Below are 109,182 nucleotides of genomic sequence, written 5' to 3' on the forward strand. Positions count from 1 at the left end.
TTTTGTTAGCTGCTCTTAACGGCGTAAATCAGATCTCCAATACATCACTGACTTCGAATGGGCAGGTTTCGGTCCATGGGGTGCTGCAATTCCGTCCTTGCTCGCGTCCCCACATCGCGTCGCACCTGGACACAGGTGCGCGACATGCAGCTATGCACCGATCCGTCGCGCTGCCGCAATCGCGGCAATGCGCGCCTTTGTCAGTGCCTCGCCGATCTGCGGCCCTTGCAGACCTTCAGCCGCCAGATTTCGCGCATTGATCGCCAGCGCGGCGGCATGTAGCCGTTTGAGTGCTTCGCCCTGCGGGTACGCGGCTTCTTCACTGCCCAGACGGCCACGCTTGTCGGCTTCGCAGACCAGTGCCAGCTGCGCAATACGCTCCGGCCGGCGAAACGCATCGCAGCGCACCAGCAGCTCGTGCAGGGTGCGGTCGCGCAGTTCGGCCAGGCGATGCACGTTCAAGTGTTCGCGGCTGGCGACGATGGCAAGTTGCCGAAAGTCCTGCGGCACCTTGAGCCGCTCGCACAGCGCCTGCAATGGCGCCACGCCGCGTTGTTCGTGCATGACGTGGCGCGGCCATTCCTCAGGTGGTGTGAGTGCCTTACCCAGATCGTGGGTCAGTGCGGCAAAGCCCACCAGCGCATCGCCGGGCGCGAGACGTGCCGCCATATCGCTGACCATTTCCTGGTGAATGCCCGTGTCGACCTCCGGATGGAATTCGGCGCGCTGCGGCACGCCGTACAGCGCATCGACTTCCGGCAGGATGACCCGCAGCGCATCGGCATCGTGCAGCGTGCGCAGGAACGCCGAGGGCTGCGCGCAGCTCAATGCGCGCCGCAGCTCCTGCCACACGCGTTCCGGCACCAGGCTATCGAGTTCGCCGCTGGCGGCCATCTCCCGCATCAATGCCGCAGTTTCAGCAGCGACAGTGAAGCCCAGCGGTGCCAGCCGCGCCATGAAGCGCGCGGCACGCAACACGCGCACGGGATCTTCGACAAACGCCGGACCGACATGCCGCAAGACGCGCGCCTGCAGATCACGCGCACCGTTGTACGGGTCGAACAATTCACCCGTCTCCTCATCGCGCGCGATCGCGTTGATGGTGAAGTCGCGGCGTAGCAGGTCTTCTTCCAGGGTCACCGATGGGTCGGCGTCCACCACGAAGCCGCGATATCCGCGGCCGGATTTGCGCTCGGTACGCGCCAGTGCGTATTCCTCGCCACTGCGTGGGTGCAGGAACACCGGGAAATCCTTGCCGACCGGCTTGAACCCCTGCGCTTCCATCTGCGCCTGATCGGCGCCAACCACCACCCAGTCGCGGTCGCCAGCCGGCTGCTCAAGCAATGCATCGCGGACTGCGCCGCCAACGAGATAGATCTTCATCAGCGCATGATGCCCGAGCAATCATGCGCCTGTCTGTGCGCTCTCCCGGCTGCTTGCGGGACCACTGGCGGCGAGGACGCCGCCAATGCGCTCATGGAAGGGTTCACGGTACATGCAAAAAGGGTTAGGGCACCGCACGCTCGACCCGGAGAAAAGGTCACCCGCGCACAGGTGCATCGCCAGCGATGTAGTAATCGGCGGTGCTGCGCGGCAATGGGGGGCGACCGCGCATGCGGTCGGCGATTTTCTCGGCAATCATGATGGTGGTGGCGTTGAGGTTGCCGGTGATGATGCGCGGCATGATCGAGGCATCGATCACGCGCAGGCCCTCCATGCCGTGCACGCGGCCCTGGCCGTCCACCACCGCCATGTCGTCGGTGCCCATCGCGCAGGAGCAGGAGGGGTGATAGGCGGTTTCAGCGCGAGAGCGGACGAATGCGTCCAGCTCCGCATCGGTCTTGCAGTCCGCACTGGGGCTGATCTCGCGGCCGCGGTAGGGGTCTAGCGCCGGTTGCGCGATGATCTCGCGGGTGATGCGGATCGCGTCGCGGAATTCCTGCCAGTCCTGGTCGGTGGATTGGTAGTTGAACAGGATCGAAGGATGCTGGCGCGGGTCGCGCGATTTGGCGTGCACACGCCCGCGGCTGGGTGTGCGCATCGAGCCGACGTGCGCTTGGAAGCCGTGCTCCTTGACGGCATTGCTGCCGTTGTAATTGATGGCCACCGGAAGGAAGTGGTACTGGATGTTGGGCCAGTCGAATTCCTCGCGCGTGCGGATGAAGCCGCCGGCTTCGAACTGATTGCTGGCGCCGGTGCCGGTACCGGCGAATAACCATTCCGCGCCGATCGCAGGCTGGTTCCACCACTGCAATGCCGGATACAAGGACACCGGCTTGGTGCATGCGTACTGGATATACACCTCCAGGTGGTCCTGCAGGTTCTGGCCGACGCCGGGCAGGTCGTGCACCAGTTGCACATCCAGTGCGCGCAGCAGATCGGGTGCGCCTACGCCGGAGCGTTGCAGCAGCTGCGGCGAGGCGATCGCACCCGCGCACACCAGCACTTCGCGGCGTGCATGCGCATCGATTCCTTCGCTGCTGTTGCCCACCAGGTAATGCACGCCGATGGCACGCTTGCCTGCAAACAAAATGCGGTCGGTGGTGGCATGGGTGACGATATGCAGGCCATCGCGCGGCTTGGCCATGTCCAGGTAACCGCGCGCGGTGCTGGCGCGGCGCCCGCGTGGCGTCACCGTGCGGTCCATCGGTCCGAAGCCTTCCTGCTGGTAGCCATTGAGATCGTCGGTACGCGGGTAGCCTGCCTGTACGCCTGCCTCGACCATGGCATGGAACAACACGTTGTTGTCGTTCTTCGGCGTTGCCACGCTCACTGGACCGTCGCCGCCGTGATAGTCGTTGGCGCCGATGTCGCGCGTCTCTGCCTTGCGGAAGTACGGCAGGACATCGCGGTAGCTCCAGTCCTCCAGGCCGGGGCGCTTGGCCCAATGATCGAAGTCCAGTGCATTGCCGCGGATGTAGCACATGCCGTTGATCAGCGACGAACCGCCCAGGCCCTTGCCGCGACCGCATTCCATGCGCCGGTTGTCCATATAGGGTTCCGGCTCGGTTTCATAGGCCCAGTTGTAGCGACGTCCCTGCAACGGAAAAGCCAGTGCTGCCGGCATCTGCGTGCGGAAATCCATGCGGTAATCCGGCCCGCCCGCTTCGAGCAGCAGCACGGTCACGCCGGGATCTTCGGTCAGGCGTGCCGCCAGCACGTTGCCTGCCGAGCCGGCGCCGATGATGATGTAGTCGTATTCGCGTTGCATGGTGTTCTCCTGATGCGGTAACGGTGCGGTGGCGATCAAGGCATATGGCACAGACCCAAGCGTGCTCCCGGGGAGCGATAGCGGCGCGTTATTGCTACCGCGCTTGCGTGCGCTGGCTCTCTGCCCTCAGAACACCGACGCGTAACGTTCCAGTTCGATCTGGACGGATTTGGTGCGCGTGTAGGCCTGCAAGGTCGCCAGGCCGTTTTCGCGCCCCACGCCCGACTGCTTGTAGCCGCCCACCGGCATCGGTGCCGGCGACTCGCCCCAGGTGTTGACCCAGCAAATGCCCGCTTCCAGGCGATGGATCAGCCGATGTGCACGCGCCAGATCCGGCGTGACCACGCCTGCAGCCAGCCCATACGTGGTGGCGTTGGCGCGCGTCACCGCTTCGTCTTCGTCGTCGTAGGTGAGCAGGCTCAGAACCGGCCCGAAGATTTCCTCGCGCACGATGGTCATTACATCGGTGCAATCGCTGAAGATGGTCGGCGCCACGTAATAGCCCTGCGCCAGTGCGCCGTCTTGCAGGCGCTCGCCGCCGCACAGCAGACGTGCGCCTTCGGCCTTGCCCTGTTCGATATGCTCCAGCACGCGCTGCATATGCGCGGCGCTGACCAGCGGACCGAAGGTGGTGCGCTCATCGAGCGGATCGCCGATATGGATCCGTTGCACGCGGGCCAGCAGGCGCGCTTCGAATGCATGACGCAAGGCGCGCGGCACGAACACGCGGGTACCGTTGGTGCACACCTGCCCGGAGCTGTAGAAGTTGGCCATCATGGCGATGTCGGCCGCCAGGTCCAGGTCGGCATCGGCGCAGACGATCAGCGGCGACTTGCCGCCCAGCTCCATGGTCACCTCCTTCAGCGACGAACTCGATGCGCTGGCCATCACCTTGCGGCCGGTGGCGGTGCCGCCGGTGAAGCTGATCTTTTCGATCTGCGGATGTTCGGTGAGCGCCGTGCCCACGCTGGCGCCATCGCCGGGCAACACGTTGAACACGCCATCGGGCAGGCCGGCCTCGGTAAAGATTTCGGCCAGTTTCAACGCGGTGAGCGGGGTAACTTCGCTGGGTTTGAAGATCATCGCGTTACCGGCGGCCAGGGCGGGCGCGGCTTTCCACAGCGCGATCTGGATGGGGTAATTCCACGCGCCGATCGCACCCACAACGCCCAGCGGTTCGTGGCGCGTGTAGAAAAAGCTGCCTTCGCGCAAGGGCACTTGCGCACCCTGCAGCGCCTGCGCAACGCCAGCGTAATACTCCAGCACGTCGGCTCCGGTGACCACATCCACGCTGCGGGTCTCGCTCACCGGCTTGCCGGTGTTGAGCGTTTCCAATTCCGCCAGCGCATCGTTGCGCTCGCGCAGCAACGCCACCGCACGCAGCAAAATGCGCGAGCGCTCCACCGTCGTCAGGGCCGCCCATTGTCGCTGGCCTGCCTGCGCGCTATCGACCGCGGCATCCAGATCGTCGGCACCGGCATTGTGCACGTTGGCCAGCACTTCACCGGTGGCGGGGTTGACCACTTCGAACGTGTGGCCGCCGCGAGCGGGAACATAACGGCCGCCGATATACAGCAACTGGTCGGAAAAACGTGGCATGACAAACCTCCTGTGGGACGGTCGCCGCAGCGACGCACCTTCAGCGGGTGAGGTGCAGAAACTGCAGGTGACGTTCGTATTGATCGATGATGTCGTTGATGATCTGTTCGCGGCTGTAGCCCACCAGGTCGTAGTCCTGGCTGCCTTCGTACAGGTAGACCTCGGCGCGGTAGTAGCGCTGGTTGCGGAAGCGCTGCGCGGCAAACGACGGGGTCAGATAGCCGCGCATCACGATTTGATAGCGGAAACCCTGCTGTTCGCCATGATCGACGCTGATTTCCATGTCGCCGTCGTCGATGCGGCTGCTGACCTTCCAGCCTTCCTCCTGCAGCTGTGCGGTGACCGCTTCGATGGCCGGGCGCACCTGGTCGTGCATGAAGCGATACACCTCATCGCGCGCCGGGAAGTGCATCGCCTGGCCCAACCGCTGGCGCCAGCCGCCGTGATGACGCGATTGCCCGATCAAGGGGCTGGGGCTGTAAAGCTGCGCGCGTTTGCGCTGCGATTCTTCGCTGAGGGCGCGTGACAGGCCCCAGGCCATCAGCAGCAGCACTGCAGAGAATGGCAGCGACGCCAGCACCACCGCCGATTTCAGTGCGTCCATGCTGCCGGCCAGCAACAAGCCTGCCGTGACCACGGCAGTGAGCACGCCCCAGAACACGCGCAGCCAGCGCGGGCCATCGTCGTGCGGTTCGCCGCCGTGGGAGGAGAGCGTGGACAACACCACCGTGCCGGAATCGGCGGAGGTCACGAAGAACACGAAACTGATCGCCACCGTGACCGTGATCACCGTGTGGCTCCAGGGATAACTCTGCAGCAGGGAATACAACACCGTCTGCGGTGCATCGATGGCCTGCTGCGCCCATGCTGCCTGGCCGTGATGCAGCAGCTGATCCAGCGCGCTGTTGCCGAAGATCGACAGCCACGCCAGGGTGAACCCGAGCGGGATCAGCAATACCCCCAACACGAATTCGCGAATGGTGCGGCCGCGCGAGATGCGCGCGATGAACAGCCCGACGAACGGCGCCCAGCCGATCCACCAGGCCCAATAGAACACCGTCCAGTTGCCCAGCCAATCGGCGCGGCCACCGTAGGCATACACGTCGAAACTCTTGTTGACCACGCTGCCCAGGTAGTCGCCCAGGTTTTGCATCAGCGCATTGAGCAGGTACTGCGTCGGTCCGGCGAACAGCATGAACAACAGCAGCGCAATGGCCAGCAGCATGTTGATGTCCGACATCCAGCGCACGCCCTTTTCGACGCCGGACACCGCCACCACGATGGCCGCGCCCATCATCGCCACGATCAGCGCCACCTGCACCCAGTGCGTATGCGGCACGTCCATCAAGGTGCTCAGGCCGGCGTTGAGATGCAGCACGCCAAAGCCCATGTCCGCGCCCAGGCCGAACACGGTGGCCACGATGCCTAACGCATCCACGGTATAGCCGATCGGCCCGTTGATGCGTTTGCCGATCAGCGGGTACAACGCCGAGCGCAACGCCAGCGGCAGGTTATGGCGGAAGGCAAAATACGCCAGCGCCATGGCGGCCAGTGCGAACACGCCCCAACCGTGCAGGCCCCAATGCAGGAACAGCACCTGCATCGCCTGTCGCGCGGACGCCTCGCCACTGCCGGTACCGCCCTGGGGCGGTTGCAGATAATGCGTGAGTGGCTCGGAGACGCAGAAGAAGAACAGCGTGATGCTGATGCCGGCGGCGAACAGCATGCCGGCCCAGGAGAGATAACTGAATTCCGGCTCGTCGTGATCGGCGCCGAGCTTGATGTTGCCGTAGCTGGACAGGGCCGTGGCCAGCACGAACACCAGATACAGCGTCATCGCCAGCAGGTAATACCAGCCGACATTGCGCGACGCCCAGGTCTGCGCATCCAGCAGCACACGCCCCGATTCCAGCGGAAACAACGACACCAGCAAGGCAAACGTGCACACGACCGTGGCAGCCAGCACGAACACCGGGCGCAGGGTGCGTACCGGCAAGGTGTGCGGCGCTGTCGCACTCATGGCAACGCACTCATACGCTGCGTATCACGTGTTGTGCTCCCAGCGAAAAACCGCCTGCGTTATCGCACAGGCGGTGTCGAGGGGGCGTCAGCGGTCGAGTTCGCCAATGCGAACCCGTTGTCACTTTTCCGGTTGCTTGAAGCGGCCAACACAACGTAGCGAGCAGTCGTTAGGTGGGCGTGGGCGGCGCGCTCAAAACCGGAGTGTACGAGCGGTAAGCGCCGATTCCGAGCACCGGCCGCGCCCGCCTGGCGGCTGCGCAGTCGTTGTGTTGGCTGCTCTTAACGCAGCAATTGCCTTGGCACGCGGATATCCATGCCCACCGCCAGGTGATCTGAAAACGCGGCCGGAATGGCTTCGGTATGTTCGATCACCAGGCTGTCGCTGACCAGGATGTGGTCGATCGCCCGGTCCGGACGCCAGCTGGGAAAGGTGTGCACCTCGCAACTGGGCGGTTGCAGACGGGTATGGCGATAGAGCGACTGCATCTCCGGGCGATCGGCCATGCAATTGAAATCGCCCATCAACATCGCGTTGGGATGGTCGGACAACAGTTCGGCGATGAAGGCCAACTGCGCCATACGCGAATTGGCGCCCAGCGACAGATGCGCCACCGCCACGGCCAGGCCATCGCGGCCCTCACCGAATTTCGCCAGCAGGATGCCGCGCCCGCCGATGCGGCCGGGCAGGGCGTGGTCCTGCACTTCCACCGGTTCCAGCTTGCTCAACAAACCGTTGGCGCTGGAGGCCACCCCGCCCATGCGGCGGTTGGGTTGGTGGCTCCAGTAATCGAAACCGGCGCGCTCGGCCAGATAGTGGGTCTGGTTGGTGAAACCCGAGCGCAGGCTGCCGGGGTCTGCCTCCTGCAGGCCGACGATGTCGCGTTCGCCGACCAGCTTGGCGATGCTGTCCAGGCTGGTGCGCTTGCTGCCCAGCGGCAACGCGTGCGACCAGCTACGCGTCACATAGTCGCTGTAACGGCGGGTGCTGGAACCGGCCTGGATATTGGCGGTCAGCACCCGCAGGGTGCGCGAGTCCGAAGCGTTCACGACGTTGCGTTCGCGCGACTCACTTGGCCAGCGTGGCGCGTTCGCGCGCGATCAGGTGATCGGCAATGCGCAGCATGTCCGGGAAGCTCTGGCCCTTGACCAGGTACTTGCCGTTGATGATCAGCGACGGAGTGCCGGTGATCTTGCTGCGGGTGGCGAACTGCTTGGCGCGGTTGGTCTTGGCCGAGACGCCGAAGCTGCTCATGGTGTCGATGAAGGTCTTCTGGTCCACGCCGTACTTGGCATAGAACGCGGCGATGTCCTGCACCGAATCCTTGCCGCGCTCGCCCTTGAGGGTCTGGTCGACGTGGATGGCCTTGTACAAGGCCTCGTGGGTCTTTTCCTGCACGCCCAGGGTTTCGGCGGCATAGAAGGCGCGGCCGTAGTCATCCCAGGTGCCACCGAACATGGCCGGCACATAGACAAAATGCACGTCCGACGGCAAACCGGCCTTCCACGGCCCGATCAGCGGCTGGAACGCGTTGCAGGCAGGGCAGACATAGCCGAAGACTTCGGCCACTTCGATCTTGCCGGCGGCCTGTTGGTAGGGCTGGCCAGCGTCGATGTCCAGATAATCGGTGCCGGCGACCGGCTCGGGGCCATTCGGTGCACGCGGGGCAGCGCTGGGCGCGGCGGGCGGTTGAGTGGTGGCGCTTTCGCCGACTGCAGGCGGAGCGGCCGGGTCTGCGGCCGGGGTAGCGGCAGCAGGCGCGGGCGCCGTTTCGGCAGCTGGGGTGGTGGCGGCAGGTGCGGTGTCGGACGAACCGTCCTGCGCCTTGCAGGCGACCAGGATCGGCAACAGCGCCATCAGCGTCAGGGCGAAGCGTGTCTTCATCGGATTGGATCTCCAGCGTGGGGCGAGAAAAGGGCCGGACGGCCGCGGGGCGCATGATGCCACGCGCGGCCGTCGCTGGCGGTTATGCGGTTCAGCGCTTGGCCGGCGCGGCGTGCTCGCGGGCGATCAGGTAGTCGGCAATGCGCAACATGTCCGGGTAATTGCGTGCGCCGATCAGGTAGCGGCCGTTGACGATGATGGCCGGCGTGCCGGGAATCTTGCTGCGCAGCGCGAACTCGCGCGCGGCCTTGAGCTTGGCCTCCACCGCCTCGCTCTTGTAGGTCTCGATGAAGCGCTGCTGCGGGATTCCGTAACCGGCATAGAACGCGGCCAGTTCTTCGGGCGCCACGTTCTGGGTGGGCACGGTCTGCTTTTCATGGATGGCGTCGAACATGGCGCGATGGCTGCGCTTGGCCACGCCCAGGATGTCGGCAGCGAAATAGGCGCGCGCAAACGCGTCCCAGAAGCCACCGAAGGCGGCCGGTACCGGGGTGAAGCGTACGTATGCCGGCTGCTTGGCCACCCAGGCTTCCAGCACTGGTTCGAAATGTGCGCAATGCGGGCAGGTGTAGCCGAAGACTTCGGTCACTTCGACCTTGCCGGCCAGCGGGGCGTACGGCTGGCCGCCGTCGATCAGGGTGTAGTCCTCGCCTTCGACCGGCGCGGCCTTCTTGTCGGCGGCGCAGGCCACCAGCGGCAACAGGAACATCAACAGCAGGGGCAGACGGGAAAGCAATTTCATGCGGGCTCCGTGGGGGCGAGGGGAGAGCGGTAAACGACGACGCCGGTCGCGGGACCGGCGTCGTGAAGCGGCGTGGCGACGGCAGGGATCAGCTCACGAACGTGCAGGCGTTCCTGCAGGTGGCTGCGCCGCTGCCGCGTCGTCGGCACGATCATGCAGGCCTTGCAGATAGCTGGCCAGCGCCTGGATCTCCTGCTCGGTCAGCGGATGCGCCACCTGCGCCATGATATTGAACAGCGCCGGATTGCGCTCCTGGGTGGTGCCGGCCTGGTATTCCTTCAGGCGCCGCGCCACGTACTCGGCATGCTGTCCGCCCAGGCGCGGATAGGCCGGGCCCGGATTGCCGCCGCCCGATGGCCCATGGCAGGCCATGCAGGCCGGCACGCCGCGGGCGATGTCGCCGCCGCGGTAGAGCTTCTCGCCGACCTCGTAGAACTTCATGCCCTGGTAGGGGCCCTCGGCGATCGCCGCGTCGTCGGCGACACCGGCGGAGGCCTTCTGGGTGGCGAAGTAGGCGCCCAGGTCGCGCATGTCCTGCGCGGTGAGGTCCTTGACGAAGGGCACCATCACCGCCGACATCCCGGTATTACGTTCGCCGCTGGCAATCAACGCCACCTGATGCGCCACGTAGCGCTCGGTTTGCCCGGCAATGCGCGGGTACATCGCCACTGCCGGATTGCCGTCCGGTCCATGGCAGGCTGCGCAGGCAGCAGCCTTGGTCTGGCCGGCCTTGGCATCTCCCCAGGTGGTCTTGGCCAGGTCCACCTCCAGCGGCGCAACGCGTACCGGCGGCGGATCGGGGATCGGCGTGACTGCCGATTGCGCAAACGCCACGGCCGCAATGACCGGTACGGCGAGTGCGGCGAGGACTAGCACACGAGCATGGCGCATCAGCTAAAGCTCCGTATGGACCCTGCCCGCGCGCGTTGGGTACTGGCAGTGGCAGGCGTGCTTCGATTATCGACACGCCTTTGCGCCAGGGTCAACGAACAGTGCAGCAAAACTGCCGGGCCCGAACGTGCGATCCTAGGCGGATGTCGCTTCTTATCGAACAAGCCCGCTACCACCTGTCCGCCCACAACGCCCGGCAATTGCCCGACGATGGCGGCTACGAGGTGGCCTTTGCCGGCCGCTCCAACGCCGGAAAATCCAGCGCGCTCAATGCGCTGACCCGCCAGAACGCGCTGGCGCGCGTGTCCAAGACCCCCGGCCGCACCCAGCAGCTGGTGTTCTTCCAGATCCAGCCCGAGCGCTACCTGGTGGATCTGCCCGGTTACGGCTACGCCAAGGTGCCGCAGGACCTGCAGGCGCACTGGCAGGCCTTCATCGACCGCTATTTCCGCACCCGCGAGGCGCTGCGCGGGCTGGTGGTGGTGATGGATATCCGCCACCCGCTGAAGGACTACGACCTGCAGATGCTCGGCTATGCCGCCGAACGCGGCCTGCCCGCGCATGGTTTGCTGACCAAGGCCGACAAGCTCGGCCGTGGCCAGCAGATGCAGACCCTGCAGAAGGTCAAGAAGGAAGTGACCTCGCGCTTTGGCGACAGCGTGACGGTGCAGACCTACTCGGGCGAATCGCGCCAGGGTGTGGACGAATTGCGCGCAATTGTCGGTGCTTGGCTGGGACTGGATGTGGAAACCGCTGCGGCCGAATGATGCCGTGCAACACGAGTGTCGGGCGTGGGTGGATGCCCAGCGCCTCGTCACGACGGCAGACTTCGGTCTGCCGTTTGCGTTTCCAGCGGCAGTGATCGGTGGGTCGCCTGCGGAGCGATGCGCGGCCTGAGCATCGCGTAGGGCGCGCATGGCAACGCTTGCGGTGATGACCGCGCTGTGTCGGACGATGCCGGCGCTGCAGAACGCGCAGCCCGGTCATTTGATCCAGATCACGCCATCGCCGCGATCGATGGCGGGCATGCATCGGTGGAAATGTCATGCCCCGCCGGTGTCGCCAATCCTTTCGCGTCGGGCGGGTATAGTGCGGGCCTTGCGGTGGCAGGGGAGGACCCCCACATCGTCCCACCCCTTTCGTTTGCGAGCCTGCCCTTGTCGAGTCCCAGCCACGTTGCCGAAACGCCGATCACCGAACGCGCGGAGCTGGTCCAGGTGCTGGCCTCCGGCGAGAAGCCGAGTGCGGACTGGCGGATCGGCACCGAGCACGAGAAGTTCGGCTTTCAGTTGGATGACCTGCGTGCGCCCACCTTCGAAGGGGCACGCGGCATCGAGGCCTTGCTGACCGGGCTGACCCGTTTCGGCTGGGAGCCGGTGCAGGAAAACGGCCGCACCATCGCGCTGCTGCGCGATGGTGCATCGGTCACGCTGGAGCCGGCCGGGCAACTGGAGCTCTCCGGCGCGGCAGTGGAAACCCTGCACCATACGTGCGTGGAAACCGGCACCCATCTGGACGAAGTGGCGCAGGTCGCCGGCGAGTTGCAGCTGGGCTTTCTGGGCATGGGCTTCCAGCCCAAATGGCGTCGCGACCAGATGCCGTGGATGCCCAAGGGCCGCTACCAGATCATGAAGAACTACATGCCCAAGGTCGGCTCGCTCGGCCTGGACATGATGACGCGCACCTGCACGGTGCAGGTCAACCTGGATTACGCCACCGAAGCGGACATGGTGAAGAAGTTCCGTGTGTCGCTGGCATTGCAGCCGATCGCCACCGCGTTGTTTGCCGATTCGCCGTTCACCGAAGGCAAGCCGAACGGCTACCTGAGCTACCGCTCGCACATCTGGACCGACACCGACGCCGACCGCACCGGCATGCTGGATTTCGTGTTCGAAGACGGCTTCGGCTACGACCGCTACGTCGATTACCTGCTCGATGTGCCGATGTATTTTTCCTACCGCGACGGTGTGTATCACGACGCCAGCGGGCAGAGCTTCCGCGCTTTCATGCAGGGCAAGCTGCCGGCGTTGCCGGGTGCGTTGCCGACGCTGCGCGATTGGTCCGACCACATGACCACCGCGTTTCCGGAAGTGCGTTTGAAGAAGTATCTGGAAATGCGCGGTGCCGATGCCGGCCCGTGGGATCGGTTGTGCGCGCTGTCGGCGTTCTGGGTCGGCCTGCTGTACGACCAGACCGCGCTGGATGCGGCCTGGGACCTGGTCAAGGATTTCAGTCCGACCGAGCGGCATGCGCTGCGCGACGGCGTGCCCAGGTACGCGTTGGGCCTGCCGTTCCGCAACGGCACCGCGCGCGATCTGGCAGTGGAGGCGGTCAACATCGCACGCGAGGGCCTGCGTCGCCGCGCACGCCTGAATCGCGACGGGCAGGACGAAACCGGCTTTCTGGATGTGATCGCCGAGATCGCCGAAAGCGGCGTCACCGCCGCCGAACGCAAGCTGGCGCTGTATCACGGCGCATGGAAGGGCGATATCGACCGCGTTTTCCGCGAGTTCGCCTACTGAGCGTGGGTTGGCCGGTCGCCAGCGCGTACTGGCGCTGGCAGCCGTTGCCGTCGGCGATTGCGTGCCAGAGTCGTCGCGTCAGCCGATGTCGCCAGACGCGCAAGGCCATGGCCGGAACAGCGGTGGTGGGCTCGGATCATGACAGCTGCCGCTTGCCCGGCCCGGCAGGCCGCACTCCATCACACGTCAGCGCCGCTCGGGCATGCAGGGCAGTCGTACGGTCACGCGCAAGCCGCCATGCGGGCGATTGTCCAGGCGCAGGTCGCCGCCGTGCGCCAGCACAATGCTGTGCGCCACCGACAAACCCAGCCCGATGCCGCCGGTGTCGCGATTGCGCGAAGACTCGCCACGCACGAACGGCAGCAACAATTGTTCGCGCTGGGTCGGGTCGATGCCGGGGCCGTCGTCGTCGATCCACAACACGCCGTCCTCGCCATCGCGCTGCAGTTGCAGACGGGCGCGCTTGCCGTACTTCAACGCGTTTTCGAGCAGATTCATGACTGCGCGGCGCAACGCCAGCGGGTCGCCGTCCAGGGTGATTTCCGGGCCGGGCAGCAGCTCGGCGTCGGCGCCGATATCGGTGGCGTTGTCCACCACGCTCTCCACCAGCAAGCGCAGATCCAGCGGCGCGCGCTCGCCGCGATGACGATCGTTCTGGATGAAGTCCAGCGCTGCGGAAATCATCGCCTTCATTTCGTTGATATCGGCCAGCGCCTTGTCGCGCAGCGGTGGCTGCAGGCCATCCAGACGAAACGACAGCCGCGCCAGCGGTGTGCGCAGGTCGTGCGCAATCGCTGCGACCATGTGCGTGCGTTCGTTGATCAGGCGGTTCAGGCGCGCCTGCATCGCGTTGAACGAATCGGCTGCGCGCACGATTTCCGGCGGGCCGCTGCGTTGCAGGGCGGCGGCATCGGGATTCCGGCCCAGGCGGTCGGCAGCTTCGGCAAAGCGCTTGATCGGTGCCGACAGCGCGCGCGAAAACCACCATGCCAGCGGCACGTTGGCCAGCAGGCCGGCCAGGAACAGCAGCACGACGTGGGTCTTGAACTCGCCCGAGAGGCGTCGACGCGGCGATTCCACCGTACGCCAACGGCCATCGGGTTGTTGCAGGGCGGCGGTGAAGCCGTCCAGCAGCGGTACGCCGGGGGTCAGGCGCTCGCTTTCCCAGGCGCCGGGCAACTCGTCCGGGCGCAGCCCGTCGCCGGGCAGCGCAGCAGGGTGGCCGTCACGCGGCCAGTCGTCCGGAAACGGCGGCAGAGGTTGCGTGCCAGGGCGTTCGTGCGCCCCGTCACCGCCTTCGCCCGCGTGGTTCTGGTTGGACCACCGCTGCGGCGGCAGCATGCCTGGCTGGGGGCCTTCACGATCATTGGCGTTGCGGTAGAACCGCACCTGGCGTTTGGGCACGTCCAGCCAGTGCGCAAGCAGCATTTCGGCGAAGGGGTCGCGCACCTGGCCTGTCGGCGGCACCGGGGCTTGCGCCGATTCGTGCACTTTCAGGGTTTGGGTACCGGCCGGCATGCGGGTGGAGAGCAGCGCCACCACTTCCGGCGGATGGACCGGAGGCTCGTAGACGGGGGTACGCATCATCAACAGGGCGATGCCCACCGCCTGGGCGGTGACCAGGGCCACCGCCAACAACACAAAGGTCCGCGCAAAGATCGACAGCCCGCGCCGTGCCGGTTTGCTCACAGGCGCGAGACGCTCGGCAGCAGCATGTAGCCCTCGTTGCGTACGGTGCGAATCAACTCGGTATGGACGCGCTCATTGATTTTGCGGCGCAGGCGGCTGATCTGGCTGTCGATGGCGCGGTCGTAGACGTCGGTGTCGCGGCCGCGGGCGTAGTCCAGCAGCTGGTCGCGGCTGAGCACACGCTGCGGGTGTTCGACGAAGGTGCGCAGCAGCGCGAACTCGCCGTCGGACAGATTGATGAAGATGCCGGTGGGGTCGCGCAGGTCGCGGCGCACCACGTCCAGCCGCCAGCCGGCGAATTCGTAGACGTTTCCGCGCTGGTCGGCCTGTTCGTTGCTGGCCTGGCTGCGCCGCAGCAGGGCGCGCACACGGGCCAGCAATTCGCGCGGATTGCAGGGTTTGGCCAGGTAATCGTCGGCACCGACTTCCAGGCCGATGATGCGGTCGGTGTCGTTACCCAGCGCGCTGAGCATGATGACCGCAGGTGAGCCGCGCTCGCTGGCCAGGGCGCGCGCTGCACTCAGCCCATCTTCTCCCGGCATCATCACGTCGAGTACGATGAGGTCCGGGCGGCGCTGCGCCATGACAGAGCGCATCTCCGCCACGTTTTCGGCCATATCCACCTGGTAGCCGTGAGCGCTCAGAAATTCGCCGATCAGCTTGCGCAGGTCCGGATCGTCGTCGACCACGAGAACGCAGGGTTGTTGCAGGTCCATAGGGATCATCGTCTGTGGCGCGGAGCTTGGCCCGCGCAAGGTGGTGGCTGCCGGATACATGGTGCTCGCAATTGCAGGGCTGGAGCACGCATCATAATGATCGAATTTGTCAACCATTGGCACACGTGTAACGCACCATGACAGACCAGGACATCGCGCAGGAAGCCACGGCATCGACACTATGCCGTTGTACTGGCGCGTGCGTGCATGACAAGGCATTTCCAATGATGCGGGTGATCAGTCGCGACAACGGCGTGGGGCTAACCCGCGACATGGTGCTGATGGCCGATACGCTGCGCGCCGGCGGCGTGCCGGTGCAGGAAGTGGGATTCACCAGTCAGCGCCTGCACGACACTGGGCGCGAGGCACGCCTGTGGGCCAGGCGCACGCTGTTCGGGCGGGTGCCGCTGCAGATCTTTTCCGAGCGCGTGTACAAGCGCTGCCTGCCGCTGGGGCAGATCAACCTGCTGGTGCCCAATCCGGAGTGGCTGCTGCCCAAGTGGCTGCCATTGCTGCCGCGCTTCGATGCGGTGCTGTGCAAGACCCACCATGCCGAGCGAATCTTCCGCAGCCTCGGGTGCGCCACGCGCTTCATCGGCTTCACCAGCCCGGATCGCCATGATCCACGCGTGTTTCGTCAGCGCGCTTTCTTCCACCTGGCCGGGCGCAGTACCGCCAAGGGCACGCGCGTCTTGCTGGACACCTGGCAGCAGCATCCGGAGTGGCCGCTGCTGACGGTGGTGCAGAACCCACGCACCGCCGGCAAGCCGGTCGTGGCCCCGAACATCGACCACCGCGTGGGGTATCTGGACGATGCCGAACTGCGCCGCATGCAGAACGCGCATCTGTTCCATATCTGCCCCTCCGAGGCCGAAGGGTTCGGGCACTACCTGATGGAAGCGCTAAGCGTGGGCGCGGTGACATTGGCGACCGACGGCGAGCCGATGAACGAATTGATCAGGCCCGAACACGGGGTGCTGATCCCGGTGGCCGAGGTGCGTCAGCGTCGTCTGGCATCGTATTACTACGTGGACGCGGCAGGCATCGCGCAGGCAGTGGAAACCGCGCTGGCATTGCCACAGGCCCAACTGGACCAGTTGTCGGCCAACGCGCGCGCGTTCTACCAGGCCAACGATGCGGCATTTGCCGCGCGCTTTCGTGCTGCGGTGCTGGCCTCGCTACCGGAGCATGCAGTGGACACTGCGGTCGCCGCGGCGCCGGCTGCCGTCGAAAACTGACGGCGACAATGCCTGCGTCGCCACTGTCGGACCCCGCATCTTCCCGTGCGTAAGCCGAAGCAGGTGCTGCACGCGCCTTGCATCTGCGCTGCGGATGGCGGCAAGCGCCAATCCACGCCGGCGCGCGGCGCGCGATGGCAAATGCGCAGCACAGTCAGCTGCAACTCTTCCCGGACCAGCGCGGCCCAGCCCGCGTCCGCCGTCTGCAGGCCGTGCGCAGATGTGCCATCCAGCCAGGGAGATCACGATGGTCCACGCACCACCACGCGTTGTCGTTACCACTGCAATACTCGCGGCGCTCAACCTGGCAGGTTGTGCCAATTTCTGCGGTGCTATGCACCATGCGCCTATGCCCTACGCGCATCGTGCGCCACCGCCACCACCACCGCCGGGTGCAAGAAACATCGAAGCATTGCCGCCGTGTGCGCCGGACCACGAGGTGGTCCCGGCAGCGCCTGCCGACGTCGCGCACCGCGCTGCGCCGGAGCGGCAGGATCGGGGAAGCGGCGACGGCTGCCTGGTACATGGGGGCGTGGCACCGCCACCGCCGCCACCGCCACCGCCACCCTTCGATAACGACCCATTCGATGCACCGGATGCCGCAGATGAACCGCTTGGCCTGCCGCCAGACGATTCCGAATTCGACGCAGCGCTGCAGGCGTGCGCGACCGCCGAAGGCAGCGCAGCGCCGTTCCCGCAGGCGCCTTCGCCGGACCTGCCGCCCGAGTTGCTGGCGCAATGTCTGGATGCCGCAGGATTCGCTCCGCCACCGCCACCGCCGCCGCCGCCGTTCCAGCCCCGGCGCTGATGCGGGGACTCCACCCCAGCGGTCGGCAACGGTCGGGATGATCGAAGGGGCCGGTGCTGCGGCTATGGCGCGCAACCATCCTTGCGCTGGGTGCCTGGCGCGCCTGCGATGTGCGAGGCGTCGCCACGTCTGCGCAATGTGCGTGCTGCATTGCGGCTAACAGGTGGGCTCTTTATCCCCGTGCCACCGGCGGCATTGGGGGCATCGCGCCATGTGCCAACGCGTGGCGGTCATCGCGCTCGACAAGACCACGGTCGGCAGGCCGCTGGCCATAGCTTTTTTCGAAACAATCCATATACTGCCCCCCAGTATTTTGCTGGAGCTGCCATGCCGCATTCGCCGCACGAGAAAAAGCGAGCGCTAGCACGCGTGCGCCGGCTGCGCGGGCAATGCGACGCGCTGGAGCGGGCGCTGCAGGCGGGCGCGGACTGCGCTCCGGTCTTGCAGCAGATCGCCGCGATCCGGGGCGCCGTGAACGGGCTGATGTCGCAGGTGCTTGAAGCGCATATCCGTGAAGATTTCGGGCACGCCGCCGCATCCGATGCGCAACGCGCCGAGCGGGTGCAGGATCTGCTCGGTCTGGTCCGGTCCTACCTCAAATAAATCTCCCACCGGGTCGGCGCTTGTCGCGCCCCCGTCCTCGAACCTCATCGTCAGGAGCGTCATCCCATGAAATCCCGTGCAGCAGTCGCATTCGGACCCGGCAAGCCGCTGGAAATCGTCGAAATCGACGTCGCGCCGCCGAAAGCCGGGGAAGTGCTGGTCCGCATCACCCACACCGGCGTGTGCCACACCGATGCCTTCACGCTGTCCGGCGACGACCCGGAAGGCATCTTCCCGTCGGTGCTCGGGCATGAAGGCGGCGGCATCGTCGAGGCAGTCGGCGAGGGCGTGACCAGCGTCAAGGTCGGCGACCACGTCATTCCGCTGTACACGGCCGAATGCCGCAAGTGCAAGTTCTGCCTGTCCGGCAAGACCAACCTGTGCCAGGCCGTGCGCGCCACCCAGGGCAAGGGCCTGATGCCGGATGGCACCACGCGCTTCTCCTACAACGGCGAGCCGATCTATCACTACATGGGCTGCAGCACCTTCAGCGAATACACCGTCGTGCCGGAAATTTCGTTGGCCGTGGTCAATCCGGAGGCGCCGCTGGAGAAGGTCTGCCTGCTCGGCTGCGGCGTCACCACCGGTATCGGCGCGGTGCACAACACCGCCAAGGTCAAGCCAGGCGAGAGTGTTGCCGTTTTCGGCCTGGGCGGCATCGGTCTTGCGGTGATCCAGGGCGCGGTGCAGGCCAAGGCCGGGCGCATCCTGGCCATCGACACCAATCCGGGCAAATTCGACCTGGCGCGCAGCATGGGTGCCACCGATTGCATTAACCCCAAGGACTACGACAAGCCGATCCAGGAGGTCATCGTCGAGTTGACCGATGGCGGCGTGGACTTCAGCTTCGAGTGCATCGGCAACGTCAATGTGATGCGTTCGGCGCTGGAGTGCTGCCACAAGGGCTGGGGCGAGAGCGTCATCATCGGCGTGGCTGGCGCCGGCCAGGAAATCAGCACGCGTCCCTTCCAGCTGGTGACTGGTCGCGTGTGGCGCGGCAGCGCCTTCGGTGGCGTCAAGGGACGTACGCAATTGCCGGGCATGGTGGAGCAGTCGATGAAGGGCGAGATCGACCTGGACCCATTCATCACCCACACCATGCCGTTGGAAGAGATCAACGAGGCCTTCCACCTGATGCACGAGGGCAAGTCGATCCGCACGGTGATCCATTTCTGACCAGGCGGCCAGGAGCGGCGCGCGGCCGCTTCCGCGCACGTGGTACCCGACACTCCGGGAGGAGCGTGATGACTAACGTGTCGATTCATCCTTCGGTAGATGATGGTGTTGCGCGAGGTGGTGCAGAAGATTTTCAAGGCGGCACGCTTGAATGTCACTGCGCCAGCGACAAGGTGACCGTCGAGGTGTCTGCGCAGACCGCGCATAACCATGCTTGCGGTTGCAGTAAATGCTGGAAACCCGATGGCGCGAAGTTCTCGGTGGTGGCGGTGGTTCCGCGCGACAACGTCAAGGTCACCGCGCACCGGGAAAAGCTGAAGATCGTCGACGAAAGCGCGACGATCCAGCGCCATGCGTGCACCGGTTGCGGCGTGCATCTGTATGGGCGGATCGAAAACAAGGACCACGCATTCTACGGTCTGGATTTTGTGCACACCGAGTTGTCGAAACAACAGGGCTGGTCGGCACCGGGCTTTGCCGCGTTCGTCTCGTCGATCATCGAAACCGGCACGCCGCCGGAGCAGATGGATGGCATACGCACGCGCCTGACCGAACTGGGCTTGCCGCCCTACGACTGCCTTTCGCCGGCGTTGATGGATGCCCTGTCGGCGCATGTGGCACGCAAAAAGGGTCTGTTGCATTGATGGTCCAACCTTGCAGCCGGCGATCCGGCTGCAGGGTTTTCTCTTCGTAAGGAATCTTCATGGAACGTATCGAACACCGCGCCTGCTTCGGCGGCTGGCAGGATGTCTATCGGCATCAGTCGCACACCTTGAACTGCAGCATGCAGGTGGGCATTTACCTGCCGCCGCAGGCCGCCAACGGCCCGTTGCCGGTGCTGTATTGGCTGAGCGGTTTGACCTGTACCGAACAGAATTTCATCAGCAAGGCCGGCGCGCAGCGCTATGCGGCCGAGCATGGCGTGATCCTGGTTGCGCCCGACACCAGCCCACGGGGCGAGGATGTGGCCGATGCGGACGGTTACGACATCGGCAAGGGCGCGGGCTTTTACGTCGATGCCACGCAAGCGCCATGGGCGGCGCATTACCGCATGTACGATTACGTGGTGAACGAATTACCGGCCTTGATTGAAGCGACCTTTGCCACCACCGGTGCGCGTGCGATCAGTGGCCATTCGATGGGTGGGCATGGCGCGTTGACCATCGCATTGAAGAATCCGGGCCGCTATCGCAGCGTGTCGGCGTTTTCGCCAATCGTGGCGCCCAGCCAGGTGCCGTGGGGCGAGAAAGCATTTGGCCAGTATCTGGGGAACGACCGTACGACCTGGCAAGCCTACGATGCCACTGCATTGATTGCTGACGCGCAGGAGCGGTTGCCGCTGCTCATCGATCAGGGCGATGCCGATGAATTTCTGCAAACCCAGCTGAAAACCGTAGTGTTCGAAGATGCAGCCAGGTCCGCCGGCTACCCGGTGACGGTGCGGCTGCAGCCCGGCTACGATCACAGCTACTACTTCATCGCAAGCTTTATTGGCGAGCACATTGCGCATCATGCTGCGGCCTTGCGTGGTTGAGTGCCGCTGTTGGCGTATGCGGTTGGAGATGCAGTCCGGTGGATGAGGGCGGGGGCCACGCCGACGCAGTGCGTGGCGTCACGTTTGGCTGAGTGGCGTCACTCGCCCGCTCTGCCATCGGCGGCACTGGGCACTGCCAGCGCCGCCGACACATGACGGAGTGCAGTTCAGCGAACGTCGCGCAGTTCCCAGTGCGAGCCAGCCAGGGCCTGCATGCGCTGTTTGAACAGGTCGCCGGGAATGCTTGTCGTTGCAACCAGATCGATGCGCAGGTCGTGCTGCTTGCCGGTGACCGTCGCTGCCGGGTCGGTGATGCCCAGGCTGGGATCCACTTCGTCGGGGTCGGTCTGTAGCTGGCGCCAACGGTCGAACCACGCCGGATCGCGCAAAGCCGCCTGCAATTGCTCGGCAAAGGCCTCGGCGCCATTGGCGGTGAAGCTCACCGAGGGCGCGCTGCCACGGGCGAGCTTGGGATCGGGCAGGCTGATCGAATAGCTGACAGGCATATGCAAGGCTCAGATGGATGACGCCGGGACGGTAGTGCAGCGCAAGTGAGCATCCCGTCGACGGGCGGGCAGGGAGCTCCACACGCGCAGGTGGACGACGCCAGCAGCCAACAGCCAAGTCTCCGTTCGCTGATTCCGCACACAAAAAAGGCGCCTTTCGGCGCCTTTTCTTTGGAACTCCGACGACTTACTTCAAGGCCTTGAAACGCAAACGCTTCGGGCCGGCGTCGTCGCCCATGCGGCGGCGCTTGTCTTCTTCGTACTCGCGGTAGTTGCCCTGGAAGAACTCCACGTGCGAATCGCCTTCGAAGGCCAGGATGTGCGTGGCGATACGGTCCAGGAACCAGCGGTCATGCGAAATCACGAAGGTGTTGCCGGGGAATTCCAGCAACGCATCTTCCAGCGCACGCAGGGTTTCGATGTCCAGGTCGTTGGACGGTTCGTCCAGCAGCAGCACGTTACCGCCCTGCAGTAGGGTCTTGGCCATGTGCAGACGACCGCGCTCACCACCGGACAGCGAACCGACCATCTTCTGCTGGTCCTGGCCCTTGAAGTTGAAGCGGCCGATGTAGGCGCGCGACTGGATTTCGATGCCGTTGATGTTGAGGATGTCCAGGCCGCCGGCGATTTCCTGGAATACGTTGTGGTTGCCCTCCAGTGCGTCGCGGCTCTGGTCCACGTACGACAGCTGCACGGTCGGTCCGACCACGATCTCGCCGGAGTCCGGCTTTTCCTGGCCGGTGATCATCTTGAACAGGGTCGACTTACCGGCACCGTTGGGGCCGATGATGCCGACGATGGCGCCCGGTGGCACGATCATCGACAGGTTGTCGATCAACAGGCGGTCGCCGAACTTCTTGGACACGTTCTTGAACTCCATCACCGCGTTGCCCAGGCGCTCGCCCGGCGGGATGAAGATCTCGTTGGTTTCGTTGCGCTTCTGGTAATCGACCGATTGCAGCTCTTCCAGGCGGGCCAGACGTGCCTTGCCCTTGGTGCGGCCGCCCTTGGCGTTCTGGCGCGACCATTCCAGTTCCTTCTGGATCGCCTTCTGGCGGGACTTTTCCTGGTTGTCTTCCTGCTTGAGGCGCTCGTCCTTCTGGGTCAGCCAGTCGGTGTAGTTGCCTTTCCACGGAATGCCGCGGCCGCGGTCCAGTTCCAGGATCCACTCGGCGGCGTTGTCGAGGAAGTAGCGATCATGGGTCACCGCCACCACGGTGCCGGTGTAGCGCGCCAGGAACTGCTCCAGCCATTCCACCGACTCGGCGTCCAGGTGGTTGGTGGGTTCGTCGAGCAGCAGCATGTCCGGCTTCTGCAGCAGCAGGCGGCACAGCGCCACGCGACGCTTTTCGCCGCCGGAGAGCTTGCCGACGATGGCGTCCCACGGCGGCAGGCGCAGCGCATCGGCCGCCACGTCCAGCTGGTTTTCCAGCGTATGCGCATCGCCGGCGGCCAGGATCGCCTCCAGGCGCTCCTGCTCCTTGGCCAGCGCGTCGAAATCGGCGCCTTCTTCGGCATAGGCCAGATACACCGCATCCAGCGCGGCCTGGGCCTGCAGCACGTCGCCCACGCCTTCTTCCACCGCCTCGCGCACGGTGTGCTCGGGATTGAGTTGCGGTTCCTGCGCCAGGTAGCCGACCTTGATGCCCGGTTGTGGGCGCGCCTCGCCCTCGAAATCGGTGTCCACGCCGGCCATGATCTTCAGTACCGTGGACTTGCCCGCGCCGTTCAGGCCCAGCAGGCCGATCTTGGCGCCCGGAAAGAAGCTCAGCGAGATGTCCTTGATGATCTGCCGCTTGGGCGGGACCACCTTGCTGACGCGGTTCATGGTGTAGATGTATTGCGACATGGGGGCTCCGTGGACGCAGGCAGCCCGCCGGCCGAGGCCGGAGGCAGCGGAAAAGGGGTTGCGCCAATTATACGGGCAAGTGGCTTGAGCCGCGGCAGCACCCTTGCAGCTAAACCGCACCTTACTTTCGACCTGAATAGGCTTTTTCGTAATCGATTCCAGCAAGAATGCGTTAAGGCGGCCCGCCCCTTAATGAAATTACGACACCGCGAACAGGAACTGTCATGAACCGCAAACGCATCGTTACCGTTGTGCTTTCCTCCATCCTGGCGCTCGGTGCCTTCGCACCTGCGGCGTTCGCCGGGGATTGGGACCGCGACCACGATCGCCGCGGCCATGACCGTCACCATGGCCACGATCATCGAAGAGACTGGCGCGACGCCCGCCGTGACGACCGTCGCGAGTGGCGCCAGGACCGCCGCTACTACAGCAACGGCTATCGCGAGGGTTACCGCGACGCCCGCTACCAGGACCGCCGCTACGACCGCAATCGCGTCTACGTCTACGATCGCCCCGCGTACTACCGCGCCGGCCCGCCGCCGCGTCCGTATTGGGCCCGTGGCCAGCGCTACCACGGCCCGGTCTATGTGGTGAACGATTACGACCGCTACGACCTGCGCCGCCCGCCGTACGGCTACCGCTGGCAGCGCGACGACCGCGGCAATCTGCTGTTGGTGGCCATCGCCACCGGCATCATTGCCGACCTGGTGCTCAACAACTAACGCGGCGCGGCTGCCCGTTCGCCCCCGGCCTCGACCGGCAATCGAGCCGGTCATCACGCAAAGGCGCATCTTCGGGTGCGCCTTTGTCATGTGCGCAGTGCGGGGGCGCACGGGCGGCGCCGGCTGCGCGATTGGTCACCCGTGCGGCAGGGGCTTACAATCGGCGACCCTACTGGCAATAGCTGCCCCCGGAGCTTGGAATGTTCTCGCGCGATGTCCGACTGGAAACCTACGACCCCGAACTGGCCAAGGCCATCGCTGCTGAAGCCGGCCGCCAGGAGGATCATGTCGAGCTGATCGCCAGCGAAAACTATTGCAGCCCGCTGGTGATGGAAGCGCAGGGCAGCCAGCTGACCAACAAGTACGCCGAAGGCTATCCGGGCAAGCGCTACTACGGCGGCTGCGAGTTCGTCGACATTGCCGAACAACTGGCGATCGACCGCATCAAGCAGGTGTTCGGCGCCGATTACGCGAACGTCCAGCCGCACAGCGGTTCCCAGGCCAACCAGGCGGTGTATCTGGCGCTGCTGCAGCCGGGCGACACCATCCTGGGCATGAGCCTGGCGCATGGCGGCCACCTGACCCACGGCGCAAAGGTCAACGTCTCCGGCAAGCTGTTCAACGCGGTGCAGTACGGCGTCAACGAGCAGGGCCTGATCGACTACGACGAGGTCCAGCGCCTGGCGACCGAGCACAAGCCGAAGATGGTGGTGGCCGGTTTCTCCGCGTATTCGCAGAAGATCGACTGGGCCCGCTTCCGCGCCATCGCCGACAGCGTCGGCGCCTATCTGTTCGTGGACATGGCGCACATTGCCGGGCTGGTCGCCGCCGGGGTGTACCCCAGCCCGATGGAACATGCGCACGTGGTCACTTCGACCACGCACAAGACACTGCGTGGCCCGCGTGGCGGCATCATCGTCGCCAAGGGTGCCAGCGAAGAGCTGCAGAAAAAGCTGCAGTCGATCGTGTTCCCCGGCATCCAGGGCGGCCCGCTGATGCACGTCATTGCGGCCAAGGCGGTGGCGTTCAAGGAGGCGCTGGAGCCGGCGTTCAAGACCTATCAGCAACAGGTGATCAAGAATGCCCAGGCGATGGCCAATACCCTCATTGCGCGCGGCTACAAGATCGTCTCCGGCGGCACCGAGAACCACCTGATGCTGGTGGACATGATCGGTCGCGATGTCTCCGGCAAGGACGCCGAAGCTGCGCTTGGCAAGGCGCACATCACCGTCAACAAGAATTCGGTCCCCAACGACCCGCGCTCGCCGTTCGTCACTTCCGGTCTGCGCCTGGGCACCCCGGCGATCACCACGCGCGGTTACCAGGAACAGGACAGCATCGACCTGGCCAACTGGATCGCCGACGTGCTCGACGCGCCAACCGACGAAGCCGTGCTGGCGAAGGTGCGCGATGCCGTGACCGCGCAGTGCAAGCGCTATCCGGTGTATGGCTAAGGTGCCGGGATTGGTGATTCGGGATTCGGGATGCGCTAACGGCGCGTCCTTGCTTGTGCTGTTGCCAATCCCCAATCCCCAATCCCAAATCCCGGACGTCTGATGCATTGCCCCTTCTGCCAGCACAACGATACCCGCGTGATCGATTCGCGGGTGTCCGAAGACGGCACGACGATCCGTCGGCGCCGCGAGTGCGAGGCGTGCGGCGAGCGGTTCAGTACGTTGGAGACGATCGAGCTGAAGCTGCCCACCGTGGTCAAGAGCGATGGTGGACGCGAGGCGTTCGATGCACGCAAGCTGCGCACCAGCTTCGACCGCGCGCTGCAGAAGCGGCCGGTGGCCGAAGAGCAGATCGAGGCGGCGGTGCGCGCGGTGGTGCATCAGCTGCGCATGTCCGGCGAGCGCGAAGTGGGTTCGCTGCGGGTAGGCGAATACGTGATGGTGGAGCTGCGCAAGCTCGATCATGTCGGCTATGTGCGCTTTGCCTCGGTGTATCGCAGCTTTCAGGACGTGGCCGACTTCCGCGAGGAAATCGAAAAGCTCGAACGCGAATTGCCGGTCGGCAGCGAACAACTGCCGCTGCTGGAAGCGGCATTGGAACGCGCCGGCAAACCCGGCAAGCGATGAGCGCGATGCGCATCGCCTGCGTTGCGCAAACGCCGCAGTACCTGCCTGCGATTGCGCAAGCGCATCTACAGGCCTTCGGCGCGCTGCTGCCGGAGTGGAGCATCGATGAGGCGCTGAGCGAACTGCGCAGCCATGCGTGCGATGGCGTCATTCCTACGACCTGGGTGGCGCTGGATCAAACGCAGTGGCTGGGCTCGGTGAGCCTGCTCGAAAACGACGACGCACGCATCCGGCAATGGTCGCCGTGGTTGGCGTCGTTGTATGTGCAGCCGCAGGCGCGCGGGCAGGGCATAGGCGAGGCGTTGGTCGCACACTGCGTGCAGGCCGCAGCGCAGCTGGGCGTGCCGCTGCTATACCTGTATTGCCAGCCGGGCTTGGCGCCGTTCTACCAGCGCCTGGGATGGCAGATACATACCGGGTTCCTGCTGGGCCCGATGCAGATCGTGGTGATGCGCATTACGCCGGGAGTGCAACGCAATGCGTGAGGCCACAACGACCGCCAGCGCCGACGACCATCGCTGGATGGCGCAGGCGCTGCGTCTGGCCGAGCGCGGCGCCTACACCACCCGGCCCAATCCGATGGTGGGCTGCGTCATCGTGCGCGACGGCGTCTGCGTGGGCGAGGGCTTTCATCAACGTGCCGGCGGCCCGCATGCCGAAGTCTTCGCGCTGCGTGCAGCGGGTGAGTTGGCGCGCGGCGCCACCGCGTACGTGACGCTGGAGCCATGCGCGCACTATGGGCGTACCCCGCCATGTGCGCTGGCCTTGATCGATGCCGGCGTTGGGCGTGTGGTTGCGGCAATGGCCGACCCGTTTCCGCAGGTCAATGGCGGCGGGTTTGCGCTGCTGCGCGAGGCCGGGATCGAAGTGCTGAGCGGCGTGATGCACGCGCAGGCGCGCACGCTCAACCAGGGATTTCTGTCTCGGGTGGAGCGTGGGCGGCCGTGGCTGCGGGTCAAACTCGGCGCCAGCCTGGACGGACGGACGGCGCTGGCAAGCGGTGAATCCAAATGGATCACCGGAAGTCGCGCGCGTGCCGATGGGCAGCGCTGGCGCGCACGTGCTGGCGCGATCCTGACCGGTGCAGGTACGGTGATGGCCGACGACCCATCCATGACGGTGCGGCTGGGCGAGGACATGCCGGTCGTGCCGCCGCTGCGCGTGGTGCTCGATGCCGGGCTGCGGACGTTGGCGTGCAGGAACATTCGTCAGGGCAGTGCGCCAACGCTGTATCTGCATGGCGAAAATGTGGCCGCACCTTCGCTGGACGATGCGCAGTTCCTTGCGGTGCCGTTGCAAGCTGGACGCTTCGATCTGCCCGCGGTGCTGGCGCTGCTGGCCGAGCGCGGCATCAACGAAGTCCACGTGGAAGCCGGCGCCATGCTGAGCGGTGCGCTGCTGCAGGCCGGACTGGTGGACGAATTGCTGGTCTACATGGCGCCGGTGTTGCTGGGCGACACCGCAAGGCCGCTGGTCGCTGGCCTTGGCATCGAAACGATGGCGCAGCGACATGCACTGCAGCTGCTGGATGTGCGCCAGCTGGGGCAGGATCTGCGTCTGCGCTATGCGCCGGCTGTTGCCGGGTGAGAGCTGCATGGCGCCTGCGATGCTGCGCGGCCGTGCTATTGCGCGCATAAAAAAGGCCCCGCATGCGGGGCCTTGGTGTATCTGCGAAGCGCCGATCAGAAGCTCGCGCGCACGCCGACCTTGTACTGGTTGGCGTTGTCGACGAACTGCGCTTCGGCGACCAGGCCCCAGGTGCGGGTGAAGTTGACCTGGCCACCCAGGGTGCCGACGAACTCACCCTTGTCCACGTCGCTACCGTCGATGTAGCCGGCCTTGATCCAGGCTTCGGTGCGCGGCGAAGGCTTGCCACGCAGGCCCAGGTTGGCGAAGCCCAGGTTGCTCGAGTCCGACGCTTCACCCAGTCTGCGGCCGTTGACGCGCGATTCGACTTTGCCTTTGTTGCGCAGGACAGCGAACTCGGCGTTGAAATCCACGCGCTCGGTCATTTCCTGGCGATAGCCGATACCAGCGTGGGCCTGCTGCACAGTGATTTCTGCAGTGATACCAGCAAACGGGCTGTAATTCTCGGTCGCGCGCTGATAGCCAGCAAAAACGTAAACCGGCTCGGCAATCTGCCAAGAGCCTAGCAGGTAGCCACCGTCGAGATCATCGGCGTCGCTGTTTACACTGATTTCGGTACGGTTCCAGCCGCCTTCGACGTAGTTGTAGCTCAAGCCTTCCGCAGAAGCGGCAAACGGTGCGGCAGCCAGCAGGGCAGCCAGAATCAGGGTGTTACGCATTGGATGTCTCTCTTCGAATTGATGTCCGTGTCTCCACCCCGTTGCGAGGTGGAAAAAAACGACGTCTCCCGTCGCGGCGCGTAAATTAACAGATCCTTCACAATCCTGGCTATGGGGGATTTCCCGACATGACGCAGTGTCCTGCCAGCCTTGGCCCACGCTCGACCATTGCGTCGATGTGCCCTGTTAAACTTTGCGCACCGGTTCGCCGGTACTCACGAACGTCTTCAGGGCGGGGTGCGATTCCCCACCGGCGGTAGGCATGCGCAAGCGTGCGAGCCCGCGAGCGCTTGCACTCCAGGGTTGAGCGGATCAACGCCAAACGCCTGCTGGGCAAGGTCAGCAGATCCGGTCCGATGCCGGAGCCGACGGTATAGTCCGGATGAAAGAAGACGGCCAACGCGCGGCCTTGCGGCTGCGCGCGCGCCTGTTTGCTTTGCCTTGCGGCGTTTTTCGCTCAACTCCTGCGAGAAACGACTAATGTCCATGCACCACCTGCCGCGCTGCGCCGCGGCCTTCCAGCGCTCCGTCACGGCAGCCGTGCTGCTGCAAGCGGGGGCACGCTGATGTTCACCGGCATCATTGAAGGCGTCGGCCAACTGGCCGCACGTCAGCCGCAGGGCGGCGATGTGCGCTTCACCTTCGCCACCGGCACGCTGCCGTTCGAAGCGGTCCAGTTGGGCGAAAGCATCGCGGTCAATGGCGTGTGCCTGACCGTGATCGCGTTCGACGCGGCCAGTTTTCAGGCCGATGCCTCGACCGAGACGCTGTCGCTGACCACCCTGGGCGCGTTGCCAGAGGGCGCACTGCTCAATCTGGAACGCGCGATGCGGCCTACCGACCGGCTTGGCGGGCACCTGGTCAGCGGACATGTGGATGGCCTGGGCCAGGTGCAGTCGGTCCATGACGATGCACGTGCGCAGCGTTGGCGGTTTGCTGCGCCGGCGTCGGTGTTGCGCTATGTGGCCAAGAAGGGCTCGATCTGCGTGGACGGCGTGAGCCTCACCGTCAATGACGTAGACGAAGACGGCTTCGAGGTCGCCTTGATTCCGCATACCGTGGCCCACACCGCGTTTGCGCAGACTGCGGTCGGTGCGGCGGTGAACCTGGAAATCGATCTGGTGGCGCGCTATGTGGAACGCCTGCTCGGCACGCGGGGGGCAGCATGAATTTCGCACCCGTTCCGGAACTGATCGAAGAACTGCGCGCCGGGCGCATGGTGGTCATCGTCGATGACGAAGACCGCGAAAACGAAGGCGATCTGATCATGGCCGCCGAGTTGGTCAAGCCGTCTGACATCAACTTCATGGTCACCCACGCGCGCGGGCTGGTGTGCCTGTCGCTGACCCGCGAGCGCTGCGCGCAGCTGGGTCTGGCGCCGATGGTGCGCAACAACACCGCGCAGTTCCAGACCAACTTCACTGTCAGCATCGAAGCGGCCGAAGGGGTGACCACCGGCATTTCGGCCTACGACCGCGCGCACACCGTGCGTACCGCCGTACGCCCGGATGCCCGGCCCCAGGATCTGAGCCAGCCCGGGCATATCTTCCCGTTGATCTCCCAGCCCGGTGGCGTGCTGACCCGGGCCGGCCACACCGAAGCGGCCAGCGACCTGCCGATGCTGGCCGGGCTGGAACCGGCCGGTGTGCTGGTGGAAGTGCTCAACCCGGACGGCAGCATGGCGCGCCGCCCGCAATTGGAAGTGTTCGCGCGCGAGCATGGCCTGAAGATGGGCTCGATCGCCGACCTGATCGCCTATCGGCTTGCCAATGAGCACACCGTCGAGCGCGTGGACGAGCGGCAGATCACCACCGAATTCGGTCCGTTCAAGCTGGTGACCTACCGCGACCGCATCGCGCACGACCTGCACTTTGCGCTGGTGCGCGGTCGCGCCGATCCGCAGACGCCGACGCTGGTACGCGTGCAGGTGGAAAACCCGCTGGCCGACCTGCTGCACTGGCAGCGCGATGACTTCGGCGTGGCAGCCACCGACGCCTTGCGCGCGATCGCCGCCGAAGGGCAGGGCGTGATGGTGGTGCTGTCGGCGCCACGCGACAGCGAATCGCTGCTGGCACGGCTGCGCCAGCAGCCCGAAGCGGCCGCCAATGCCAAGGACGTGAGTCAGTGGCGGCGCAACGGCGCCGGCGCCCAGATCCTGGCCGACCTCGGCCTGGGCAAGTTGCGCGTGCTGGGCACCCCTCGGCGCCAGGTGGGGTTGGCCGGGTTCGGGCTGGAGGTGGTTGAGTATCTGGAATGCCACCCCGGTGAAGGCGTGCGCTCGGTGCCGCCGTCTGCCGTTCCCTGAGATGGCTGCGAGCTCACTTGGCCGGTCCCGTTGGTCTGGACTGTCAGTTAGCTGACGGCGCGCGGCTGTCAGCTGCGCGCTGCGTGTGGCGGCGCTGAAGTGGCCCGGGGCCGGCTACCGGTTCCAGCCGTGGCCTGCCCCCGGCCGGTTGCGCAGTGGGCCATTTGCCACGCCCTGTGTTGCTGAAACGCATGGCCGGGTCTGCTTTGGCCGACCGGGCCCACACGCGTCGGCCAGGCCTGGGCCCGGCAGCTGTTAAACTTCCCGCCCCCTCGAGTTGCCGACCCGCATGACCCACTACGAAGGCGATCTTCGCCCCACCACCGCGCGCTTTGCGATCATCGCCAGCCGCTGGAATGCCCGCATCACCGACGTGCTGGTTGCCGGCGCGCGCCAGAGCCTGGCCGGCAACGGTATCGGCGAAGACGCCATCGACGTGATCCGCGTGCCGGGCGCCTGGGAGATCCCGATCGCCGCCAATCGCGTGGCGCAGTCCGGCCAGCACGGCGCGATCATCGCGCTGGGCTGCGTGATCCGTGGCGATACCCGCCACTACGAGCACGTGGCCGACCTGTGTGCCGAAGGCCTGATGAGCGTGCAGCTGCAGACCGGCGTGCCGGTGCTCAATGGCGTGCTGGCGGTCGAACGCGTGGAAGATGCCGAAGCCCGTGCCGGCGGCAGCCACGGCAATAAGGGCGAGGAATGCGCGCTTGCAGCGCTGGAACTGGTGAATTTGATGGAGTTGTTGCCATGAGCAAGCCCGGTGGGCATTCGCGCCACGGCCGTCGCGACGGCATCGACCCGGTGCTGCGCTCGCGCGCACGTCGACGCGCCTTGCAGGCGGTCTATGCCTGGCAGATCTCCGGCGGTTTTGCCAAGCAGGTGATCGCCCAGTTCGCGCACGAGCAGGCGCACGAAGTGGCCGATCTGGCGTACTTCGAGAACCTGGTTGAAGGCGTGCTGAGCAACCGCGCCGAGCTGGATACCGCGCTGACGCCGTACCTGGATCGCAGCGTGGAAGAGGTCGATGCGATCGAACGCGCCGTGCTGCGCCTGGCCGCCTACGAATTGCTGTACCGCCAGGATGTGCCGTACCGCGTGGTGATCAACGAAGCGATCGAAACTGCCAAGCGCTTCGGCTCCGAGCACGGCCACACCTACGTCAACGGGGTGCTGGACCGCGCCGCGGTGGAGTGGCGCAAGGTGGAGTCGGGCGCCAGCGGCGCTAGCGGCGCCTGAGGCGCCGCGGGAATGGAGAGTCGGGAATGGGGAATCGTAAGAGCACCATCTCCGATATCTCCTGACGCGCTTTTGCGATTCCCGATTCCCTTCTCCCGATTCTCGCCTACATGCCCGAATTCGATCTAATTGCCCGTCTGCGTGCGCGCATTGCAGCGCGTGCCGATGTGCCGCTGGGCATTGGCGACGATGCGGCGTTGCTGCAGCCGCCGGCCGGTGAACAGTTGGCGATCACTGCCGATACGCTCAATGCAGGCGTGCATTTTCCGCACGAGACGCGCGCTGACGATCTGGGCTGGAAGACCCTGGCGGTCAATCTCTCCGATCTGGCGGCGATGGGCGCGCAACCGCGTTGGTGCACCTTGTCGTTGTCGTTGCCGCACGACGATGCGGCATGGGTGGATGGCTTTGCCGATGGCTTCTTCGCGCTGGCTGATGCACACGACATTGTGCTGGTCGGTGGCGACACCACGCGCGGGCCGTTGTCGTGCGCGGTGACTGCGATCGGCAGCCTGCCGCCGGGCGCCGCGCTGCGGCGCGATGGTGCGCGCGTTGGCGATGACGTGTGGGTGACCGGCGCGCCGGGTGAAGCCGCCGCCGCGTTGGCGTTGTGGCAGGCCGGCCAGTTGGATGTGACCTGCGCGGCGGCCGACCCGTTGCACGAGCGCTGGCGCGGCCGCCTGCTGCGTCCGCAGCCCCGCGTGCAGGCGGGGCTGCGCCTGCGCGGGCTTGCGCATGCCTGCGTGGACATCTCCGACGGGCTGCTGGCCGATCTGGGGCATCTATGCGAACGCAGCGGCGTGGGTGCGCGCCTGGTGCTCGCGGCCTTGCCGGCGATGCCGCGCAGTGCCGGAATCGACGTGGTGCAGTGCCTGGGCTGGCAACTTGGCGGTGGCGACGATTACGAGTTGTGTTTCACCGCCGCGCCGCAGCATCGCGATGCCGTGGCGCAGGCAATGGAATTTGCAACGGTGGCTGCAACGCGCATCGGCCAGATTGTCGCCACGCCCGGCGTGGTGGTACACGACGCCGAGGGCAACCCCTGGCACCCACCGCAGCGCGGCTACCAGCATTTCGTCGGCTGAGGCGTGGGGTTGGAGCGTGCGGTGGATGCGGGCAGTGCCGGTGCGCTGCGCTGAGACGATGCTGCTGCGCTGATCGTTGGGTGCCGTAGTGGAGGCGGCGGTGGCGCCTGCTGCGAAGTTCGGTGGAGCGCATTGGAAACAACGGGTGCTGCCAGCCCTCATCCGCCCTCCGGGCACCTTCTCCCGCGAGCGGGAGAAGGCAGCGAACCAGTTTGCCCGGCCGCTCCCGCTTGCGCAAGCAACGAATCCCGAATCCCGAATCCCGAATCCCGAATCCCGAATCCCGAATCCCGAATCCCGAATCCCGAATCCCGAATCCCGAATCCCGAATCCCGGCCCTTGAGCCATACCGTACCGTCTGGTACGTTCGCCCCGTTCTCCCCCGAACCACGGATGCATCGCAGTTGCCGCTGGGCCATCCCGGCCTGGCCTCGCGTGGGAGACAGCAGCATGAGCAAGCGTTGGATCGGGAGCATCGCCGCACTGGCGTTGCTGTTGGCATCGGCGTCGGCCGTGGCAGGCGCCTTCAGCAAGACCTATGAACGCATTCCCGGCTGGGACGGTGCCCAGATGGGCGCATTGGTGTTGGTGCCGCAAGGGCAGGGCGCCGGGCCGTTTCCGCTGATCGTGATGCCGGCCAGTTGGTCGTTGCCCAATCTGGAATATCTGGGGCGCGCCACCCAACTGGCCAGCGACGGCTACGTGGTGGTCAGCTATACCTCGCGTGGATTCTGGGATTCGGCCGGGCAGATCGATATCGCCGGGCCGGACACGGTGGAAGACGTCAGCGCGGTGATCGACTGGGCGTTGGCGCATACGCCGGCTAACCCGGATGCGATCGGTGCGTCGGGCATTTCGTACGGGGCAGGCATCAGCCTGCTGGCAGCCGAGCGCGACCCGCGGATCAAGGCGGTGGCCGCGCTCAGCGGTTGGGCCGATCTGGAAGCGGCGCTGTATTCCAATCGCACCGTCAGCCAGCAGGGCGTCGGCCTGCTGGTGGGTGCGGGCGCACTCACCGGCCGGGCTGGCCCGGATCTGGCGCAGATCGGCGCACGCGTGGCGCAAGGCGATTACGATGGCGCGGTGCAGGGCTTCCTGCCGCAGGCCGCCTCGCGCAGCCCTGCGACCGATGTGGCAGCGCTCAACGCGCGTGGGACCGCGGTCTTGTTGGGTAATGCCTTCAACGACGGCCTGTTTCCGCCGAACCAGTCCATCGCGTTCTTCAACCAGTTGCGTGGCCCCAAACAACTGCTGCTCAGCCAGGGCGATCACGCCACCGCAGAGCTGCCTGGTGCATTGGGATTGCCGAATGAGATCTATACCGCGACCACGCGCTGGTTCGATCGCCATCTCAAGCAGGTGCGTAATGGCGTAGATGCCGAAGCACCGGTGCGGCTATCGCCACGTGCCGGGCAATGGCTGGACTATCCGGACTGGGCATCGGTGCAACAGGCAACCACGCAGCTGGGTCTGTCCGCACCAGCCGGCTTGCTGAGTCCCACCGGTGGATTGACCGGCGGGACGTCCAGCGGGTGGCAATCGCGCATCGCCACCGACGTGCCGACCGTGGCCGATTCCGGGGTGGTGCTGGTCAGCGGTTTGCTGCAAGGCATCGGCCTGCCGGTGAGCACCTCGATTCCGCTGGTCAACCGCGCCGGTGCCGCCGTGTGGGTCGGCTCGCCATCGACCAGCACCCGGCGCCTGGCCGGTAGCCCGTCGCTACGCGTGACAGTGGTGCCCAGTCAATCGAAGGTGAGTCTGTTCGCGTATCTGTACCGCATGGATGGCTTGGGCGTTGCGCAACTGATCACGCATGCGCCATATTCGTTGCGCAACGCCACGCCGGGGCGCGCAGTCACGCTGGACTGGCCACTGCAGGCGGCGGCAACCGAGATTCCCGCAGGGCAGCGACTGGTGTTGGTGATCGACACCCGCGACGCGCGCTACACCGATGCCAGCGAGGGCGGTGGCACGGTGACATTCACCTCGCCAGTTGCAGCGCCCTCCGTGTTGAACGTGCCGCTTCGGTAGGGCAGCACGCCGTATCTGCATCGTCCCAGATCGTCCGCCGCGAGACTGGCGAACAGCGGCGGGTGGCGTGCCATCCGCCGAACCCGCATCTGCATCGGTCACGTCGCGTTCGCCCAGGCGAACGCGATTTCTGGCTGTGCGCGCGGACACGAGGTCGCTTTCGGGAAAGTACGCACGAAGCCTAGTTCGATGCCGCTGCTGCGGCACACCGCAGGAGACCCGAGATGCCGATCACCCGAACCGGTCTGCCGCATGCTGTGGCGTCAACCAGCCAAACGCAGGAGACGTCGCAGGCTTCGGCGAGTCAAGGAGTCGTCGACTCAAGCACAGTGCCACCCCGGCGTGCCGAGACGTTCGACGGGCTATCTGCGCTGCCGAATGATCTACGACGCGAGATTGCGCAGCGGTGTGGACCGCGCAGCCTCGTGCGCCTGGGCAGCGTCTCGCGGCAGATGGCGGAAGACACCAGGGATGTGCAAGCGTTCCTGACAGCGCGGCCGCGCTATGACCCGAGCTTGGAGTTCGGGGACGTCCATAGTGCAGAAAGCATGCGTGTCGCCCTGGACGAAGTGACGCATTTCCCCTACCCGGACGATGAGGAGCGCAGCGAGCAGATATTGCGCGGATACGGAAGGCTTGCAGCGCGGATTCCATCATTGCCGCAGGCGCAGCGACTTGAGGCGTTTACCGCGGTGTTGAATCACGCCACCCGCCATTCCGGGAATATGGCATTTCGCGTGGTGGCGCGCTTGACGGATGACCTGGGATGCTTGCCCGAGGACCTGCGCGCGCTCGCGTTCCATGCAATCTTGCCCAGTTTGATTGCCACGCGCCGGCAAGCGCTGCAGGCTGCTGCCGGAGCAGCGCACGTTGGCCACATAGGGGCAGTCGCAGAGGCTGATGCAGGGGGCGTGCAAGGTGATGGTGAGCCAGGGCCGCAAGGCGCAGTGGCTCCGGCCCAGGGTGGCGCTGCCGGAGGCATCGGCGGAGCGCTTCCGTTTAATTTGCTGGCATCGGCGATCAGGCATCTGCCCGAGGAGGCAGTCAACCTGGCGATCACCGAGGCTGCTGCACTCCAGACCGGCCCCCGCCTGCTGGCAGAGGTGACCCTACGGCTGCATCTTGTCGGATTGGAGCCGATCCATCGATTCCAGCAAGCGTATGCGCAGCTTGCCGAGCACCTCGCGCGTTCCGGCGATGGAGCCGAAGCCTTGACCCACCTGGTGGCCTTGTTGAACAGACTGCCCGATCCGGGAGTGCGCCAGGCTGCCTTCAGGGAATTGACGCGCGCCGTGCACGCATTGGACAGCACAGAGAGCGGCGCTGCGGTGCTGAGGCGGTTGGCTGGGGCGTTGCCGCACCAGCCTGCCGCGGTGCGTTACCTGTGCAGCCTTGATGTGCTTGCAGCGGCGGCGAGCCTCTTCCCGAGCGAGCAGATACCGGTCATTGCCGCCGTCCGTGCGCAGGCTGTTGCGATCCCGAACCAGGCCGCTGAACTTATCGCCAGATGCGACGACGCGATCGCCACGGCCAGCATGATGCTTGCGACTGTGTCGCGCAGGTATATGGACATGTGAGCACTGATTGATTGAGTGTGGTCTGGTCACGCAGCGGACGCGCGTGCCTGAAGCCCCCCTGTCCGGCGCGACCCTTGAGCAGATGGAACTTCGCAGCGTCGCTGCCATCTGCGTGCCTGCAGCTGGCGCAGCCAGGCAAGCCAACCGTCGGAACGCGCGGCGGGCCATCTGGTTGAGGCGCAGCGCTGGCCCGCGCATTTTATGCGGACTTTACGCAGCGCCGGCGGCAGATCCATAGCGACTTTACGCGGCCCAGGCAGAGACTGCGCAGGTTGGCGGAGCGGTTCCGCCGTGGACGATCCCGATGCATCCCTTGACCTGTCTGCTCCATCGGCGCTGCGCGCACGGTGCGGCAGCGCTTTGCCATGTTGGCACGCACACGCTTCCTACGCCGTTGCACATCGCACTTATCGCGCCGCCGTGCGCGCGTTCGGGGGAGTGACCGACATGCCTGGCTGGTTGTCCCTGTTGTGCGGCGTGGCCGTACTCGTTGCTGCTGCGTATCTGCTGTACGTGGTGCTGCGGCCCGAAGACTTCTGATCCGAGTGCGCCTCAATGACTGAAACTTTTCTTGTGTACGCGCTGGCCATCGTGCTGGCGTGGCCCCTGGGCCGTTATATGGCTGCGGTGATGCGCGGTGCACCGATGCGCGGCGATGCGCTGTTCGGCTGGATCGAACGGCCGTTGTATGCCTTGCTTGGCACGCGTCCGCAGCAGGGCATGTCGTGGCGCGGATACAGCATGGCATTTCTGCTCAGCAACCTTGTCGTTGGCTTGCTGACCTGGGTGGTGTTCATGACCCAGGCATGGCTGCCGTTCAACCCGGATGCCATCCCCAACATGCGGTGGGATACCGCCCTGCACACCATGGTGTCGTTCGTCACCAACACCAATCAGCAGCATTACTCTGGCCAGGCGCAGCTGTCGTATCTGTCGCAGATGACCGGCATCGTCGGCCTGCAGGTGGTGACGCCGATGATGGGCTTGGCATTGGCGGTTGCAACGCTGCGCGCATTGTTCGGTGGGCGTGCCGCCAGACAGGCGTCGATTGCTGCAGCGAATCCGGACACGTCGGCCGTGGCGGAGAGTTCGGAGCCGGAACCGTCGCGTCCGGGGCGCCAGCACAGCGGGTCTGGGTTGGAAGCCCTGCCTGAAGCGGACGTCGGCAATTACTGGGCCGACGTGATTCGCTCCAGCGTGCGCGTGTTGTTGCCGCTGTGCCTGCTGTGGACCGTGCTGCTCGGCTGGCAGGGCGTGCCGTCGACATTACAGGGCGCGGCGACGGCGACGCCATTGGATAGCAGCGCGGGCATGCCCAAGCAGACCATTGCGGTGGGCCCGGTTGCGGCGATGGTGGCGGTGAAACAGCTCGGCACCAATGGCGGTGGCTGGTATGGCCCCAATAGTTCGGTGGCGCTGGAAAACCCAACGCCGTTGAGCAATCTGCTTGAAACGCTCGCGTTGGTCTTGCTGCCGATGAGCGTGGTGTTCATGGTCGGCTACCTGACCGGGCGCAAGCGCCTGACGGCATTGGTGTTCGGCACGATGCTCACGATGTCGGCCGCGTCCACCGCACTATTGCTGTGGTCCGAAGCGCATTCGGCCAGCGCCAACTCGCCAGCGCTGATGGAAGGCAAGGAGGTGCGCATCGGTGCCGATGCCTCGGCATTGTGGGCGGCGTTGACCACGCAGACCTCCAATGGCTCGGTCAATGCGATGCACGATTCGTTGGCGCCGTTGAGTGGCCTGGTCACGCTGGTGGACATGCTGATCAACGCCATCTGGGGCGGTATCGGCTGTGGTCTGCAGCAGTTCGTGGTGTATCTGTTGCTGAGCGTGTTTCTGGCCGGTTTGATGACCGGGCGCACGCCGGAGTTGTTCGGCCGCAAGATCGAATCGCGCGAAGTGCAGTTGCTGGCGCTGTTGATCCTGCTGCAGCCGCTGGTGGTGCTGGGCTTTACCGCAGTGGCGCTGGCTGTCCCGGCACTGACTGCCAATTCCAACCCCGGCTTCCATGGCATCAGCCAGGTGTTCTACGAGTACACCTCTGCATTCGCCAACAACGGTTCGGGTTTCGAAGGCCTGGGCGATGCCACGTACTGGTGGAACCTGAGCTGTTCGGCGGTGCTGGCGCTGGGACGGTATCCGGCGTTGATCCTGCCGCTGATGGTGGCCGCCCGCATGGCAGTCAAGCGGCGTGCGCCGGAATCGGCCGGCAGCCTGCAGGTCGAAACGCCCACCTTTGCGCTGACCCTGATGGCGATCGTGATCGTGCTGACCGTGCTGCAGTTCATGCCGGCACTGGTGCTGGGTCCTATCGCTGAACACCTCGCCCTGGCGGCGTCCTGAGAGTTTTGAGCAATGTCTACGATCGATACGACTGAAAAACGCGAGCGCGGTGACGCAGCGTTGTTCGATGCCGCCGTGCTGGTTGCGGCGATGCGTGCGGCGTTCGCCAAGTTGGCGCCGCGGCATCTGCTGCGCAGCCCGGTGATGGCGGTGGTGATGGGCGGTACCTTGCTGGCGGCGGTGATCACCGCCAGCGGGCATTCGCATGCCGGCTTCGGCTGGGCGGTGACGGCGATCCTGTTCGTCACCGTGCTGTTCGGCAATTTTGCCGAAGCCATCGCCGAAGCGCGCGGTCGCGGCCAGGCTGCATCGCTGCGGCGTGCGCGCAAGGACCTGGTGGCACGCAGGGTGGAAACCGCACTCGGTGGCCGCGAAACGCGTGTGCCGGCAGCGGAGTTGCGTCCGGGCGATTACGTGATGGTATCCGAAGGCGAGTTCGTGCCGGCCGATGGCGAGATCGTGCGCGGTGTGGCCACCATCAACGAAGCGGCGGTCACCGGCGAATCGGCACCGGTACTGCGCGAGGCCGGCACCGATCGCAGCGGCGTGATCGGTGGCACGCGCGTGCTCTCCGACGAGATCGTGTTCAAGGTCACCGCCGAGCCGGGGCACAGCTTCCTCGATCGCATGATCGCGTTGGTGGAAGGTGCCAACCGGCAAAAGACACCGAACGAAATCGCGCTGACCTTGTTGCTGGCCGCGATGACGCTGACGTTCTTGATCGTGGTGGCATCGTTGCCGGCGATCGCGGGCTTTGTCGGCGTCACGCTGGATCCGCTGCTGCTGATCGCATTGCTGGTGTGCCTGATCCCGACCACCATCGGCGGGCTGTTGCCGGCGATCGGTATCGCCGGCATGAACCGCGCGCTGTCGGCCAATGTGCTGGCCAAATCGGGCAAGGCCGTGGAAGTGGCCGGCGACGTGGATGTGCTGCTGCTCGACAAGACCGGCACCATCACCTACGGCGACCGCCAGGCCACCACATTCCATCCGCTGGCCGGCGTCGACCGTGCACAACTGCGCGATGCGGCCATGCTCGCCTCGCTGGCCGACCCCACACCGGAAGGCAAGTCCATCGTCAAGCTGGCGCGTCAGCAAGGTGCGGTCGCAGTGGAAGCCGAGGGTGGGCATTTCATCGCGTTCACCGCGCAGACGCGCATGTCCGGCGTGGATATCGGTGGGCGCAGCATCCGCAAGGGCGCCGGCGATGCGATCGTGGCGTATGTGCAGGCGCAGGGCGCGACGGTCTCGCCGGAATTGCAGGGCCGCATCGAGGACGTCGCACGTGGCGGTGCCACGCCGTTGGTGGTGGCCGAAGGCCGTCATGTGCTCGGTGTGGTCGAGTTGAGCGACGTGGTCAAGCAGGGCATCAAGGAAAAATTCGCGCAGTTGCGTGCGATGGGCATCAAGACCGTGATGATCACCGGCGACAACCCGCTCACCGCGGCGGCGATCGCTGCCGAAGCCGGCGTGGACGACTACATCGCCCAGGCACGCCCGGAAGACAAGCTGGCACGCATCCGTGCCGAACAGACGGGCGGACGGCTGGTGGCGATGGTCGGCGACGGCACCAACGACGCCCCGGCGCTCGCGCAGGCCGATGTGGGCCTGGCAATGAACTCCGGCACCCAGGCGGCCAAGGAAGCCGGCAACATGGTGGATCTGGATTCGGATCCGGCCAAGTTGCTGGCGGTGGTGGAAGTGGGCAAGCAGCAGCTGATCACGCGTGGCGCGTTGACCACCTTCTCGCTGGCCAACGACGTTTCCAAGTACTTCGCGATCCTGCCGGCGCTGTTTGCAGCCGCCATCCCGTCGATGGCAGCGCTCAACGTGATGCAGCTCTCCAGCCCGCGTCATGCGGTGCTGGCGGCCTTGATCTTCAATGCGTTGATCATTCCGGCATTGATTCCGCTGGCGTTGCGCGGGGTACGTTTTCGTCCTTCCAGCGCCACCGCGCTGCTGCGCCGGAACATGCTGATTTACGGCGTGGGCGGCGTGTTGCTGCCGTTCGCGGCGATCAAAGTGATCGATCTGGCGCTGGTTGCCGTCCTCGGTGCCTGAGCCACGCGTGATGCCCCTTTCTTCTTCCGGAAACATGTCCATGTCTTCTTCCTTGCCATTACGCGACGGCGGCATTCTGCGCGGTTCGCTGATGCTCGCGGTGTTCATCTTGTTCGGGTTGGGCCTGGCCTACTCGCTGATCGCCACCGGCATCACCGGTGCGCTGTTCTCCGAGCAGGCCACCGGTTCGCTGGTGCGCGTCGATGCGCGCGTGGTTGGTTCGGCCTTGGTGGCCCAGCCGTTCACCGATGCGCGCTATTTCCAGCCGCGTCCGTCGGCCGCCAAGTACGACCTCACCGCCGCGGCCGGCAGCAACCAGGCCCGCTCCAATCCCGATTTGCTGGCCCGTATCGCGACCACGCGTGCACAAGTGGCCGCACGCGACGGCATCGCCCCTGAAGCCGTACCGGGCGAGCTGCTGACCCAATCCGGCAGCGGCCTGGACCCGCACCTGAGCCCGGCCGGCGCCCAGGTACAGATCCGCCGGGTGGCCGCCGCACGCGGCTGGCCCGAGCAACGCGTTGCCGCCCTGGTGCAGGCGGCGACCGAAGCGCCCCAGTTCGGGCTGCTTGGGCAGCCGCGGGTGAATGTGTTGGCTTTGAACCTCGCGTTGGATGAGGCCGGGGGCCGGAACCCGGGACCGGGGACCCGGGAAATGCCGAAGCAGTAACTGCAGGATTACGCATTTGCTTGTTGCCAAGCGTGCTACCTGCCAACGCAGTCATCATGCAGCATTGCGCGGTAGGCTCTTCCGGGGCCCGGGTCCCGGGTCCCGGGCCCCGCTTCGCCCACTCCCAATCCCCGACTGTCCATTCCCGCATGTCCGATGCCCGCACCCAGCAAGCCGACGCCCTGATCGGCGAATTACAGCGCGAACATGGTGGGCGGCTGACGGTGTTCCTGGGCGCCGCGCCCGGAGTCGGCAAGACTTACGCCATGTTGTCGCGGGCGCGCGAGCGCCTGCGCCAGGGCATGGATGTGGTGGCCGGCGTGGTGGAGACGCACGGGCGCAGCGAAACCGCGGCGCTGCTGGAAGGCGTGCCGCTGCTGCCGCGCGCCCGGGTCAGTTACCAGGGCCGCATGCTGGAAGAACTGGATCTGGATGCACTGCTGGCACGCAAACCGCGGCTGGCCCTGATCGACGAGCTGGCGCACCGCAACGTGCCCGGCAGCCGCCATGAGCGGCGCTGGCAAGACATCGTGGAGTTGCTCGATGCCGGCATCGACGTCTACACCACGGTCAACATCCAGCACCTGGAAAGCCTCAACGACATCGTGCTGCGCATCACCGGCGTGCGCGTGTCCGAGACCGTGCCCGATGCCGTGTTCGACCGCCTGCGCGACATCGTGCTGGTGGACCTGCCGCCACGCGAACTGATCGAGCGCCTGCAGCAGGGCAAGGTGTATCTGCCCGAGCAGGCCACGCAGGCGTTGCAGGCGTTTTTCTCGCCTTCCAACCTCACCGCGTTGCGCGAGCTGGCGATGCAGACCGCTGCCGACCGCGTCGACAGCGATCTGCGCGATACCCAGGCCGCGCGCGGCTTGCCTGGCACCGCTGCGTTGCGACGCCGCGTGGTGGTGGCCATCGATGGCCGTGGCAGCTCGGATTATCTGGTGCGCGTGGCGCGGCGCCTGTCGGAGCGGCGCGATGCACCGTGGACGGTGGTCACCGTCCAGACCCGCACCGTGACCGATGCGGCCTGGCAGCTGGAAATCGATCGCGCATTCGCGCTCGCCCATCGTCTCGGTGGCGACAGCGCGCTGCTGCACGGCACCAACGTGGCCGATGCCTTGCTGGATTTCGCTTCGCAAAACGGCATTTCCACCCTGGTGCTGGGGCGCACCCGCGAGCGCCCGCTGGCGCGCATGTTCAACCGCACGTTGACCCAGCAATTGCTGCAACGTGGCGCGCATTACGAATTGGTCATCGTCAGCTCCGCCGATGCGCGCGCACGTGCGCGCCAGCGCTGGCGTAACCCGCGCCAATGGCTGCAGCGTTACGACATGGCGTTCGCTGCGATCGCGGCAGCCAGTGCGGTGGGGGTGGCGTGGTTGCTGCAACGCTGGACCGATATCGACGACCTGTCGATGGTGTTCATTGTCGCGGTGGTGCTGGTGGCCTCGCGCACACGCATGGCTGCGGCGGTGGTTGCCGCATTGCTGAGTTTTGTCGCCTACAACTTCTTCTTCATCGAACCGCGTTTCACCTTGCAGATCAGCGCGCGCCAGGGCGTGGTGACGGTGTGCATGTTCCTGATCGCCGCGTTGGTCGCCGGCCGGCTGGCCTCGCGCCTGCGCAGCCAGGTACTGGCCTTGCGCGCGGCCAATGCGCATGCCAACGCCTTGCAGGCGCTGGGCCGCCAGCTCAGCACCGCGGCCGATCTGGGTCAGGTGCTAGAAGCCGGCCGTCGCGCGCTGACCACTGCGCTGGATGCCGACGTCTGGCTACGCCTGGAGCAGCGCGAAAGCGACGCACCCGCCAGCTTCGGTGCGCTCGATCGCAGCGCCGCAGACTGGACCCAGCGCCACGGCCAACCGGCCGGCCGCTTCACCGATACCCTGGCCGGCGCGCAATGGTGGTGCCTGCCGGTGCGCCACGAGCGCGGCACGCTGGGTGTGGCCGCGCTGCGCTTTCGGCAGACCCTGCAACGGCCCGGCCTGGAACAACGCCGCCTGGCCGAAGCGATGGTGGAAGACATCGGCCAGGCCGCGCTGCGCACGCGTCTGGTCGCCGATTTGGAAGGCGCACGCGTCAGCGGCGAAACCGAGCGCCTGCGTTCTGCCTTGCTCTCGTCGGTCTCGCACGATCTGCGCTCGCCGCTGGCCTCGATGATCGGCTCGGCCAGCAGCCTGGCCAGCTACGGCGATGCGATGGACGCGCACGACCGCCACAGCCTGCTCGACACCATCCAGCTCGAAGGCGAGCGACTGGATCGCTACATCCAGAACCTGCTCGACATGACCCGGCTCGGCCACACCGGCCTGACCTTGAATCGCGACTGGATCGGCGTCGATGAATTGATCGGCTCGGCCACCCGCCGCCTGCAGCGCTACCAGCCGGAGGTGCGCCTGCAACTGGACCTGGCCGCCGACCTGCCGGCGATCTGGGTGCACCCGGCGCTGGTGGAACAGGCCATCTTCAACGTGCTGGAAAATGCGGCGAAATTTTCGCCAGCCGGCGTGCCGGTGACCGTGCACGCGCAGCTGCGCGCCGGCGCGCTGCAGATCGACATCGGCGACCAGGGGCCGGGCATTCCCGAAGACGAGCGCGCGCGAATCTTCGACATGTTCTACAGCGTGGAGCGCGGTGACCGCGGGCGCAACGGCACCGGTTTGGGTCTTGCCATCTGCCAGGGCATGATCGGCGCGCACGGGGGCAGCGTGGAGGCATTGGCAGGCGCGCATGGTCACGGCACCACAATCCGCATTACGCTGCCGTTGCTCGTTCCCGCCGCGCCACCTCGCCCCGATGCCGACTGACCTCACCGCCATCCCGCCCGCCCGCGTGCTGATCGTCGACGACGAGCCGCAGATCCGTCGTTTTCTCGACATCAGCCTGCGTGCGCAGGGCTATCGCGTGCTGCAGGCCGGCACCGGCGAAGAAGGCCTGGCCTTGCTGGCCGGGCAGGGTGCCGAATTGGTGGTGCTGGACATCGGCCTGCCCGATCGCGATGGGCATGAAGTCCTGCGCGAGATCCGCCAGTGGTCCAACGTGCCAGTGATCATGCTCACGGTGCGCGCCGGCGAAACCGAAAAGGTCGCCGCGCTCGATGCCGGCGCCAACGACTACGTCACCAAGCCCTTCGGCGTGCAGGAATTGATGGCCCGCATCCGCTCGTTGCTGCGCCAGGCCGGCGCCGGCAGCACGGTGGAAGAAAGCGTGTTCGACGACGGCCGGCTGCATATCCATCTGGGCCTGCGCGAGGTCACCCTGCACGGCGAGGCCGTGCCGCTGAGCCGCAAGGAATACGCCTTGCTCGCACTGCTGCTCAAACACGCCGGCCGCGTGGTCACCCAGCCGCAGTTGCTGCGCGAGGTGTGGGGCCCCACCCACGAAGAAGACACCCACTACCTGCGCATCCTGGTCGGCAAACTGCGCCAGAAACTGCAGGACGACGCCGCCGACCCGCACTACATCGTCACCGAGCCGGGCGTGGGGCTGCGGTTTATCGGGGGCACGCGGTGAGTCCTGCGCGTCGCTAGGCGGGCGGCAACACCTTCCCCGGATTCAAGATGCCATCCGGATCCAGTGCGGCCTTGATCGCGCGCATGGCCGCCAGCGTGGCTGGATTGAACGCCTGGCTCATGAAATCGCGCTTGGCCACGCCGATGCCGTGTTCGCCGGAGAGCGTGCCCTCCAGCGCCAGCACCAGCGTAAACAGCCGTGGCAGGGCGGCGTGTGCGCGGGCATCTTCGTCGGCATCGGCCGGGTCGTACATGATGTTGACGTGCAGGTTGCCGTTGCCGGCATGGCCGAAGGCGACGATGGGCAGCGCGAATTCCGCAGCGAGTGCTTCCACGCCGGCGACGAGTTCGGGAATGCGCGACACCGGCACCACCACGTCCTCATTGATCTTGCCCGGCTTGATGGTGCGCAAGGCCGGCGACAAGGCACGCCGTGCGGCCCACAACCTGTCGCGCGCGCTGCCATCGGCGGCCACGTCCAGGCCCAGTACGCCCTGGCCATCGGCCGCCTCGTGCAGGGCTTGCAGCGCGTAGGGCAAGGTGTCGTGATCGCCGTCGGCTTCGATCAACAGCATGGCGCCGGCGTCGGGTACGTCGCTGCCATTGCGGCGTAGCAGCGCAATCGCGCTGGCATCCATGAATTCCAGCATGGTCGGCGTGGTCGGTTGCGCCATCAGCCGCGACACTGCGGCTGCGGCGCTGGAGGCATCGCGATACAGCGCGCGCAGGCCGGCTTGCGCGATTGCGCGCGGGGTCAGCTTCAAGGTCGCCTCGACGATGATCGCCAGGGTGCCCTCGCTGCCCACCAGCAAGTGGGTGAGGTCGTAACCGGTGGAATTCTTGGTATACGCACCGCCGCAGCGGATCACCTCGCCGGTGCCGGTCACCGCCACCAGGCCGAGCACGTTGTCGCGGGTGGCGCCGTATTTCACCGCGCGCGGGCCGCCGGCGTTGGTGGATAGATTGCCGCCGACGCTGCAGATCTCCGCGCTGGACGGATCCGGCGGCCAGAACAATCCGTGCGCCTGCAGCGCCTGCTGCAGGTCGCCATTGAGCACGCCCGGTTGCACCACCGCGCAGCGGTCTTGCGGACGCAGTGCCAGGATCTGGTTCATGCGCGCCATCGACACCACCACGCCGCCGGAAAACGGCACCGCCGCGCCGGTGGTGCCGGTGCCGGCGCCGCGCGCCACGATCGGCACGCCGTGCGCACGGCACGCCTGCACGATCGCCACCACCTCATCGGTGTCGCGCGGCAACGCCACTGCGGCAGGCAATGCCCAGCGGCGCGAATCGTCTTCGCCATAGCGGCGGCGTGCATCGTCGCCGGTCAACCAGCCATCGGTACCCAGGCGCGTGGCCAACACCTCGGCAAGTGCGGTGGGAAGTACATCGGTCATGACTTGCGATCCTGTGGTGCCGCGCGCTGGATGCATTTCCACCCCAGCACGGCGACGGTGAGCGGCAGCCAGATCCAGCGCAGCTCGGAGAGCAGCGTGCTCAGGCCACGCGCATTGAAGAAGCCGGTGGCAAATGGCGACACCCGGATCGGCCGCCATGGTGCGAACCAGCGCGTCTGGCTCCACGGCCAGCCCAGTGCCACGCCCAGGCCGCCGGAAGTCATCGCATCCAGCAGCGGGTGCGAGGCGGCACAGACGAACAAAAACACAGACGCCTGCACGGCATCCGCGCGCAACAGGCGATGTGACGCAACGCCGAGCAACCCCACGATTGCGGCGAACAACAGCGAGTGGCTGGCACCGCGATGGCCAAACGCATCGGCGTAGGGAATGTGCAGCGCGAACGCCAGCACATCGGCATCGGGCAGCATCGCCGCCGCCACGCCGGCCGCGAGCAGGCGTGGCGAGATGCGGCCGCGTTCACTGGCGCACCACAGCGCCAATGGCACGGCTGCGTGGGTCATGACGGTTGGCATAAAAACGTTGGCGTGAGCGTCGGTGGCGGTCAGCAATCGTCGGCGCGGAACGCGTCGCGGATCCAGTGCAATACCGGCGGTTCGCCGCTGGCATCGACCACATCGAAGCGGCACGGCAGCTCGGCCAGGGTCGGGTGGGCGCCAAGAAACAACTGCGCGGCCAGCACCAGCTTGCGACGTTTGCGCCAGTCCACCGATGCCGCACCGCCGCCGAAGCGGTCGTCGCGCCGGTAACGCACTTCCACGAACACCAGCGCTGGCCCGTCGCGCATCACCAGATCCAGTTCGCCGCCACGGTAGTTGGCATTGCCAACCACCAGCCGCAGCCCGGCCTGCTCCAGCAACGCGCGTGCGGCCGCCTCGACCGCCGCACCACGCTGCTGACGCGCTGCCGGCATGGCTCAGCGGCCGTCGGCGATCGGCGTCGGGCGGCCGCCGCTGAAGGTGGACCAGGCCGGCGTGCGCAACACATTGCCGAAGCCATCCAGATGCAGGGTGCCGGTGGCGCCGCGCAGGCCGCCATCGGTGCCGGTGGCGAGTTTTTCCAGGTACGCAGTGATCTTCCAGGCGTCGTAGCCGAACGCGAACAGGCGGGCGGCCGGGCCGCGTGCGCTGGGCAGGGTGCTGGCCACCTGGCTGACCGCCGGCAGGCCGGACACGCCCAGGGCGGTCCAGGTTTCGCTCGGGTAGACGATGCCATCCAGCGCCAGATCATCTTCGACCTTGCCGGTGCCGGCCACCAGTTGCGAGGTACCCACGCGCGATTTGCCGGCGAACCCGGCCAACGCCAGCTGCGGCGCCAGCGCACGCGCAGTATTGCCGCGCACTGCCAGAAACACTGCATCGGCAGTGCCGTAATTGCGCAACTGCGCACCGATATCGCCCGGCGCATCGGCCACGCTGATGCTGCCGGCCACCGTGCCGCCGCGTTCGCTGAAACGGTCGCGGAAGGCCTTGATGGTGCGCTTGCCGTTGTCGTCGCTGGTGCCGACGATCAGCACGTTGCGGCGTTCGCGCGAGAGCAGGTATTCGGCGGCCATGATGCCGTCGTCTTCCGGCGCCAGCGAGAAGCCTGCGCTGCCGGTGGGCGGGGCCTTGTTGTCGGTGGGGCGGTTGAGCGCCAGCACCGGCACCGCCAACTGGCCGCGCGCAAACAGCGCGCTGACCTCGTCGCGCCCCAACGGGCCGACCACGTAATCCACCCCGGCGTTGACTGCCTTGTCGTAGGCGGCATTGGCGCCGGCCGGGGTGCCGGCGGTGTCGAAGAACTGCACTTCCGGGCGGCGGCGGGTTTCGGCGTAGTAGCCGGCCAGCAGGCCATCGCGTACCGGCGCGGCGGCGGTGGCCAGGTTGCCGGTGATCGGCAGCAGCACGCCCAGCTTGACCGGTGGGCGGTAGCCATCGCGCTCGGCCGGCGGGCGCTTGCTGGTGTCGAAGCCCCACTGCGCATCGCGCTCGAAGGCGCGCGGCAACGCCAGGCCACGGCTGATCAACGCGCGCCCGGCAAAGTTGTACAACGGGTCGCCGGCCGGCAGTGCAGCGGTGCGGCCCTTGAGGGTGGCGTCGTCGAGCGCGGCAAGCAGGCGCACGATCGCGCGCTGGTTGTCGCTGCGCACGGTGCCGGTCAGGCTGGCATCGGCACGCGCGCGGTCGGCTGCGGCGCCGAACAGGTCGCCGGTGGCTTCCAGCGCCGCAGCGCGTGCCACCAGCCAGCGCGTCTGCAGCGGCTGGGTCAGCCCCTGCGGGCTGTCGCCCAGGGCCTGCAACGCCTGCGCGCCCTGCTTGTCGAGCACCGCCAGCTCGCCGGTGAGCAGCCCGAAGCGGGCCCGCTCCTCGCCGCTCAGGTGGCGTGGGTTGACCTGCGCCAGCAGCGTGCGGGCGCGCGCATCGTCACCGGCGTCGTGCCAGCCGAACGCCGCTGCCGCCAGCAACCGGCTGCGCTGCGCGCCGCTGGCACTGGCGGCTTCGGCTTCCAACTGCTGCGCGGCGTCGCGCGGTTTGCCCTGATCCAGCAGTGCCAGCGCTGCGCTCTGCGTCGGCGAGGCGGTCGGCGTGACGCTGCTGGTGGCGCAACCTGCGGCCAGCATCACCATCAGCGAAAGGGCAGAGATCCTTGCAACACGCTTGTTCATTTCAGATCCATTGGACAGGGGCCGCCGGGGCGGACCGTTAAAAACGCTACGATTCTACCCTTTGCCCCCGGAAAACCGCTGATGACGTCCCCTGGAACCCTGCACGTGGTCGCCACGCCGATCGGCAACCTGGCCGACCTGTCGCCGCGCGCGCAGGAGGTGTTGCGTGGCGTGGCCGCGATCTGCGCCGAAGACACGCGCCATACCCGCCAGTTGCTCGGCCATTTCGGCATCGACCGCCCGCTGCTGGCGCTGCACGACCACAACGAAGACGCCATGTCCGAACGCATCGTGGCGCGCCTGCGCGAAGGCGAGTCGCTGGCCATCGTCAGCGACGCCGGCACCCCGTTGGTGAGCGACCCCGGTTTCAAGCTGGTGCGCGCCGCCCGTGCGGCCGGCATCAAGGTCAGCCCGGTCCCGGGCGCCTGTGCGGCGATCGCCGCGCTCAGCGTGGCCGGCCTGCCCAGCGACCGTTTCGGCTTCGAGGGATTTCTGCCGGCCAAGAGCGCCGCCCGCCGCGAGCGCCTGGCGCGGCTGGCCGGCGAGACCCGCACCCTGGTGTTCTACGAGTCTTCGCACCGCATCGTCGAGTCGCTAGCCGACCTGCGCCTGGCCTTCGGCGATGACCGCCCGGCGGTGATCGCCCGCGAACTGACCAAACTGTTCGAAACCGTGCTCGACGGCAGCCTGGCGCAGCTGCAGGCCCAGGTCGAAGCCGACGACAACCAGCGCAAGGGCGAGTTCGTGGTGATGGTGCAGGGCGCCGCCGACGCTGCCGACGGCCAGCTCGCCGAAGGCCGCCGCGTCTACGCCAAGCTCGCCGAGCACCTGCCCCCGTCCACCGCCGCCAAGCTCGCCGCCGAGCTGACTGGCGCGCCGCGGAAGGCGTTGTATGGCGGCTAATGCGGTCATTGCAGGAGCGTGCCTGGACGCGACGGTGGTGGGTCGGTACCCCCTTTCGCGCACGGGTGCGCTCCTACAAGGCAATGGCCAGCGTGAAATCGCCGCGCCGTTTTGCACTGCAGCGATAGCGTAGAATGCGCCCCGGCGGAGTCGGCCAGACAGTCGCGTCACTCGCAAGAGTGCCGAGGAAAGTCCGGGCTCCATAGGGCAAGGTGCCAGGTAACGCCTGGGCGGCGCAAGCCGACGGACAGTGCAACAGAAAGATACCGCCTACGTTCCCTTCGGGGAGCCGGTAAGGGTGAAATGGTGCGGTAAGAGCGCACCGCGAGTCCGGTAACGGACCGGCACGGCAAACCCCACCTGGAGCAAGACCAAATAGGGATCCATTGGCGTGGCCCGCGCTGGATCCGGGTAGGTTGCTTGAGCGCTGCGGTGACGTAGCGCCTAGACGAATGACTGTCCACGACAGAACCCGGCTTATCGGCCGGCTCCGCCGCCTTCGTTCGGGCGTTCGCCCTTCTCGAAGGCGCCCACGCTTTGTACCGCCGCAGGCGATACAAAACGCGGGTCCCGCTCCGGGCATTCCACATCCCCGCGGCTGTCGCCGCGCCCCCTTGACTCAAGGGGGCTTGCAGGTAGGCAGTTGGTCGAGGCGTAGGTCGTTGGTCGAGGCTCTCGCGACGCGTCGCCGCCTTCATTCGGGCGTTCGCCCTTCTCGAAGGCGCCCACGCTTGGTACCGCTGCAGGCGGTACAAGACGCGGGTCTCGCTCCGGGCCTGCCACATCCCCGCGGCTGTCGCCGCGCCCCTTGATTCCAAGAGGGCTTGCACTCGGTAAGTTGTCCGGTGCTTTCGGCTGTCTGCGATCAATGCGATTGCTGCTTCGATCTTTACTGCTTGGTTTGGGCTTTGCCCTCGCGGCGAACGCTGTGTGCGTTGCTGCGGCCTTGCTTGACGCGTTTTTCTGTTTTGCGCTTAACCGAACGAGCGGGTGAATAGCTCGTCCAGGGCGTCGATGATGATCTGGCCTTGGTCCTTCAATGTGCCGGCAGGTTTGTTGAGCACGGCCAGCGGCACCGAGGTCATTTCCAGAGGCTGCAGGATGACGCTGTGGCCGGCTACGGTGAGTTCCGGGGTGAAACGGGATGGGGTCGGGGAGTGGCCGGACTTGATGACCAGGGGCACGACGACGCGGCGAGGAGAGGCGTCGAAGATCTTCGACTGGACCACCACCACGTACGGGATGTTCTTGTTCTGGCCGACATTGGCATAGACATCGAACTGGTCGGTCATAGCGTGGAGAACTCGTCGGCGAAGGAGCCGTGCGCTTCAGTGAAGACCTTCCATTCGCTCGCGGCGCGTTGCAGCTCAAGCGCTCTGGCGCTGTGGTTGTCGCGTTCCTTGGTGACGTACTCGGCCAGCAACTCTTCCACCTTTGCCGAAAGGTTGCCAGTCATCGCGCGGGCTTGCGCCGCCAGGTCGGCATTGATGGTCAGATTCAGCGGCTTCTTCTGCGCTGAAACGTCGTAATAGCGATTCATGCATTGGCTCCTGGTTATGCGCACGCTATGCGCATGACTGTGGCTTGTCAACGCGAGCCAGGGATCTCCAGGCGTGTCTCGCCCTGGAAACTCCCATTCGGCCCGAAGCGTCGTTCGTGGATGAAGCCGTGGCCGTGATGGTCTGCCGCAACGATGGTGCTGGCGCGGGTGCCGTAGCTGGGGCCGCTGATGAAGGCGGCCGAGAGCAGGCGTTCGGTGGGCAGGTCCACGCCGGTCTGCGGTAGCGCAGCGTCGGGGGCGATGGCCGGGTTGCCCAGGGCGGCCCACAGCGGCTGCAGGTCTTCCTCGCCGCTGGCGCACCAGCGGTGCAGCACCCTGGTCAGCGCGGCGGTCTTGGGCCACGGCGCATCCAGCGGTCCGTTGGACATGCCATGGATGCCCGCAGCCAGTCGCCGTGCCAGCGGTGGGTGGTTGCTCAGGTGCTCGCAACGGTCGGCGTCGCACAGCAACAGGTTGAAAGGTGGGAACTCGTGGGCGGCACCGGCCAGTGCGTTGCCGTAGGCAGTAGCGCTCAGGCTGCCGGACAGATAGTCGGCGATCAGATGCCCGCGCGAGCGCCCCGAGGCCGTGGCGAGCGGGTCACGCACGTTGGTGACCACCGCAGCGCGCCCGTCCCGACCCAGGCCAACCCAACTGCCACCGGAGCGTAGGTCGCGGCCGGCCAGCATGTTGTCGGCCGGCGCCGCCCAGCGCGCCAGTGCCGCAGTGGGACGTTCATGGAATTCGTCGCGGTTGCCCACCAGCAGCAAACGCCAGCGCGGGTGGGCTTTCCAGGCGAGAGCGACCAAGCACATGCCGCCGATTGTCATCTTGTTTGCGCAGTTGGGATACGTAGCTGGCGCAATGTGAAGTGAGACGGCAGTCGGGTTTACATGGCCTTCACCGCCCTGAATTTCCGTTCAATCTCAAAATATGAGACGAAACAGCAACTTGTGGATAACCTTTGAACAAGTCTCTAAAGAGTGCCGCAACTCATTGATGCAACTGGCGATTTGTGGTCTTGAAAACTGTTGACAACCTTTGACGCACTGCTAAGGTGGGCAACGGAGGGAAAACCAGGTGTTTTGTGGTTTTTCGTGGTTCAATGATCCCCCAGCGGGTATTCGAGGTTGCATTCGGTGTTTCAGGGCGAGACTGCCATCACGGTGGACGACAAGGGGCGTATGGCGGTGCCAACCGCATACCGCGACCTCGTTGCGCGTGTCAGCGGCAATCGCCTGGTCCTCACCTACAACCCCTTCGAAGCCGGATGCCTGTGGCTATATGCGGAAAAGGAGTGGGAGCGGGTGCGCGACGACGTGATGTCCAAGCCCAATACCCAGCGCGTGGTCCGCACGCTGCAACAGAAGCTGGTGGGTTCATCCGCCGTGCTGGAGCTGGACGCCAACGGCCGTCTGAGCATCCCGGCCAGCCACCGCAATGCGGTGGGCATCGAGAAAAAAGCCGTGCTGCTGGGCATGGGCGACAAGTTCGAACTCTGGAGCGAGCAGGCACATCGCGCACTGATCCAGCAGACATTGTCTGACGGGGATCTGGGCGATGAATTGCTCGATCTCAGGTTGTGAGCCGGGGTGCCCGGATGCGCGGTGAAGCGCAGCCCGGTCACCCGGTGTCGCAGCCGCCGGCGGCGCATGTGCCGGTGCTGTACACGCAGGTTCTGGATGGCCTGCAAGTGACCGAAAACGGAACGTATCTGGATGGCACGTTCGGGCGTGGCGGGCACGCACGCGGCGTGCTGGAACACCTTGGCCCGGGAGGTCGACTGCTGGTGATGGACAAGGACCCCGAAGCGATCGCAGTGGCCGAACACAGCTTCGGTGGCGATGCGCGCGTGTCCATCCATCGCGGCAGTTTTGCCGGACTCGGCCAGGTGGTGGCCGCGGCCACCGTCGACGGCATCCTGCTGGACCTGGGCGTGTCTTCGCCGCAGCTGGACGTGGCCGGGCGCGGTTTCAGTTTCGGCAAGGACGGCCCGCTGGACATGCGCATGGACCCGGACAACGGCCAGAGCGCGGCGCAGTGGCTGGCGCAGGCCAGCGAGCGCGAGATCGCCGATGTGCTGTGGACCTATGGTGAAGAACGCCAGAGCCGCCGCATCGCGCGCGCCATCGTGGCGCGGCGTGCCGAACAGCCGCTGCTGCGCACTGCACAACTGGCCGACCTGATCGCGTCGGTGATGCCGCGCGGCGACAGCAAGACCCACCCGGCCACACGCAGCTTCCAGGCCATCCGCATCCACATCAACCGCGAGCTGGCCGATCTGGAAGCCGGGCTGGACGCCGCCCTGGACGCGCTCAAGCCGGGCGGCCGACTGGCGGTGATCAGCTTCCATTCGCTGGAAGATCGCATCGTCAAACAATTCATGGCCCGCTATGCCAAGGCTCCGCCGAGCAACCGCCGCTTGCCCGAAGCCCAGCCGTTCGTTCCCACGCTGCAGCTGGTGAGCGGCGCGATCAAGGCCGACGACGCCGAATTGAACGTCAATCCGCGTGCCCGCAGCGCGGTGTTGCGGGTAGCTGAAAAGCTGGGAGTCGGGATTCGGAATTCGGGATTGGAAGAGCGCTCCAAGCGAATCCCAAATCCCCAATCCCCAATCCCGGCGTCTCAAGGAGACGCCGCATGAGCCGCTTGCTGCTCGTCGTGCTGCTTGCCTGCAGCATCGCCTCGGCGATCGGTGTGGTGTACATGCGCCACATGCATCGCAAGCTGTTCGTGCAGTTGTCCAAGCTCGAACACACGCGCGACGAATTGAATATCGAATTCGGCCGGCTGCAGCTGGAGCAGGCCACCTGGGCGGAAAGCAACCGGGTCGACCAGGTCGCACGTGCGCGCATCGGGATGAAGTTCCCCGAGACCAACGACATCGTGGTGGTGCGCCCATGAGCTTGCGGCAGGACAACCGCGTTGCACGACGCAGCCGCCCGCAGGGTGGCGCTTATGTGGGTGCGGCCATGACAAAACGGCAGGACAGCCGTTTTGCACAGCGCAGCTGCCCGCAGGGTGGCGCTTATGCAGGTGCCGCCATGACAAAACGGCAGGACAGCCGTTTTGCACAGCGCAGCTGCCCGCAGGGTTGCGCTTATGCAGGTGCCGCCATGACAAAACGGCAGGACAGCCGTTTTGCACAGCGCAGCTGCCCGCAGGGTGGCGCTTATGCAGGTGCCGCCATGACAAAACGGCAGGACAGCCGTTTTGCACAGCGCAGCTGCCCGCAGGGTGGCGCACACGGAGGTGCGCCATGAAAACCGGCCGCAACCGCCCCCGTAGCAATTTCAACCTCCGTGGTCGCCTGACCCTGGTCGGTATCGCGCTTGGCCTGTGCTCGGTGACGCTGATCGGCCGCGCGGCCTACGTGCAACTGGTCAATCGCGATTTTTACCAGCGTCAGGGCGAAGCGCGTTACCTGCGCGAACTGCCCATCGCCACCTCGCGCGGCATGATCACCGACCGCAACGGCGAGCCGCTGGCGGTGTCCACGCCGGTGGAATCGATCTGGGTCAATCCGCAGGAACTGCTGCGCAACCCGGACCGCATTCCCGAGCTGGCAAAAGCGCTCGGGCAGCCGCTGGACGAGTTGAACGCCAAGCTGGCACAGAAGGCCGGCAAGGAATTCATGTACCTGCAGCGCCGGATCAATCCGGACAAGGCGCATGCGATTGTCGACCTGAAGATTCCTGGCGTGTTCTCGCAGCGCGAGTTCCGCCGCTTCTATCCGCAAGGCGAGGCGATGGCCCATGTGCTGGGCTTCACCAACATCGACGACCGCGGCCAGGAAGGCCTGGAGCTGGCATTCGACGAATGGCTGCGCGGCAAGCCCGGTTCCAAGAAAGTGGTGCGCGATGCGCGCGGCGCCATCGTGGAAAGCGTGGACCTGGTGCGTCCGGCGCAACCGGGCAAGGATCTGACGCTGAGCATCGACCGCCGCATCCAGTTCCTGGCCTACAAGGAGCTGCGCAACGCCCTGGTCGAAAACAACGCGGCCGGCGGTTCGATGGTGGTGATGGACGTGGCCACCGGCGAAGTGCTGGCGATGGTCAACCTGCCGACCTACAACCCCAATTCGGTCACCGGCATCAATCCGTCGGCGCGCCGCAACCGTGCGGTCACCGATCTGGTCGAGCCGGGTTCGACGATGAAGCCGCTGACCGTGGCCACCGCGCTGACGGCCGGCGTGGTGACCAAGGACACCGTCATCGATACCAACCCCGGCTACATGTCGGTGGGGCGTTTCACCATTCGCGATGTGCCGCGCAACAACGGTGTGCTCAACGTCACCGGCGTGATCACCCGCAGTTCGAACATCGGCGCGGCCAAGATCGCGGCCAAGGTGCCCGACCAGACCTTCTACCAGTCGATCCGCAACTTCGGTTACGGCAGCGCGCCGCATAGCGGGTTCCCCGGCGAATCGGCCGGCGTGGTGCTGCAGCCGGCGCGCTGGAGCGGCCCGTCCAAGACCACGATGTCCTACGGTTACGGCCTGTCGGTGACGCCGCTGCAGATTGCCCAGGCGTACGCCACGCTGGGCAACGGCGGCAAGCTCACTCCGCCGACCTTCGTGCGTGGCCAGCACAACGAAACCCGTCAGGTGATCACGCCGGAAGTGGCGCGCCAGGTCATCGACATGATGGAGACCGTGGTGACCCAGGGCGGCGCCAAGGGCGCGGCGATTCTGGGCTACCACGTGGCCGGCAAGACCGGCACGGCGCGCAAGAATGGCGCCAACGGCTACGAGCGCGGGCATTACAACGCCCTGTTCGCCGGCCTGGTGCCGGCCACGCGCCCGCGCTTTGCCACCGTCATCGTGATCAACGATCCGCAAGGCAAGGTGTATTACGGTGGTCTGGTATCGGCGCCGGTCTTCCATCGCGTGATGGAAGGCGCGCTGCGCTTGATGGACGTGCCGCCGGACGATATCCAGTCGTGGCTGGCCGCACAGGCGGCCGGCAAGACCGGCCAGCCGGTGGTCAAGCCGCAATCGGCCGATCCGGATCCGGCCCTGGTGCCGGACCCGGTGGATGAAGTCTCTGCCGGCATTCCGACCGCACTGGCGCCTGCGCCGGCTGCCGCGCCAGCACAGCCCGCGCCGTTGCAGGAGAGCCGCCAGTGAGCCGCTCCATGGCGCTTTCGCAGTTGCTGCCGGATGTGGCATTGACGCACGACGTGCAGGTGTCCGGGTTGGTGATGGATAGCCGCGCCGTGCGCCCGGGCGATGCATTCGTGGCGATCGCCGGTTTCGGTGCGCATGGTCTGGGCTTTGTCGAACAGGCGCGCGCCAATGGCGCGGCGGCGGTGTTGTTCGAGCCGCCGGCTCCCGACGGTCTGCCGGTCCCGGCCGATGCGATTGCCGTGCCCGGTTTGCGCACGCGCCTTGGCGTGATGGCCGATCAATTTCATGGCCGGCCATCGCAGGCGATGCGCATGGTCGGCGTCACCGGTACCAACGGCAAGACCTCCACCGTGCAGCTGCTGGCGCAGGCCTTGACGCTGCTTGGTACGCCCACCGGCACGCTCGGCACGCTGGGCGTCGGTCTGTATGGCGCGGCCGTGCCGACCGGTTTCACCACCCCGCTGGTGCTGCCCACGCACGCCCTGTTGGCGCAGTTGCGCGATGAGGGTGCGCAGGCCGTGGCAATGGAAGTCAGCTCGCACGCGCTCGATCAGGGCCGCGTGGATGCGGTGCATTTCGACGTGGCAGTGTTCACCAATCTCACCCGCGACCATCTCGATTACCACGGCGACATGGCGCAATACGGCGCGGCGAAGGCCAAGCTGTTCACCCGCGCAGGGTTGAAAGCGGCCGTGGTGAACCTGGACGATGGCTTCGGCCGCACGCTGTTCGCTGCGCTTGATCCCGCGCTGCGCGCGATCGGTGTGAGCTCGCGCGCGCATGCCGACGCCCGCGTGAGCGCGCAGGCACTGCAGCTGGACCACAACGGCATCAACTTTGCGTTGAATGTCCAGGGCCAAGTGCATCCGGTGCATTCGCCGCTGCTGGGCCGTTTCAACGTGGACAACCTGCTGGCCGTGGCCGGCGCGTTGTGGGCGATGGAGTTTGCGCCTGCGCAGATCGCCAGTGTGCTCGGCCAGTTGCAGCCCATCCATGGCCGCATGAACCGCCTCGGCGGCGCACATGGCGCACCGTTGGTGGTGGTCGATTACGCACACACGCCCGATGCGCTGGAACAGGCATTGAGCAGCCTGCGTTCGCATGCGCAGGACCGCCTGATCTGCGTATTCGGCTGCGGTGGCGAACGCGACACCGGCAAGCGCCCGCAGATGGCGGCGATTGCCGAGCTCAAGGCCGACGTGGCGATCGTGACCGACGACAACCCGCGTGGCGAAGACGGCGATGCGATCGTGGCCGATATCCTGCGCGGCTTCGCGCGACCGGATGCCGCCATCGTGCAGCGCGACCGCGCCGCTGCGATCCATCAGGCCATCGGCATGGCCAGCCCATCGGACATCGTGTTGATCGCCGGCAAGGGCCACGAGCCGTATCAAGAAATTGCCGGTGTGCGGCACGCCTTCGACGACGCCCTCGTGGCGGCGCAGGCGCTGCTGCCGCGCACCGTGCTGGGAGTGCGCCCATGAAGCTCACGCCACTGTCGTTGATCGCACATTGGGCGGGCGGCGAGCTGCACGGCGACGACACCATGATCGATGCGGTCGGTAACGACACCCGCACGCTTGCCGACGGCAGCCTGTATGTGGCGCTGCGCGGCGAACGCTTCGATGGGCACGATTTCGCCACCGAGGCGGTCGCGCGCGGTGCCAGCGGTGTGCTGGTCGATCGCCTGCTGCCGGCGCTGAGCGTGCCGCAGGTGGTGGTGGACAACACCGAGCTGGCGTTGGCGCGCATCGCCGCCGGCATGCAGCGCGACCGCGCCACGCGTGTGCTTGCGCTGACTGGCTCCAACGGCAAGACCAGCGTCAAGGCGCTGCTGCTGTCGATCCTGCAGGAAGCCGGGCGCGTGGATGGCACCACCGTGTACGCCACGCCGGGCAACCGCAACAACGAGATCGGTTTGCCGCTGGCGGTGATCGCCGCGCCCGACGATGCGGACTTTGCGATCTACGAAATGGGCGCCGGCAAGCCGGGTGATATTGCCTATCTCACCGAGATTGCGCAGCCGCATGTGGCGTTGGTCAACAACATCGCGCCCGCCCATCTGGAACGTCTGGGCAGCTTGCTTGGCGTCGCACGGACCAAGGGCGCCATCTACGCCGCGCTGCCCGCCGATGGCGTGGCGGTGATCAATGCCGACGACGCGTTCGGCATGTGGTTCGAACAGCAGTTGCAGAGCCAGCCGGTGCAGGGACGTCGCGTGTTGCGCTATGGCTTGCAGGCCAGTGCCGAGATCACTGCGCGTCAACTGCGTCTGCACACCGGCGGCGCGCAGTTCACCCTGGTCACGCCGCAGGGCGAGGCGCCGATTGCGCTGCCGCTGCCAGGCCGCCACAACGTGCTCAACGCACTGGCGGCAACCGGGCTTGCACTCGGTGCCGGCATCGCCTTGCCGGTGATCGCCGACGGTCTGGCGCAGGCGCGCGCGGTAGCCGGCCGGCAGATCGCGCAGACCTTGCCCAATGGCGCGGTCCTGATCGACGACAGCTACAACGCCAACCCGGGCTCGCTGGATGCGGCCATCGATGCCTTGGCCGCCGCACCGGGCGAAGGCTGGCTGGTGCTGGGCGACATGCGCGAACTCGGCGCCGAAGGCGTGGCACTGCATGCCGCCGCGGGGCGTCGCGCACGCGCGGCCAAGCTGCAGCGGCTGTATGCGCTGGGCGAACTGAGCGCCGCTGCCGCGCACGCGTTCGGCGAGGGCGGGCGTGTGTTCGCCACGCACGCCGAGTTGATCGACGCCTTGCAGGCGGATCTGGTCGATGCCACCAGCCAGCAACAGCAAGTGCCGCAGCACGGATCAGGAAATACGCAGGAACATGCAGTGATTCACCAACAGCAATCGCCATCCACCAACGCGCTTCCGGGCGTCGCCTCCATCACGATCCTGATCAAGGGCTCGCGCGGTAGCGCGATGGACCGCGTCGTCACCGCGCTGCTCGCATCGGCGGAGGACGCATCCCATGCTGCTTGAGTTGGCCCGTTGGCTGCAGCAACTGGAGAGCCTGTTCGGGCTGTTCAACTATCTGACCTTCCGCGGCATCCTGGCTGCGCTGACCGCGCTGTTCCTGTCGTTGTGGATGGGCCCGGCGGTGATCCGCAAGCTCGCCCAGTTCAAGGGCGGCCAGCCGATCCGCCAGGACGGCCCGCAAACGCATTTTTCCAAGGCCGGCACGCCGACCATGGGCGGTTCGCTGATCCTGCTCACCGTCACCTTGTCGGTGCTGCTGTGGGGCGACCTGCGCAACCGCTACGTGTGGTTGGTGCTGGCAGTGATGATCTGCTTCGGTGCGATCGGCTGGTACGACGACTGGATCAAGATCGTCAAACGCGATCCCAATGGCCTGAAGTCGCGCTGGAAGTATCTGCTGCAGTCGATCTTCGGTCTGGCCGCTGGCTTGTTCCTGTACTACACCGCCGACGTACCGGCGGCGATCACCTTCTACATCCCGATGTTCAAGTCGATCGCGCTGCCGCTGGCCGGCGTGAGCTTCGTGGTGATCGCCTACTTCTGGATCGTGGGCTTCTCCAATGCAGTGAACCTCACCGACGGCCTGGATGGTCTGGCCATCATGCCGACCGTGCTGGTGGCCTGCGCGCTGGGCGTGTTCGCGTATGCCTCGGGCAACGTGGTGTTTGCCGAATACCTGAAAATCCCGCTGATTCCCGGTGCTGGCGAGCTGATCATCATCTGCTCGGCGATCGCCGGGGCAGGGCTGGGCTTTCTGTGGTTCAACACCTACCCGGCGATGGTGTTCATGGGCGACATCGGCGCGCTGTCGCTGGGCGCGGTGCTCGGCACCATCGCGGTGATCGTGCGTCAGGAGATGGTGCTGGTGATCATGGGCGGCGTGTTCGTGATCGAAACGCTGTCGGTGATGATCCAGGTGGCCAGCTTCAAGCTGACCGGCAAGCGCGTGTTCCGCATGGCGCCGATCCACCACCATTTCGAGCTCAAGGGTTGGCCGGAGCCGCGCGTGATCGTGCGCTTCTGGATCATTTCGGTGGTGCTGGTGCTGATCGGCCTTGCCACGTTGAAGGTGCGCTGATGAACGACATGTCCCGCCAGGCCACACGACTGGACGCCATCGGCGGCCGCTACGACCCGTGGCTGCTCGGGGCGGCAGTCACGCTCGCCTCGCTGGGCGTGGTGATGGTGGCGTCCAGCTCGATCGAACTGGAAGCCAGCCCGTTCTATTACCTGACCCGCCACCTGCTGTTCCTGGGTGGTGGCATCGCGCTGGCATTCTGGGCGATGCGCACCGAGCTCAAGACCATCGAACAGCACAACCAGATGCTGTTGCTGGCCTGCTTTGTGCTGCTCGTGGTGGTGTTCGTGCCTGGTCTGGGCAGCACCGTCAATGGCGCCAAGCGCTGGATCAACCTGGGCGTGTCGCGATTCCAGGTGGTCGAATCGGTGAAGGTGTTCTACATCATCTGGCTTGCGAGCTATCTGGTGCGGTTCCGCGACGAGGTCAACGCGACCTGGCAGGCGATGCTCAAACCGGTATTTGTGGTCGGCTTCTTGGTCGGCCTGTTGCTGCTGCAGCCGGACTTCGGCTCCTCGATGCTGCTGCTGAGCGTGACCGCCTGCATGCTCGTGCTGGGTGGTGCGCCGATCGGGCGCATCATCCTGCCGATCCTGCTGCTGCTGCCGGCCCTGGTGGCATTGGTGATCTTCGAGCCGTACCGCATGCGACGCGTGACCTCCTTCATGGACCCGTGGGTGGATCAGCTGGGCTCCGGTTACCAGCTGTCCAACGCCCTGATGGCCATCGGCCGCGGCCAGTGGACCGGCGTGGGCCTGGGCGCTTCGGTGCAGAAGCTCAACTACCTACCCGAATCGCATACCGACTTCATCTTCTCGGTGATCGCCGAGGAGCTGGGCTTTGTGGGCGTGTGCGGCGTGATCGGGCTCTACGCGCTGCTGGTCGGTCGCGCCTTCTGGCTGGGCATGCGCTGCGTGGAGATGAAGCGGCATTTCTCCGGCTATATCGCCTTCGGCATCGGCCTGTGGATCGCGATGCAGAGCTTCGTGTCGATCGGCGTCAACCTGGGCATCCTGCCGACCAAGGGGCTGACCCTGCCGCTGATTTCGTCGGGCGGCTCATCGGTGCTGATGACCTGTCTTGCGATGGGTGTGCTGCTGCGGGTGTCCTACGAAGCCGATCGCGCCGAGCGCCTGCGCAGCAAGTTGTCTCCGCAGGGCGCGGCCACCTCGCCAGCTGAGCCGGCCGAGCCGGTGGTCGATTCGGTGCCGCCGGCGTACGCGCCTGCGCACAAGCCGCAGCGCGACACTGGCGCTACGCCCACGCCGGCCGCTCCCCCGGTTGCCGCCGCCTACGTAGCGCCGGCGTCGGCCATCCTGCGCGGCACCAGCCGCATGCAACCGCGTGTGGAACCGACCTTCGGGAGGATTGCGTGAGCGTTTCTGCCCATGCCGCGCAAAAAATGCCCGCACCGTCGTCTGCGATGATGCGGCCGGTCATGATTCTGGCTGGCGGCACCGGCGGGCACATCTTCCCCGGCCTGGCCGTGGCCAAGGTGCTGCGCGCGCGCGGCGTGCCGGTGACCTGGCTGGGCGCCGATGACGCCATGGAAACCCGCCTGGTGCCACAGCACGATATTCCTATCGATACGCTGGCCATCAGCGGCTTGCGCGGCAAGGGCGTGGTGAAGCTGCTCGGTGCGCCGGTGCGGGTGATGCGCGCGGTGCGCGCTGCCGGCTTCGTGCTGCGCAAGCGCCGTCCGCGTGCGGTGATTAGCTTTGGCGGCTTTGCGGCCGGCCCGGGCGGCCTGGCTGCGCGCCTGCTCGGTGCGCCATTGCTGGTGCACGAACAGAATCGCGCCCCCGGCATGACCAACAAGGTGTTGTCGCGTTTCGCGCGCCGCGTGCTGACCGGGTTTCCGGGCAGCTTTGCTGGCGAAGAAGCGGTAGGCAACCCGGTGCGTGCAGAAATCGCTGCATTGCCGGCGCCGGCCGATCGCTTGGTGGGCCGCACCGGCCCGGTACGCGTGCTGGTGCTGGGCGGCAGCCAGGGCGCGCGTGTGTTGAACCAGGCGGTGCCGACAGCGCTGGCTGCACTGGGTCACCCGGAGGTCGAGTTGCGCCATCAGTGCGGCGAGAAGCTGCGCGCCGAAGCCGAAGCGGCCTACCTGCAGGCAGGCGTCAACGCCAGCGTCGAACCCTTCATCGCCGACATGGCCGCGGCCTATGCCTGGGCCGATCTGGTGGTGTGCCGCGCTGGCGCATCCACCCTGGCCGAACTATGCGCCGCCGGTGTCGGCAGCGTGCTGGTGCCGTTCGCCGCCGCCGTGGACGACCATCAAACCCGCAATGCCGAATACCTGGTCGGCGCCGACGCCGCCGTGCTGCTCAAGCAGGACGACAGCCTGGCAGTGCGCTTGCAGCAGGTGTTGCAGACGTTGCTCGCCGACCCGACTCGTCGCCTCTCGATGGCCAACGCCGCACGCACCCTGGCCAAGCCGGACGCCGCCGAGCGCATCGCCGACATCATTCTTCAAGAGGCCGGGAGTGGAGATGGCCAGCCTCCGGCTGTCCAAGAGCGAGCGGGATTGGGGATTCGCAACAAGCAAACGCACAAACAGGGCAGCATGCAGACATCCGTAAATGGCGACCGTTCGGCGCAGTTGATCGCCACCAATCCCCAATCCCGACTCCCCAATCCCGGCGCCTCCGCAGGAGGTGCCCCGTGATCCGCCGTCTGCAAGACAGTGGCGATTTGGTGCGGGCGTTCCCGCGCGTGCATTTCGTCGGCATCGGCGGTACCGGCATGAGCGGCATTGCCGAGGTGATGCTGACGCTGGGCTATGAAGTGTCCGGCTCGGACAACGCCGACAACGCGGCCACGCGCCGGCTGGCCAAGCTGGGTGCGCGCGTGATGCGCGGCCATTCGGCGGCCAACGTGCTGGGCACCGATTGCGTGGTGGTGTCCAGCGCCATCCGCGAAGACAACCCCGAGTTGATGGAAGCGCGCAGCCAGCGCATTCCGATCATGCCGCGCGCGGCGATGCTGGCCGAGCTGATGCGTTTCCGTCGCGGCATTGCGGTGGCCGGCACGCATGGCAAGACCACCACCACCAGCCTGGCGGCTGCAGTGTTGAGCGAAGGCGGGTTAGACCCGACGTTCGTCATCGGTGGCCAGCTGCTGGCTGCCGGTGCCAACGCAAAGCTCGGTGGCGGCCAATGGCTGGTCGCCGAGGCCGACGAGAGCGATGGCAGCTTCCTGCGCCTGAATCCGTTGATGGCGGTGATCACCAACATCGATGCGGATCACCTGGAAAACTACGGCAACGATTTTGCCCGCGTACAGGCCGCATTCGCCGAATTCCTGCAGCGCCTGCCGTTCTACGGCCTGGCGTTGCTGTGCATCGACGACCCGGAAGTGGCTGCACTGGCCGGCAAGACGCCGCGCCACGTAATGAGCTACGGCATGAGCGAAAACGCCGACGTGCGCGCCGAAGATGTCGTGCAGGACGGGCCACGGATGCGCTTTACGCTGCGCCTGCCCGAAGGCACCACCACGCCGGTGACGCTCGCACTGCCAGGTCGTCACAACGTGCTCAATGCGCTGGCGGCTGCCGCAATCGGCTGGCAGCTCGGCGTGGCGCCGGACACCATTGCGCGCGCGCTGGAAAATTTTGCCGGCATCGGCCGTCGGTTCAACGATCTGGGCGAAGTCACCACCAGCAGCGGCGCACGTGTGCGCGTGGTCGACGATTACGGCCATCACCCGCGCGAACTCGAAGCGGTGTTCGCCGCCGCGCGTGGCGGCTGGCCGGACAAGCGTCTGGTCGTCGCCTTCCAGCCGCACCGCTATAGCCGCACCCGCGACCAGTTCGACGCCTTTGCCGCGGTACTCAGCACGGTCGACGCATTGGTGCTGAGCGAGGTCTACCCGGCCGGCGAAGCGCCGATCCCGGGCGCCGATTCGCGTGCATTGGCACGCGCCATCCGTGCGCGCGGCCGCAGCGAGCCGGTGGTCGTCGGCCAGATCGCCGGGCTTGCCGAAGTGTTGCCGGACGTCCTGCAGGACGGCGACCTGCTGTTGATGATGGGCGCCGGCGATATCGGTTACGTGGCCCAGCACATCATCAGCAACGGGTTTGTCGGAGAGCAGGCATGAGCGCGTTGGTCGGCAACGTTCGCACCAGCGATCCGGCAGCCTTTGGACGCGTCGCCGTACTGCTCGGCGGCACCTCGTCCGAGCGCGAGGTGTCGTTGAATTCCGGCAGCAACGTGCTGGAAGCGCTGCGCGCGCGCGGCGTCGATGCGCAGCCGGTGGATGGCATTCCGGCGTTGGCCAAGGCATTGGTCGCGCAGCAGTTCGATCGCGTGTTCAACGTGCTGCACGGACATAACGGCGGCGGCGAAGACGGCATCGTGCAAGGCCTGATGGAAGCCTTCGGCGTGCCCTATACCGGCTCGGACGTGCTGGGCTCGGCGCTGAGCATGGACAAGATCCGTACCAAACAGGTGTGGCTGTCGCTGGGCCTGTCGACGCCGCGCTACGCGCGGTTGGCTGCTGGCGCCAGCGCAGAGGCAATCCATGCCGCTGCACAGCAGATCGGGTTGCCGGTCATCGTCAAGCCGGCAAACGAAGGATCCAGCGTCGGCGTCAGCCGCGTGTTCGACCAGGCGCAGCTCGAAGAAGCAGTGACTCTGGCGGCGCGCTACGACGGTGCGCTGTTGATGGAGCAATTGATCGAAGGCGACGAACTCACCGTGGCCGTGCTCGGCGACACCGCGTTGCCGTCCATCCGCATCGTGCCCAAGGGCCAGTGGTACGACTACAACGCCAAGTACATCGCCGAGGACACCCAGTACCTGTGCCCTGGCCTGGAAGGCGAGGCCGAAACGCAGATTCGCCAACTCGCGCTGGACGCCTTCCGCGCTGCCGGCTGCCGTGGCTGGGGTCGCGTGGACGTGATGCGCGATGGCAGCAGCGGCCAGCTGTATCTGCTCGAAGTGAACACCGCTCCCGGCATGACCAGCCATTCGCTGGTGCCCAAGGCCGCCCGCCAGCTCGACATCGATTTCGAAGAACTGGTCTGGCGCGTGCTGGAGCAGACGCTGTGAAGCCGGGAATCGTGAATCGGGAATCGGGAATGGGTAACAGCGGATGCGCTGTTGCCTTTGCGATTCCCTATTCCCGATTCCCAATTCCCGCGCGCGGAGCGCGCGCATGAACGCCACCCTGCGCATCCTGGCCTGGTTGCTCGCGCTGGCGTTGGTCGCGCTGCCGGTGGTGGCCGTGCTCAATGGCTGGGTCGGTGCCGAGCGCTGGCCATTGGCGAAGTTGCGCGTGTCCGGCGACTTCAAGCGGGTGCCGGCCGAAGAGTTGCGTGCGGTGGTGTTGCCGTATGCGCGTGCCGGCTTTTTCGCGGTGAAACTGCAGCAGGCACAGGACGCCATTGCGCGGTTGCCGTGGGTGGAAAGTGCGCAGGTGCGCAAGCGCTGGCCGGATGTGCTGGAAGTGCACGTGACCGAGCACAAGCCGTTCGCGCGCTGGGGTACCGACCGCATGCTGTCCGAGCAGGGCCGGCTGTTTCGCACCCCGCCGCTGTTGAAGGATTTCAAGTTGCCGCAGCTCGGTGGGCCGGACAGCAAGACCCAGGACGTGGTGGCGCTGTACAACGAATCGCGCGCCCTGTTCGCACCGACCGGGCTGGATGTGGAGCGTCTTGAAATGGACGCGCGCGGCAGCTGGTCGCTGGGGCTGAGCAATGGCGTGCAGATCGTGGTCGGCCGCGACGATGCACGCGCACGGCTGCAGCGCTTCGCCCGCGTGCTGCCGCAGCTGTCCGATCCACAGCGCCCGATCGCCCGCGCCGACCTGCGCTACACCAACGGATTTACCGTCGAACGGCAGCGATTGGAGAGTGGGGATTCGGGATTGGAAAAAGCGCAGCCCCGGCATCGCGCAGCACCTTCCGCACCTCCCGTCGCCCAGGCATTTCCGCGTTTTCCCAATCCCGTATCCCGAATCTCGAATCCCGGCTTTAAGACATGAATCGCAAAGGCGACAAATCCCTCATCGTTGGACTGGACATCGGCACCTCCAAGGTCGTTGCGCTGGTCGGCGAATACTCGCCCGGCAATCCGATCGAAGTGATCGGCATCGGTTCGCATGAATCGCGCGGTCTCAAGCGCGGCGTGGTGGTGGACATTGAATCCACCGTGCAGTCGATCCAGCGTGCGGTGGAAGAGGCCGAGCTGATGGCCGGCTGCGAGATCCGCTCGGTGTATGCCTCGATTTCCGGCAACCACGTGCAGTGCAAGAACTCGCCCGGCATCGTGCCGATCCGCGATGGCGAAGTGACCTGGAGCGATCTGGAGCGCGTGCTCGATGCCGCCAAGGCGGTGGCCATTCCGGCCGACCAGCGCATCCTGCATGCGATTCCGCGCGAGTACGTGCTGGACGATTCGCAGGAAGGCATCCGCAACCCGGTCGGCATGACCGGCGTGCGCCTGGAGGTGCATGCGCACCTGGTGGTGTGCGCGCAGTCGGCAGCCGCCAACATCACCAAGTGCGTACAGAAGTGCGGCCTGCAGGTCGACGATCTGGTGCTGTCCTCGCTCGCGTCGTCGGTCGCAGTGCTGACGGCCGACGAACGCGAGCTTGGCGTGGTGCTGGTGGACATCGGCGCCGGTACCACCGATCTGGCGGTGTACGTGCAAGGCGCGATCTGCCACACCGCTTCGTTGCCGATCGCCGGTGACCATGTCACCAACGACATTGCGCACATGCTGCGCACGCCGACGCCGGAAGCCGAGCAGATCAAGGTGCGTTACGCCTGCGCGCTGGCACAGCTGGCCACCGCCGAAGAAAGCATCCAGGTGCCGTCGGTGGGCGACCGCCCGCCGCGCCGCATGCCGCGCCACGCACTCGCGCAGGCGGTGCAGGGCCGTTACGAGGAAATCTTCGAGATGGTGCAGGCCGAACTGCGTCGTTCGGGCTTCGAAGAAATGGTGCGCGCCGGCATGGTGCTTACCGGCGGTGCCTCGAAGATGGAAGGCGTGGTGGAACTGGCCGAAGAAATGTTGCAGATGCCGGTGCGCGTGGGCATTCCGCAGCACGTTACCGGCCTGGGCGAAGTCGTCGGCAACCCGGTACACGCCTCCGGCGTAGGCCTGCTGCTGATGGGCAGCCAGATCGAACACCCGCGCCGACCATCGATTCCGACCGGGCGCGCAGGCAGCTTGTTCAAGAAATTGAAGAATTGGTATCGCGGGGAATTCTGACGAATTCGGAATCGGGAATTGGGATTCGGGAATCGGTTGAAGCGAAGGCAAAGCGGTTGCGGCAGGTTTGAGTGGAGAGCGGTGAGAGCGGGCAGGCATAGTTTTTTGTGGTTCCGCCGAGGAAGCAGTGGTTGGCGTGGAGGTGATTCGCAGTTGCGATTCCCCATTCCCAATTTCCCATTCCCGGCATTTCAAACAACAACATTCGCCGACATGCGGGTGTTGGGCTGGCGAACGGAGCAATCCGATTCCCCATTCCCGACTCCCCATTCACGGCATCCAAAGAGGACACTGACATGGCACATTTCGAACTGATTGAAAAAATGGCTCCCAACGCGGTCATCAAGGTGGTTGGCGTCGGCGGCGGCGGTGGCAATGCCGTTGCGCACATGGTCAACACCAACGTCGACGGCGTGGAATTCATCACCGCCAATACCGACTCGCAGGCCATCAAGAACTGCGGCGCCAAGCTGCAGCTGCAGCTCGGCACCAACGTCACCAAGGGCCTGGGCGCAGGCGCGAATCCGGAAGTCGGCCGTCAGGCCGCGCTGGAAGATCGCGAGCGCATCATGGACGCGCTGCAGGGTGCGGACATGGTCTTCATCACCGCCGGCATGGGCGGCGGCACCGGTACCGGTGCGGCACCGGTGGTTGCGCAGCTGGCCAAGGAAATGGGCATCCTGACCGTGGCCGTGGTCACCAAGCCGTTCCCGTTCGAAGGCCGTCGCCGCATGCAGGTGGCGCTGAAGGGCATCGAGGAACTGAGCCAGCATTGCGATTCGCTGATCACCATTCCCAATGAAAAGCTGATCACCGTGCTGGGCCGCAACGCCACCATGATCCAGGCGTTCCGCGCTGCCAACGACGTGCTGCAGGGCGCCGTGCAGGGTATCGCCGACCTGATCGTGCGCCCGGGCCTGATCAACGTCGACTTCGCCGACGTGCGCACCGTGATGTCGGAAATGGGCCTGGCCATGATGGGCACCGGTTCGGCACGCGGCGACGATCGCGCGCAGGCCGCTGCCGAAGCCGCCATCCAGAACCCGCTGCTGGACGACGTGAACCTGGCCGGTGCCAACGGCATCCTGGTCAACATCACCGCCGGCCCGGACTTCACCATGTCCGAGTTCGACGAGATCGGCCGCACCATCGAAGCCTTCGCGTCGGAAGATGCCACCGTGGTCGTCGGTACCGTGCTCGACCCGGACATGCAGGACGAAGTGCGCGTGACCGTGGTGGCCACCGGCCTGAACCGCGCGGTTGCACGCCAGGCCCAGCGTCCGGACCAGCGCGCGCCGATCAAGCTGGTGCGCAACGCCACCACCGGCCAGCCGGAATTCGGCGACTTCGACACCACCAGCGGCGATGCGGTGTCCAAGGCCGTCGGTGGCAGCATGGGGCTGGGCCTGCGCCGTCCGAGCAGCGACTCGGTCGGCAGCGGCAGCCACAACGGCGGCGGCTCCTCGACGCCGGCGGCGGACCTGCCCAACGATTACCTGGATATCCCGGCGTTCCTGCGCCGCCAGGCCGACTGAGGATCGTCGGCTGCGTCGCTACGGTGACGTAGCCCGTCCCGCCCGGGGCCCGCTTCGGGTAGCACTGCCATGTCATGTCATTCCTGCCGGATCGGTGCCGATCCGGCAGCTTTTGTTATCGCGTGACTGACTGATTACGGTTGCCGTCACGCGCGACTTGTTAAAATTCGGATAATCTCAGCGGATTAGACAGTCGGTTCAGCGTCTGTCTGCATTGTTCATCCAGACTTCGCATATGACCCAGCAACGCACTCTCAAGAACACCATTCGCGCCACCGGCGTCGGCCTGCACAGCGGCGACAAGGTGTACATGACGTTACGGCCGGCTCCGGTCGACCATGGCGTGGTGTTCCGACGGGTGGACCTGGAACCGGTCGTCGAAGTCCCCGCAGATGCCGAACTGGTCACCGAGACCACGCTGTGCACCGGGCTGACCTGTAACGGCGCCAAGATCCAGACCGTCGAACATCTGATGTCCGCATTGGCGGGCCTGGGTGTGGACAACGTCATCGTCGAACTGTCTTCGGCCGAGTTGCCGATCATGGATGGCTCGTCCGGCCCGTTCGTGTTCCTGCTGCAGTCGGCAGGCATCGTCGAACAGAGCAAGCCCAAGCGCTTCATCCGGATCAAGCAGACGGTAGAAGTGCGCGACGGCGACAAGGTGGCGCGTTTTGAGCCCTACGAGGGCTACAAGCTCGGCTTCACCATCGAATTCAATCACCCGATGATTCCGGCCAAGCAGTCGCGCCAGGAAATCGAGTTCTCCACCTCGGCGTACGTCAAGGAAATTTCGCGCGCGCGCACCTTCGGTTTCATGCGCGACCTGGAGTACATGCGCGAGCGCAATCTGGGCCTGGGCGGTTCGATGGACAACGCCATCGTGCTGGACGAGTTCCGCGTGCTCAACGAAGACGGCCTGCGCTACACCAACGAATTCGTGCGGCACAAGATCCTGGACGCCATCGGCGACCTGTATCTGGCTGGCGGCGCCATCCTCGGCGCCTACGAAGGCTTCAAGTCCGGCCACGCCCTCAACAACAAACTGGTGCGTGCGCTCCTGGCCGACCAGGCCGCCTGGGAATGGGTCAGCTTCCCGGAAGGCACCGAACAACCACCAGTCACCTACGCCAGCCCGGTCTACGCCTGATGTCAGGGAATGCCCTGGTTGGCGTTCAAAGTGTGAACGCGCTCGAATTTCCGACCCGTTCTTAACATTTATTTAAGACTTCTCTAACTCCTGCGGGCCACATGCCCGCTAGGATGCGTCGGGTCGTGTGCGGTCTTCGCAACGCTTTCACGCACTGGCGGCCGCTCCGGATGGGCGGCACGGCTTCACCGTTTGGTCGGTAGCACGTCCTGCAGAGAAGCCAACGCGTCGCGCAAGCCTTTGTGCGTCGCCTCGGAAACAGGTTTGGGACGGTCGCGGTTCTGCTGCGTTGGGGAATGCAGCGGCACGGTTGCGGTCTTGACGGTCACCGCGGTGGCCTTCAGTCCGACGGATCGGGCGGCATCCAGGATTTGGGTTTCGGCAAGCCGCACCTTGGCATGCCAGACCGGCGAATCCACCAGAAAAACGAGCTGTTCGCCTCGGACATTGGCCAACCGGCAACGGGTCGCCAGATGAGGTGGTAACAGGGGGCGCAACTGCCGGTCCAGCGCATCGAGCCACAAGGCTCGGCGCAAGGGGTCGCCAGCCTTTTCCCCCAGCGCGGCCTCGATGGCCGGTTGTGGAGTGGAAGGGTTGCGTGCGTTGGACTTGGGCTTGGACATGACACTCATATGGCGTTGAAAAAAGTTGTAATCAAATCGCGGCAGACCCGGGCGCAGCGTGTGGCCCGACAGTTCCAGGACTTTGCAGCGGATCGACCGATGGTGGTGCTTGGCGCGGTATTGGGCCTGGGCATGTTGATCGGCGTCGGTGCCAGCACCGCCACCGGCATGGTGACCAATTCGGCGCTGCAGGCCAAGGTTGCGCAGCAGCAGGCCGAGCTGGCCCAGGCGCAGCGCGCCTCGCAGGCGCAGGTCAATGCACTGGCCGCCCGGCTGGGCGAGCTGCAGGCGCAAGCCACCCGCCTCAACGCGTTGGGCGAGCGCCTGACCGAAATGGGCAAGTTGAAGGACGGCGAGTTCGACTTCGACGAGCCGGTCGGCGTCGGTGGCGGCGATGAGCCGGTCAGCGACATGCCGGTGAAAGACCTCAAGGAGACGCTCGGGCAAGTGGAGCAGCAGTTCTCCGCCTCCGGCCAGCAATTGAACGTGCTGGCCTCGCTGATGTTCGATCATCAGCTGGAGCAGAATTCGGTGCCCTCGCGGATGCCGATCCGCAACACCTACATCACCTCCGGTTTCGGCGGCCGCGCCGATCCGTTCGACGGTGGTTCGGCCTTCCACAAGGGCGTGGACTTCCATGCCAACGTGGGCGACCCGGTGCTGTCGGTGGCCGATGGCGTGGTCAGCTACGCCGGCGTACGCGGCGGTTACGGCAACGTGGTCGAAGTGGATCACGGCAATGGCTATGTGACCCGCTACGCGCACAACTCGCGCCTGGTGGTGAAGGTGGGCGATCTGGTGCGCGCCGGCCAGCAGGTCGCGCGTGCCGGTTCCAGCGGCCGCTCCACCGGTGCGCACGTGCATTTCGAGGTCTGGGCGGATGGGCGCGTGGTCAATCCGCGCAAATTCCTGGGCGAAGCCACGCCGGTGGGACGTCAGGGGCGCGGTTGACGGGGGCGCGGGCCGCGCTTGATTCGTGAAGGCCCGCCCCAAGCTACAATAGGGTGTTGCCATCGACAGGGCGCAGTGCGCCCTGTTTCGTTTACGGCGGTCGGGTCTGTGGGGACCGGCGTCGGTCAAACCGTTCCTTTTCAACCGGTTTCTTCAATGATCAACAGTCTGCTTACCCGTGTCTTTGGCAGTCGTAACGAACGCCAGCTGCGCCAGCTCAACCGCCTCGTCACCCAGATCAATGCGCTGGAGCCGACGATCGAGAAGCTCTCCGACGCCGAGCTGCAAGCCAAGACTCCGGAGTTCAAGCAGCGGCTTGCCGCCGGGCAGTCCCTGGACAAGATTCTTCCCGAAGCCTTCGCGGTATGCCGCGAGGCCAGCCGACGCGTGCTGGGCATGCGCCATTACGACGTGCAGCTGATCGGCGGCATGGTGTTGCACCTGGGCAAGATCGCCGAGATGCGCACCGGCGAAGGCAAGACCCTGGTGGCCACGCTGCCGGTGTACCTCAATGCGCTGCAGGGCGAGGGCGTGCACGTGGTCACGGTCAACGACTACCTGGCGCGCCGCGACGCCGCGCAGATGGGCAAGCTGTACAACTGGCTGGGCCTGAGCGTGGGCGTGGTGTATCCGGGCATGCCGCACAGCGACAAGCGCGAGGCCTACGGCGCCGACATCACCTACGGCACCAACAACGAATTCGGCTTCGATTACCTGCGCGACAACATGGCGCTGTCGCGCGCAGACCGTTACCAGCGCAACCTGCATTACGCGATCGTCGACGAAGTCGACTCGATCCTGATCGACGAAGCGCGCACCCCGCTGATCATCTCAGGCCCGGCCGACGAATCGCCGGAGCTGTACATCCGCGTCAATCGCATCGTGCCGCAGCTGACCAGGCAGGAAAGCGAAGAAGGCGAAGGCGATTTCTGGATCGACGAAAAGGGCAAGCAGGTGCATCTGTCCGAGGCGGGCATGGGCCACGCCGAAGAGTTGCTGTTGCAGGCCGGCATCCTGGAAAACGCCGAAGACGGGCTGTATGCCGCGCAGAACCTGAGCGTTGTGCATCACCTCAACGCGGCGCTGCGCGCGCATGCCATCTATCAGCGCGATGTGGATTACATCGTGCGCGATGGCGAAGTGGTGATCGTGGACGAATTCACCGGCCGCACGCTGTCCGGGCGTCGCTGGTCGGATGGCCTGCACCAGGCGGTCGAAGCGAAGGAAGGCGTGCCGGTCCAGCGCGAGAACCAGACCCTGGCCAGCATCACCTTCCAGAACCTGTTCCGCATGTACAAGAAGCTGTCCGGCATGACCGGTACGGCCGATACCGAAGCCTACGAATTCCAGAGCATCTACGGCCTGGAAGTGGTGGTGATTCCGACCAACCGCCCGACCGTGCGCAAGGACCATCCGGACCAGGTGTTCCTCAACCGCAAGGGCAAGTTCAACGCGGTGCTGGCCGACATCGAAGATTGCGCCAAGCGCGGCCAGCCGGTGCTGGTGGGAACCACTTCGATCGAGACCTCGGAGATGCTGTCCGAGCACCTGCGCAAGGCCGGGGTCAAGCACGAAGTGCTCAACGCCAAGCAGCACGAGCGCGAAGCGACCATCGTGGCCAACGCCGGCCAGCCGGGCGCGGTGACCATCGCCACCAATATGGCCGGTCGCGGTACCGATATCGTGCTGGGTGGCTCGTTGGAATCGGAGTATCACGCCCTCGGCGAAGACGCCAGCGAAGATGCGCGCTTCAAGATCAAGACCGAATGGCAGCGTCGTCATGACGCGGTCAAGGCGGCCGGCGGCCTGCACATCATCGGTACCGAACGCCACGAGTCGCGGCGTATCGACAACCAGCTGCGTGGCCGTGCCGGTCGTCAGGGCGACCCGGGTTCGTCGCGCTTCTATCTGTCGCTGGAAGACAACCTGATGCGCATCTTCGCCTCGGACTGGGTCCAGAAGGCGATGCGCATGATGGGCATGAAGGAAGACGACGTCATCGAAGACCGCCTGGTCAGCCGGCAGATCGAAAAGGCGCAACGCAAGGTGGAAGCGCACAACTTCGACATCCGCAAGAACCTGCTGGATTTCGACGACGTCAACAACGATCAGCGCAAGGTGATCTACGCCCAGCGCGATGAATTGCTGGACGCCGAGTCGGTCAAGGACAATGTCGACGGGATTCGCGGCGATGTGATCTACGACCTGGTCGCACGCTTCGTGCCGCCCAATTCGGTCGACGAACAGTGGGATCTGAAGGGCCTGGAAGCCACGCTGGAGTCGGAGCTGGGCATGACCTTGTCGCTGACGGACATGGTGCGTGCGCAGGAAGAAATCGACGCCGAGCAGATCGCCGCCAAGGTGCAGACAGCGGTGGATGCGCACTTCGCCGAGAAGGAAGCTGCCATCGGCGCGGACACCATGCGCGCGCTGGAAAAGCACGTGATGCTGACCGTGCTCGACCAGGGCTGGAAGGAGCATCTGGCCAAGATGGATTACCTGCGCCAGGGCATCTACCTGCGCGGTTACGCGCAGAAGCAGCCCAAGCAGGAATACAAGAAGGAAGCCTTCGAGCTGTTCTCCGAGATGCTGGAGAACGTCAAGCGCGAGGTGATCAATCTGCTGGCGCGCGTGCGCATTCGCAGCGAAGAAGAAGTGGCCGAACTGGAAGAGCAGGAACGTCTCCAGGCGCAGGCGCGCTTGATGGCCTCGCAATTCCAGCACCAGGATGTGGGTGGCTACGGCGCCGAGGAGGAAGTGGAGCAGATGCAGGGCGGCAACGCGCCTGTGCCGGTGTCGCAGGTCACCCGCGACGAACCCAAGGTGGGCCGCAACGACCCATGCCCGTGCGGCAGCGGCAAGAAGTACAAGCACTGCCACGGTCAACTCAGCTGAGGCTGAGTTGACCGTGGAGCAGCCCGCTTTGCGGGCTGCTCACCCGCTATCCGCGTTGCCGATAGCGGGCTCACGGCGCTGATTCCAATCCCCTGCGCCTTCGGCGCGCCCCCCTTACCAAGGGGGGCTTTGCTTTCGGAATTATCGCGATGCTTTGCGGGCTACGAGGTTAAGCGGTAAGTGCGGCGTTGATCTGTTGCTCCGAGGCGGAGATTTGGGATTGGGGATTGGCAATGCCTGCGCAACGCCTGCGTTAGCAAATCCCGAATCTCCGATCCCGGCCTCATTGCGCTGTACCGCTCACTCGCGGCACTCTTGCCGCCATGCCTGATTCTCTTCGATCCATTCACGTCGTTGCCGGCGTGATCACCGACCCCCGCGGGCGCATCTTGCTGACCCGCCGCACCGAAACGCGCGACATGCCTGGCCTGTGGGAATTTCCGGGCGGCAAGCGCGAGCCTGGCGAGACCTCCGAACAAGCGTTGGTGCGCGAGCTCAACGAAGAGCTCGGCATCGAGGCGCAGGTGGGCGATTGGGTGATGGAAGTGCCGCAGCTCTATCCGGACAAGCGGCTGCGCCTGGAAGTACGTCATATCACGAGCTGGAAAGGCAGCCCGCGCGGCCGCGAAGGCCAGGCCATGACCTGGGTGGCGGCAGACAAGCTGGCCCGCTATTCGATGCCGCCGGCCGACGTGCCGGTGGTGGGCGCGCTACGGCAGCCCGACCGTTACCTGATCACGCCCGAGCCGGAGGACGAGGCGCGCTGGCTGGAGGGCCTGGAGCTCGCATTGCACAACGGGATCACCCGGATCCAGCTGCGTGCGCGGCAGCTTGCGCCGGCGCGTTGGCAGGCGTTGTTGCAGCAGGTGATGCGCCTGCGTGGTCGCGCGCGCGCGCAACTGTTGCTCAATCGCGATATCGCGCTGGCTGCGGATCTGGGTATCGGCGTGCATCTGGGATCGGAGCAGCTGGCCGGTCTGCAGGAACGCCCGCTGCCTGCAGACCGACTCGTGGCTGCGTCGTGCCATGGCTTGGACGACCTGCGCCACGCCCAACGGATCGGCTGCGACTTTGCGGTGCTGGGCCCGGTGCAGGCGACCGCGTCGCATCCGGGCGCCACACCGATCGGCTGGGACGGTTTCGAGACCTTGCGCGAACAGGTCTGGCTGCCGATCTACGCGCTCGGCGGCATGCAGGGCGAAGATGTGCGTCAGGCGCGCTCGCATGGTGCGCAGGGTATCGCGGCGATCCGCGCGCTCTGGCCGCAATGAGCGCACCGCAGCGTCTGACGGCCGAACCGTCAGCGCAATGCCCTCGATCCCTGTTACGCCGTGCAGCGGTCCTGCGGTGATCCCGCGCCGCCGGATGCCACGCCTGCGCGGCTAGAACGTCACCCAGAAGCAGTTGTATTGCCTGCGTAGCCGCAGCACGCTGCGCGCCGGCGTGCCGCTGGCGAGGTTCTGTTCCAGCCGCAGTCCCCAGGGGCGCGGGCGGCTGGGCGGGGTAGGCAGTGGCGCGTCGATAGCGCTGCCATCCAGCGACGGCGTAGGCGCGGTGGTGTCGGCGTCCCAGGTGGGGGTGTCGCTGTGCGGATACATCGGCACGATATCCAGCAACGGGCGCTGCACGATGGCTTCCAGCCGGCTCAGCACCTGATTGGCGGCGGCATCGGATTGACCGCTCCACAGGTACAGGCTGGACAGGCGGTTGACGTCGCGGCTGTCCACCGCCAATTGCAGCAACGACACCAGTTCGCTCAGCCGCCGCGGGCAGCCGTAGCGATACAGGCCAGTATTGCCCTGCGGGCGGATGGCAGGCGGTGCGCGGCTGGCCGCGCCGACGTCTTCGCAGCGCCGGTCGGTGAACAGGGTTTGCCCGTCCGGCGCGACGCAGCGATGGATTTCCTGCGCCTGCACGCGCGCGGCGGGACAGGCGCAGAGCAAGAACAACAGGGGCAGAAGGCGATGCATCGGCGCAGCGTAGCCGGGTAAGCGTGAGCTGGCGACATACATGCGCGCGGGTGTGCGAGGGCGACGACTGGAATGCGAAGCAGGTGCTCAGCGTCCGAGCAGCTGCAACACCTGCGTGGTCGGCTTGGCCAGATTGAGGGTGTAGAAATGCAATGCCGGCGCGCCGCCTGCGATCAGGCGCTGGCACAAGGCCGCCACGACCTCTGCGCCGAAGGCGCGCACTGCGTCGGCGTCGTCGCCGTAGGACTGCATCTTCTTGCCGATCCAGCGTGGAATCTCTGCGCCGCATTGCTCGGAAAACCGCCGCAGCTGCGAGAAATTGGAGATCGGCATGATGCCGGGAATGATCGGTATCTCCACGCCCATCCGCTGCACTGCGTCGCGGAAATGAAAGTAGGCATCGGCGTTGTAGAAATACTGGGTAATGGCCGCATCGGCGCCGGCATCGACCTTGGCCTTGAAATAGCGCAGGTCGCTGAGCGCGTCGGCCGCCTGCGGATGGGTTTCCGGATAGGCGCCGACCTCGATCCGGAACGCGGCGCCGTGCTCGGCGCGGATGAAGGCGATCAGGTCCGAGGCGTAACGCAGGTCCCCGGGATGGCCCATGCCCGACGGCAGGTCGCCACGCAGCGCAACGATGCGGGTGCAACCGATGGCGCGATACAGCTTGAGCAGCTCGCGGATTTCCTGCCGGCTGCCGCCGACGCAGGACAGGTGCGGCGCCGCTTCGAAGCCATGCTTCTGCTTGAGGTGGCGTACCGTTTCGGAGGTGTAGCTGAGCGTGGAGCCGCCGGCGCCGAAGGTGCACGACACGTACTCCGGCGCGTAGCCTTTCAACCTGGCTGCAGTGCGGTCCAGTTGCGCGCGCTGATCATCGGTCTTGGGCGGGTAGAACTCGAAACTGAGATGCGTCATCGCGGCGGTTCCGGCGGATCGTCTGGCGATAATATCGCTTCATCGCGATGAATGCATATCAGATTGCGACGGTTCCGATGCGCACTGTCGCAGGGCCGGTGAGGGCGGCAGCACGCGGAATGGCAGGTTGGCATAGCCGGCGCGGCCGGCGTCATCGCGCACTTCCACAAACAAGCGGTAATTGCCCGGCGGTGGTGCGATCAGGCGCACCTCCTCGCCCGTAGCGCGTGCGCCGTTGCGACCACCGGGCATGCGGTTCGGCGCAATGGCGGCATCGACCAGCGGTGGCAACGTCTCGGGGTCGCCCCCGATGCTGCGCGCGGTGCTTTCGCTGCGCACGTGCCAGTCGTAGCGCAGTACGGATGCGCCGCTGGCACGAATGCGTGCGGTCACGGCCTGGCCCGGGCGAAGGCTCACGCTGTCGGTGGCGCGTTGGCCAGCCAGCGTGAGCGCCGCTACCGTTGGCGCCCTGGTGTCTGGCCATTGGCCGGTCCACAGCAATTGCAATGTGTCCACGCTGGGCGTGGCCTCGCCCGAAGACAGGAACAGGCCATACCAGGTGGGCGTGCGCTCCTGCTTGTCGCCCCACAGGAACACGAACGAGCCCAGCCCCTGGCGGGTGTCGCTGGCGATGTCGCTGCGGTAGCGCTGTTCCAGCAATAGCGCCTTGCGCGTGCTGTCGTCTTCGATCGGTGCGCCCCACGAGGTGGTCGGCGATTCCCAGTGCCCGGTGGGGCCCCATTCGGTGACCACGTAAGGGCCGCGCCAACCGCTCTCGTGCAGCTTTTGCGGGAGCGCTGCGATATCGCCGTAGAGCTGCACGGCGATCAGGTCCAGTGCCGGCGCGCGCGTCTTGAGTTGGTCGATGAGTTGCTTGTCGAAACCGGCCAGCGTGGTGGTGACCGGATGATCCGGGTCGATGGCATGGATCGCCTCGGCGATCTCGCCGACCGCATTCCAGACCTTGGGATTGGTGTAATCCAGATTGAGCTCGTTACCGACCACCCACATCAGCACCGCCGGATGCGCCGCCGATTGCCGTACCTGCGCAAGGATGCGTTGCAGTTGCTGTTTCACTGCCGCTGCATCGTCGTAATCGAAGCCATGTCGCTGGTTGCCGACCTCGATGCCGACCGCCACTTTCAGGCCGTTGCCTTGTGCGCGATCGAGCAGGGCGCGCTGGCGTTGCGGGTCCGGATCCACGCGCCAGGTGCGCAACGCGTTGCCGCCGCGTGCGGCCAGCGTTTCCATGCTGCCATTGCCCAGGCCGGCACCCTTGATCACGAAGGGAGCGCCATCCACCAACAGGCGGTAGCCGTCTGCTTCCTGCGCAATGCGCACCTGCGCCGCGCTCACCTGCGTGCTCGCGGCCAGTGCGAACACGCAGACGGCGATGACGCGCGCATTGCATGGCAGTTGCATGGCGACTCCTGGTGGTCAGCAAGACACCAGCATAGGCCGGGATACCGTGATGCGGGCGGCCGCGCAGCATCTGCCTGGTTGGGGTTGCTTGCGGGCAATCGCATCCGGTTCTGGGGACTGGGTTGCAATCGCGCGCCGCTTGCCTGCTTGAAGTTGCGGCGCATTCGGTGAGCGCAGCGCTTTGCGCCATTGGGCTGCAATGCGACATGCAGGAAGAGGTTGGCGAAGACCGCTTGTCCAACGCACATGGTGTCCTTCGAACATTACGCAGTACCGCGGCGTTGTCGAAGACCCACCATCGCTGGCTTGCCGCTGCCGTGGCAATGCCTGCTGGAAACCGTGGAGTGCATCTGCGCCGGGCGTTGACGCCTGCACGCCTACACTGGGCGCACTTTCCATGGAGCGCTTTCATGAGCGATACCACGATGACCGCCATCGCCATCCGCGATGGCAAGGGCGACGCCGAGGCGCTGTACGCCACCGAACAACCGCGCCCGCGTCCGGCACCGGGGCAGGTGCTGATCCGCGTGCATGCCGCCGGCATCAATCGCCCGGATCTGCTGCAACGCGCCGGGCACTACCCGCCACCACCTGGCGCGCCGGAAACGCTGGGGCTGGAAATCGCCGGCGAAATCGTCGAGCCGGCTGGTCGCTGGAAGGTGGGCGAGCGCGTGTGCGCGCTGCTGGGTGGCGGTGGCTACGCGCAATACGCTGCCGTCGATGCGCGTCACGTACTGCCCATTCCCGCCGGCATGGATCTGGTGCACGCCGCCGCGTTACCGGAAACCATCTTCACTGCCTATGCCAATCTGTTCGAACACGGCCGGCTCGCGGCAGGCCAATGGCTGCTGTTGCATGGTGCGACCTCGGGCATCGGCGTTACGGCGATCCAGATGGCCAAGGCGGCGGGCGCGCACGTGCTGGCCACCGCGCGCTCGGCCAGCAAGGCGGCACAGGCGCGCGAGTTGGGCGCCGATGTGGCGATCGATTCCACCACTGCGTCGTTTGTCGAGGTGGCCAAGGCGCACGGCGGCGTGGATGTTGCGCTCGACATGGTGGGCGCTGCGGTCTTCGCCGACACCCTGGAAGCGCTCAACCCGCGCGGGCGCATCGTCTACATCGCCTCGCAGGCCGGCGCCACCATCGAGGTGCCGATTCCGGTGCTGATGCGCAAGCAGGCGGTCATCACCGGCTCGACGCTACGCCCGCGCAATGCAGACGAAAAAGCCCGGCTGGCGGCGGAAGTGGAGCGCGTGGTGTGGCCATGGATCGAGCAGGGCAAGCTGCGCGTACTGCTCGACAAGCGCTTCCCGCTGAGCGAAGCGGCTGCGGCGCATCGTTACCTGGAGCAGGGCAGTCACCTGGGCAAGGTGGTGCTGGAGATGTAGCACGTAGCACTGGACTCAACCAGCTCGGCGCCAGCGGCTGCAGGCGCCGTGCGCCCGGCGATCGACAAGCGCCGGCCGCGCCACCGCGCAATTGCACAGCTACCTCGGCACGAGGTTCGCGTGGCAGTTCGCGGACGCATCGTTTTACGCACACAGAGTTCGCATTGTTGCGCCTGAAACCACTGCCGCCTCGTGAGAATCCGCAGCCTGTTAACTCACGATCAATGGCGGCACACGAATGATGACGCGCTCTTTCTCTCAAGCCGTCCTGGCTTGTGCCGTCGCGCTGGGTATGACCGGTGTCGCGCAGGCAGCCGAACAGGCACCTGCGCAACTCGCCGTCGGTGGCGCGCTGGCGCCGCAACGCATCCTGCAGGTGGGATTGGTGCTCAAGCCGCAGGTGACCATGCGTCAGCAACAAGCGGCGGTGGAGCAGTGGTTGACCCGCGATGGCGGCGATCCGCTGTTGCGCGGCCAACTGGCACGCGCATCGGCTGCTTCCACCCGCGATATCGCGCAGGTCAAGGCCTATCTGAGCCGGTATGGCATCACCGATGTACGCCCGGCCATCGATGGCCGCCTGCTGCAGGTTCGCGCGACAGCGGCGGCATTGCAGGCTGCCCTTGGCACCCCGCTGCGTGCAGTGAGTGCCGATGGCCGCCTCGGCGTTGCCGCTGCTCAGGGCACGGTCGCAGTGCCGGCCGGCTTGCAGGCGGTGGTGCAAGGTGTGGTTGGCCTGGACGGCACGGCCGGCGCCAAGGTCACCCCGCACGGGGCGCCGCTGAGCGCCGCGCGCACATCGTTGTTGAACAGCAGCGCCGTGACGGCCGCCAACAGCGGCGGCGGCGCAGAAGTCGTGCGCCACAGCATCGAAGAGCTCAATAGCGCGTACGGCGCCGATACGCTGGCACCGGCCAGCGATATCGTCGGTGCGGTCATTGCCGCCGGCAATCTGGAAAATACCCTCGCGCGGCTGCAGAGCTTCCAGGACCTGCACGGCCTGCACACCCCGGTCACGGTGGTGACGGTGGGCGACCCTAGCGCGCCGGGTTACCAGTCCGATGCCGCCAGCAAGGATTCGGAAGTCGAGTGGGACATGGATACCCAGTTGCTGGTCGGCAGCGCCGGCGGGTTGAAGCGCCTGATCATCTACAACATCCCGGACTTTTCCTGGAAGAGCATGATCGATGGCATGGCGCGCGCGGCCGACGACAACCTGGCCCGCGTGGTCAGCATGTCGATCTATGGGCAGGAAATCCAGGTCAACGACGCGGTCTTCCAGGCCATGGACGCCAGCCTGACCAAGGCGGTGCGTCAGGGGCAGAACTTCCTGATCTGCAGCGGCGACGACGGCATCTACCTGCCGCTGAGCGCACGCGCCAACGCGCCTTATTACGACACGCTGGCGGGGCGCCCGGACCTGCGCCAGGTCGGTTGGCCGGCTTCGCACCGCTACGCGATTGCGGTGGGCGCCACCGAGTTGCTGACCCAGGGCGGCAACCCCGGCAGCTACGCCTCCGAGCGCGTCTGGAATGCCGGTGTCGGCCGCCACCTCAGCCAGGGCGGCCTCAGCAAGATTGCCTATGCGCCGCAGTGGCAGCGCACCCTGCTGCCGGGGCAGACGGCCTCCGGCTACCGCGCTGTGCCCGACGTCAGCTTCAATGGCTCGTTCTACAGCAGTGCGCAGATCCGCGGCACCGATGCGCAAGGGAACGAGGCTGCCTGGTATGTGTGGGGGACCAGTGCCGCCACCCCGACCTTCGCCGGCTATATCGCCCGGCTGTTGCAGTCGCATCCCACTCTGGGCTTCGTCGCGCCGCAGATCTATCAGTACGCGAGCCAGCGTCACGATGCGCAGCGCGCCCATGACGTGGTGGTCGGCAGCAATGGCCTGTATCGCGATGGATACAACGCGAGCTACGGTTGGGACTTCGCGTCGGGTTGGGGCAGCATGAACATCGGCGACTTCGACCGTTTCCTGACGCAGGCAGCGCCATGACCTTCACTGCGCATGGCGAGCTCGCTGTCGCTGCGCATTAACCCACCGATATTCCAACGTTGCGTAGCGGCGGTGCTGGTTACCGTGGCGGCGTACAGTCGACCACCGCTTCGATGTGGTGGCCGTCCGGGTCGATGACGAACGCGGTGTAATAGTCATCGCCATAATCCGGTCGCAAGCCGGGTGCGCCATTGCAGTGACCGCCGTGCCGTAGCGCGGCTCGGTGAAACGCGTCCACGGCGGACGCGTCGGTGGCGGCAAATGCCAGATGGAATCCGACCCCCGGGGCACATTGCGTTGCCTGGCGTTGTTTCAACGCCAGGCAATCGTCGCCACCGGGCCTGCCATCGCCGACCGCCTGGTCGAGCGTGCCTGGCTCCAGATCGGACCACACCCGCACATAGCCAGGCGCACCCAGGGTTGCGTCGAAAAATTCGGCGGATATCTCGATCGTACGAACGCCCAGCGAAACGTGATGCAACATCGGTGCAGCCTTCGATGGCGACGGCACATCGGCGTGCCGGCAGCGATACTTGTCTGCACGCGCGCCGGCGTCAATCGCATGCTGCAAAAGAGGCTAGTGGCGTGTGGTCGAGCACCGCCAATTCCAACCGCCGCGCCGACACCATCTGCAGCCGTCGCGCATTGCCTTCGTGGCGCAACTGAGCAGGCCGGATAGCAGCGGCTGGCATACAGGTATAGCAAAACAAGCAGGAGCGATGTCTCGCAGTGGGCTGCACGCTGACCGTACACTGCGCTGTCGCGTGCGTTCTCCGCATCGCGCCGCTGCAGCATTGGCCAGGCAGTGTGCGTGCAGGCGTTCGCATCGGTGGCCACCCCTACCAGCACGAAGGTTTCGATGAAGCATCCAGACGCATTGCGTATCGCCCTTGTCGGGATCGGCAAGATCGCCCGCGACCAGCACGTGCCGACCATCGCCGCGCGCGACGATGTGCAGCTGGTGGCCACCGTGAGCCGGCATGGCACGGTCGACGGTGTGCCTGCCTATCACACCCTGGAAGACGCATTTGCCGCCCAGCCGCAGATCGAAGCGGTGGCCTTGTGCACGCCACCGGTCGGACGGCACGCTTTGGCGCAGGCCGCGTTGATGGCCGGCCGCCATGTGTTTCTGGAGAAGCCGCCGGCTGCCACGCTCGCCGAAATTCATGACCTGCAGGACGTGGCGCGGCGTGCGCAACGTAGCCTGTTCACCAGCTGGCATTCGCGTTGCGCAGCCGGTGTCGAGCCTGCCCGTGCATGGTTGGCCGACAAGCAACTCGTGCGCGCGCACATCACCTGGAAGGAAGACATTCGCCACTGGCATCCGGGCCAGGACTGGATTCTGGAACCTGGCGGCATGGGGGTGTTCGACCCCGGCATCAATGCGCTCTCCATCGTGACCCATCTGCTGCCGCGCAGCTTGGCGCTGCGCGACGCCGAGCTGCATACCCCGGAAAACCGCCAGGCGCCGCTGTATGCCAGGCTCGCATTCGTCGACACCGCAGGACTCCCGGTAACGGCCGAATTCGATTTCCTGCAGACCGGCCACCAGCGCTGGGACATCGAAGTGGAAACCACCGCGGGCCTGCTCATGCTCAGCGAAGGCGGGGCCAAGTTGAGCATCGATGGGCAACTTAAGGCGCTGCCAGCGTCCAGCGAATACGACGGCTTGTACGGGCGCTTCGTGCAGCTGGTGCGCGCGGGCCAATCGGAAGTGGATATTGCACCGTTCGTACACGTGGCAGATGCGTTCATGCTCGGCGCACGCCAGGTCACCGCAGCGTTCGCCTGGTAAGTCGTTCTGCCGCTCGCCAACGGTGAACACCGCTGGTCAATGCCAGCGGTCCTGCGGCCGACTGCGATCGATGGAAGCGGGGTTCGGGGCACACAATCGTGCGCCGCTGCCAGCGTCGTCCGCCCACCGCGGTGCGCGGTGCGCAGGAAACGGGCCGACTGCAAGGCGTGTTGGCGGTCCATCGATGCGAGTGGGCGTGTACTGCACCCCGCGGCATCCTGGTGCAGTCGATCGGCGCCAGCACGTAGAGGCAACGAAGCCCCCATACGCCGGTTTGCGTCGGGGGCTTCGCCTTGATCGCACTGCGGCGTGGCGTGCAACGTCGCACGCCGACGCGCCAGTCACCATTTCAAACGATGGGAGCACTGCAAGGTAGTGCCACCGCCATGCTGTGGTGGCTGCTCAGCGGCGCCACATGCGCGCCCCGCGCGCCGGCAGGGTAAAGGTGTACGAGCTGCTGGAAATGCGCACCACGTTGCCCGAGCCCAACGCGTCCACGTAGTCGGCATTCCAGTACAACACGCTGTTGTTCATTCCCACCGTGGTGGTGACCGGGTTGCCGCACTTATTGATGCCCACGATGCCTAGGCTGCCGCGACGGAACAGGATATGGCAGGAGCTGGACGACAAGACCTGCATGTCGGTGCCCTGCACGCCGTTATGGAAGCCGATCATGCGGCGCAGGTCTTCGCGGAGATAGGCGTTGACCCAGCGGTTGTCGCCGCTTTCGTTGTTGTCGGTATAGATCATCGGCATGCCGCCGTTGCGACCGATCAGGTATGCGTAGGCCAGCGTCTCATCCACCGGGTCGAGAATCGCGTAGCGGAAGCCGGCGTTGTTGGGAATGTCGTGGGTCACTGCAAAGGTCACGGCGCGATTGCCCGGCAATGCCTGTCCGGACGCGGCGGGGTCCACCAGCTGCTGCATGCTGGCGCCGATCGCGAACGCATTGCGCACCGCATTGAACAACGGAAAGTCGTAGGCTGCATGCGGCGTGGATTGCAGATACGGCGCCAGGAACTGGTCGTAATCGCCATTGCCAGTACCGCCGCCGGTAATCACTTCACCGAAGACATACACACCCGAGCGGATGCCGGCATCGAAGACGCGGTTGAGATGGTCGAAGGTCATGTGCTTGGCCGCATCCACCCGGAAGCCGGTCACGCCAATGCTCTTGAGCGCCTGCAGATAGGCGCGCTGTTGCTGCACCACCCAGTCGTTGCCCACGAGATCCGGCAGGCCTGGATCGCTGCCGCCGCCGCAAATGCGGTAATTACGCACCTGGTAGGCGTCGTTGTAGTTGCTGATGCATTGCGCCGGGCCGAAATCGCTGGCGCTGAGGAAGTTTGACTGCAGCGTGCCGAACAGGCGCAACGAATCGTAACGGCCGGGGTCTGCAGCGTACTGCGACAGCACCACGCTGCCCGGGTAATTGAGGTCTGAACGCGTGGCCGCTTCGTTGGCCATGTGGTTGAACACGATGTCGGCATAGGTTTCCACGCCGTTGTTGGCCAGCGCCTGGACCATCTTCTTGAATGCAGCGGTGTCGCCGAGCGGGTTGTCGATCAGGCGGATGTCCTGGGGTTGATAGCGCGCCCACCAGGCACTTCCTTCGGAGCGGTACGCGGGGGCGACCAGCACCTTGCGATAGCCTGCATCGGCAATCTGCTTGGCGCGCGCTTCGACGGTGGCATATGGCCAGTTGAAGGCATGCAGAATGACATCGGCCTGCGCGTTGGCGGTGGTCAGCAGCAGGACCAATGCGGTCAGCAAGAGACGTGCACCGCGTTGTATCAGGGAAGGTGGGGCATGAGCAGGCGTGTTGCGCATCGGATCGATCTCCAGTGGTAAGCGCAGGCCGACGCGCAGTGCGCGATGCCCGCATCAAGGCTTCCGGCCCCTGTTCCGGAAAGCGCGCGCACGGCGTGCAGCGCGCGGTGATGCTAAGCGCGCATCGCGGCGCAGCATGGAGGTTGTGCATACGTATTCACTGCAGCGGGCCAGCAAACTGGGCGCCGGGTTGGGCGCCAACGGCGCGATTGGTCGCAAAAATCAGGGAACCACGCGGCCGTTGCAATCTCGCCTGCACTTGCCTTGTCACATCAAGGCTTGGCGATAGGCAATGCTCATCGTTAGCATGCGGCGCGTGCAACGCAGCCGTTGCAATCTCGCTGGACCGTCGCGGGTGACACAGATCAGCTGCTTCGCTGTTCGCCGCCGGCAGTGTGCACGTCATCGTTGCACGCTGCGCTGCCCTCGTGTGGCAAGGCCAAGGTGCCGATTTGCGGCTTGTACGCTGCATCCGCATCGCGCCGAGCAGCAACCGCCCGCCGCAGCGGCGATAAGCCCGAGCCTGCAGCTGGCTGCGCCTGGCAGCGGCATGGCTGCAATCTGGATTGCAGGCGATCCCAACGGCTCGGCCCGGCCACGATGATGGGCCGGTGCTGGCCGCGTTAAACTAGTCGCCAGTCCACTGCCCGGCCTCCCGATGCGCAATCCATTGCAAGAACAGCTGCTCAAGGCCGGCTTGGTGAAAAAAGCCCAGGTGGACAAGGTTGCGCGCGAACAGGTCAAACAGCGCCATGCCAAGGGCGCGGCGGTGCAGCCGGCGGCGACGGACAAGGTCGATGCGGCGCGCCTGCAGGCCGAGCGTGCCGAGCGCGATCGTGCGCTGGCCCAAGAGCGCAACGTGCAGGTGCGCCAGCAGGAAGTGCTCGCGCAGGTGCGGCAGATCGTGGAGACCAACAAGGTCAAGCGCGAAGGCGAGATCGACTACCGCTTCAACGACGGCAGCGTGATCCGCAGCGTGCTGGTCAACACGACGCTGCGCAGCCAGTTGGCCAGCGGCGCGCTGGTGATCGTGCGGTACGGTGATGGTTTCGAGCTGATTCCGCGCGCGGCCGCCGACAAGGTTTACAGCCGCGATGCCGATGCGGTGGTGCTGGACCACGGACGCAACAGCGCGCCGGCTGCGGCCGACAGCGATGACGAGTACTACAGCCAGTTCAAGGTGCCGGACGATTTGATCTGGTAGCGCCGGCGAACGGCCGCGTTGGGTGATTGCCGGACGGATCCCGCTCCGCCGCAGGCGCGCCATCGCTACGTGCTGCGTACCTGCATGCTGTCGGTGCATGTTCGGTGACTGTCGGGAACCAGGCCAGGCACTCGGGCCAGTCCGATCGCCGCGCGGTCGGCTGATGCTGATCAACGTAGTCGTGCGAACGCCTGCGCGCTACCCTGGCGCTCTTTGTCGCCGCATACCCCACTCATGTCGATCGTCCTGACCCAGTTCGCCCGCACCCGCTTGTTTCCGCGCGATGGGCGTCGCAATGCCATCCAGGACTGCACGCCGGAGCAGTTCATCCAGCGGCTCAACGACGAGGCGCCGCTACGCGTGATCGAGGGCTATGCGCCGTTTTGCCAATTGCATGTGCACTGCAACTGGACCTCGACCCGCTGCCTCACCATTCCCATTACCGAAGACAACCGGCACCTGCTGCGTTCCGGCTACGAGGCACGCAGCACGCAGGAATTGGCCGTGCTGGTGCGGTGGTTCGAAGGTGTCGAGCCACCGGTGGCTGCCTATCTGCTGCCCATCCTCTACAGCCGCGAGCAGTTGGCCAAGGAAGGCACGCCCATCGAGGCAGACTGGGGTGTGGTGGGTTGTCTGTACACCGCAGAGCCGGACGAGATTCCGATGGCACCGATCACCATGTTGCGCAATGCCCTGGGTGTGGAAGAGGGCGGCTCGGGCACGCCGCTGGACCGCGAGGCGTATCGGCGTAGCGTGGCGTTCTGGGAGCGCAATGCCAATTGGCGCGGGTGAGCGCGTCGTTGCGATCCGCGTTCTTGTCCGCCACTTAAATCGCGCATGGCGCGTGTAGTTGCCACATCCATCCTGACTGCCAATGCCGGGACGTGCGCCATGGCTGCGTGCTAGGTTGCCGCCCTGCGTGTAACGGATCGGAGAATCGCCATGTCGTTAGAAGTGCTTGGTGCTGGCCTAGGCCGAACCGGGACGCTGTCGCTGAAGTTCGCGCTGGAACATTTGGGATTTGGACCGTGTTATCACGCCACGGAGGTCGCCGCGAACATGCGTACGGCACTGCCGCTGTGGAATGCCGCCGAGCGCGGTGCCGCAGACTGGTCGACCATCTTCGCCGGCTACCGTTCGAGCACCGACCATCCTGGTTGCTATTACTGGCGGCAATTGATTGAGGTATATCCGCAGGCCAAGGTCGTCCTGACGGTGCGCGATCCCGACAGCTGGTTCGAGTCGGTGACCCAGACCATCCTGATGCCGGGCAGAAAGAGCACCTTCGTCGGCCCCGAAGGCGAAACATTCAGTACGTTCTTGAAGCAGCAGATGGGCGGGCGCAGTCAGGACCGCGCCTTCATGGTCGACTACTTCAATCGCTGGAATCAGGCGGTGATCGATACGGTGCCAGCCGAACGGCTGCTGGTATTTTCGGCTCGGCAAGGCTGGGCGCCACTATGCAGCTTCCTCGGCGTACCGCTGCCGCACAAGCCTTACCCACACTTGCACGCACGGCCGCGGCTGCGTTGGTTTACGCGCGGCTTGCGTCTGCCGGACGACGTTGCCGCACGCGAGCGACACGTGCGCGAATATCTGGAGTACCTGCGCGAAGATCTGTTCGGATAAACGCACATTGCGTGGCTTATTCTGCGACACATGCCCGATAATTTGATTTTAAAAATAAAGTACCAACCATAATGTTGATTGGCCATATGACTATTGCTAGCCTGAATAAGGCGAATGTCAGAGTTCGCCATTTCTGAAACTTCCAGAAGAGGTGCGCGTGATGAAAACTGCCAAAGCCATGCTGTCACTCGTGTTTTCGAAGATTCTAAAAATGTTTGGTCCGCGCAAGGTGGCGTATATCTACACGCAGTGACTGCAATGCCCGGGCAGGCTTTGCCGGATGGCCCGCATGCACGCGCATCGTCGGCGACGGCGATGCGCGCTGCCGCAGGTTACCGATGTGCTGCAAGTGCAGTGTGCGGATGTGCGGCAGACGTTATGCCGTCTTGCCGGGACTTGGAGCCAGGCGCGGATGCGGATCATGCGGTTGCGAAGTGTTCACTCGTGCATATCCGATGAGCCCGATGCGATGACAACCGACAGGACGCCGATGTGGGCATGCCCTCCAAGCAGCGCGAATATCCCAATCGCTTTTTCGACTCGACAGTCTGGAACGACTTCGCCTTTCGCGACGACGATGTCGTCATCGCCAGCTATGCCAAGGCAGGGACGACCTGGGTGCAGCAGATCGTCGCGCAACTGATCTTCGGCGGCGCCGAGGAGATCGAGGTCTCGCGGCTGTCGCCCTGGTTCGACTCGGTGTATCCGGACAAGGCCACCAAGCAGCGGCTGCTCGCCGAGCAACGCCATCGCCGCTTCGTGAAAACCCATCTGCCCGCCGATGCGCTGGTGCTATCCGAACGCGCCCGCTATCTCTACGTCGGCCGCGATGCGCGCGACATCGTCTGGAGCCTGTACGACCATCAGCGAGCAGTCAGCGCGGATGCACAGGCGCGTCTGGATGCGGAGCCCTCCAGCAACGGTAAATTGAAGGTCATGCCGCCGCCCACGTGCTCGGTGGAGGACTATTTCCAGAACTGGATGCGCGCCGATGGTGCGCCGCTGTGGCCGTTCTGGGAGGGGGTGCGTTCCTGGTGGGCGCTGCGCGATTACGACAACGTGCTGCTGGTGCATTACGCCGCGTTGCTGCATGACCTGCCTGCGCAAGTGCGGCGCATTGCCGCATTCCTGGATATCCCGCTGGATGCCCAGTGCTGCGAGCGCGTGCTGGCGCACTGCAGTCTGGACTACATGCGCGCGCACGCGGCGCGCTACGTTCCACAGGGCGCCGGTTTCTGGCGCGACGGCGGCCGAGCCTTCTTCAATCAAGGTCTCAATGGGCGGTGGCGTGACCGACTGGCACCGGCAGTCGATGCGGCCTATCGCCAGCGTGTTGTCGCCGAGCTTGGCACCGAGTGCGCGCATTGGCTCGCCACCGGCGATGTTGCGTCGGCGGCGCATGCGACGACCGGGATGGTTGCTTAGGGTGGCCAGCGACTCTTTCGCGGAGAGGGGCATGGATGCATCGTCGGCGCACGCCTACGATCAGGTGTCGCAATACTACGATCGCCTGAGGGACCACTGGGCCGCTGCCAGTGCAGCGCAGTGTGCGCAGGCATTGGCGGCACTGGTCGGCAGTGGCACGGCGCTGGAGTTGGGGATCGGCACCGGCCGTATCGCGCTGCCGCTGGCGGCTGGCGGCGCGGCGGTCTGCGGCATCGACAACTCGCCTGGCATGTTGGACATGCTGCGTGCCAAGCCCGGTGCAGAGCGACTGACCCTGGTCTGCGCCGATTTTGTCGATGTCCCGGTCGCCGGGCCGTTCGACCTGATCTATTCGGTGTATTCGCTCGGCTATCTGTTGACGCAGGACGACCAATTGCGTTGCCTGCGCGCGGTGCGCGAGCGCCTGGCAACGTCCGGCGTGTTCGTCCTGCAGACGATGGTGCCGCAGGCGGAGACCTTGCTGGCGGACGGCAAAGTGAGGTCGTTGGAGGCGCCGGCCCTGGACGAGGGCGAGGTGCCGGTGATGCTGATGTGCTCCAGCGCCGATCCGGCCCGGCAGCTGATCCAGCAGCGCATCGTGATGATCGGTGAGTCGGCGACCCGCGTCTTCAACGATCGCTATCGCTACCTCTGGCCTTCCGAGTTGGATCTGATGGCACGGATCGCCGGCTTGCGCTTGCGGGCCAGATGGGGCGATTGGAGCGGGCAGCCCTACACTGCGCGCAGCCGTAGCCAGATCTCCGTGTATGAGCCTGCTGCGATGGATACGGACGAGGCGAGCGCACGCGGCTGACAGTCCCATCGGCGAAGATCGGTCAATAGCGGCTGCAGCAAATGTCGGCGTGTCGTGGCCCTGGCCGCCGCGCGGTCTGTCACCTTCGGCCGACCACAGCGCAGGCGACAACGCGTAGTGCAACGCGTGCGCAGATTCAGCTTCGACGTCGTGCCGATCATGGCCTTGAAGCACAACGGGCGCCTTGCGGCGCCCGTTGATTGACACTGTCGAGGATGGGCGAACATGCGCCCACGTCTCAGTAGCGGTAATGATCCGGCTTGAACGGGCCTTCCACCGGCACGCCGAGGTAATCGGCCTGGTCCTTGGTGAGGGTGGTCAGCTTCACGCCGATCTTTTCCAGGTGCAGACGCGCAACTTCTTCATCCAGGTGCTTGGGCAGGATGTAGACCTTCTTCTCGTAGGTGTCGCGCTTTTCCCACAGGTCGATCTGAGCCAGGGTCTGGTTGGCGAACGAGTTGGACATCACGAAGCTCGGGTGGCCGGTGGCGCAGCCCAGGTTCACTAGGCGGCCATCGGCCAGCAGGAAGATCGCGTTGCCATTGGGGAACACGTACTTGTCCACCTGCGGCTTGATGTTGATCTTCTGCACGTCCTTCAGCGCCTTGAGCGCATCGACCTGGATCTCGTTGTCGAAGTGGCCGATGTTGCAGACGATGGCCTGGTCCTTCATCGCCTGCAGGTGCTCGACGGTGATGATGTCCTTGTTGCCGGTGGTGGTGACATAGATGTCGGCACGGCCCAGGGTAGATTCGATGGTGTTGACTTCGAAGCCTTCCATCGACGCCTGCAATGCGCAGATCGGGTCGATTTCGGTGACGATCACGCGGGCGCCATAGGCGCGCAGCGAGGCGGCGCTGCCCTTGCCGACATCGCCGTAGCCGCAGACCACGGCAACCTTGCCGGCCAGCATCACGTCCATCGCGCGCTTGAGGCCATCGGCCAGCGACTCGCGGCAGCCGTAGAGGTTGTCGAACTTGCTCTTGGTGACCGAGTCGTTGACGTTGATGGCCGGGATCAGCAGCTTGCCGGCTTCGGCGATCTGGTACAGGCGGTGCACGCCGGTGGTGGTTTCCTCGGAGACGCCCTTCCAGTCCTTGACCACGCGGCCCCAGTAGCCCGGGCGCTCGACGGCCACGCGCTTGAGCAACGCCTTGATGACGCCCTCTTCGTGCGAGGAGGCCGGCTCGTCCACCCAGGTGCTGCCGTTCTCGAGCTCATAGCCCTTGTGGATCAGCAGGGTGACGTCGCCACCGTCGTCCACCACCAGCTCCGGGCCGGTGAGGGTGCCGTCGGGCAGGGTGAAGGTCAGCGCGTCCAGGGTGCAGTCCCAGTACTCTTCCAGCGTCTCGCCCTTCCAGGCGAACACGGGGGTGCCGGTCGCGGCGATCGCAGCGGCGGCGTGGTCCTGGGTGGAGAAGATGTTGCACGAGGCCCAGCGCACGTCGGCGCCGATGTCCTTGAGCGTTTCGATCAGCACGGCGGTCTGGATCGTCATGTGCAGCGAGCCGGTGATGCGGACGTCCTTCAGCGGCTTGGCCTGCGCATGCTTGCGGCGGATCGACATCAGGCCCGGCATTTCGTGCTCGGCGATGTCCAGCTCCTTGCGGCCCCAATCGGCCAGGGAGATGTCGGCAATCTTGTAGTCGGTGTGCGGGGTGATCTTTGTGACAGCGTTCATGCAATGGCTCCGGTAGGCAAACGAATGTCTGCAATGCCGGGCGCCGTTGAACGGTAACTGCTGGTCGAGCCTGGCCGTGTACCTGCACCTGTGGTGCAGTGAGCGGATCAGTCCGCTCTACCGGTCGCAGCGCCCCTCGACGAGAGTGCCCGATTATATCGGCAGCACCCTCGCGCGGCATGAATTGCGGCCGACCCCCTACCAACGGCAGGGGAGCGGCCGACAGGCGGCTGCTATGGTCCGGAGTCGATCATCAGCGGGGACGGACGATGCGTGCGAAACGGCATGCGCAAGGCTGGCGGCAGCACACATGGGCGTTGGCAGGGGTGCTGGCATTGAGCGCACCGGTGATGGCCGGGACGGCTCGCCCGGCAGCGACCAACGCGGCAGTCGCTCCACCAGGCCCTGCGCCAGGCAGCAGTTACCAACTGCCGTCCAAGGCACTGCAGGCGGTGGTGGATGCCCCGCGTGCGCCGCTGCTGCAGCTCTCGCCCAGGCGCGATCTGGCCGCGATGCTGCAAATGCCCGCACTGCCGGACATCGCCGAGGTGGCCCAGCCGGAGCTGAAGCTGGCCGGCCTGCGCATCCATCCGAAGACCTTTGCGGCCAGCCGCTTTTCGTTCGCCAGCAAGCTGTGGCTGCTGTCGGTGGCCGACGGCAGCGAGCGGCAGATCGCCGGGTTGCCCTCCCCGTTGTCGCTGGCCGATCTGAGCTGGTCGCCCGACCAACGCCATCTGGCGTTCCGCCGCGAAGATGCCGCCAGCGGCGCCAACGAACTGTGGCTGGTGGACGTGGCGGCCGGGCAGGCGCGGCGGCTGGTGGCCGGCTTGAACACCAGTGTCAACGACGACTTGCGTTGGTTGCCCGATGGCAGTGGTTTGCTGTTGCAGCAACAGGTTGCAGGACAGGGCGCACCGCCGACCCGCGACGCGACCCCGACCGGCCCGGCGACCCAGCAGACCAGTGCGGCTGCCGGGGTGCGCTCGCTGCCCACGTATCAGGACCTGCTACGCAACGAAGCCGATGCGCGCGTGTTCGAGTACTACGCCACCGGCCAGCCGATCATCGTCACGGTGGCCGGGCAGGTGCGCCCGATCGCCACGCCGGGCATCTATCTCAACCTGTCGGTGTCGCCGGATGGCCGGTACATCCTGAGCGAACGCAGCGAGCGGCCGTTTTCGTATCTGGTGCCGGTGGACAACTTCCCGCGCCGCATCGAGGTGCTGGACCTGCAGGGCAAACCGGTGCGTCAGATCGCGCAGCTGCCATTGGTGGAAGGTCTGCCGACCGGAAACGATGCGGTGCCGACCGGCGTGCGCGACATCGCCTGGCGGCACGATGCACCGGCCACGCTGGTGTGGGCCGAAGCGCAGGACGGTGGCGACCCGGCACGCGAGAGCAAGGTCCGCGACGCGGTGCGGATGCAGGCCGCGCCGTTCAACCGCGCGCCGGTCACGCTGGCGCAATTGGGCAGCCGATTCGAAGGCATCCAGTGGGGCCGCGGCGATCTGGCGATCTTGAGCGAAAGCTGGTGGAAGACCCGCCGCACCAAGCAATGGCGTATCGCACCGGATCAACCGCAACGCGCGCCCGAACTGTTGTGGGACCGCTCCTCGCAGGACCGCTACAAGGACCCGGGCACGCCGGCGACGGTGGCCGACGGCAAGGGCCGCCCGCTGCTGCAGACCAGCAGCGATGGCAACAGCCTGTTCCTGTTCGGCAAAGGTGCTTCGCCGGAGGGCGACCGCCCGTTCGTCGATCGATTCGATCTGCGCAGCAAGCAGGCCACGCGGCTGTTCCATTCGCAGGCGCCGACCTATTCGGCGCCGCTGGCCTTGCTGGACGCGCAGGCCACGCAACTGCTGCTCAGCCGCGAATCGCCGGAAGAACCGGCCAACTATGTCGTGCAGTCGTTGGGCGATGGCGCCGCGGCGCGCGCGTTGACGCACTTCGCGCACCCGCTGCCGCAATTGCGCGGCGTGCAGAAGGAGCAGATCCGCTACAAGCGTGCCGACGGCGTGGACCTCACCGCCACGCTCTTGCTGCCGCCCGGTTACGACCCCAAGCGCGACGGGCCACGGCCGTTGCTGATGTGGGCCTACCCGGGCGAATTCAAAAGCGCCGACACCGCCAGCCAGGTCACCGATTCGCCGTACCGTTTCAACGCGATCAGCTACTGGGGGCCGCAGGCGTTTCTGGCGATCGGCTATGTGGTGCTCAACAACCCGAGCATGCCGATCGTGGGCGAAGGCGATGCCGAACCCAACGACACCTATGTGCCGCAGCTGATCGCCGATGCGCAGGCCGCGGTGGACGAAGTGGTGCGGCGTGGCGTCACCGACCGCGAGCACATCGCCATCGGCGGGCATTCCTACGGTGCCTTCATGACCGCCAACCTGCTCGCACACACGCGCTTGTTCAAGGCCGGCATCGCACGCAGCGGCGCCTACAACCGCACGCTCACCCCGTTCGGTTTCCAGGCCGAAGAGCGCAATTACTGGCAGGCGCAATCGGTGTACCAGGCGATGTCGCCATTCAATTACGCCGACAAGATCAAGGACCCGCTGCTGCTGATCCACGGCCAGGACGACAACAATACCGGCACCTTCCCGATCCAGAGCGAGCGCATGTTCGCCGCGATCAAGGGCCTGGGTGGCACGGCGCGCCTGGTGATGTTGCCCAACGAATCGCATGCTTACCGCGCGCGGCAATCGATCATGCAGATGCTGGCCGAGAGCGAGCAGTGGTTGAAGACCAATGTCGGCGAGCCGGTAAAGGAGACCGGCGCTATGCGCACGCGTTGATCGGTGGTGCGCTGGCACGGTAGGAGCGCGCTCGCGCGCGATGCGCCGTTACCGATGAAGCTTCGTCGCGCCCGGATGCGCTCCTACAGCGGATGAGGATGTGGCTGATGTGCTGCCGGCAACGGCTGCCGAGCCGTATAGATGGGTGCCGCGATCACCTGTAGGAGCGGGCCTGCCCGCGATGGGGCATTACCGGTAACGCCCCATCGCGCGCGAGCGCGCCACGACGAGATTCATCGCCACGTGCGCCAGCACACGATGGTTGGTGTTGAAACCGTCGTGCCGGTCGCGATCATCTAATCCTTTTGGGTTAGTCTTCGACGACTTTGCGCTTGAAGAGGGTGTGCGTTTCCGATGAACGAGTACCGCAGCAGTCTTGTGTTCGCTACCCCCGATCTTCCCTTGCGCGACGATGTGCGTCGGCTCGGCGCACTGGTGGGTGATCTGCTCGCCGAGCAGGTGTCTGCGGAATTCCTCGATGAAATCGAACGCGTGCGCACCACCGCCATCTCGCGGCGCGAAAGCGATGCCCCACCTTCCACGCTGAGCGAACAACTCACCGGTCGGCAGCCGCGTGACGCCGAAGCGTTGGTCCGGGCGTTCAGCACCTATTTCCAGGTGGTCAACATCGCCGAGCGCGTGCACCGCATCCGCCGCCGCCGCGAATACCAGCGCAGCGGCACCGATACGCCGCAGCCCGATGGCCTGCATGACGCATTGCGCCGCCTCAAGGCGCAGGGCGTGACCCTGGACGAACTCAGCCAATGGTTGCCGCGCATCGATGTGGAGCCGGTGTTCACCGCGCATCCCACCGAGGCGGTGCGGCGCGCGCTGCTGGAAAAAGAACAGCTGATGGTCGCCAGCCTGGTCGACAACCTGGACGGCATGCGCACGCCCAACGAACGCGCCAGCGACGCCGCGCGCTTCCGCATGGCCCTGACCGCGTCGTGGCAGACCGCCGATTCCTCGCCGGTGCGCCCCACCGTGGACGACGAGCGCGAGCACGTGGGCTTCTACCTCACCCAGGTGCTCTATCGCGTGATCCCGGTGATGTACGAAACGCTCGAACACGCCATCGAAGAAACCTACGGCAGCGTGCCGGCATTGCCGCGTTTGCTGCGCTTCGGCACCTGGGTGGGCGGCGACATGGACGGCAATCCCAATGTGGATGCCAAGACCATCGCCGGGACGCTGGACGCGCAGCGGCGCGCGGTGCTGGACCGCTATCAGAAAGAACTCTGGCAGTTGGCCAGCCTGCTCAGTCAATCGACCACGCTGGTGCAGGTGAGCGCCGAACTCACCGCACAGCTGGAGCGCTACCGCGCGCTGCTCCCCGATGCTGCCGCGCGTTCGCGCCCGCGCCATGGCGACATGCCGTACCGCCTGCTCAACGACCTGATGCGCGCGCGCCTGCAGGCCACACTGGACGATGCCGAGGGCGCTTACAGCGCACCTTCGGAGCTCGAGCACGACCTGCAATTGATCCTGGACAGCCTGCAGGCCAACAAGGGCCTGCATGCCGGGTGGTTCGCGGTGCGGCGTCTGCTGTGGCGCGTGCGCAGCTTCGGTTTCCATCTGGCGCGGCTGGACGTGCGCCAGGAATCGAGCGTGCATGCGCGCGCGGTGGCCGATGCCCTGGGCCAGACCGACTGGGATGCGCAGGACGCCACCCAGCGCGCTGCCGTGCTCGGCCCGTATGCCGCAGGGCAGGAACCTTTGCCGCGCGTGGACGATGAAGGCAATGCACGGTTGGATGCGGTATTCGCCGCGCTTGCCGATGCGCGCACCCGCCATGGCGCCGATGCATTGGGCAGCTACATCATCTCGATGGCGCATAACCGCGCCGACGTGTTGACCGTGCTGGCACTGGCCCGGCGTGGCGGCCTGGTCGACGATGCCGGCGCGGTGCCGCTGGATATCGTGCCGCTGTTCGAAACCGTGGACGATCTGCGCGGCGGCACCGGCACCGTGCAGGACCTACTGGCCGACCCGGTGTATCGCCAGCATCTGGCCGCGCGCGGCGATACGCAGATGGTGATGCTGGGCTATTCGGACAGCGGCAAGGACGGTGGCATCGCCGCCTCGCGCTGGGGCCTGCAACGCGCGCAGGTCGAGCTGCTGGAAGCGGCCGCCGAATTGGGCGTGCGGCTGACCTTCTTCCACGGCCGTGGCGGCTCGATCGCGCGCGGCGGCGGCAAGACCAGCCGCGCGCTGGATGCCGCACCGCGCGGCAGCGTGGATGGCCGCCTGCGCGTCACCGAGCAGGGCGAGGTGATCCACCGCAAGTACGGCATCCGCGCTCTAGCGTTGCGCTCGCTGGAGCAGATGACCGGCGCGGTGCTGCTCTCGAGCCTGCGCCCGCGTGCGCCCGAGCCGCGCGAGGCGCATTGGCGCCCGGTGATGGACCTGGTGGCCGAACGCAGCACGGTTGCGTATCGCGCCTTCGTCGGCGCGCCGGAGTTCATGCAGTACTTCCGCCTGGCCACGCCGATCGATGTGATCGAGCGCATGACGCTGGGCTCGCGTCCGTCGCGGCGGCTGGGCCAGGACGCGGCCTTGTCCAACCTGCGTGCGATTCCCTGGGTGTTTGCGTGGAGCCAGGCGCGTGCGGTGATTCCCGGCTGGTACGGCGTGGGCAGCGGCCTGCAGGCGGCGGTGGATGCCGGGCATGAAGACACCTTGCGCGAAATGGCGCAGGACTGGCCGTTCTTCCGCACCTTTCTGGACGACATCGCCATGGTGTTGTCCAAGGGCGACCTGAATATCGCCGAGTTGTTCTCGCGCTTGTCCGGCGACCTGCACACGCGGTTTTTCCCGCTGATTCGCGACGAACTTGCCTTGACCAAGGCCTGGGTGAAGGCGCTGCTGCAACAACAGTCGCTGTTGCAGCACGACCCGCGGCTGGCGTTGTCGATCCGTCTGCGCAATCCCTATATCGACCCGATCAGCGTGCTGCAGGTGGATCTGCTGCAACGCTGGCGCGCCACCGATGGCGAAGACGAAGCGCTGCTGCGTGCGCTGGTGGCCTGCGTCAATGGCGTCTCGCAGGGCGTGCAGAACACCGGCTGATTGCATGGCCGGCTGCAGGGGCGGATAGGCAACAGACCACCGCAAGCCAACGGCACACACGCCGTTGGTCGGGGAGCGTGCACAAACGGCAAGCGGACTCTGGCGTAACCGGACAAATCTGTCCGATAATGCCGGCATGATGACCTCCCGCCCCGATGCCGCGCTGCGCCGCCGGCAGATTCTCGATGCCGCCGACGAGGTGTTCAGCGAACACGGCGTCAATGCCCCGCTGGAGCTGGTGGTGGAGCGCGCCGGTCTGGGGCGCGCCACGCTGTATCGCAATTTCCCCGACCGGCTGGCACTGATGACTGCATTGATGGCGCGTGGCCTGGATGGGCTGGAGCGCCTTGCCGCCGACCTCGCCGACCGTCCGGATGGCCTGGCGGTGCTGCTGCACGATGTCGCCGAGCACATCGCCCAGTCTTCGCCGCTGGTGGATTTCTGGCGCTCGATCGAACGCGCGCATCCGGCGGTGGAGGCGGCAGATCGGCGGGCGGTCGGCATCTTCCTGCCGTTCGTCCATCGCGCCCGCGACGCCGGGCTGTGCCGCGCCGATGTCGACGAGGAACAGGTGCTGTTGGTGATCGACATGCTGGGCAGCTGTCTGCGCGGCAACGATGAGGCCGAACGCAAGCGGCTTGCGCATCGCTCGGCCGATCTGTTGATGCATGCGCTGGGCATGCGGGTACCCGAAGGCGGCACGCGATGACACCGGCCACACGCGCCCGCATCGGTCGCTGGGCCCTGCGCACTGCGCTGGTGCTGGCCGCCGGATGGGGCGGCCTGGCGATCTACTACGCACTGGCTGGCAACGCCCTCGTACGCGCCGGGTGGGTGGCCTCGTGGTGCGCGATGGCGGTGGCAGCGTTGTGGGGGGTACGTCGTGGCCGCGAGAACTGGGCCCTGGTGGGCATCTTCAGCGCCGCGTTCGTGGTGCTGGCGGTGTCGTGGTGGCTGATGCAGCCCAGCCAGGACCGCGACTGGGCCGACGATGTCGCCCAGCGTCTGCAGCCGCAGGTGCACGGCGACATCGTCACCCTGCACAACGTGCGCAACTTCGATTGGCGCAGCGAGACCGACTATGTGCCGCGTTGGGAGACGCGCCAATACGATCTGAACCGCCTGGTCAGCGCAGATCTTGCGCTCTCGTACTGGATGGGCCCGGCGATCGCGCACACGCTGGTGTCGTTCGGCTTCGACGATGGTTCGCACGTGGTGTTCTCGCTGGAAATCCGCAAGGAACGTGGCGAAGCGTTTTCCGCGTTGGGCGGATTCTTTCGCAGTTTCGAAGAAACCCTGGTCGCCGCCGACGAACGCGACATCCTGCGCGTGCGCACCAACGTGCGTGGCGAAGACATGTACCTGTATCGCCTGGCGATTCCCAAGGCCGGGCTGCGCCGCATGTTCATGGGATATGTGGAACTGGCCAACGAACTCGATCGCAAGCCGGCGTTCTACAACACGCTTACCAGCAACTGCACCACCATTGTGTTCGCGCTGGTGCGGCAACTGCAGCCCACACTGCCGCTGGATCATCGCCTGCTGCTGTCCGGCTATGTCGACCAATACGCCTACGACCATCACGGCCTGATGCCCGGTTATCCCTTCGCCACCTTGAAGCAGCGCGGGCATTTCACCGCGCGTGCGATCGCCGCCGACAAGGCCGCGGATTTTTCTGCGCGCATCCGTGCCGGCATGCCGCTGGCGCCGGCGCCAGGCGCAACCGCGACCACGCCGCGATGAGGCCGCGCATGCACCGAGCGCGTGCCGCTGCATTCCTGGCGGGAGTGCTGGCAACTATGTGGTTGAGCGGCTGCGCCATGGTGACGGTGCAGTCGCGCAACAGCGGCGACTACATCGCGCAAACGCGTGGCGATGTGCTGAGCACCGGTGAATTGAGTCAGTCCGGCAGCGAAACCTTGCAGGTTGCCGGCCTGCAACCCAAGGCCTGCCGCGCTGCGCCGCTGCCGTGCCTGCAGCAGCTCACCAGCGAGGCCGGTATCGGCGATGAGCGGCGCTTGGCCACGCAGGCAGAACTGTGGACCGCGCGCGCCATCGCGCTGAGCGGGCGCAACCCCACCACGATGAGCGATGCCGCGGTGGAGGCCTGGTTGGAGGCCGCGCGGCATGCGTATGCGTACCTGTTCTTCACCGCGCGTGCGCCCAGTGCGCGGGCGTTCGAGAATCGCCAGTCGCAGGTGCGCGATTACTACAATTACGCCGTGCAGCAGGTGGTGGAGCGCCTGTTCGCACGATCGCAGCAAGCCGGCGAAACCACTCCGGCATCCACCACGGTCGGGCGCTGGCAGCTCGACGTCGATCTGTCCGCCTACCGGCTGCCGGGCGACGGCAATACGCCACGTGCGATCTTCGCCGCCTCGGCGCTGCGCTTCAATGGCCTGCGCAGCACCTACCGGCGCGATGGATTCGGCGCCGAGCTGGTCGCGGAAGTGGACCCGCAAGTGGTTGGCGACCCCGCCGGGCTGGCATTGCAGCAGGCCGTCGCGGCGGGTGCGGCGCCCGATCGCCCGTTGCCGACGTTCAGCGAAATGCCGTACGCGCCGGCAACGATCTTGCTGCGTTTCGAGGGCGAGACGCTTGCTGAGGTGTTGCGCAGCCACCTGGTCACCTTGGTGCCGTACGACCCGTATCGCCAGAACGAAGTGGTGCTGCATGGCCAACGCGTGCCGCTGGCAGGCAACTTCACTGCTGCGTATGGATTGTGGCTGGCCAAATCCGGATTTGCGGAGCAGTCGCTGCGGTCGATGCTGGGCAGCGCACGCGGTATCGATCGTCCGCACCTGTATCTGATGCAGCCCTATGATCCCAACCGACGCGTGCTGCTGATGCTGCACGGTCTGGCCAGCAGCCCGGAGGCCTGGGTCAACGTGGCCAATGAAGTGATGGGTGATGAAACGCTGCGCCAGCGCTACCAGATCTGGCAGGTGTATTACCCGACCAACGCGCCGATGGCGATCAACCGTGCGGAAATCCAGTCGCTGGTGGAACGCAGCCTGCAGCACTTCGATCCGTCCGGCAGTGCGATCGCGTCGCACGACATGGTGTTGGTCGGGCACAGCATGGGCGGGGTGATCGGGCGGCTGCTGGTGTCGTCCTCTGGCGAGCAATTGTGGGATTCCCTGCTGCAGAACTACCGGCTGGACGGCGAACGCGGCGCGCGCATCCGCGCCAAATTGTGGCCGTTGCTGCACTTTTCGCCGATGCCGCAAGTGGACCGCGCCATCTTCATCGCCGCGCCGCATCGCGGTACGCCGTTGGCCGAGGGCGGGCTGGGGCGGTTTGTGAGCAAGCTGGTCCGTTTGCCGGGCGCGTTGCTGGATCGCTTCGGCGATGTGATGCAGGACCTGGCCAACAGCGAACGCGACGATCCGGGCGGCGCTCCCCGCCGCAAGGGCCGCGCGTTGGTGCCCACCAGCATCGACAACCTGCGCGACACCGATCCGTTCGTGCGTGCCACGATGGATCTGCCGATCTCTCCAAACGTGCAGTACCACACCATCATCGGGCGCGAGAAACCGCAGGTGCCGCTGGCCGATTCCGACGACGGCCTGGTGCCGTATCGCAGCGCGCATCTGGACGGCGCGGCCTCGGAGCTGGTGGTGACCTCCTGGCACAGCGTGCAGGAAACGCCGCAGGCCATTCTGGAAATTCGTCGCATCCTGCATGTGCAGTTGCAGGCAGAGCAGCAGGCCTCGCACGCGCCGGATCGCTAGCCTGCCGGTGGGGCGGCTGCCGTTTCGCGTGCTCCACTGGCGGCACCGGCATGCAGCGTGAAAGCTGCCGGTCTTAGCGCCATGTTGACCGCGACCGTGCTATCAGGCGGGTCTCGTACAGGCTCGAACAGGGAAGAGGCGATGCGCAAGGTGTCGGCGATGTTGTGGGTACCGGTGTTGTTGGTCGGATGCGGGCGTGGCGAAGCTCCAAAGGATGCAACCACTGCTGCCGGTGCCACGGGTGCTGCGCCGATGCAGCCTGCAGGCACCTCCAACGCTGCAGCGGCCGTCGACCAGGCCGCACCGGAATTTCCGGCCATCCCCACCATCGTGGTGCCGGAGATCGTCGGCGTCACTCCCGCGCAACGTGCACTGGAAGCATCGCTGCAGGACATTCTCGACCCGATCCAAGGCGTCAGCGTCGCCCCGGCACGCTGCGGCGATGGCGGTGCCCTGATCACCGATGCCGGCATCACCAGCGTCGACGCCAACGGCAACCTGTTGCGCAATGGCGAGGGCGGTCTGTTCGATCTCAAGGCCGACGGCAGTGGCACCGCCAACTTCGAGGGCGGGCTGGTCAACGTCAATGCCGACGGCAGCGGTACCATCAATGCGATCGGCGAAGGCGGGTCCGGTGGGGCGCTCATCGATGTGCAGTCCGATGGTGGCGGCACCTACAACGGCCCGGCCGGCTTGATCAGTCTGGACGGCAAGGGCGCCGGAACCTGGAACAGCGAAAAAAGCGGGCTTGTCGACAATCGCGGCGATGGCAGCGGCACCTGGAACGGGCCACGCGGGCTGGTCACCATCAACGCCGATGGCTCGGGCACCTGGAACGGTCCCGATGGCCTGGTGCAGAACCACGGCGACGGCACCGGCACGGTCGGTACGCCGCCGCGCGAAGTGCGCATGCCGCCACTACCGAAAGTGCCGCCAGCAGGCCGCTTCCCGCCGCTGCAAAAGTTCGCACCGCCCGGCGCACCCTGCGGTTACCTGATCACCTTGAACGACCGCATCCTGTTCGACTTCGATAAGTCCGACATCCGCCCCGACGCGGCGCGCGTGCTCGACACCCTGGGCGCCGCACTGACCAAGGTCACGGCAAAAGACATGCAGGTGCGCGGGCACACCGATGCCAAGGGCAGCGACGATTACAACCAGGCGCTGTCCGAGCGACGCGCCAATGCCGTGCTGGCAGCGTTGCGCGCCCGTGGTGCCGCGCAGTCGGCCAATGCGCAGGGCTATGGCGAATCGCAGCCGGTGGCGCCCAATACTCTCAACGGCCAGGACAATCCGGGCGGGCGGCAGCTCAATCGACGGGTGGAGATCTTCCTGCGTACCTGACGCAGGCGTGACGGTAGGGGAGAGCGCTTGACCGCGCGCTGGTGCGGACTGCCTTGCATGCCACCGCAATGCGCGTCGATCGCAGGCTGGCGGGCGGCCGAAGGCAGCCGGCCACACCTGCCGTTGGCGCGTGCGCAACCGTCAGATGATTGAGGTGTGTGTCTGCGCCACCACCTAGACCCGTGCATCCAGGGTCCAGGCATCGCCTCGCCGGCGCGCATGCCCTGCTGTCGGTGGATGCATGCGCCAGGCAGGCAGCGCACAGCGTCGACAATGTTTGCCTCCATACGGCAATGACTGTGCCGACTTGCGCATGCGTTGCGCGCATTTGTCATGTTCGCAACCACGGTCACCAAACTGACATACCGCATCACCACCATGCGCGGCGCCTGCTTGCAGGTGTGATGCAGTTCCGCCTGCGCGGGCTGCCTCGCTTCCCCACATTCGCGGCGGCGCAGCCTTGGCGCGTGTCCATGGCGCGCTGCTGCATTCATCGGATTGGATCATGATCGTTCGTTGCTCGCTGTTGCGTCCTTCGCGGTTGTCGCAGGCGCTGTGTTTGTCGTTGTGCGCCCTGTGCGGCCATGCCGCGGCCCAGGAGACGCAGGCCACCACGCCCGCACAGGGCGACATGGCCACGCTGGACAAGGTCACTGTCGCTGCCACGCGCTATAACGCGACCGACATGCAGATGGCCGCCACCAATACCGTCAACGTGTTGTCGGCCGACGATCTCAAGACCACTGCCGTGCACAACGTCGCCGAAGCGCTGGGCCTGATGCCGGGCGTCAACGTGATCAATACCGGGCAATCGTATTTCGGCGGCATCGACGGCGCCGCGCGCGGCGAAGGCATGTTTTCATCGGTGCGCGGCCTCAATGCCGAATACAACGTCAACCTGATCAACGGCATCAACGTCGCGCAAGGCATGCCGTACAGCCGCGGCGTGCAATTGAGCCTGCTGCCGCCGTCGGGCCTGCAGACCATCGTGTTGAACAAGACCTCCACCGCCGACATGGACGGTGATGCGATCGGCGGCACCATTGATTACCGCACGCCCAGCGCATTCGATTCGCCCGATCGCCAGGGCGGCAGCGTGACCTTGAGTGGACGCCTGGAAAGCCGTGCACGCGACTACGGCGATTCCGGGCTGGGCAGCGGCGCAGCCGGCGATTGGCATGCGCGTTTCGGCGATGCCGGGCAGTTCGGTGTGTCGGTCAGTGCGTATTACGACGAGCGCCATTTCGTGAACAGCGAAGTGGCCTCTGCCTCGGCTGCACGCAACGATGGCGCATGGAAATTTGCACGTGCCGACGCCAGCGGCAATCTGGCCGCAGGCGCCGACCCGCAAGAGGTCCTGCAGAGCACCGGCATCAATATCGGCTACTCGCAGGGGCAGACCCGACGCTACGGCGGCAACGCGGCCTTCGACTGGCGTGTGGATCCCAGTTTGCATCTGTATGCACGCATGACCTACGCCTTTGCCAAGACCGAGCAGAACACCGGCTACACGCAGTTCGTGCCGGCCAATGTCAGCTTCACGCAAATCGGCAGCAGCGGCGTGTATCAGCCGCAGATCAACCGCGTTGCAGTGCGTTACTGGTACGAAACCAACCCGGAAGAGGCCGACCTTGCCACCGTGCAGTTCGGCGCAGAAAAGCAGCTCGGCCATTGGACGTTCGCGCCCAACATCTTCTACGGCACCGGCAATAACGACCGGCCGGATCACGTGGAAATCTCCGCGCGCAACGACCAGTACAGTTCGACCAACTTTGCCTATGGCGCCAACCGTTTCATCAGCTACGACGGCGACGGTTTCCCGGTTCCCTTGCTCACCCCGGCCATGCAGGCGCAGGCCTCGGACGTGGGTAGCCTGTATGCACGGCGCACCGGGCAGATTTCCAAGCAATACAGCGGCCAGGACAAGGGCGGCGGCAAGTTCGACGTGGCCTATGACTTCGATGCGGGGCTGCTCAGCCGCATTGCCTTTGGCGTGAAGTATGTCGACAGCTCGCGCAGCTTCACCGATCGCGATTGGACCAATGCCAAGTACACCGACGGCACCTTGTTGCGCGATACCGGCCTGATCGCGCAGCGCTATGATGCGGTCTATCCAGGCCAATACGCGTTTCCCACCGTGCGCCTGAGCAATGCAGCGCTCAACGACCTGATCGCACGCACGCTCACCCCTGCCAGTTTCGACAGTTGCGGCCAGTTGGCCATCAACAATCTCAACTGCAACACCATGCGCGCAACCGAAGCGGTGAGCGCTGCCTATGCAATGGCCACCTTGCGCACCGGCAACTGGGAAATCCTGCCGGGCGTGCGCTTCGAACATACCGCCATCACCAACACGTTCTGGGCGCAGCCGGCCGCCATCAACGGTGCCGAGCAGGTCGGCGCATTCGCCAACAACCACACGCGCTACAACGTCGCCTTGCCCAGCGTGTTCGTCAATTACCGGCCCGATGGCGATGGCGCGGTGTATCGCGGCTCGGTGTGGACCAGCTACACGCGCCCGGCCTTCGTGCAGCTGGGCGGCGGCCGCTCCACCGACATCTCCAGCGATGGCCAGACCACCATCACCGAAGGCAACCCGGATCTGAAACCGATCAAGTCGCTCAACGTAGACCTGTCGGGCGAATGGCAGAACGACAGCGGCGGCCACGCCATGCTGGCCGGCTATTACAAGCGCCTCACCGATTACATCTATGAAAGCGGTTCGAATGCCGCCAATGCCGGCGAAAGCGAAAGCGGCAATATCCGCTTCGTGCGTCCTCAAAACGGTGGCGACGGTCGCGTGCTGGGCATGGAAGCGGCCGTGCGGCAAACCTTCCAGGGCCTGCCCGCTCCGCTGGACGGCTTCGGCATCGGTGCCAACATCACCCGCCAGACCACGCGCGTGGACCTGGGAGAAGAAGGCTTCGCACACGAACGTATCCAGAACGCGCCGAACCTGCTCGCCAATGCGGAGCTGTTCTACGAAAAGGGGCCGTGGTCGGTCAACCTGAGCTATCACTACTCCGGCGAATACGTGTCGGTGTACGACTATCTCAACCAGGGCGCAAATTGGGACAACCTGTGGATCAAGCCGATCACCCGCGTGGACCTGCATCTGGGCTATGCACCGAACGATCACCTGCGCGTGGATCTGTCGGTGGCCAACCTCACCAAACAGCACAGCTACTGGGCGCACGTTGGCCATGACACCGATGCGATTTCCGACATCGTCGATTCCGGTATGACCAGCCTGTTGACCGCCAAGTATGTGTTCTGATCGCGCACGATTCGCATCCGACGACCTTCCAGGTGCGCAGCAGGATGCAGATGTCATGACGGACGCGATGCATAGCGCAGGCCGTGCACGCGCCTGCGGTGGAACGGAGCAGTGGGCATTGCAACGCGCGCCGTCGGCCAGCGGTGGGGAGCCGCGATGGGCCGCCCGCGTTGTCGCGAGCGCAGGTGCCGCGATGGGGATCGCGGCACCTGCGCGGCAGGCCAGGCGCAGGCAGTGCGTCGGCATTGCACCGAGGTCTGGCACGCCCCGTAGTACGCCAGTGGCAACCGGCAGCGTGCTGTGCCTGGTACTGACGGCTGCGCTGGCGTTGGGCGGCTGCACCACGTCGATCCCGAGCGTGTCCACCGCGCGCGGCTCCACAGCGCACGGTGGCGATCAAGCGACAGGCACCGCCGGCAAACAGGTGGGCACCGGAGCGCCGCCATCGACGCAGGCCGCGCAACTGGAGCGCGTGGTGGTGGTGTTCCGGCATGGCGTGCGCGCACCGCTGCAAGGCGAGGCCGCCGCCGCGCACTATGCCGACCAACCCTGGCCGCAATGGTCCACGCCCGCCAGCCTGCTCACTCCGCATGGTCGCCAAGGCGTGCGCTTGAGTGGCGAGTACCTGCGTCAGTGGCTGGTGCAGCAGGCGTTGTTGCCGAGCAACGGTTGCCCGGTAACCGGCAGTGTGTCGGTGTGGGCCAATACCGATCAACGCACCATCGATAGCGGCGCACTGCTGGCCGACGCGCTTACACCCGGCTGCGGCATTCTTGCCGGGCATCGGGAGGCTGGCAGCAACGATCCGCTGTTTCGACCGATCGAGGCCGGCACGGTGCCGTTCGATGCGGCGGCAGCGGTCGCATCGATCCAGCAACAGACCGGAGGCCCTGCCGCCTTGCTGCAAGGCCATGCTGCCGAGCTGCAGGCATTGCAGCAGATTCTGGGCTGCACGCGGACGCCGTGCGAGTTCGCGCAGATGCCTTCGACGCTGGCGCCGTCGGCCAACGGGCGCGGGCTCAAGTTAGGTGGGCCAATTGACCTGACCTCCGGCACCGGCGAGGTGTTGCTGCTGCAATACGCAGAAGGCCTGCCGCTGTCGCAGGTCGGTTGGGGCCGTGCGACGCCCGAGCGCCTGGCCCAGGTCTCACGCCTGCATGCATTGCTGTTCGATATTTACGCACGGCCGCACTACATGGCCTCGCGTTCTGGCGCACCGCTGGCGCGCGAGGTCTTGCAACGCTTCGGTGACGCGCAGGCGCCGAAGGTCTCGGTGTTCGTCGGCAGTGACACGCATATCGCCGCGTTGAGCAGTTTGCTGGGCGTGCACTTTCATCTGCCCGGCTACGGCGCCGACGATCCACCGCCGGGCGGCGCGTTGGTGCTCGGCCTTTGGCGCGAGAGCGACGGCCGCCAGCTCGTGCGCGCCCGTTACCTGGCGCAATCGCTGGATCAACTGCGCACGCTGGTACCGCTGGATCTGGCCCATCCGCCGCTGCAGCAGGAACTATCGCTGGGCTTGTGCGCTCCGGAGCAACGCATGGCCTGCCCATTGGCGGATTTTGCGATGGCGCTCGAACAGCAGTTACAGCTCGATCGGTAGCAACAGGTTCGCGACCGCTGTTCTGCGGTGGTCCACATGGCATGTGGCTTCGCCCCGTACCCTCACCCCAACCCCTCTCCCGCGGGGAGAGGGGCTTGAGCGGCGGCGGCGTCGTTGTCCCTTCTCCCGCAAGGCGGGAGAAGGTGCCCCGTAGGGGCAGATGAGGATGCGTGCGCAGCCACGTGCTATGGGCAAATGAGTGGCTTCGCCCCGTGCCCTCACCCCAACCCTCTCCCGCGGAGAGAGGGGCTTGGGCGGCGGTTGGCGTCGTTGTCC

General features: G+C 65.8%; 87 protein-coding genes, 2 other RNA genes, 2 pseudogenes and 2 riboswitches. Of the genes and pseudogenes, 62 read left to right on the forward strand and 29 right to left on the reverse strand.

Annotation, left to right across the window (positions count from 1 at the left end; all coding sequences use genetic code 11):
- Nucleotides 1-150 precede the first annotated feature (150 nt).
- From J7396_RS15085 to J7396_RS15125, 9 genes are all read right to left on the reverse strand, one after another.
- Complete coding sequence (locus J7396_RS15085) at nucleotides 151-1,383, reverse strand: multifunctional CCA addition/repair protein (protein WP_209261678.1); 1,233 nt, start codon at nucleotides 1,381-1,383, stop codon at nucleotides 151-153.
- Nucleotides 1,384-1,540: 157 nt separating this feature from the next.
- A complete protein-coding gene (gene betA, locus J7396_RS15090) occupies nucleotides 1,541-3,211 on the reverse strand; it encodes a choline dehydrogenase (RefSeq protein WP_209261679.1) in 1,671 nt (556 codons plus the stop codon).
- A 126-nt stretch (nucleotides 3,212-3,337) separates the two neighbouring features.
- Nucleotides 3,338-4,810 (reverse strand): betaine-aldehyde dehydrogenase, encoded by a 1,473-nt coding sequence (betB, locus tag J7396_RS15095; protein WP_029818649.1) that lies wholly within the window; start codon nucleotides 4,808-4,810, stop codon nucleotides 3,338-3,340.
- A 40-nt stretch (nucleotides 4,811-4,850) separates the two neighbouring features.
- On the reverse strand, nucleotides 4,851-6,830 hold the full coding sequence (gene betT / locus J7396_RS15100) for a choline BCCT transporter BetT (RefSeq protein WP_008576754.1): 1,980 nt from the start codon (nucleotides 6,828-6,830) through the stop codon (nucleotides 4,851-4,853).
- A gap of 143 nt (nucleotides 6,831-6,973) precedes the next feature.
- A non-coding RNA gene (locus J7396_RS15105) (sX9 sRNA) lies at nucleotides 6,974-7,049 on the reverse strand.
- Between the two features lie 62 nt (nucleotides 7,050-7,111).
- Nucleotides 7,112-7,849: an endonuclease/exonuclease/phosphatase family protein gene (locus tag J7396_RS15110; RefSeq protein ID WP_010377815.1), complete on the reverse strand. Its 738-nt coding sequence runs from the start codon at nucleotides 7,847-7,849 to the stop codon at nucleotides 7,112-7,114.
- Between the two features lie 49 nt (nucleotides 7,850-7,898).
- Nucleotides 7,899-8,714 carry a thiol:disulfide interchange protein DsbA/DsbL gene (locus J7396_RS15115; RefSeq protein WP_008576756.1) on the reverse strand — a complete coding sequence of 272 codons (816 nt, stop codon included), beginning with the start codon at nucleotides 8,712-8,714 and terminating at the stop codon, nucleotides 7,899-7,901.
- A 91-nt stretch (nucleotides 8,715-8,805) separates the two neighbouring features.
- Nucleotides 8,806-9,456 carry a thiol:disulfide interchange protein DsbA/DsbL gene (locus tag J7396_RS15120; RefSeq protein ID WP_008576757.1) on the reverse strand — a complete coding sequence of 217 codons (651 nt, stop codon included), beginning with the start codon at nucleotides 9,454-9,456 and terminating at the stop codon, nucleotides 8,806-8,808.
- A gap of 93 nt (nucleotides 9,457-9,549) precedes the next feature.
- On the reverse strand, nucleotides 9,550-10,347 hold the full coding sequence (locus J7396_RS15125; RefSeq protein ID WP_014089367.1) for a c-type cytochrome: 798 nt from the start codon (nucleotides 10,345-10,347) through the stop codon (nucleotides 9,550-9,552).
- 143 nt (nucleotides 10,348-10,490) lie between these two features.
- Between J7396_RS15125 and yihA the strand changes: the two genes are divergently transcribed.
- The gene (gene yihA / locus J7396_RS15130) at nucleotides 10,491-11,114 is read left to right on the forward strand and encodes a ribosome biogenesis GTP-binding protein YihA/YsxC (RefSeq protein ID WP_209261680.1); all 624 of its coding nucleotides are present in this window, start codon (nucleotides 10,491-10,493) and stop codon (nucleotides 11,112-11,114) included.
- Between the two features lie 390 nt (nucleotides 11,115-11,504).
- Nucleotides 11,505-12,869, forward strand: coding sequence for a glutamate--cysteine ligase (locus tag J7396_RS15135; RefSeq protein WP_014089368.1), 1,365 nt, complete (start codon nucleotides 11,505-11,507; stop codon nucleotides 12,867-12,869).
- A gap of 186 nt (nucleotides 12,870-13,055) precedes the next feature.
- Here J7396_RS15135 and J7396_RS15140 read toward each other — a convergent pair whose 3' ends face one another.
- Both J7396_RS15140 and J7396_RS15145 read right to left on the reverse strand, forming a co-directional pair.
- A complete protein-coding gene (locus J7396_RS15140) occupies nucleotides 13,056-14,558 on the reverse strand; it encodes an ATP-binding protein (protein ID WP_209261681.1) in 1,503 nt (500 codons plus the stop codon).
- Entirely contained in the window at nucleotides 14,555-15,274 is a 720-nt protein-coding gene (locus J7396_RS15145; RefSeq protein WP_011050505.1) for a response regulator transcription factor, read from the reverse strand. The genes J7396_RS15140 and J7396_RS15145 overlap by 4 nt, the downstream gene beginning before the upstream one ends.
- A 137-nt stretch (nucleotides 15,275-15,411) precedes the next feature.
- On the opposite strand from J7396_RS15145, the gene J7396_RS15150 reads away from it, so the two are divergent.
- The 6 genes from J7396_RS15150 to fghA all read left to right on the forward strand — a co-directional run bounded on the left by J7396_RS15150 (nucleotide 15,412) and on the right by fghA (nucleotide 20,633).
- Nucleotides 15,412-16,512 carry a glycosyltransferase gene (locus J7396_RS15150; protein ID WP_209261682.1) on the forward strand — a complete coding sequence of 367 codons (1,101 nt, stop codon included), beginning with the start codon at nucleotides 15,412-15,414 and terminating at the stop codon, nucleotides 16,510-16,512.
- 439 nt (nucleotides 16,513-16,951) lie between these two features.
- Nucleotides 16,952-17,320, forward strand: coding sequence for a hypothetical protein (locus J7396_RS15155; protein ID WP_209261726.1), 369 nt, complete (start codon nucleotides 16,952-16,954; stop codon nucleotides 17,318-17,320).
- Nucleotides 17,321-17,647: 327 nt separating this feature from the next.
- Nucleotides 17,648-17,923 (forward strand): metal/formaldehyde-sensitive transcriptional repressor, encoded by a 276-nt coding sequence (locus J7396_RS15160; RefSeq protein WP_005911021.1) that lies wholly within the window; start codon nucleotides 17,648-17,650, stop codon nucleotides 17,921-17,923.
- Nucleotides 17,924-17,989: 66 nt separating this feature from the next.
- Nucleotides 17,990-19,099 carry an S-(hydroxymethyl)glutathione dehydrogenase/class III alcohol dehydrogenase gene (locus J7396_RS15165; RefSeq protein ID WP_008576768.1) on the forward strand — a complete coding sequence of 370 codons (1,110 nt, stop codon included), beginning with the start codon at nucleotides 17,990-17,992 and terminating at the stop codon, nucleotides 19,097-19,099.
- A gap of 68 nt (nucleotides 19,100-19,167) precedes the next feature.
- Nucleotides 19,168-19,743 (forward strand): S-(hydroxymethyl)glutathione synthase, encoded by a 576-nt coding sequence (gene gfa, locus J7396_RS15170; protein WP_029818656.1) that lies wholly within the window; start codon nucleotides 19,168-19,170, stop codon nucleotides 19,741-19,743.
- A 59-nt stretch (nucleotides 19,744-19,802) separates the two neighbouring features.
- Nucleotides 19,803-20,633, forward strand: coding sequence for an S-formylglutathione hydrolase (fghA, locus tag J7396_RS15175; protein WP_209261683.1), 831 nt, complete (start codon nucleotides 19,803-19,805; stop codon nucleotides 20,631-20,633).
- A gap of 167 nt (nucleotides 20,634-20,800) precedes the next feature.
- Here fghA and J7396_RS15180 read toward each other — a convergent pair whose 3' ends face one another.
- Together J7396_RS15180 and ettA are read right to left on the reverse strand one after the other, a co-directional pair.
- Nucleotides 20,801-21,139, reverse strand: coding sequence for a hypothetical protein (locus tag J7396_RS15180; RefSeq protein WP_008576771.1), 339 nt, complete (start codon nucleotides 21,137-21,139; stop codon nucleotides 20,801-20,803).
- 187 nt (nucleotides 21,140-21,326) lie between these two features.
- Complete coding sequence (ettA, locus tag J7396_RS15185) at nucleotides 21,327-22,988, reverse strand: energy-dependent translational throttle protein EttA (protein ID WP_005910999.1); 1,662 nt, start codon at nucleotides 22,986-22,988, stop codon at nucleotides 21,327-21,329.
- Nucleotides 22,989-23,212: 224 nt separating this feature from the next.
- Here ettA and J7396_RS15190 point away from each other — a divergent pair, with 224 nt between their 5' ends.
- From J7396_RS15190 to ribD, 5 genes are all read left to right on the forward strand, one after another.
- Nucleotides 23,213-23,710 (forward strand): RcnB family protein, encoded by a 498-nt coding sequence (locus J7396_RS15190; protein WP_008576772.1) that lies wholly within the window; start codon nucleotides 23,213-23,215, stop codon nucleotides 23,708-23,710.
- Nucleotides 23,711-23,910: 200 nt separating this feature from the next.
- Nucleotides 23,911-25,164 carry a serine hydroxymethyltransferase gene (glyA, locus tag J7396_RS15195; RefSeq protein WP_008576774.1) on the forward strand — a complete coding sequence of 418 codons (1,254 nt, stop codon included), beginning with the start codon at nucleotides 23,911-23,913 and terminating at the stop codon, nucleotides 25,162-25,164.
- 102 nt (nucleotides 25,165-25,266) lie between these two features.
- Nucleotides 25,267-25,791, forward strand: a complete 525-nt coding sequence (nrdR, locus tag J7396_RS15200) for a transcriptional regulator NrdR (RefSeq protein ID WP_003490311.1) — start codon at nucleotides 25,267-25,269, stop codon at nucleotides 25,789-25,791.
- Nucleotides 25,788-26,276, forward strand: coding sequence for a GNAT family N-acetyltransferase (locus J7396_RS15205; RefSeq protein ID WP_008576777.1), 489 nt, complete (start codon nucleotides 25,788-25,790; stop codon nucleotides 26,274-26,276). Before nrdR ends, J7396_RS15205 begins: the two co-directional genes overlap by 4 nt.
- Complete coding sequence (gene ribD, locus J7396_RS15210; protein ID WP_209261684.1) at nucleotides 26,269-27,378, forward strand: bifunctional diaminohydroxyphosphoribosylaminopyrimidine deaminase/5-amino-6-(5-phosphoribosylamino)uracil reductase RibD; 1,110 nt, start codon at nucleotides 26,269-26,271, stop codon at nucleotides 27,376-27,378. Before J7396_RS15205 ends, ribD begins: the two co-directional genes overlap by 8 nt.
- A gap of 95 nt (nucleotides 27,379-27,473) precedes the next feature.
- Here the strand turns inward: ribD and J7396_RS15215 are convergent, their stop codons facing one another.
- Entirely contained in the window at nucleotides 27,474-28,097 is a 624-nt protein-coding gene (locus J7396_RS15215) for a hypothetical protein (RefSeq protein WP_109291960.1), read from the reverse strand.
- 219 nt (nucleotides 28,098-28,316) lie between these two features.
- Nucleotides 28,317-28,495: riboswitch (FMN riboswitch) on the forward strand.
- 168 nt (nucleotides 28,496-28,663) lie between these two features.
- On the opposite strand from J7396_RS15215, the gene J7396_RS15220 reads away from it, so the two are divergent.
- The 13 genes from J7396_RS15220 (at nucleotide 28,664) to J7396_RS15280 (ending at nucleotide 44,930) form a co-directional block, all read left to right on the forward strand.
- Nucleotides 28,664-29,266, forward strand: coding sequence for a riboflavin synthase (locus tag J7396_RS15220; protein ID WP_005920959.1), 603 nt, complete (start codon nucleotides 28,664-28,666; stop codon nucleotides 29,264-29,266).
- A complete protein-coding gene (ribB, locus tag J7396_RS15225; protein ID WP_011346403.1) occupies nucleotides 29,263-30,402 on the forward strand; it encodes a 3,4-dihydroxy-2-butanone-4-phosphate synthase in 1,140 nt (379 codons plus the stop codon). Before J7396_RS15220 ends, ribB begins: the two co-directional genes overlap by 4 nt.
- A 289-nt stretch (nucleotides 30,403-30,691) precedes the next feature.
- Complete coding sequence (gene ribH / locus J7396_RS15230; protein WP_003490334.1) at nucleotides 30,692-31,156, forward strand: 6,7-dimethyl-8-ribityllumazine synthase; 465 nt, start codon at nucleotides 30,692-30,694, stop codon at nucleotides 31,154-31,156.
- Nucleotides 31,153-31,641 carry a transcription antitermination factor NusB gene (gene nusB, locus J7396_RS15235; RefSeq protein WP_005910971.1) on the forward strand — a complete coding sequence of 163 codons (489 nt, stop codon included), beginning with the start codon at nucleotides 31,153-31,155 and terminating at the stop codon, nucleotides 31,639-31,641. The genes ribH and nusB overlap by 4 nt, the downstream gene beginning before the upstream one ends.
- A 110-nt stretch (nucleotides 31,642-31,751) precedes the next feature.
- Nucleotides 31,752-32,726, forward strand: coding sequence for a thiamine-phosphate kinase (gene thiL, locus J7396_RS15240; protein WP_008576787.1), 975 nt, complete (start codon nucleotides 31,752-31,754; stop codon nucleotides 32,724-32,726).
- A 450-nt stretch (nucleotides 32,727-33,176) separates the two neighbouring features.
- On the forward strand, nucleotides 33,177-34,757 hold the full coding sequence (locus tag J7396_RS15245; protein ID WP_209261685.1) for a CocE/NonD family hydrolase: 1,581 nt from the start codon (nucleotides 33,177-33,179) through the stop codon (nucleotides 34,755-34,757).
- Nucleotides 34,758-34,981: 224 nt separating this feature from the next.
- Nucleotides 34,982-36,334: a type III secretion system effector F-box protein XopI gene (gene xopI / locus J7396_RS15250; RefSeq protein WP_209261686.1), complete on the forward strand. Its 1,353-nt coding sequence runs from the start codon at nucleotides 34,982-34,984 to the stop codon at nucleotides 36,332-36,334.
- A 447-nt stretch (nucleotides 36,335-36,781) separates the two neighbouring features.
- On the forward strand, nucleotides 36,782-36,874 hold the full coding sequence (locus tag J7396_RS15255; RefSeq protein ID WP_005910961.1) for a potassium-transporting ATPase subunit F: 93 nt from the start codon (nucleotides 36,782-36,784) through the stop codon (nucleotides 36,872-36,874).
- 15 nt (nucleotides 36,875-36,889) lie between these two features.
- Complete coding sequence (gene kdpA, locus J7396_RS15260) at nucleotides 36,890-38,683, forward strand: potassium-transporting ATPase subunit KdpA (RefSeq protein ID WP_209261687.1); 1,794 nt, start codon at nucleotides 36,890-36,892, stop codon at nucleotides 38,681-38,683.
- A gap of 12 nt (nucleotides 38,684-38,695) precedes the next feature.
- On the forward strand, nucleotides 38,696-40,744 hold the full coding sequence (kdpB, locus tag J7396_RS15265) for a potassium-transporting ATPase subunit KdpB (RefSeq protein ID WP_057682279.1): 2,049 nt from the start codon (nucleotides 38,696-38,698) through the stop codon (nucleotides 40,742-40,744).
- 40 nt (nucleotides 40,745-40,784) lie between these two features.
- The gene (gene kdpC / locus J7396_RS15270) at nucleotides 40,785-41,414 is read left to right on the forward strand and encodes a potassium-transporting ATPase subunit KdpC (protein WP_014089384.1); all 630 of its coding nucleotides are present in this window, start codon (nucleotides 40,785-40,787) and stop codon (nucleotides 41,412-41,414) included.
- Nucleotides 41,415-41,563: 149 nt separating this feature from the next.
- Nucleotides 41,564-44,224, forward strand: coding sequence for a sensor histidine kinase KdpD (locus tag J7396_RS15275; RefSeq protein WP_011346410.1), 2,661 nt, complete (start codon nucleotides 41,564-41,566; stop codon nucleotides 44,222-44,224).
- Nucleotides 44,214-44,930, forward strand: a complete 717-nt coding sequence (locus J7396_RS15280; RefSeq protein WP_014089386.1) for a response regulator transcription factor — start codon at nucleotides 44,214-44,216, stop codon at nucleotides 44,928-44,930. The genes J7396_RS15275 and J7396_RS15280 overlap by 11 nt, the downstream gene beginning before the upstream one ends.
- Before the next feature lie 13 nt (nucleotides 44,931-44,943).
- Here J7396_RS15280 and J7396_RS15285 read toward each other — a convergent pair whose 3' ends face one another.
- Genes J7396_RS15285 through J7396_RS15300 form a run of 4 tightly spaced genes read right to left on the reverse strand, consistent with a single transcriptional unit; the run spans nucleotide 44,944 to nucleotide 48,958 of the window.
- Nucleotides 44,944-46,329 (reverse strand): FAD-linked oxidase C-terminal domain-containing protein, encoded by a 1,386-nt coding sequence (locus J7396_RS15285; RefSeq protein ID WP_014089387.1) that lies wholly within the window; start codon nucleotides 46,327-46,329, stop codon nucleotides 44,944-44,946.
- Nucleotides 46,326-46,865 (reverse strand): metal-dependent hydrolase, encoded by a 540-nt coding sequence (locus tag J7396_RS15290; protein WP_041469435.1) that lies wholly within the window; start codon nucleotides 46,863-46,865, stop codon nucleotides 46,326-46,328. The genes J7396_RS15285 and J7396_RS15290 overlap by 4 nt, the downstream gene beginning before the upstream one ends.
- A 29-nt stretch (nucleotides 46,866-46,894) precedes the next feature.
- The gene (locus J7396_RS15295) at nucleotides 46,895-47,263 is read right to left on the reverse strand and encodes a YraN family protein (RefSeq protein ID WP_209261688.1); all 369 of its coding nucleotides are present in this window, start codon (nucleotides 47,261-47,263) and stop codon (nucleotides 46,895-46,897) included.
- A gap of 3 nt (nucleotides 47,264-47,266) precedes the next feature.
- On the reverse strand, nucleotides 47,267-48,958 hold the full coding sequence (locus J7396_RS15300) for a penicillin-binding protein activator (protein ID WP_014089390.1): 1,692 nt from the start codon (nucleotides 48,956-48,958) through the stop codon (nucleotides 47,267-47,269).
- A gap of 120 nt (nucleotides 48,959-49,078) precedes the next feature.
- Between J7396_RS15300 and rsmI the strand changes: the two genes are divergently transcribed.
- Nucleotides 49,079-49,900, forward strand: coding sequence for a 16S rRNA (cytidine(1402)-2'-O)-methyltransferase (gene rsmI / locus J7396_RS15305; protein ID WP_029818675.1), 822 nt, complete (start codon nucleotides 49,079-49,081; stop codon nucleotides 49,898-49,900).
- Nucleotides 49,901-50,046: 146 nt separating this feature from the next.
- Nucleotides 50,047-50,396, forward strand: an RNA gene (gene rnpB / locus J7396_RS15310) — RNase P RNA component class A.
- Between the two features lie 478 nt (nucleotides 50,397-50,874).
- Here the strand turns inward: rnpB and J7396_RS15315 are convergent.
- From J7396_RS15315 to J7396_RS15325, 3 genes are read right to left on the reverse strand one after another with little or no spacing between them, the layout of a single operon-like run.
- Nucleotides 50,875-51,192 carry a CcdB family protein gene (locus J7396_RS15315; RefSeq protein ID WP_011346416.1) on the reverse strand — a complete coding sequence of 106 codons (318 nt, stop codon included), beginning with the start codon at nucleotides 51,190-51,192 and terminating at the stop codon, nucleotides 50,875-50,877.
- Nucleotides 51,189-51,440, reverse strand: a complete 252-nt coding sequence (locus J7396_RS15320) for a type II toxin-antitoxin system CcdA family antitoxin (protein ID WP_008571282.1) — start codon at nucleotides 51,438-51,440, stop codon at nucleotides 51,189-51,191. Before J7396_RS15320 ends, J7396_RS15315 begins: the two co-directional genes overlap by 4 nt.
- Before the next feature lie 47 nt (nucleotides 51,441-51,487).
- A complete protein-coding gene (locus J7396_RS15325; RefSeq protein ID WP_127167620.1) occupies nucleotides 51,488-52,270 on the reverse strand; it encodes an NRDE family protein in 783 nt (260 codons plus the stop codon).
- A gap of 300 nt (nucleotides 52,271-52,570) precedes the next feature.
- Between J7396_RS15325 and mraZ the strand changes: the two genes are divergently transcribed.
- From mraZ to lpxC, 15 genes and pseudogenes are all read left to right on the forward strand, one after another.
- On the forward strand, nucleotides 52,571-53,026 hold the full coding sequence (gene mraZ / locus J7396_RS15330) for a division/cell wall cluster transcriptional repressor MraZ (RefSeq protein WP_005910933.1): 456 nt from the start codon (nucleotides 52,571-52,573) through the stop codon (nucleotides 53,024-53,026).
- A 14-nt stretch (nucleotides 53,027-53,040) separates the two neighbouring features.
- A complete protein-coding gene (rsmH, locus tag J7396_RS15335; protein WP_209261727.1) occupies nucleotides 53,041-54,084 on the forward strand; it encodes a 16S rRNA (cytosine(1402)-N(4))-methyltransferase RsmH in 1,044 nt (347 codons plus the stop codon).
- Nucleotides 54,081-54,344 carry a cell division protein FtsL gene (gene ftsL / locus J7396_RS15340; protein ID WP_005910928.1) on the forward strand — a complete coding sequence of 88 codons (264 nt, stop codon included), beginning with the start codon at nucleotides 54,081-54,083 and terminating at the stop codon, nucleotides 54,342-54,344. The genes rsmH and ftsL overlap by 4 nt, the downstream gene beginning before the upstream one ends.
- A 355-nt stretch (nucleotides 54,345-54,699) precedes the next feature.
- On the forward strand, nucleotides 54,700-56,568 hold the full coding sequence (locus tag J7396_RS15345; protein WP_008571988.1) for a penicillin-binding protein 2: 1,869 nt from the start codon (nucleotides 54,700-54,702) through the stop codon (nucleotides 56,566-56,568).
- A gap of 8 nt (nucleotides 56,569-56,576) precedes the next feature.
- Complete coding sequence (locus J7396_RS15350) at nucleotides 56,577-58,052, forward strand: UDP-N-acetylmuramoyl-L-alanyl-D-glutamate--2,6-diaminopimelate ligase (protein ID WP_209261728.1); 1,476 nt, start codon at nucleotides 56,577-56,579, stop codon at nucleotides 58,050-58,052.
- Nucleotides 58,049-59,560: a UDP-N-acetylmuramoyl-tripeptide--D-alanyl-D-alanine ligase gene (gene murF, locus J7396_RS15355; RefSeq protein ID WP_008571986.1), complete on the forward strand. Its 1,512-nt coding sequence runs from the start codon at nucleotides 58,049-58,051 to the stop codon at nucleotides 59,558-59,560. Before J7396_RS15350 ends, murF begins: the two co-directional genes overlap by 4 nt.
- Nucleotides 59,550-60,635 (forward strand): phospho-N-acetylmuramoyl-pentapeptide-transferase, encoded by a 1,086-nt coding sequence (gene mraY / locus J7396_RS15360; RefSeq protein ID WP_003485285.1) that lies wholly within the window; start codon nucleotides 59,550-59,552, stop codon nucleotides 60,633-60,635. Before murF ends, mraY begins: the two co-directional genes overlap by 11 nt.
- Complete coding sequence (gene ftsW / locus J7396_RS15365; RefSeq protein WP_122273266.1) at nucleotides 60,635-62,011, forward strand: putative lipid II flippase FtsW; 1,377 nt, start codon at nucleotides 60,635-60,637, stop codon at nucleotides 62,009-62,011. The genes mraY and ftsW overlap by 1 nt, the downstream gene beginning before the upstream one ends.
- Complete coding sequence (gene murG, locus J7396_RS15370) at nucleotides 62,008-63,303, forward strand: undecaprenyldiphospho-muramoylpentapeptide beta-N-acetylglucosaminyltransferase (protein ID WP_057681855.1); 1,296 nt, start codon at nucleotides 62,008-62,010, stop codon at nucleotides 63,301-63,303. The genes ftsW and murG overlap by 4 nt, the downstream gene beginning before the upstream one ends.
- Nucleotides 63,300-64,733 carry a UDP-N-acetylmuramate--L-alanine ligase gene (gene murC / locus J7396_RS15375; protein ID WP_011346425.1) on the forward strand — a complete coding sequence of 478 codons (1,434 nt, stop codon included), beginning with the start codon at nucleotides 63,300-63,302 and terminating at the stop codon, nucleotides 64,731-64,733. Before murG ends, murC begins: the two co-directional genes overlap by 4 nt.
- Nucleotides 64,730-65,686 carry a D-alanine--D-alanine ligase gene (locus J7396_RS15380; protein WP_029818682.1) on the forward strand — a complete coding sequence of 319 codons (957 nt, stop codon included), beginning with the start codon at nucleotides 64,730-64,732 and terminating at the stop codon, nucleotides 65,684-65,686. The genes murC and J7396_RS15380 overlap by 4 nt, the downstream gene beginning before the upstream one ends.
- 106 nt (nucleotides 65,687-65,792) lie before the next feature.
- Nucleotides 65,793-66,512 (forward strand): annotated as a pseudogene (locus tag J7396_RS15385) (cell division protein FtsQ/DivIB); the annotation flags it as partial.
- Nucleotides 66,513-66,616: 104 nt separating this feature from the next.
- Nucleotides 66,617-67,852, forward strand: coding sequence for a cell division protein FtsA (ftsA, locus tag J7396_RS15390; protein WP_003485272.1), 1,236 nt, complete (start codon nucleotides 66,617-66,619; stop codon nucleotides 67,850-67,852).
- Nucleotides 67,853-68,148: 296 nt separating this feature from the next.
- Nucleotides 68,149-69,387 (forward strand): cell division protein FtsZ, encoded by a 1,239-nt coding sequence (gene ftsZ, locus J7396_RS15395; RefSeq protein ID WP_008571978.1) that lies wholly within the window; start codon nucleotides 68,149-68,151, stop codon nucleotides 69,385-69,387.
- Nucleotides 69,388-69,622: 235 nt separating this feature from the next.
- Complete coding sequence (gene lpxC / locus J7396_RS15400) at nucleotides 69,623-70,534, forward strand: UDP-3-O-acyl-N-acetylglucosamine deacetylase (RefSeq protein WP_011346426.1); 912 nt, start codon at nucleotides 69,623-69,625, stop codon at nucleotides 70,532-70,534.
- A 185-nt stretch (nucleotides 70,535-70,719) separates the two neighbouring features.
- Here the strand turns inward: lpxC and J7396_RS15405 are convergent, their stop codons facing one another.
- Entirely contained in the window at nucleotides 70,720-71,166 is a 447-nt protein-coding gene (locus tag J7396_RS15405) for a DUF721 domain-containing protein (RefSeq protein WP_008571812.1), read from the reverse strand.
- Here J7396_RS15405 and J7396_RS15410 point away from each other — a divergent pair, their 5' ends adjacent.
- The 3 genes from J7396_RS15410 (at nucleotide 71,167) to J7396_RS15420 (ending at nucleotide 76,274) form a co-directional block, all read left to right on the forward strand.
- Complete coding sequence (locus J7396_RS15410; protein WP_011346427.1) at nucleotides 71,167-72,108, forward strand: M23 family metallopeptidase; 942 nt, start codon at nucleotides 71,167-71,169, stop codon at nucleotides 72,106-72,108.
- A 156-nt stretch (nucleotides 72,109-72,264) separates the two neighbouring features.
- On the forward strand, nucleotides 72,265-75,003 hold the full coding sequence (gene secA, locus J7396_RS15415) for a preprotein translocase subunit SecA (protein WP_014089396.1): 2,739 nt from the start codon (nucleotides 72,265-72,267) through the stop codon (nucleotides 75,001-75,003).
- A gap of 323 nt (nucleotides 75,004-75,326) precedes the next feature.
- Nucleotides 75,327-76,274, forward strand: a complete 948-nt coding sequence (locus J7396_RS15420) for a Nudix family hydrolase (protein ID WP_008571815.1) — start codon at nucleotides 75,327-75,329, stop codon at nucleotides 76,272-76,274.
- A 111-nt stretch (nucleotides 76,275-76,385) separates the two neighbouring features.
- Here J7396_RS15420 and J7396_RS15425 read toward each other — a convergent pair whose 3' ends face one another.
- From J7396_RS15425 to J7396_RS15435, 3 genes are read right to left on the reverse strand one after another with little or no spacing between them, the layout of a single operon-like run.
- A complete protein-coding gene (locus J7396_RS15425; protein WP_209261689.1) occupies nucleotides 76,386-77,015 on the reverse strand; it encodes a hypothetical protein in 630 nt (209 codons plus the stop codon).
- Between the two features lie 45 nt (nucleotides 77,016-77,060).
- A complete protein-coding gene (metF, locus tag J7396_RS15430; protein WP_008573251.1) occupies nucleotides 77,061-77,888 on the reverse strand; it encodes a methylenetetrahydrofolate reductase [NAD(P)H] in 828 nt (275 codons plus the stop codon).
- Between the two features lie 39 nt (nucleotides 77,889-77,927).
- Entirely contained in the window at nucleotides 77,928-79,310 is a 1,383-nt protein-coding gene (locus J7396_RS15435) for a glycoside hydrolase family 2 TIM barrel-domain containing protein (protein ID WP_209261690.1), read from the reverse strand.
- A gap of 410 nt (nucleotides 79,311-79,720) precedes the next feature.
- Here J7396_RS15435 and J7396_RS15440 point away from each other — a divergent pair, with 410 nt between their 5' ends.
- Both J7396_RS15440 and J7396_RS15445 read left to right on the forward strand, forming a co-directional pair.
- Nucleotides 79,721-80,698, forward strand: a complete 978-nt coding sequence (locus J7396_RS15440; protein WP_209261691.1) for an NAD(P)H-quinone oxidoreductase — start codon at nucleotides 79,721-79,723, stop codon at nucleotides 80,696-80,698.
- 238 nt (nucleotides 80,699-80,936) lie between these two features.
- Nucleotides 80,937-82,697 (forward strand): S53 family peptidase, encoded by a 1,761-nt coding sequence (locus J7396_RS15445; RefSeq protein WP_244669680.1) that lies wholly within the window; start codon nucleotides 80,937-80,939, stop codon nucleotides 82,695-82,697.
- Nucleotides 82,698-82,776: 79 nt separating this feature from the next.
- Here the strand turns inward: J7396_RS15445 and J7396_RS15450 are convergent, their stop codons facing one another.
- Nucleotides 82,777-83,181, reverse strand: a complete 405-nt coding sequence (locus J7396_RS15450) for a VOC family protein (RefSeq protein ID WP_029818689.1) — start codon at nucleotides 83,179-83,181, stop codon at nucleotides 82,777-82,779.
- 375 nt (nucleotides 83,182-83,556) lie between these two features.
- On the opposite strand from J7396_RS15450, the gene J7396_RS15455 reads away from it, so the two are divergent.
- Nucleotides 83,557-84,492, forward strand: coding sequence for a Gfo/Idh/MocA family oxidoreductase (locus tag J7396_RS15455; protein WP_029818690.1), 936 nt, complete (start codon nucleotides 83,557-83,559; stop codon nucleotides 84,490-84,492).
- 402 nt (nucleotides 84,493-84,894) lie between these two features.
- On the opposite strand, the gene J7396_RS15460 is transcribed toward J7396_RS15455, so the two are convergent.
- Nucleotides 84,895-86,265, reverse strand: coding sequence for an alpha-amylase family protein (locus tag J7396_RS15460; protein ID WP_209261693.1), 1,371 nt, complete (start codon nucleotides 86,263-86,265; stop codon nucleotides 84,895-84,897).
- 715 nt (nucleotides 86,266-86,980) lie between these two features.
- Between J7396_RS15460 and J7396_RS15465 the strand changes: the two genes are divergently transcribed.
- From J7396_RS15465 to J7396_RS15485, 5 genes are all read left to right on the forward strand, one after another.
- Nucleotides 86,981-87,526, forward strand: coding sequence for a DUF2058 domain-containing protein (locus J7396_RS15465; protein ID WP_039417995.1), 546 nt, complete (start codon nucleotides 86,981-86,983; stop codon nucleotides 87,524-87,526).
- Nucleotides 87,527-87,760: 234 nt separating this feature from the next.
- Complete coding sequence (locus J7396_RS15470) at nucleotides 87,761-88,318, forward strand: DUF3228 family protein (protein WP_209261694.1); 558 nt, start codon at nucleotides 87,761-87,763, stop codon at nucleotides 88,316-88,318.
- Between the two features lie 150 nt (nucleotides 88,319-88,468).
- Entirely contained in the window at nucleotides 88,469-89,155 is a 687-nt protein-coding gene (locus J7396_RS15475) for a sulfotransferase family protein (RefSeq protein WP_005910850.1), read from the forward strand.
- A 492-nt stretch (nucleotides 89,156-89,647) separates the two neighbouring features.
- Entirely contained in the window at nucleotides 89,648-90,580 is a 933-nt protein-coding gene (locus tag J7396_RS15480) for a sulfotransferase domain-containing protein (protein ID WP_029818694.1), read from the forward strand.
- Nucleotides 90,581-90,611: 31 nt separating this feature from the next.
- Nucleotides 90,612-91,394 carry a class I SAM-dependent methyltransferase gene (locus J7396_RS15485; protein ID WP_031421133.1) on the forward strand — a complete coding sequence of 261 codons (783 nt, stop codon included), beginning with the start codon at nucleotides 90,612-90,614 and terminating at the stop codon, nucleotides 91,392-91,394.
- Between the two features lie 238 nt (nucleotides 91,395-91,632).
- Here J7396_RS15485 and ahcY read toward each other — a convergent pair whose 3' ends face one another.
- Entirely contained in the window at nucleotides 91,633-93,075 is a 1,443-nt protein-coding gene (gene ahcY / locus J7396_RS15490) for an adenosylhomocysteinase (protein WP_005910841.1), read from the reverse strand.
- Between the two features lie 31 nt (nucleotides 93,076-93,106).
- Nucleotides 93,107-93,219: riboswitch (S-adenosyl-L-homocysteine riboswitch) on the reverse strand.
- Between the two features lie 125 nt (nucleotides 93,220-93,344).
- Between ahcY and J7396_RS15495 the strand changes: the two genes are divergently transcribed.
- The 6 genes from J7396_RS15495 (at nucleotide 93,345) to J7396_RS15520 (ending at nucleotide 104,026) form a co-directional block, all read left to right on the forward strand.
- Complete coding sequence (locus tag J7396_RS15495) at nucleotides 93,345-95,879, forward strand: prolyl oligopeptidase family serine peptidase (protein WP_244669681.1); 2,535 nt, start codon at nucleotides 93,345-93,347, stop codon at nucleotides 95,877-95,879.
- A gap of 354 nt (nucleotides 95,880-96,233) precedes the next feature.
- On the forward strand, nucleotides 96,234-98,948 hold the full coding sequence (gene ppc, locus J7396_RS15500; RefSeq protein ID WP_011346444.1) for a phosphoenolpyruvate carboxylase: 2,715 nt from the start codon (nucleotides 96,234-96,236) through the stop codon (nucleotides 98,946-98,948).
- 136 nt (nucleotides 98,949-99,084) lie between these two features.
- Nucleotides 99,085-99,657: a TetR/AcrR family transcriptional regulator gene (locus J7396_RS15505; RefSeq protein ID WP_008573539.1), complete on the forward strand. Its 573-nt coding sequence runs from the start codon at nucleotides 99,085-99,087 to the stop codon at nucleotides 99,655-99,657.
- The gene (locus J7396_RS15510) at nucleotides 99,654-100,691 is read left to right on the forward strand and encodes a DUF4105 domain-containing protein (protein WP_209261695.1); all 1,038 of its coding nucleotides are present in this window, start codon (nucleotides 99,654-99,656) and stop codon (nucleotides 100,689-100,691) included. The genes J7396_RS15505 and J7396_RS15510 overlap by 4 nt, the downstream gene beginning before the upstream one ends.
- Nucleotides 100,688-102,682 carry an alpha/beta hydrolase gene (locus tag J7396_RS15515; protein WP_209261696.1) on the forward strand — a complete coding sequence of 665 codons (1,995 nt, stop codon included), beginning with the start codon at nucleotides 100,688-100,690 and terminating at the stop codon, nucleotides 102,680-102,682. Before J7396_RS15510 ends, J7396_RS15515 begins: the two co-directional genes overlap by 4 nt.
- 81 nt (nucleotides 102,683-102,763) lie before the next feature.
- A complete protein-coding gene (locus J7396_RS15520) occupies nucleotides 102,764-104,026 on the forward strand; it encodes an OmpA family protein (protein ID WP_169306480.1) in 1,263 nt (420 codons plus the stop codon).
- A gap of 174 nt (nucleotides 104,027-104,200) precedes the next feature.
- Here the strand turns inward: J7396_RS15520 and J7396_RS15525 are convergent.
- Nucleotides 104,201-104,533: pseudogene (locus J7396_RS15525) on the reverse strand (hypothetical protein).
- Here J7396_RS15525 and J7396_RS15530 point away from each other — a divergent pair.
- Nucleotides 104,532-107,303 carry a TonB-dependent receptor gene (locus tag J7396_RS15530; RefSeq protein WP_209261697.1) on the forward strand — a complete coding sequence of 924 codons (2,772 nt, stop codon included), beginning with the start codon at nucleotides 104,532-104,534 and terminating at the stop codon, nucleotides 107,301-107,303. The pseudogene J7396_RS15525 and the gene J7396_RS15530 sit on opposite strands and share 2 nt — an antisense overlap.
- Complete coding sequence (locus tag J7396_RS15535; RefSeq protein WP_209261698.1) at nucleotides 107,293-108,906, forward strand: histidine-type phosphatase; 1,614 nt, start codon at nucleotides 107,293-107,295, stop codon at nucleotides 108,904-108,906. Before J7396_RS15530 ends, J7396_RS15535 begins: the two co-directional genes overlap by 11 nt.
- Nucleotides 108,907-109,182: the final 276 nt, after the last annotated feature.

Origin of the sequence: Xanthomonas sp. A1809 (genome assembly GCF_017746015.1) — a bacterium.
GTDB lineage: Bacteria > Pseudomonadota > Gammaproteobacteria > Xanthomonadales > Xanthomonadaceae > Xanthomonas > Xanthomonas euvesicatoria.

What these genes read in the sequence shown, in the direction of transcription:
- J7396_RS15320 (WP_008571282.1), bottom strand. Translation starts at nt 51,440, where the DNA reads ATGAATCGCTATTACGACGTTTCAGCGCAGAAGAAGCCGCTGAATCTG.
- J7396_RS15295 (WP_209261688.1), bottom strand. Translation starts at nt 47,263, where the DNA reads ATGCCGGCAGCGCGTCAGCAGCGTGGTGCGGCGGTCGAGGCGGCCGCA.
- J7396_RS15275 (WP_011346410.1), top strand. Translation starts at nt 41,564, where the DNA reads ATGTCCGATGCCCGCACCCAGCAAGCCGACGCCCTGATCGGCGAATTA.
- mraY (WP_003485285.1), top strand. Translation starts at nt 59,550, where the DNA reads ATGCTGCTTGAGTTGGCCCGTTGGCTGCAGCAACTGGAGAGCCTGTTC.
- J7396_RS15405 (WP_008571812.1), bottom strand. Translation starts at nt 71,166, where the DNA reads ATGAGTGTCATGTCCAAGCCCAAGTCCAACGCACGCAACCCTTCCACT.
- ribB (WP_011346403.1), top strand. Translation starts at nt 29,263, where the DNA reads ATGAATTTCGCACCCGTTCCGGAACTGATCGAAGAACTGCGCGCCGGG.
- ahcY (WP_005910841.1), bottom strand. Translation starts at nt 93,075, where the DNA reads ATGAACGCTGTCACAAAGATCACCCCGCACACCGACTACAAGATTGCC.
- ftsW (WP_122273266.1), top strand. Translation starts at nt 60,635, where the DNA reads ATGAACGACATGTCCCGCCAGGCCACACGACTGGACGCCATCGGCGGC.
- J7396_RS15515 (WP_209261696.1), top strand. Translation starts at nt 100,688, where the DNA reads ATGAGGCCGCGCATGCACCGAGCGCGTGCCGCTGCATTCCTGGCGGGA.
- J7396_RS15465 (WP_039417995.1), top strand. Translation starts at nt 86,981, where the DNA reads ATGCGCAATCCATTGCAAGAACAGCTGCTCAAGGCCGGCTTGGTGAAA.
- glyA (WP_008576774.1), top strand. Translation starts at nt 23,911, where the DNA reads ATGTTCTCGCGCGATGTCCGACTGGAAACCTACGACCCCGAACTGGCC.
- J7396_RS15290 (WP_041469435.1), bottom strand. Translation starts at nt 46,865, where the DNA reads ATGCCAACCGTCATGACCCACGCAGCCGTGCCATTGGCGCTGTGGTGC.
- J7396_RS15205 (WP_008576777.1), top strand. Translation starts at nt 25,788, where the DNA reads ATGAGCGCGATGCGCATCGCCTGCGTTGCGCAAACGCCGCAGTACCTG.
- J7396_RS15470 (WP_209261694.1), top strand. Translation starts at nt 87,761, where the DNA reads ATGTCGATCGTCCTGACCCAGTTCGCCCGCACCCGCTTGTTTCCGCGC.
- J7396_RS15425 (WP_209261689.1), bottom strand. Translation starts at nt 77,015, where the DNA reads ATGTATGTCGCCAGCTCACGCTTACCCGGCTACGCTGCGCCGATGCAT.
- J7396_RS15435 (WP_209261690.1), bottom strand. Translation starts at nt 79,310, where the DNA reads ATGCAACTGCCATGCAATGCGCGCGTCATCGCCGTCTGCGTGTTCGCA.
- J7396_RS15380 (WP_029818682.1), top strand. Translation starts at nt 64,730, where the DNA reads ATGAGCGCGTTGGTCGGCAACGTTCGCACCAGCGATCCGGCAGCCTTT.
- ftsZ (WP_008571978.1), top strand. Translation starts at nt 68,149, where the DNA reads ATGGCACATTTCGAACTGATTGAAAAAATGGCTCCCAACGCGGTCATC.
- xopI (WP_209261686.1), top strand. Translation starts at nt 34,982, where the DNA reads ATGCCGATCACCCGAACCGGTCTGCCGCATGCTGTGGCGTCAACCAGC.
- thiL (WP_008576787.1), top strand. Translation starts at nt 31,752, where the DNA reads ATGCCCGAATTCGATCTAATTGCCCGTCTGCGTGCGCGCATTGCAGCG.
- fghA (WP_209261683.1), top strand. Translation starts at nt 19,803, where the DNA reads ATGGAACGTATCGAACACCGCGCCTGCTTCGGCGGCTGGCAGGATGTC.
- kdpA (WP_209261687.1), top strand. Translation starts at nt 36,890, where the DNA reads ATGACTGAAACTTTTCTTGTGTACGCGCTGGCCATCGTGCTGGCGTGG.
- betA (WP_209261679.1), bottom strand. Translation starts at nt 3,211, where the DNA reads ATGCAACGCGAATACGACTACATCATCATCGGCGCCGGCTCGGCAGGC.
- J7396_RS15165 (WP_008576768.1), top strand. Translation starts at nt 17,990, where the DNA reads ATGAAATCCCGTGCAGCAGTCGCATTCGGACCCGGCAAGCCGCTGGAA.
- ftsL (WP_005910928.1), top strand. Translation starts at nt 54,081, where the DNA reads ATGAGCCGCTTGCTGCTCGTCGTGCTGCTTGCCTGCAGCATCGCCTCG.
- metF (WP_008573251.1), bottom strand. Translation starts at nt 77,888, where the DNA reads ATGACGCATCTCAGTTTCGAGTTCTACCCGCCCAAGACCGATGATCAG.
- betT (WP_008576754.1), bottom strand. Translation starts at nt 6,830, where the DNA reads ATGAGTGCGACAGCGCCGCACACCTTGCCGGTACGCACCCTGCGCCCG.
- J7396_RS15245 (WP_209261685.1), top strand. Translation starts at nt 33,177, where the DNA reads ATGAGCAAGCGTTGGATCGGGAGCATCGCCGCACTGGCGTTGCTGTTG.
- J7396_RS15315 (WP_011346416.1), bottom strand. Translation starts at nt 51,192, where the DNA reads ATGACCGACCAGTTCGATGTCTATGCCAATGTCGGCCAGAACAAGAAC.
- J7396_RS15285 (WP_014089387.1), bottom strand. Translation starts at nt 46,329, where the DNA reads ATGACCGATGTACTTCCCACCGCACTTGCCGAGGTGTTGGCCACGCGC.
- J7396_RS15530 (WP_209261697.1), top strand. Translation starts at nt 104,532, where the DNA reads ATGATCGTTCGTTGCTCGCTGTTGCGTCCTTCGCGGTTGTCGCAGGCG.
- ettA (WP_005910999.1), bottom strand. Translation starts at nt 22,988, where the DNA reads ATGTCGCAATACATCTACACCATGAACCGCGTCAGCAAGGTGGTCCCG.
- nrdR (WP_003490311.1), top strand. Translation starts at nt 25,267, where the DNA reads ATGCATTGCCCCTTCTGCCAGCACAACGATACCCGCGTGATCGATTCG.
- J7396_RS15520 (WP_169306480.1), top strand. Translation starts at nt 102,764, where the DNA reads ATGTTGACCGCGACCGTGCTATCAGGCGGGTCTCGTACAGGCTCGAAC.
- J7396_RS15345 (WP_008571988.1), top strand. Translation starts at nt 54,700, where the DNA reads ATGAAAACCGGCCGCAACCGCCCCCGTAGCAATTTCAACCTCCGTGGT.
- J7396_RS15180 (WP_008576771.1), bottom strand. Translation starts at nt 21,139, where the DNA reads ATGCCTGTCAGCTATTCGATCAGCCTGCCCGATCCCAAGCTCGCCCGT.
- J7396_RS15150 (WP_209261682.1), top strand. Translation starts at nt 15,412, where the DNA reads ATGACAGACCAGGACATCGCGCAGGAAGCCACGGCATCGACACTATGC.
- murF (WP_008571986.1), top strand. Translation starts at nt 58,049, where the DNA reads ATGAAGCTCACGCCACTGTCGTTGATCGCACATTGGGCGGGCGGCGAG.
- J7396_RS15485 (WP_031421133.1), top strand. Translation starts at nt 90,612, where the DNA reads ATGGATGCATCGTCGGCGCACGCCTACGATCAGGTGTCGCAATACTAC.
- J7396_RS15475 (WP_005910850.1), top strand. Translation starts at nt 88,469, where the DNA reads ATGTCGTTAGAAGTGCTTGGTGCTGGCCTAGGCCGAACCGGGACGCTG.
- J7396_RS15420 (WP_008571815.1), top strand. Translation starts at nt 75,327, where the DNA reads ATGCCTGATTCTCTTCGATCCATTCACGTCGTTGCCGGCGTGATCACC.
- rsmI (WP_029818675.1), top strand. Translation starts at nt 49,079, where the DNA reads ATGACGTCCCCTGGAACCCTGCACGTGGTCGCCACGCCGATCGGCAAC.
- J7396_RS15145 (WP_011050505.1), bottom strand. Translation starts at nt 15,274, where the DNA reads ATGGACCTGCAACAACCCTGCGTTCTCGTGGTCGACGACGATCCGGAC.
- J7396_RS15410 (WP_011346427.1), top strand. Translation starts at nt 71,167, where the DNA reads ATGGCGTTGAAAAAAGTTGTAATCAAATCGCGGCAGACCCGGGCGCAG.
- ppc (WP_011346444.1), top strand. Translation starts at nt 96,234, where the DNA reads ATGAACGAGTACCGCAGCAGTCTTGTGTTCGCTACCCCCGATCTTCCC.
- lpxC (WP_011346426.1), top strand. Translation starts at nt 69,623, where the DNA reads ATGACCCAGCAACGCACTCTCAAGAACACCATTCGCGCCACCGGCGTC.
- ribH (WP_003490334.1), top strand. Translation starts at nt 30,692, where the DNA reads ATGACCCACTACGAAGGCGATCTTCGCCCCACCACCGCGCGCTTTGCG.
- J7396_RS15220 (WP_005920959.1), top strand. Translation starts at nt 28,664, where the DNA reads ATGTTCACCGGCATCATTGAAGGCGTCGGCCAACTGGCCGCACGTCAG.
- J7396_RS15120 (WP_008576757.1), bottom strand. Translation starts at nt 9,456, where the DNA reads ATGAAATTGCTTTCCCGTCTGCCCCTGCTGTTGATGTTCCTGTTGCCG.
- J7396_RS15125 (WP_014089367.1), bottom strand. Translation starts at nt 10,347, where the DNA reads ATGCGCCATGCTCGTGTGCTAGTCCTCGCCGCACTCGCCGTACCGGTC.
- J7396_RS15505 (WP_008573539.1), top strand. Translation starts at nt 99,085, where the DNA reads ATGATGACCTCCCGCCCCGATGCCGCGCTGCGCCGCCGGCAGATTCTC.
- ribD (WP_209261684.1), top strand. Translation starts at nt 26,269, where the DNA reads ATGCGTGAGGCCACAACGACCGCCAGCGCCGACGACCATCGCTGGATG.
- ftsA (WP_003485272.1), top strand. Translation starts at nt 66,617, where the DNA reads ATGAATCGCAAAGGCGACAAATCCCTCATCGTTGGACTGGACATCGGC.
- J7396_RS15350 (WP_209261728.1), top strand. Translation starts at nt 56,577, where the DNA reads ATGGCGCTTTCGCAGTTGCTGCCGGATGTGGCATTGACGCACGACGTG.
- J7396_RS15215 (WP_109291960.1), bottom strand. Translation starts at nt 28,097, where the DNA reads ATGCGTAACACCCTGATTCTGGCTGCCCTGCTGGCTGCCGCACCGTTT.
- J7396_RS15510 (WP_209261695.1), top strand. Translation starts at nt 99,654, where the DNA reads ATGACACCGGCCACACGCGCCCGCATCGGTCGCTGGGCCCTGCGCACT.
- J7396_RS15255 (WP_005910961.1), top strand. Translation starts at nt 36,782, where the DNA reads ATGCCTGGCTGGTTGTCCCTGTTGTGCGGCGTGGCCGTACTCGTTGCT.
- J7396_RS15450 (WP_029818689.1), bottom strand. Translation starts at nt 83,181, where the DNA reads ATGTTGCATCACGTTTCGCTGGGCGTTCGTACGATCGAGATATCCGCC.
- J7396_RS15535 (WP_209261698.1), top strand. Translation starts at nt 107,293, where the DNA reads ATGTGTTCTGATCGCGCACGATTCGCATCCGACGACCTTCCAGGTGCG.
- J7396_RS15160 (WP_005911021.1), top strand. Translation starts at nt 17,648, where the DNA reads ATGCCGCATTCGCCGCACGAGAAAAAGCGAGCGCTAGCACGCGTGCGC.
- nusB (WP_005910971.1), top strand. Translation starts at nt 31,153, where the DNA reads ATGAGCAAGCCCGGTGGGCATTCGCGCCACGGCCGTCGCGACGGCATC.
- kdpB (WP_057682279.1), top strand. Translation starts at nt 38,696, where the DNA reads ATGTCTACGATCGATACGACTGAAAAACGCGAGCGCGGTGACGCAGCG.
- gfa (WP_029818656.1), top strand. Translation starts at nt 19,168, where the DNA reads ATGACTAACGTGTCGATTCATCCTTCGGTAGATGATGGTGTTGCGCGA.
- J7396_RS15440 (WP_209261691.1), top strand. Translation starts at nt 79,721, where the DNA reads ATGAGCGATACCACGATGACCGCCATCGCCATCCGCGATGGCAAGGGC.
- secA (WP_014089396.1), top strand. Translation starts at nt 72,265, where the DNA reads ATGATCAACAGTCTGCTTACCCGTGTCTTTGGCAGTCGTAACGAACGC.
- J7396_RS15325 (WP_127167620.1), bottom strand. Translation starts at nt 52,270, where the DNA reads ATGACAATCGGCGGCATGTGCTTGGTCGCTCTCGCCTGGAAAGCCCAC.
- rsmH (WP_209261727.1), top strand. Translation starts at nt 53,041, where the DNA reads ATGCGCGGTGAAGCGCAGCCCGGTCACCCGGTGTCGCAGCCGCCGGCG.
- J7396_RS15190 (WP_008576772.1), top strand. Translation starts at nt 23,213, where the DNA reads ATGAACCGCAAACGCATCGTTACCGTTGTGCTTTCCTCCATCCTGGCG.
- J7396_RS15495 (WP_244669681.1), top strand. Translation starts at nt 93,345, where the DNA reads ATGCGTGCGAAACGGCATGCGCAAGGCTGGCGGCAGCACACATGGGCG.
- J7396_RS15280 (WP_014089386.1), top strand. Translation starts at nt 44,214, where the DNA reads ATGCCGACTGACCTCACCGCCATCCCGCCCGCCCGCGTGCTGATCGTC.
- kdpC (WP_014089384.1), top strand. Translation starts at nt 40,785, where the DNA reads ATGTCTTCTTCCTTGCCATTACGCGACGGCGGCATTCTGCGCGGTTCG.
- J7396_RS15085 (WP_209261678.1), bottom strand. Translation starts at nt 1,383, where the DNA reads ATGAAGATCTATCTCGTTGGCGGCGCAGTCCGCGATGCATTGCTTGAG.
- J7396_RS15445 (WP_244669680.1), top strand. Translation starts at nt 80,937, where the DNA reads ATGATGACGCGCTCTTTCTCTCAAGCCGTCCTGGCTTGTGCCGTCGCG.
- yihA (WP_209261680.1), top strand. Translation starts at nt 10,491, where the DNA reads ATGTCGCTTCTTATCGAACAAGCCCGCTACCACCTGTCCGCCCACAAC.
- J7396_RS15455 (WP_029818690.1), top strand. Translation starts at nt 83,557, where the DNA reads ATGAAGCATCCAGACGCATTGCGTATCGCCCTTGTCGGGATCGGCAAG.
- J7396_RS15115 (WP_008576756.1), bottom strand. Translation starts at nt 8,714, where the DNA reads ATGAAGACACGCTTCGCCCTGACGCTGATGGCGCTGTTGCCGATCCTG.
- J7396_RS15300 (WP_014089390.1), bottom strand. Translation starts at nt 48,958, where the DNA reads ATGGTGATGCTGGCCGCAGGTTGCGCCACCAGCAGCGTCACGCCGACC.
- betB (WP_029818649.1), bottom strand. Translation starts at nt 4,810, where the DNA reads ATGCCACGTTTTTCCGACCAGTTGCTGTATATCGGCGGCCGTTATGTT.